The following is a 112473-nucleotide window of genomic DNA, read 5'->3' as shown; positions in this document are numbered from 1 at the left end:
GACCCGCTGTCACGCGCGATGCTGGCGGGATTTGCCGAACTGGCGCGGACGGCCGGTCTGGGGCCGGTCGCGGACCTGGGGTGCGGCCCCGGACGCGTGACGGCGCACCTGGCCGGGCTGGGGGTGTCCGTCTTCGGCGTCGATCTGTCGCCGGAGATGGTCGGGCTGGCCCGGCACGCCTATCCGAATCTGCGGTTCACCACGGGCTCGATGACCGCGCTGGAGATGAGGGACGACGAGCTCGGCGGCATCCTGGCCTGGTACTCCACCCACCACACGCCCCCGCAGTGGCTGCCGGCGGTGTTCGCCGAGTTCCACCGCACGCTCGCGCCCGGCGGCTACCTGCTCTGGGGAGACTATGTCGGCGATGAGCGGCTGCAGCCGACCCACGGCTATGGCCGTCCGGTGTCCTACGAGTCGTACCTCCTGCCCCTGGACCGCATGGTCGACCTGCTGGACCAGGCCGGACTCGTCGTCACCGCGAGACTGGAACAGGAGCCCGGCGGACGCGTGAACAGACCGCATGCCTGCCTCCTGGCCCGCAAGCCCGAAACGCCCTGACGGGGCTCGTTCCCCGGGGTGAGGCCGCTCGGCTGGACCGCTGACGATTCGGCGTGAACTACGGTCACCTCGCCGGCCAGAGCCTCTCCCCGGTGGCCTGCCTGCTCGTGCTCGGGCTGTTCGTCGGCGTCGGAGAGGAGCTGATGTTCCGCGGCATCGGCGTCCACGTCTTCCGCCGGTCCGGGGCTCACCGAGGGCAAGGTCGCCCTCTACTCCTCACTGGTCTTCGGCCTCGTACACGTCAGCAACGCCTTCGGCGAGGGAGCGCAGGCCATCGTCCAAGCCCTCGTCGTCTCCACCTCGGGCTACTTCTTCTGCCGCTGTCTGCGTGTCGGCGGCATCATCCTGCTCCCGATGCTCGTCCACGGCCTCCGGGACACCAGCCTGATCTCCAACCTCGTGGGAGACATGCCCCAGGCATCCGTGGGCATGGCCCTGCTCATCCTCCTCCAGATCACCCTCATCGTGGTGCTGCTCGTCAAGCGCCACGAGATCGAGGCCGTGCCCCCGGCCCAGGACGATCTGGCCACCGGCCCGAACCCGTCTGCCTCGGGGCCGGTCCGAGCGTCACGCACCCCGACTCAGCACATCGGCCTCGGACCCGAAACCCGTTCGGCTTCCCATCACGGTGACAGCAGACCGAACGGCACCTCCCATCTCGGCCGACACCCATCCCGTCCGTCCAGGAGCGGAACGTTCAAGCACAGCAACCTTGTTCTTCATCTACCAGGCGAGGTCCATCGATGGCTCGGCCCAGGCCGAAGGTCGGGGTGTTCAGCGGTGATCGGAAGGACGAACATGGCGACGTGACGCCTCCTGCCTTTGACATTGACGCCTTCCTCAGTCAGCCGCTCACCGCGCGCATCGCCACCGACGGACCGAGCGTGCGGCCTGTGTGGTTTCTTTGGGAGGAGAGCGCCTTCTGGGTTCTGACCGGGCCGTGGACCAAGCTGTTTCACCGGGTATGCACGGATCCGCAGATCGCTCTTGTGGTTGACGTATGTGACATCGCTACAGGGCTTGTCCGTCAGGTCATCGCCCGCGGCCGTGCCGAGCTTGTTCCTTTCGACATCCCGCGTGGGCGCCGCAAGTTGGTCCGGTATCCGGGCACGGATGAGTCCCGCTGGGATGCACGCTTCGTCCGCTACCTGCATGACAATCCTGATCAGCGCGGCACGATGTGGCTCCGGCTTACCCCCTCGTCCCTGACAGCGCACGATCTGAGCTACACGGCCACTCGCTGAGCTCGTTCTCTGTCTACCAGGATCTGCCAGGTCCGCCGATGGCCTTGAGGGTCTCGGGGCCTTTGACGGTCTTGCCGACGTCGTAGCGGAGTGCCTCGCCCAGAGGGTGAGGCGGAGTACCAGCGGCTGCTGGTGGGGTGGGAGCCGCAGTCCGGGCGGATGTCGTCGCAGCGGCCTGAGCTGCGCGGCTCCGGTCGATTGCCGGTGACGCTCTTTACGATCCGGCCGTGGCGATCGATATCCCTGAAGTTCTGATCATGCTGAACCGTCGACAGCCGTGGTGGATGCCCAGAGTGTGAAGACCTCGCTGGTCCTCATCCTCGAAGGACTCGATTGTCCTCATGCCTCACGAGAGTCTGAAGGGTAAGTGGCATCACCGTTGTCGGGGTGCAAGCACAAGTACGACCGAGTGCAGGATCTCAGCCTTGGCCTGGCTGGGAACCCGGTGGGCGATACGCCGGGCGCGGTCGGGATCGGCAACGGCCACTGCCCTGGCGATACGGGCCAGTGCCTTCCCATGAAAATACTCGTCGGTGATGGTGTTGGCGATGCGTTCGGCCCGGTCAGGATCGTCGGCAGCCACCGCCGCGGCTACGGCGAGCAGCACGCTCTCCTTCGTGGACTTTTTGGCCGCGTGAGCGATGTGTTCGGCCCGGTCGGGGTCGAAGGCGGCCGCCGCAGTGGCGACGGCGGTCAGTGCCGCCGTCCTGGCCTGAAGTCTGAACATGCTGGCGGTCTGTTCCGCCTGGCCGATCAGGCTGGCGGCGTGTTCGGGATCTCCGTCGGCCACCGCTGAGGCCACGGCGATCAGGACTGTCACTTGTGTGTACTTGTCGGTGATGGTGTTGGCGATGTGCTCGGCCCGGTCAGGATGGCCGGCGGCCACCGCCATCGCCACCGCGGCCAGCACACCTTCGCTGAGGGACTCGTCGGTAATGGTGTTGGCGATGTGCTCGGCCCGGTCAGGATCATCGGCGGCCACCGCCATCGCCACCGCGGCCAGCACACCTTCGCTGAGGGACTTGTTGGATGTTGAGCGGGCGATGCGTTCGGCCCGGTCGAGGTCATCGGCGGCCACCGTCACAGCCACCGCGCTGAGCGCTTTGGCCAGGGTGGTGGTCTCCACGGAGAGGAACGCGAACCACCTGTTGTACGGGCGGGCCATCTCGTTGGCGATGTGCTCGGCCCGGTCGGGATGGCCGGCGGCCAACGCCCTCGCCACGGCGCTGAGGGCATCCAGCTTGCGGTACTTGTCGGTGATGGTATTGACGATGCGCTCGGCCCGGTCAGGATCGTCGGCGGCCACCGCCCTCGCCACCGCGGCCAGCACACCTTCGCTGAGGGACTTGTCGGTGATGGTGTCGGCGATGTGCTCGGCCCGGTCGGGATGGCCGGCGGCCAACGCCCTCGCCACGGCGCTGAGGGCATCCAGCTTGCGGTACTTGTCGGTGATGGTGTTGACGATGCGCTCGGCCCGGTCAGGATCGTCGGCGGCCACCGCCCTCGCCACCGCGGCCAGCACACCTTCGCTGGTGTACTTGTCGGTGATGGTGTTGGCGATGCGTTCGGCCCGATCCGGATGGCCGGCGGCCACCGCCCTCGCCACCGCGGCCAGCACGCCATTCCTGGTGTACTTGTCGGTGATGGTGTTGGCGATGTGCTCGGCCCGGTCGGGATGGCTGGCGGCCAACGCCTTCGCCACGGCTCTGAGCGCTTGCCACCTGTAGTCCTCGTTGGCGATGGTGCCCGCTGCCTGCTCCACCTGGTCGATCAGGTGTCCCACGCGCCCGGGGTCGAATGCGTTCGCTGCCAAGGCCACCTGTGCCAGGGCCCGAGTTCTCCACAGTCCATCACCGATCGTGTTGGCGATCCGTTCGGCGTGTGTCAGGCGCTGGGCCACGTCTGTGCCGGCAACGCGTTCAGGTTCCGTGGTGTCAGCCGTCGGTGCGTCGCCCGGCCCATGGCCAGACTGGACGTTGCGGACCAACCCGAGCAGATCGGCGTTGTTCACGCCGCAGCGCTGCGGCAACGGCAGGCCCTCGGCTCGCAGCTGGGTGTGCAGGTGACGGTAGATGTCTCCGAGACTGATCATCGTCCCGGCCGCCGGACTGCCGGCGCTCAACATGGCCAGCAGCCGCTCGGTGAACGCGGTGTGCCGCTCTCCGGGCAGGACCAGCGCCGCTCGATTCGCCGGGGATGAGGTCAGCGTGTAGGCACCGGAGACTTCGATCTCGCCGAGCACCGCCTCGTCGAGCTCGTCATCGCTGGCAAGAGTGTCCCCGATCGCCCGCCCGCTGTAGCAGCTGTCGAGGATCACCACCCGGCTGGTGGCCCTGCTTTGCAGACACGCATCGCGTACCGCCTCAAACGGCACCGCGGTGAATGCCAACTGGTTGTGCCGGGTCGCGGCCAGGCTCAGATACAGTTCCCGGCGCCGCGGGCCGAGCAGCCCGTGTCCGCTGTAGTAGAACAGCAGCAGGTCCTCCGCCTCTTCAGCCGCACGTACCAGCACGTCGCCGACCTGTGCCACACCGGCTGCCGAGGGAACCGCGATGCAGTGGAAGGGGTTGAAGCCGCCGAGCCTTTCGTCGGTGAGTACCTGAGCCAGATCGCTGATGTTGTTGGCGATGGCCGGTACGTTCTCCAGCTGCGGGTCTTCGTAGTAGGCGGGCCCGACCAACACGATCCTCGAACGGGCGGGATCGATCACTCGCTCGGTCATTCGTCCTGCCCGAGGGCCTCTCGCAGCATCGCCTCGACATCGCTCACACGCTTGGCGTCGATTTCCACCGTGCGTCCGTCCGGCCTGCCGGTGACCTTGATCCGCACATCGGAGCGGCGTGGCAGAGCCAGAAACGCTTTGAGCGACGCGACCAGCACGCTCAACATCCCACCGCTGCCGACAGCGACTACCAGAGCGTCGGTCACCGCCCCGAGTTCGCCTGGCCTCGGCGTGGTGTTCTCGCTGACCAGGCCCCTGAGTTCGGGCTCCTGACCGAGCCAGTCGGAAAGCTCCGCAAGTCCTTCGGCCGGGTCGTCGCACTCAACCAGCACCCACATGGCAGGCCTCCCTCGGCGCAACATTTGATGTGTGATCAGTATGGCGTCGTTGTTGGCCGTGAAAGAAGCAGGCACATGCGATTTTCTGCATCCCGTACCAGCCGAGTCGGCGCACTCCCGGTGCGCGCCGCCGCCTGTCACCGGCCACCTCCTCCATGCTGGCCTGCCTCGAAGCCCGTTTCCAGGCCATCCTGGGCAACTTCACCGACAGCGAGGCAGCTGCCGGCCGGGCCGAGAACGCCTTCACCGGCAGCGTCCCCGGCAACGAACTCGGTCCGAGACCGAGCCTCCAGGGGTCGCCGATCAGTTGATCAACTCAGACAAGAGACACGCTGTTGGCGCCGGGCTGTCCTTTGATGTGGTCGACGAACGTACTGCGGGGACGCCAGCAGCACGGGCCCGTCGGGAACCTTCGAGTCGCGCACCTCGGTCCGATCCCCGCTGAACCGGGCAACCTCCACGCAGAAGCTGTCCTCACTGAGGCTGTAGGAGCTCTCGTGCCATGTGGTGATCTGGAGGGGGAAGGGATGCGAAGTCACGACGGTTCCTCCCGGCTCGAACCGGAGCGTGAGGACCAGTCTGCCCAACTCCTGCCCACTGGGCGGGCTGAAGTCGACAAGAGCGATGCAAATCCACTGCTCCCCCTCGCGTCACTGTGCCCGGCACCGGCGACAGCATGAGCCTCCAGCGCTACGGCGATGCTCCCCCGCCCGCCGCGTCCCGGCCGTCCAGGAAGGCGGCGAGGACGTCAGGCGGCAGGGCCTCGGCCTGGGTGGTACCCGACGTGTCCGCGCTGACGCCAGTCGCCGACCATGACAGGGCCAACCACAGCGACTGACTTGATCCACAGGTCTTGACTATTCCTCCGTCGGCGTCGTCGGCACGGTCAGCGTGGACAGCAATGCCAGGTCGGCCTGCTCAAGGCTGTCCAGCAGGGTGATCCGGTCGGCCTTGGCGATCGGCACTGTGGAGGGGACGGCCAGCACCGAGCAGCCGGCCGCGCGCGCGGAGGCGACACCGGTCGGAGTGTCCTCGACGGCCACGCAGGCCGCAGGGTCCAATCCGAGTCGATCGGCGGCGGCCAGGTAGGGGGCGGGGTCGGGCTTGGTGCGCTCGGTGTCCTCGGCGGCGAGAGTGACGGTGAACCGGTGATCGCCGAGGCTGCCGAGGACCAGGTCCACTACGCGGCGGGGGGAGGCCGAGACCAGCGCGGTAGGCACGGCGGCATCGCTCAGCTCGGCGAGCAGCGTCAGTGCGCCGGGGCGGGGGACGACCTCGGCGGCGACCTTGCCGCTGAACGTGTCGCTGAGGATCTCGGCCAAGGCGCTCGCGGTGAAGCTGGTCCGGGTGATGTGGCACAGGTGGGCGGCGGTGTGGTCGACGGCGCGGCCGAGCACCTCGGGCAGGTCCTCCTCGGTGAGGGTGTGGCCGAGGCGGGCGGCGAGATCGGCCGTGGTCCGGAGCCAGAGACGCTCGGTGTCGACCAGCGTGCCGTCCATGTCGAACAGGACAGCGGCGGGGGGTACAGACACGGCGGTCCTACCTTCTTCGGTCGTGGCTTGCTTGATCACTCATAAGGTCGGCGGCTCCGGGGTTCCGTTCCCGGAGAGCCTCGGTCAGTCACTCTTCCGGGGCCTCAGCCGGAGAGTGAGGATCTGGAACGGGCGCAGTGCCAGGTGCACCTTTCGGCCGTCCGCTCGTACGGCGTCCGTGTTCCTGCGGGGGTCCGGTTCGCGCTCCAGCAGATCGGTCTCGACTGCGGAGGCCAGAGGGAATCCGGCGGTCAGGACGGTTCGGGTGCGTCCCCCGTATGCCTCGTAGAGGCGTACGACGACGTCGCCGGAGCGATCGTCGGCGAGTTTGACCACTTCGATGACAACAGTCTCGTTGTCCGCGGTGACGAGCGGCTCGACCTCGGACGAGCCGGGGAGGCTGCGCTCGGGCTGATTGAACGCGTAGCCCTCGCGGACGGCGTCGGCGATGTCGGCGCCGATGACGAACCCGTATCGCAGGTGGTGGTGGCCCTGGTCGGCATCCGGGTCGGGGAAGCGGGGAGCGCGGAGCAGGGAGAGCCGGACGGTGGTGGTGGTGCCGCCGTCTGCGCGGACGTCCCGGGTGACCTCGTGCCCGTAGGTCGAGTCGTTGACCACGGCCGCGCCCCACCCCCGTTCGCCGAGGTGCAGGAAGCGGTGGGCGCAGATCTCGAACTTGGCGGCGTCCCAGCTGGTGTTGGTGTGGGTGGGGCGTCGGACGTGTCCGAAGGGGATCTCCGCGCTGGAGTGGTCGGCCCGCACGTCGAGCGGGAAGGATGCCTTGAGGAGCTTCTCCTTCTCGTGCCAGTCGATCTCGGTGTCGATGTCCAGACGCCGGGAGCCTTCGGACAGGGAGACCAGCTGTTCGATGCGGGAGTCACCGAAGGTCCGCACGATCCGGACACCGCCTTCCCGTGTCCCGACCGAGTCGGCGGCGAGGAGGTTGTGAACGGTGTTGCGGTAGAAAGCGTCGATGTCCCAGGCGTCGTACTCGTTGGGGAAGTCCTGGTGCAGCTGGAGCAGGTTGGCGGCGGCGCCGGGGGCGAGTGCTTCGCGATCGGCCGCGATGTCGTACGCCGAGGTCACCAGGCCCTGGGCATCGATCCGGACGCGGACCAGGCCGTTGTCCAGCACGAAACCGTCCCCGCAGGGGACCGGGGCGACGGGTCGGCCCGGCGGCCGGGTGCGGAGCGTGGCGCCGAGGGCGGGGACACCGGCGCGGGCGAACGGAGCGGCGTTGAAGACCACGGGCAGATCGCCCTCGCCGGCCAGGGCGCGCTGGGCGGCGTCCGTGATCGCGCGCAGCTCGGCGGTGACGGCGGCATAGGTCTGCTCCGCCTCCCGGTGAACCCAGGCGATGGAGGAGCCGGGCAGGATGTCGTGGAACTGGTGCAGCAGGACGGTCTTCCACAGCCGGTCCAGGGCCTGGTACGGGTACGCGAATCCGGTGCGCAAGGCGGCGGTCGCCGACCACAGCTCGGCCTCTCGCAGCAGGTGCTCGCTGCGCCGGTTGCCCTGCTTGGTCCTCAGCTGGCTGGTCAGTGTGCCGCGGTGGAACTCCAGGTACAGCTCCCCCTGCCACACCGGCGCGTCGGGGTAATCGGCGTGTGCCCGCTCGAAGAAGTCCGCGGGGCGCTCGATGACGACCCTGGCCGAGCCCTCCAGGTCGACGAGACGCTCGGCCCGGGCCAGCATCTCCCGGGTGGGGCCGCCGCCGCCGTCTCCGTAGCCGAACGGGAGCAGCGAGCTGTTGGCCGCCTCCTTGTCCTGGAAGTTGCCGACGGCATGGGCGAGTTCGGCGCCGGTGATCTCGGCGTTGTAGGTGTCGACCGGCGGGAAGTGGCTGAAGATCCTGGTGCCGTCGATGCCCTCCCACCAGAAGGTGTGGTGCGGGAACTTGTTGGTGGTGTTCCAGGAGATCTTCTGGGTGAGGAACCACCGGATTCCCGCCAGTTTCATCAGCTGCGGCATGGCCGCGTTGTACCCGAAGGTGTCGGGCAGCCACATCTCCTCGGTCTCGACGCCGAACTCGTCGAGGTAGAAGCGCTTCCCATGGATCAGCTGCCGGACGAGGGCCTCACCGCCGGTGATGTTGGTGTCGGGTTCCACCCACAGGCTGCCGACAGGCAGGAACTGCCCCTTCTCCGCCTTCTCCTGGACCCGGCCGTAGACCTCGGGGTGGTGTTCCTTGAGCCAGGCCAGCTGCTGGGCCTGGGACATGGCGAACAGGAAGCCCGGGTGTTCGTCCATGAGGTGGGTGACATTGGAGAGTGTCCTGGCGACCTTGCGGACGGTCTCGCGCAGCGGCCACAGCCAGGCGGTGTCGATGTGGGCGTGTCCGATGGCGGACATGCGGTGGGCGCTGGCGGCCGCGGGAGCGGCGAACGCCGGGCGCAGCACCTCGCGGGCGGCGGTGGCGCTGGACGCGATGTCCTGCAGGTCGACCGCGTCCAGGGCCCGCTCGATGGTGTGCAGGAGCTGCCAGCGGCGCGGGTCGGCCTCGGGCAGTTCGCGCATGAGCTCCCCGAGGACGTCCAGGTCCTGGGCGAGTTCCCATACCTGTGCGTCGAAGACCGCCAGCTCCAGTCGGAGCAGCTGGTACAGGGGCGCGCCCTCGGAGCCGGTTCCTGTCATCCAGGAGGGCTGGTCCCCGGTCCGGGACGGGATGTGGTCATCGTTCAGGTTGGGGTTGGCGGCGGCCTCGACGTAGTAGGTGAACTCCTCGCCGCCGACCGCCGGGTCGGCGACCGGGATGTAGGCGTTGCGGGGGTTGAGGGCCTTTACCACGCTGCCGTCCGCCCGGTGGACCAGGCCCTCGGCGGAGAAGCCTGCGCCGGTGACGTTGAAGCCGAGGTCGATGACCGCCTCGACCGACAGGCCGGCCCACTCCTGCGGAACTCTGCCGCTGATCCTGAACCAGCTCGTGGACCAGGGCGGCCCCCACCGGTGCCCGAGCGTCACGGGTTCGTACGGTGCTGCCAGGCCGTCGGCCACGGGGACCGGCTCGCCCTGCACGCTCCAGATCGCGATCTCGACCGGGGCGGTAAGGGCGTGGACCGCAGGCCGGATGCGCTGGTTCAGCACCCGGTCGAGCCGCTGCTCGGTGAGGCGTCGCTTGCTGTGCATGGAATCCTCTGTCGTCGGTGGAGGGCGGTGGTCTGTTGCGGTCGGCTCGCCGGCAGGAGCGGTGTGGGCACAGGGGCGTCAGACCGTCCACCACACGTGGCGTTCGCGTCCAGCTCGAAGCTCGCGCCGTGGGAGCCGTTGGTGGGGCAGACCGGGGAGCCGGCGGGGCAGCAGACGCCCGGGGCGGGGATGCGTACCGCCTCATCGGTGGTGTTCATCGTGCGGACGAAGCCCTGGCGGCGGAGGACGCGTACGCCCGCAGGGCGTGTCGGTCCATTCCGACGGCGTCCCCCGCGCCGAGCCCCGGGTGCGCCCGCCGTACCGCGAGAGCGCTGCGGTACGGCTCAGGCGGTCGAGTCCGGGTCGCCGGTCCGGGCTTCGACGCTGAGGGCTCCCCCGCCCCCGGGCTGCGGCGGCGAACTGCCGCCCGTACCGAAACCGCACGAGGAGACCTGCGTCCGGCCGGAACCCACCGGGATGGGGCGCGTGGAGGTTCCATGGGTCGTAGGTCTCCTCGTGTTCAGTCCCATCGGACGCGCTTTGCGAAGCCGGTCGGCCCACTGTTCCGGATGGATCCGGAAGCTGTGCAGCCCGCCGGAGATGATCCGCAGCGGTCGGTCATCGAGACGGAAGCCGTCCGCGGCGACCTCGACTCGTGGCATGGCCGTGGTCTCCTCGATGATGGAACTGATGGGGATGGGTCAGCTCAGCGGACGGCAGAGCAGTGCGTCGGGGACTCCGCCGTGGTTCCACTTCCAGGTGAAGGCGACGCCGGCGACGTACTCGTTGTCGGCGCACTGACCCTTGTAGTAGCCGGGAGCCCAGTCGCTTTCGACCGAGCCGCCGGTCGCCGGGCGGTTGTTGCCCTGGTCGAACCAGACGTTGCGGCCGTTCAGCGGCAGCGGTGCGGCGGACGGCGCGCAGAGCAGGCCGGCCATGGAGTTGCCGTTGACGCTGTAGCCGACGGCGAAGGTGTTGTCGGGGCACTGGAGTTTGTTGTAGCCCGAGGCCCAGTCGCCGTGGGTGACGTAGCGCTCGTCATGGACGGCCACCCAGTCGCCGGATCCCTTGGCGGGCTGGTTCGCGTCGGTGCACAGGCCGCGCTTGTCGCTGCGCCCGAGGCCGGTCAGACGCTGGCTGTCGGGGCAGTTGCCCTTGCGGTAGCCGGGGCTCCAGTCGCCCTGGGCGAGCATGCGGGAGGAGACGTTGTGGTCGCGGAAGTCGAGGTCGAGCATGTTCCAGTGGTTGACCTGTGCGACCGGGCCGGTCTTTCCCGGGGCGTTGACCAGTTTGTTCCAGTCGGCGGTCCGCCAGTCACCTGAGTCGCTGAGGCTCTGCCGTTTGCCGGCGGCGTCGTAGGAGATCAGGGCCCAGGTGTCCTGCGGCGCACCATTGGCACCGGTCCATCCGACCAGCGGCCAGATGGCGAAGTCGGTGTCGTTCTCGACCAGGATGTCGGTGAAGTTGCCGAACCAGGTCTTCTCCTTCGTGTCCTGCGACCCCCGGCCGCCGGCACCGAACTCGCTGATCCAGACGGGGGCGGTGAAGTGCTGGCCGGACTGGGTGACGAACAGGGCCTCGTCGTGTACCAGTTGCTTCAGCTTTTCGAGCGGGAAGTCCTCGTACGGCCAGTCGTTGGTGTGCCCCGGTCCGCTGTCGGCACCCGTGTAGTTCGGGCCGGTGTAGCCGTAGAAGTGCGCGGCGTAGACCAGCTTGCCCGAGGTGATCAGGGTGTTGGAGAGTTCACGGACCGGCGTCAGCATCGGCCTGCCGTAGTCCAGTCCGTCCAGCGGGATGCCGTACCAGTTGATGCCCTCCATGATGACCAGCATGTCGGGGTCGGCCTGCAGGATGCGGGTGCCCGCCAGCTCGAAGGCCGCGTAGGTGTCGTGGTCGTCACCCCAGCCCCAGTTCGGGTCGTCCCAGGTGTCGCGGCGGATCTCGTTGCGCAGGTCGGCGCCGACGACACGCTTGTTCGCCTTGTAGCGGTTGACCAGGAAGAGCCAGTCGTCCTGCCACTGCTGGGCGGACTGGCCGCTGTTCCAGCGTTCGTTTCCGTCCAGGCCGCAGCAGAAGCGGTAGGAGGTGGTGTGGTTGTTGAGGATGACCGCGAACCCCTCGGCGGTCAGGGCCGCCACCACCGCGTCGAACACCTGCAGCGGGGTCTTGCCCTTCAGCTGCGGGTTGGCCGCGACCGCGGAGTCCGGTACCACCGTGGTGTCGCGCATCATCGCGTTGGCGAACGGCAGCCGGATGCTGTTCAGACCGAGCTCGTGGAAGTCGGCCATGATCTGTGTCATCGGCGCACGGTCCAGGCCCAACGGAAGGTTGTGCGACATCTGGTCCGCTTGGTGGTTCGCGGGGTCGTTGACGTCGCCGCTGCCTTCCCAGGTGCCCTGGGCACCGGCCCAGTTGCCGGCCTTCAGCTTGAAGCGGTTGCCGTTGGCATCGACGATGTACCGCCCGCGGGTACTCAGCGGCGCCGTCCAGGAGGCTGCCAACTGCGGTCCGGTCATGGGAGCGGCGGTGTCGGTGGCGCTGGGGGGCGCTGCGACGGAGCCGGTGGTTCCCGCGAGGACGAGGGTGACCGCGGCAGCCGTGGCGGGCAGGATTCGGGAGAAGAATCTCCTGACGGCGGGAGCCGACCTGTCGGATCTCATGATTGTCCCCTCCAAGGGTGGGGTGGGTTGTGGGGGTTGGATCTTCAGGTGGTGCGGCCCGGACCGGTGGTCCGGAGTCAGGTGCGGCTCAGCCCTTGAGGCCGCTGGTGGCGATGCCTTCGACGATGTAGCGCTGGGCGACCAGGAACATGGCCACCAGTGGGGCGATGGTCACGACGGCTCCGGCGAACAGGCCGGGCAGGTTGATGTTCTGTGAGGTGAGGAACGTCGACAGGGCGATCTGGGCCGTCCACGCGGACGGGTCCTGGCCGATGACCAGCGGCCACAGGAATGCGTTCCAGCTGTCGATGAAGGCGAGCGCGCCGAGCGAGGCGAGCATCGCTCCGGACGACGGCAACGCGATCCGGCGGTAGAGGCCGAGCCAGCCGAGCCCGTCCAGGCGTCCGGCCTCCTCGATCTCGCTGGGGAACTGGAGGTAGAAGTTACGGAAGAGGAGAACGGCGAAGGGGTTGAACAGCCCGGGTGCGATGATTCCCCACAACGTGTTGACTCCGCCCATGGAGCCCACGACGACGAAGGTGGGAACGAACGTCGCCGAGCCGGGGATCATCAGCGTGGCCACGACCAGGGCGAGCAAGACGCCGCGTCCGGGTACCGGGATGCGCGCGAGGGCGTATCCGGCGGCCGAGGCGAGGAGCGTCGACACCGGGGCGGTGATCGCGGCGATCAGCAACGAGTTGCCGAGGGCCTGGCCCAGGTTCAGGGTGGGGTCGCTGAAGAGCGCGCTGAAGTTCTCCCAGTGCATCGTCGACGGCCACCAGGTCCAGTCCGGTGACGTCAGGCCCTGCGTGTCCATCAGCGCGTTGCGCAGCATCAGGTAGAAGGGCGCCAGGAACACCACCGTCAGCAGGCCCGCCAGCAGGCCGCGCACGGACCGGCGTACTACCCGAGGCAGTTGTCGTGTTGTTGTCATGCTGCTCACTGCTCCCCCTTGCCGAAGCCGGTGAGCCGCCCCTGGATCAGGGTCACACCGACGATGAGGGCGGTGAGTACGAAGGCTCCGGCCGATCCGAGGCCGTAGTTCTGGGAGCCCATCGCGGTGTCGTAGAGGTAGCCCAGGGGGGTTCGGATCGGGGCCGCGGCCGATCCGGACAGCCCGCTGTTGAACAGGTTGTAGAACTCGTCGAACGCCTGGAAGGCGGCGATGAACTGCAGCATCAGAACAGCCACCGAGGTGTTGCGCAGCATCGGCAGGGTGATCCTGCGCAGCAGACGCAGGCCGGTGGCGCCGTCGAGGGCGGCGGCCTCGTACATCTCCTTGGGGATGGCCTGGAGCCCGGCGAGGAAGAGCACCATGTAGAAGCCGACCTGGAGCCAGAGGCGGAGGCTGATGAGGACGACCCAGTACAGCGGCGGCGAGGTGGTCTGCAGCCACGGGACGGCATCCATGCCGAACCATCCGCCGATCGTGTTGGCGATGCCGCTCGGCAGCCCGTTGAACAAGCTCATCTTCCACAGCAGGGAGGCTGCGACGTAGGAGACGGCGGCCGGGATCAGGAAGGCGGTGCGCAGCACGGCCCGGCCGCGCCGGATCCGGTGCACCAGCAGTGCCAGCCACAGCGAGGCGGCGAACGTCACCGGCACGATGAACACCGTGAACAGCAGGATCTGGCCGAGCGACTTGCGGAACACCGCATCGGAGAGCAGCGCCTGGTAGTTGTCCAGGCCGACCCAGTGCCCCAGGGCGATACTGCCGCGGGCCTCACTGAGGCTGAGCAGGAAACTCCAGCCGATGGCTACGTACTTGAAGACGCCCAGGCCGATCAGCAGGGGCCCGGCGAGCAGTGCGAACGCTCCCCAGGCACGCCGGTCCGGGCGGGAACGGCGGACGAGGGCGGTGCCCCGCGGCTTGGCCTCGGGGCACCCGACACGCTCGTGGTGAAGCGTGGGTGGAGGTGCGGACTTCATCATGCGCGCTGCTTGTCGATCTCGCCCTGGGCCTTCTTGGCCGCGTCGGCCAGGAGCCGCTCCGCATCGCCCTTCCCGCTGACGATCTTCGCCGCGGCTGCGGTGAAGAGGGAACTCACAGCAGTGTTCCAGGTGCTGGGGTTGTTCCTGCCGTACTTGGCGGCCAGCTCGACGGTCTCCTTGGCGGGCCCCTGGGTGAGCTTTTCGGCGGTGGCGGCGACGGAGGTGCGCGGCGGGATGTGGAGGCCGTAGCTCTGCGACCAGTCCGCCTGGAGGTCGGTCTGCTGGATCCAGAGCCACTGGACGAACTTCTTGGCCGCCTCCACGTTCTTGCCCTTGGCGTTGACGCAGGTGCTCCAGCCGCCGACGCGCACCACGGGCTTGCCGCCGGGCTTGAAGGCGGGCCACGGCAGGACGCCGAAGTCGTCGCCGAGCGCGGTCTTGATGGCGGGCATCGACCAGAGGCCGCCCCACTGCATCGGGACGGCGTTCTGGGTGAGGGCGGCGGGATCCCACCAGTCGGTCGTGAAGCCGAGCAGCAGGGACCGGTCGTCGTGAAGGCGCTTGAGCCCGGCCACGGCCTCGGCGGCCTGGGGGGATCCGAAGCCGGCCTTGCCGTCCTCGGTGACGAGATCGCCGCCGTTGGAGAACACGGACAGGATGGCGCTGTCGCCCAGGCCGTCCTGGCCGACGAACAGCCCCTTGGTCTTCTTGGAGCTCAGGGCCTTGGCCGCGTCGGCGAGCGCGTCGAAGCTGTCGGGCGGGGTGATGCCGGCCTTGGAAAGCACGCTCTTGCGGAAGTAGAGCATCATGACGTCGTCGAGCGTCTTGACGCCGTAGAGCTTGCCGTCGACGGTCACCATCTCGCGGGCGCCCGGGTTGAAGTCGGACTTGGCGCTGCCGTAGATGTCGTCCAGTGGGGCTATCTGGCCCTGCCGGGCGAAGCTCTCGCTGAAGTCGCCTATCTCGAAGACGTCCGGGGCAGCGTCGGTGAGCAGGGTCGCGTAGAGCTTGCCGGAGTAGTCGCCGGGGGTCCAGGTGACCTTGACCGCGATGTCTGGGTTTGCCTTGGTGAACGCGGTGGCATAGCGGGTCAGGGCCTGCTGGGTGCCGGCCTCGCCGTAGGCGTGGGACCAGACGTTCAGGGTGGTCTTCGCCCCGGCGGAGCCACCGCCGGCCGGGTCGGTACTGCAGCCGACCGCCGCTCCCGCGACGAACAGGATGGATCCGCCGAGGAAGCCTCTGCGGCTAAGCTTGGAGCTCCGTGCGCTCACTTCGCGTCCTTCAGATTCAGAGGGTTGGGTGTACGTGTTGTTGCCCGGCGCAGCCGGTGTCCGGCATTCACAGTTGGCAGACGGTGATGGACATCGGTTGCGCCGGAAGCATGGGCCGGCGAACAGGATGGTGACGCTCGCTCAGGGGAAGAGGGCCTGGATGCCGACGACGGCGGCGCCGCGGGCCCACTCCTCCCAGGGGAGCGGACGCAGGGTCAGCGGGCATTTCGCCGCCGCTTTGAAGCAGTGCGCTTCATAGGCGTCCCGGATGTGCATTCCGAAAAGGTCGTAGGTGTCGAGCCCTTCGCCTGTGACGACGACGCGCTCGGGACCTACGAGGTTCACAAGGGTGGCAATGCCGACGCCGATGGCATGGCCCGCCCTCGCGAAGGCGCTCCGCGCGGCGGGGTCTCCACCGCGGGCGATCTCGACGGCGCCGTCGAAGTCCAGGTCCGGATCGTCGGTGGCGCGGCGGATGGCGGCCAGGACGGCATCGCTGGAGGCGATGGCCTCGACGCAGCCGGTCTGGCCGCAGTGGCATCGTGGCCCTGTCGGGTCGATGCTGATGTGTCCCATCTCTCCGGCGACGCCGTACGCGCCGGCGACCAGCTCACCATTGATGACGATCCCGGAACCGATCCCCGCTCCGATGGTGACCAGCGCGAAGTACTCGGTGCCGATGCCCTCGCCGAACCAGTGCTCGGCGGCGGTGATGGCCTTGACGTCGTTCTCCACGGTGACGGTCAGGCCGGTCGCCGCAGCGACGGTCTCGGCCAGCGGCACGTCGCGCCAGTTGGGGAGCACGGAGTAGCGGACACGCCCGCAGGGGCGGTCCACGTCGCCGGAGACCGCGATGCCCAGGTGCCGGGTGCGGGCCCGGTACTCGGGTTTCGCGTCGAGGAGTTCGGCGACGAGTTCGGCCAGCAGCCCGCACACGGCGGCCGGGTCGCGGTCGCCCAACGGTCGGCTGGCGGTGGTGCGCATGTTGGCCCGCAGGTCGCAGACCGCACCGAAGAGGGTGTCAGCACTGATCTTCACACCTACGACGAACTCCCGGTCGGGAGTGACGGCCAGCGGATTCACGGGGCGTCCGGCCCCTGGAGCGGTGCGCTCCGGGGGAAGTTCGTGCAGGTAGCCGTCGTCGATGAGTGGTCGCGCGGCCTTGGTCACAGCGGTCGAGGACAGACCCGTCCGGCGGGCCAGCTCCACCCGGCTGAGCGGGCTTTCGGCCAACAGCAGGGCAAGGATGGCGGTTTCGGCCGGCGCGGTGACCAGTGGCTGCGAGTGGTTTGGAAACACGGCGGCAACCTACCGGTAAATAAATAACTTCGTCCAGTATTGATTTTCTCGTTCGAGCGGTCCTACGCTCTGGCCCAACTCCGGTCACTGCACGCGCCGTTCGGCGCTTCCGTCCAACCGGACCTCACCGATGCTCGACACCCCTCGGGACCTCCTGTGCCTCCCACGCCCTCATCCGTTTCCTTCGACCCCACCCTCGGGCTGGCGGTCCTGCGGACCCCGAACAGCGTCTACGCCGTACGCATCGGCGCCGACGGCAGCCCCCGGCATCTGCACTGGGGGGAAGTGCTCGACACCGACGCCCTCTGTGGACTGCCCGCGGCCACGTCACCTGCCGCGAGCAGCTTCGAGTCAGACCCCGCCCCGGACGAATTGGCCCCGCAGACCGGTGCGCGGTTCGGGCCGGCCGGCCTCCAGGTGCGGTTCGCCGACGGCACTCGCGGCGCCCAGTGGTCCTTCACCGGGCACACGGTCCGGGACGGGGAGCTTCGCCTGCAACTGGCCGACCGCCATTACCCGCTGGCCGCTGAACTGGGCTACCGCGTCCGCCCCGGCAGTGACGTCATCGAGCGCTGGGTGGAACTCACCCACACCGGAGCCGACGATTCGGGCCACATCACCGTCGACCGGCTGGACTCGGCCTCCTGGACGGTACCGGCACTGCCCGACTACCGGCTCAACCACCTCGTGGGCGGCTGGAACAGTGAGTTCCAGCTGCAGCGCGACCGGCTCCCGGTCGCCGAGACCGTGCTCACCAGCCGCCGCGGCGTCACCAGCCACCACTCCAGCCCCTGGCTCGCCCTCGACGACGGCACCGCCGACGAGGAGCACGGCGAGGTCTGGGGCACCGCCCTGGCCTGGAGCGGAAGCTGGCGCATCACCGTGCACCGCGACCCGGTCGGCCGGACCACCTGGACCGGCGGCTTCGGCCACGAGGGACTCAGCTGGACCCTCCAGCCCGGTCAGAGCCTGCGCACACCCGTCTTTGCCGGCCTCTACACCACCGGCGGCTTCGGCGCCGCCAGCCGCGCCTGGCACACCCACATCCGTACCAGCGTCCTGCCCGCCCCCGACCGGGACCGGCCCGTCGTCTACAACTCGTGGGAAGCCACCGGCTTCGACGTCGGCCAACCCGGCCAGCTACGCCTGGCCCGGCTGGCCGCACGTCTGGGCGCCGAACTCTTCGTGCTGGACGACGGATGGTTCGGCGGCCGTACCAGCGACCGGGCGGGTCTCGGCGACTGGACACCCCGGCCCGACGCGTTCCCCGACGGGCTGCGCCCACTGGCCGACGAAGTGCACCGCCTGGGCATGGACTTCGGACTGTGGGTGGAGCCGGAAATGGTCAACCGCGACAGCGACCTCTACCGTGCCCATCCCGACTGGGTCATCCACGCAGCGACTCGGGACGCCACCGAGCTTCGCAACCAGCTCATGCTGAACTTCGCCCGTCCTGACGTCGAAGCCTGGGCCCACCGGACCCTGGACCAGCTGGTGCGCGACCACGACATCGACTGGCTCAAGTGGGATGCCAACCGGGCCGTCACCGAGGCCGGTTGGGCCGGCCACCCGGACCCCGACCGGCTGTGGATCGACCACACCCATGCCGTCCACCGCGTCATGGACCGTCTCCGCGCCGACCACCCCGGCCTTCGCATCGAGGCCTGCGCGGGCGGCGGCGGGCGGGCCGACCTCGGCATCCTGGCCCGCACCGACCAGGCCTGGACTTCCGACAACACCGACCCCGTCGACCGGATCAGCATCCAGCACGGCTTCAGCCAGCTCTTCCCCGCCCAGGCCATGGCCGCCTGGGTGACCGACAACCCCAACGTCACCACCGGCCGTACCACCCCTCTCCGGTTCCGCTTCCATGTCGCCATGGCCGGAGCTCTCGGCCTCGGCGGAGACCTCACCTCCTGGTCCGAGGAGGAGATCGACGAGGCCACCGCGCTCGTCGTCCGCTACAAGCAGATCCGCCCCCTGGTCCAGCACGGCCGCCAGCACCGCCTCCACGGCACGGCCGGAGTGACAGCCGTGCACTACGCGTCCCAGGACGACACCGAACATGCCGTCCTTGCCTGGCGCCCCACCACTCGCTTCGGCCACCAGCCCCCCGCGCTCGCCCTGCCGGCCCTCGACCCCGCGGCCCGCTATCTCGACATCGACGAGGGCATCGTGCACAGCGGTGCCGTCCTGACCCGGCTGGGCATCGGCCTGCGGCTGCCCGCCGGCGACTACGCCAGCCGCTTGATCCGGCTGCGCCGCACCGTCTGACCCCCGCCCCTTCTCTGCCCGATTCCACGAAGGAACCGTGAACATGCCCACACCCCGCGTCCTGGTCGTCGGAATCGACGGCGTCCGCCTCGATCTGCTGCCGATGCTGGAAACGCCCAACCTCGACGAACTCGCAAACACCGGCGTCCTCGCGCCTGTCCACATCGACGACAGCACACCGACCATGTCGGGCCCCTGCTGGACCACCATCGTCACCGGCGTCGGCGTGGCCAAGCACGGAGTCTGGGGAAACAACTTCTCCGGAAACCGGCTCGGGGTGTTCCCCGACTTCACCACCCGCCTGGCCGCCGAGCAGGGGCGGCGAACCTTCGCGGCCGGCGGTTGGGAACCCCTGTTCCTGGCCCGGCAGGGCGGCCCCGTCTTCGCAGCCCCGAGCAGACTCGCCTACATCGCCCCGCGCGAGGACACCCCGCAGGGCTGGGAGGAGTGCGACCAGAGCGTGACCGATGAAGCCGTGAGGGTTCTCAGCTCCGGCGAAGACCTGGACGCCTCCTTCGTCTATCTCGGCGCCGTCGACGAGACCGCCCACTTCCTCGGCTGCGGCCCCGAGTACCGGCACGCGATCGAGACAGCCGACCGACGACTCGGACAGCTCCTCACCGCCGTACGCGAACGTCCCGAAGCCCGGTCCGAGGAGTGGACCGTCATCGCGGTGACCGACCACGGCCACCGCGACGAAGGCGGCCACGGCGGGCGCAGTACGTCGGAGCGCACCGCCTGGATCGCCGCGAACGGCCCCGGCATCGCCCCCTCCACCGCACCGGACAGCCTCCGCCACGCCGATGTCGCCGCCCACGTCTACGCCGCTCTGGGTATCGCGCCCGACCCGCACTGGACGCTCGACGGACGGCCCTTCCACTCCCTCACACCACAGACCGCCTGACGCCGACAGGAAATCGCCGGTCGGAGACCGCAAGGCACGGCGGCCAACCACAAGGACTCCCCGCTCACGTCCCGCAGAGAGGTCCCCTCCGTGGATACCACGTCCCTCGGCTCCATCGGCTTGGCCGCCTTCCTCTCCAAGCGCCTGACCGGGCTCTCCGTCACCTACCCGACAGCCGCGCCGGACGCACACCCGCTCGCGGGAACCCGCGCCCCCGACCTGAGCTTCGAAGGATCCCCGGCCGGCCTGTTCGGCCGGCTCCACGCGGACGCCTGCCTGCTGCTCGACCTCACCGGCGAGGCCGGCGGCGCGCTCTTCCCCCCCTCACGCAGGAGGGCCTGACGGTGCACCGCGCCGCGCTCGCGGCACCGCCCCCGGCCTGGGCGAAGGTGCGCGCCGCACTTGTACGTCCCGACGGCCACATCGCCTGGGCGACGGAGAGCACCGACGACGCGACCCTGACAGCCGCGGCCGGCACGGCCCTGGCGATCACACACCGCACATGACCGGCCGCCGCGCCGACGCGGGCGCGGCGCACGCTCCACACAGAAGCGGAACGCTCCGCAGAGCAGCCGGACCACTCCGGCGCGGACGGAGCCCGTGGCCCGCTCCACCGGTGCTCATCCACCCACGGCGGCCCCGGCGGCGGGCCCGTCATGCGTCGGCCGGTCGGACAGCTCCGTCCACAGGTCGAGAAAGGCCCGCAGCGGCGCGCTCGGCCGGGTGCCCGGTCGCCAGACGAACACCTTCCGCAACCGGATGTCCGGCTCCAGCGTCACGACGACGAACCGCGGGTCAGCGGAAAGTACCGGACTCGCATGGGAGGTCAGGGCGATCCCGATCCGCTCCGCGACCAACGCGACCTGGAGAGCAACGTCGTTCGTCGCATAGGCGATGTCCAGCCGCAGCCCCTTCGCGGCGAATGCCTCACGGACGAACGCATGCACCCCGCTGTCGGGGCCGTAGCTGATGACCGGGCTCCGAACCACCTCGTCAAGAGGCATCGGCCGGTTCGCGGCCCGGCTTCCGGCGGGGAGCACCGCGACGATCCGGTCCTCCAGAAGCACCCGCGACGCGACGGCGGCGAGCGCGCCCTCAGGCGGCCCCGCGACCACGGCCGCGTCGATCTCCCCATTACGGACCTTCGCCAGCAGAGACGGGCTCGACGCCCCGGTGAGACTCACCGCGACCCCCGGGTACCGGCGGTGATACTCCCCCAGCAGCCGGGGGATACGGGTGCCTTCCAGGCCGCCGACGGTGCCCAGCGCGAACGAGCCGCCGAGCAGACCGGAACGGTCGGCGAACTCCAGGACGGCCGCCGCGGCGGCCGCCAGGCAGGCGCGGGCGTGCGGCAGCAGGGCGGCGCCGCCGGAGGTGAGGACCACCTGTCGGGGCAGCCGTTCGAACAGTGCCTCTCCCAGCTCCTTCTCCAGGGCCTGGATCTGCTGGCTGATCGCGGGCTGAACGACATGGCAGCGGGCCGCCGCCTTGGTGAACGACCGCTCCTCCGCCACCGCGATGAAGTACTCAAGCGTCCGGAGCTCCATGGCCGACAAACTATCAACTCCTGTGCTGACAGCCCGGGTTGTTGCCGCAGGTCCAAGGGCTGTCCCGTGCGGCGGGCCCGGTGCGATCAGTTGCCGTGACGGCGTCCATCACCGCTGTGTATTGGACATACGCAGCGGGTACCCCGAGGCTGGTGGCCGAGCGTCGGCCGGCCCGGTGGCCCAGGCGAAGGGCAGGGACAGACCGATGAGAGTGACCGTCGTCGGCGGAGGCATCGCCGGGCTGACCTGCGCGCTGAGCCTGCACGCCGCCGGTTTCGAGCCACAGGTGCACGAAGCGGCGCGCGCGGTCGAGGCGGTCGGTGTGGGGATCAACCTGTTGCCGCACGCTGTCCGGGAGCTGTCCGAACTCGGGCTGGCCGGTGAGCTGGAATCCGTAGCGCTGTCGCCTCGTCGGCTGAGCTACCGCGACCGGTCGGGCGAAGTGGTCTGGGAGGAGCCGCTGGGACTCGCGGCCGGATACCGCTGGCCGCAGCATTCCGTCCACCGGGGGCGTCTGCAGATGCTGCTGCTCGCGGCGGTGCGCGAGCGGCTGGGGCCGGACGCGGTCCGTACCGGCCTGCTGTTCCAGCGATTCGAGCAGACCGCGGGTGACGTCCGCGCCCACTTCATCGACCGGTCGAGCGGATCGCCCTGGGCCGCTGACGCCGACGTGCTGGTGGGGGCCGACGGCATCGGCTCCGCGGTCCGCGCCCAGCTCCACCCGGCCGAGAGCGCCCCGCAGTGGAACGGCGTCCACATGTGGCGCGGTGTCGCGCGCCACCCGCACGTCCTCGACGGCCGTTCGATCGTCGTTGCCGGGGGCGCCCCCGGCAACAAGTTCGTCGCCTACCCCATCGAGAACCCCGCGGACGCGGACGGCGAAGCCCTGGTGAACTGGGTGCTGGAGGTCCGGCACGGGGCGTCCGCCCCGCCTCCGGACGGCCCCGGCCGTCGCATCACGGCGGCACAGGCGCGCGCCGGGCTGTCGTCCTGGAACCTGCCGTGGATCGACCTCCCGATGCTCGCCGAGCGCTCCTCAGCGATCTACGAGTACCCGATGCTCGACCGCGACCCGTTGCCGCGCTGGAGCTTCGGGCGGGTCACCCTGCTCGGCGATGCCGCACACCCGATGTTCCCCATGGGAATGAACGGGGGTTCGCAGTCCGTCGTCGACGCCCGTGTACTGGCCTGGTGCCTGGCCCGGGGGAATGACCCCGCCGCTGCGCTGCGCCGCTACGACCGGATGCGCCGGCCGGCCGTCAACGCTGTTGTGCTGGCCAACCGGGCCCTGGGACCGGAAGAGATCATCGCGCGAGCCGCGGACCACGGCGGGGCGCTGCCCGCCGGGCAGGCCGAGAAGATCGCGGACCACTACAGACGGCTGACCCGGGCCACTGTGGGCCAGGTCAACACCCATGCGTCCTGGACGGTCCCACTGTCTGCCGCAGACCCGGCACGCTGAGGACCGGAAACCCGGCGCCGAGGACCGGCCATCCACCGTCCGCCGCCCAGGAGCGGCCGACGGCCTCGCGAGGAATGCCCGCGGCGAATACGTCGCGACCGCCACCGCCCTCTGTCGAGCAGAAGACACGGCCACACAGTTCCGCGTGCCGCCCTGTGTGCTCTTCGTCCCCTCGCACGGCCTGTACGGAAAGACGCCGGGCAGGCACCGCGCCTGTCCCCCAAGAACCGGAGACCCCGTTGTCAGGTCGTGTGCAGTAGTTCGTGCAGCCCGGCGGTGTCGATGACGTGTGCGCGGGTCGGGAACACCTTGTGGACCAGGACCTGGTGGATTTCGGGGTCGCGGTCGGCGACTCCGTCGGACAGGACGTAGACGAGGTAGTCGCGGTCGGCGACATCGATGAGGGTCGACAGGACGACGCCGCTGGTGCTGATTCCGGTGAGGATCAGGGTGTCGATGCCCCTGCCGGCCAGTTGTTCGTGCAGGTCCGTGGTCGAGGTGGCGCCGTAGCGGATCTTGCGGACGATGATGTCGCCGTCCTGCGGGGCGATGTCCTCGTGTATCTGCGTAGCGTCGTGTTCGTGGTGCATGGCCTTCGCGGCCGCGACCGCGCTGAAGGACTTGTTGCGGTCGGGAACGGCCTCCCAGTCGTCCGGCGTGAAGGCGACGCGGACATGGCCGATGGTGCCGCCGGCGGCACGGACGGCGGCGATTGCGTCCTTCACCCGCGCGAGAAGCACGTCGGGTCGGGGTGCGAGCGGGACGATGCCGTTCTGGAAGTCCATGGCCAGCAGCGCGGTCCGCTCGGGTACGAGGGCGGGGGTGGTGGGGGTGGTCATGCGGTGTCTCTCCTTGAGGGATGGTGCGGTGGGGTTCAGGGGGCCGTACTGCGGTGGCGCATCAGACCGCGGTCCAGGACGGTCAGCAGCAGGACCGCGAGCCCCGCCGCGACGAGCACGATGCCGAGGCTGTGCAGACCGTGGTCGTCGGCGCCGTCGCGGAAGACGATGCCGCCGATCACGGACGAGGTGATGGTGCCGAGGTAGCCGAAGGTCCGGAACAGGCCGGAGGCCGTGCCGATCCGGTCGGCCGGTGCCGCCTGGTAGAGGGCGGTCTGATTGCCGACGGTGGTCGTGGCGGTCGCGACTCCGAAGACCAGCGAGACGAGCACGAGTGCGATCACCGGGCTGCCGGAGTCGAGGAGCATGATGCCGATCGAACCGAGCAGCATGCTCAGCGCGGAAGCGATCACCGGGCCGCGTACGAGGTTGCGCCTTGCCAGGGGCCGGGAGAGCAGTGCGGAGACGGCACCCATCGGCAGAAGCATCAGGCCGGTCCGAACCGTGGAAAGACCGTAGGCGGCCTCCATCCACTGGGTCAGGCCGAACATCACCGAGTAGACGCCGAGCAAAGTCAGCGCCTGACGCAGATAGGTGCGGGTCAGAGCGCCGTTCGAGGCCAGGCCGCGCAGGTCGAAGAATGGCTCGCTCCGGCGCAGCTCCCACCAGACGGTCGGGGCCGAGGCCGCAACGAAGACGGCAAGGGCGGTCCACCTGATGTGGGGCAGAGCCGTGAGAAGAACGACCAGGGAAGTCATCGAGCTCGCGAAGCCTATGATGCCGAGCAGGTCGATCCTCGCCGCGATCCGGCGGAACGCTCTGTCCGTGGAATCGAGCGGCGGATCCTTGGGCAGCCGTAGGGCCATCAGCAGCGCGATCGCCGTGATCGGGATGTTGATGAGGAAGGCCCAGCGCCAGCCCGCCGCTCCCACCAGGAGACCGCCGATGGGCGGGCCGATTGCGGCGGTGGCCATACCTGCGACGGCGAGTCCGCCGAGCACTCCGCCCGGTGGTCCGTCCAGTCCGGCCTGCTCGGCGCGGCGTCGGATCATGACCATGGCGCAGGGGAAACCCGCCGAGGTGCCGAGCCCGATGAGGACCCGAGCGACGGTCAGCACCGCGAGGTTCTGGCCGAGGCCGCCGACAACACCGCCGAGCAGCACCAGCACGATGCCGGAGACGAAGACACGGCGGGCACCGATGACCTCGGCGAGTTTGCCGGCTGTCGGCTGGGCGACGGCGCTGGCGAGATAGAGGGAGGAGACCAGGACGGCGGTGGCGCCCACCGTGACGTTCAGCTGGGTCGCGATGGGGACCAGCGCGGTAGCGATGATGGAGCTGTTGACCGGGTTGAGGCTGGAGCCCACGTACAGCGGTGTGGTGAAGGTCCAGGCGAAGGTCTTGCGGGTGAGGCCGCGCGGTGCGGATTCGGTCTTGACGGTGTCTGTCGTCACAGCACGGCCTCGTCCCGGCCGACGTCGGCGAGCCGCTCGATCAGCTCGATCGCCTTGTGCAGGTCTTCGCGCTCCTGCGGAGCGACAACCTGATCGATGGCGCGCGCCAGGAAGGTCGCGCGGCCCATGAGCAGTTTGTCGATCAACTCCGTCGCGGACGGGTCTGCGCTCATCAGCTTCTTGCGGCCGTCCTTCGGATCCGGCTCGCTGTGTACCAGCCCCGCGGCCTTCAGCACAGCCAGGCTCTGGGCGATGGCCTGGGCGCTGACGTGCTCGACCGCGGCGAGCCGGGCCGCCGTGATCGGGCCCGCGCGCACCACACTCGCCAGAACGCCGAGCTGTGTGGCACTCAGCCCGGTCGCATGCTGACCCGATTCCGTGCGCATCCGCGCCCGAAGGCGCGTGATCGCGTCATTGAGGCGCTGCGCGGTTGCGGTGGACTGATTCGGCTCGGGGTTCTCGGTCATACCCCCAGCCTAAAACTACACAAGTCACTTCAGCAAGTTACTTGTGTAGTTTCCGTCATCGCCACCGCCACCGCGCCGGGAGCGTCAACCTCGCCGGTGGCCGATCCGGTCCGCGCGAGGGTGAGCGAAAGAGGAGCAACGGAGCCCTTCGGCTTTCCCGGCGGGCGCTGACACGCGAATACCGGAACGCGCCGAGGTGGCCCGGCCGGGTCCGGGCCACCTCGGACCGATGGGTTCAGGCGGGTTGCGGGGCGGGCATCGCCGGAGCGGCCGCGACCTCGCGGGTCTCGCGCAGCATCAGCAGGCCGTTGACCACCATCAGCGTCGCGGTCAGGCAGTGGACGCCGAGTGCGGTGGCCACGGAGCCGTGGTGGGCCAGCACGGTGGTCATGTCGCCGTACGCGGCGAGGGCCTCCACCAGCAGCACCCAGCCCAGCGCCCGGCGGTGGCCCGTCACCAGCAGGATGCCCAGGACCAGGGCCATGACGACGTCGCGGATCCCCTTGATGATCAGGAAGCCGCCGCCGTCGCCGGACGGCCGGCTCGGCAGGCCGAATCCCGGCGCCGTCGTCTCCGGGCTCAGGATGAACTCCGTCCCGAACCAGAGGATGAAGAGGATGAAGGCTGCGGCCAGGACGGTGTTGATCTTCTTCAGTGGCATCGTTCTTCTCCTTGGGAGTCTTGGTGAGCCTGGTGAGTCGTACGGGGCCTGGTCAGGCGGCGCGGAGGCGGCTGATGTGGCGGGCGCAGCGGGGGCGGCCGATGACGTGCCTGATGTCGGGTACCGGCGCGGGGAGGGCGGACGGGAGCGTGACGCGCCCGGCCGGGTTCGCGTCCTCCAGGACGAGGCCGAAGAGGGTGAGCAGGGTGAGCTTGGGCGTGTTGGCCACCGAGTGGCCGCCCGGGGAGGCCCATTCCCTTTCGGTGATGTGCTCGGCCGCGAGCGGAAGGAGGGGGGCCTCCTCGTCGTCGAGGTGTTCGAGCAGGGCTGCCCGGTGATCGGCGAGGGCCGCCACGAGGGTGTCGCGCTCGTCGGCTCCGGCGGTGGCCGCCCACGCCGGGACCGTGGCGTCCAGCGTGGCCGGCGTGGCCTCAACGCGCTCGTGCTGGGCCTGCACACGCAGGACGATGTCCGCCTCCGGATCGGCCGGGCAGGAGCGGCGGCCACAGTGGTTCGGGCCGGCCGCGCCCCCGCCCGGACCATGTGCTGGGCGACAAGGGCTACAGCAGCCGTGCTGCTACAACCGCGCTGCTACAGCCGTCGTGTCATACGTCGATCTGCTCGAAGATGTGCGGGTACGACACGATGTCGTCGGGGAACTCGCCCGCCATGCGCTGGAACTCCGGGCTGCCGAACGCCGTGGCGAGCGCCTCGGTCGACTCCCAGACCGCGACGTTCATCAGAAGCTGACTGCCCGCCGCTCCCTTGTGCATCTGCAGGGAGACGAATCCCGGCTGAGCCTTCATGAACTCGGCCTGTTTCCGAAAGAGAGCCAGGAACGATTCAGCCCTCTCCTTCGGGACGAAGAAGGTGTTGGCCAGGACGATGGGCCCGGTCTTCTCCTTGAACTGCGCGAACATCGGCGTGTGCGGGTCGAGACTTTGCAGCCTGGCCATTTTCGGGACTTCCTCTCGCTGTCGGACTCAGGTGAGGGCGGCGACCAGCAGGGCGAAGGCAGCGATGATGATGGCGACACGGACGTAGTGGTAGCGGTCCCAGCGGTTCATCTGCTCCTTCCAGTCGGCGGGCCGGTTGTCAGGGGTCCACGTCTTGTTCCGGTTGTTGATCGGGACGAGCAGCAGGATCGACATGATCACGCTGAGGATCAGCAGCGCGGCGGCGGTGACGACGAGGCCGGTGCCGTGGTGGTGCCGTCCGGCGACGGCCCAGACCGCGGCGAGGACGACTGAGCCGATGTACCAGACCGGCATCACGGCGCCGAGCATCCGGCCTCCATGGGCGTGGCCGAGTTGACCACTGTCCTCGGGGAGTGCGTTGAGGATCGGGTTGAGAACGAAGGCCACGGAGAATTCCACCCCCACCATCAGGCCGACGACCACGGTGGTGAACACCTCAAGTGCGCTGAGCATGACGATCCCTCCGAGTTCTAGCATTGCTAGGTGATGTGGCAACGCTAGACCTACTGCCGCTTGATTGTCTAGCGATGCTAGGATCGAATCATGTCGGTACAGGAACGCAAGGAGCGCGAACGGGCGGGCCGCGAGCGCCTCATCGTGGCGACGGCCCGCGAACTCGCCGAGCAGCAGGGCTGGGACGCGGTCACCACCCGCCGGCTCGCCGAGCGCATCGAATACAGCCAGCCCGTCCTCTACAGCCACTTCCGCGGCAAGCGGGAGATCATCGGCGCCGTCGCCCTCCAGGGCGCCGCCGAGCTGGCCGCAGCGGTGCGCACCGCGACCGCCGCCGCAGACGGCCCGCGCGAGCGGGTGTACGCCCTCGCCCGCGCCTACCTCGACTTCGCCGCACACAACCCGGCGGTCTACGACGCCATCTTCCAGCTCGACGGCGGTCTCCCGTACGCACAGGAGGACACCCCAAAACCTCTCAAGGACGCTTTCGCCGCGCTGCTGGAGTGCCTCGGCGAGGTCACCGGGGACGGCGTCGCCCCGGGGCTGTTCACCGAGGTGTTCTGGGCATCCCTGCACGGGGTGGCGACCCTGACCCGGTCGGGACGGCTGCCGCCGGAGGACACCGAGCAGCGGGTGGAACTGCTGGTGGACCGGCTCGCCATGGTCTGACGCACCGTCCCGGCGGGCACGTGGCCGAGGTCCTCGGCCACGCTGCATGCGTGCGGCAGCGCTCTTGGTCGCTCGCGCCCGCACGGGGCGGCCGCGGTTCGCCGGGCCCCGTACACCGGACGGGCACCGGCCCCGGAGGCTGCGATGCCCATTGATCACGACCCGATACGCGCCCTGGCGCCGCGTCATTCACCGGTGCCCGCGTCGGCCTCGTCGAGGTGGACGACCGTCGGCTCACGCAGTGGGAGCAGGCCCTCGCGCGGCGGGCGGGCGGCGAAGCTGTAGCGGCCCAGGCAGTTGAGGCAGGGTGCTTCGCACTGTCACAGGTTGGCGGGTCGAGCACGGGGCGGGCAGCGCGTACAGCAGCACGGATCGTCCGGCCCGCAGGCGTGGACCACACCGGCCTGCCTCGACCTTCTCTTGTCGGCCCAGCAGGTGCGGAGACGGAGTGTCCCCCAGGGCACGCCCGCGGTCCATGCGTCTTGCGTCGCCGGGCTTGTGTCAGCGGGAGGGTTCGATTCCCCAGGCGGCGGCTCGGGCGGCGGCGGCCGCGCGGTTGGGGAGGTCGAGCTTGGCGAGGATGTGCTCGATGTGGGTGCCTACGGTGCGCGGCGTGATGTACAGCCGCTCGGCGATCTCCCGGTTGGTGCGGCCGGCGGTCAGTTCGGCCAGCACCTGGAGCTCCCGTGGCGAGAGCCCGCCAGGACGCCGCGCGGCCCGTTGCCGCACGTCCGCGGCGGGGTCGGCCGCGGCGATCTCCTCGGGCGGCGGGACTGCGCGGGGGCCGACGGCCGCGGCGAGGGCCTCGGTGAGCAGAGTGACCACGGCGCGCGCCGGATCGGGCGTGCGCCGTGGCCGGCGGGTGCTGACGTTCAGCATGCCGACGTACCGGCCGTCGGCGGCGAAAAGGCACTGGGCCACGCCGTCCTCGATGCCGAGCGGACACAGCACCTCCTGGAAGCCCGGGGATGCCGCCAGGAGCTGCCAGGGAACGTCCCTGAGCCAGAGACCGCCTCGGGCCGGGCTGCGGAGCACGGAGAACATCGGATCGTGATGGAGACGGGTCTCGATGTAGGCCGTGGCATCGTCCGGGTAGCTCCCGGCCAGGGTGGTGTGGCGCCGACGCAGCGGATCCCACCGGGCCAGGGAGGCGTGGTCGTACTCCATCACCTCCGACAGCGCCGCCAGGACCGTGTCGACGCCGGTCACGCCGCTCGTGGCGTTCCTGGCGGCCTCACGGACGTGGACGGCCGCGTCCAGGATGTCTGCCCCGCTTCGCTCCGCTGCCATCATCCAAGGATGATCATGTGCCCGGAATACGTCAATCGCGAAGGGTGTCGTGCACGACTTGCCCGTCCATGACGGTCAGGACGACGGGCATCTCCGGGATGTCGTGGGGGTCGGCGGTGAGCAGGTCTCCGTCGAGGACGCAGAGGTCGGCGACCTTGCCCGGCTCCAGGGAGCCCTTCCAGTCGTCGGCGAAGTCCTGCCAGGCCGCGTCGATCGTGTACGTACGGATTGCCTCGGCCAGGCCGATGCACTGCTCGGGGCCGCTGACCCGGCCGGCGGCCTTCGACTCGCGCAGCAGCATGGTGGCGACGCCCTGGCGCCAGTCCGGGTGCGTGACGGGGGCGTCGGATCCGCTCGCGACCCGCACGCCGGCGTCGATGGCATCGCGGTAGGGCCATGCGTACGCGGCCCGCTCGGCACCGACGAAGTCTTCCTCCATGTCGGCGACGGTCCACTTGATGGTGGGGTTCATGTTGACGCCGAAGCCGTGCGCGGCCAGCACCTTCATGCTGTGTGCGGTGAGGAAGTCGCCGTGGATGACGTAGTGGCGGGCGTCGGGCCGCGGGTGCTCGGCCATGGCCGCGGCGAAGGCGTCCGCGACGGTGTCGCCGGCCCGGTCGCCGGTTACGTGGACGCCCAGTTGGTGCCCGGCGGCGTGGGCGTGCCGGATCATGGCGTCGATCTCGGCGGTCCGCTCGGCGTCGGTCTCGCCGCCGACGCACAGGGAGCCGCAGCCGCCACCGACGTACGGCTCGTGCATCCAGGCCGTCTTGTTGGGGACGATGCCGTCGGCGAAGATCTTGACCCCGTGGATCGCGAGGCGGCGCGGATCGGTGTCGCCGGACTTGCCGAGGGTGGCGAGGGCGCGGGCGAACTCCTCGGCGGTGCTCGCCATGCCGGTGGGCAGGAGCAGGACGCCGAGGCGGGCGGTCAATTCGCCGTCGGCCAGCAGCCGGCGGTAGACGTCCAGGGTCTCCGCGCCGAGCGCACCCCGCATGATGCCGTCGCCGCCGGGGCCGAGTCCGGGCTCGGTGTAGCTGGTCACACCGAGTCGGGCGAGCGTGGCGAGGGTCGATCTGATCGCGTCGGTCCGCTCCTGCCGGCTGAGCGGCGGCAGCGCGTTCTGGACGAGGGCCTGGGCCCCCTCGTGGAGCAGCCCGGTCGGCTCCCCGGCTTCGTCAACGACGATGGCCCCGCCGGGCGGCGCGACGGTGTGCCGGTCGATCCCCATGAGCTCCAGTGCCTTGGAGTTGACCCAGGTGGCGTGCCCGGAGAAGGAGTAGAGGACGACGGGGTGGTCCGGGCTCACGGCGTCGAGGTCGCGCCGCGAGGGCAGCCGCGACGGATCGGAGACGCACTCGTCCAGGTAGCCGGGATCCCAGCCGTGCCCCGTGATCCACTTCCCGCCCGGAACCCGCCCGGCGGCCTCTCGTACCGCCTCGGCCACGTCCGCGAGGGAGGACACGGCGGGATGGCCGAGGGCGAGGGAGAGCGGCGGCGTCGACATGCCGAAGGCGCATCCGTGCAGATGGGAATCGTTGATACCGGGGAGCAGTGTCGCCCCCCGCAGGTCGACGACGCGAGTGCCGGGTCCGACGAGCGGCGCGACGTCGTCCCGCTCACCGACGGCACTGATGACCCCACCGGTCACCGCGAGGGCCGAGGCGACGGAGAACTCCGCATCGACCGTGACCACCCGCCCGCCGAGAAACACCAGATCCGCATACGTGTCCACAGAAGGTCAGTCCTTTCGAAAACCGGGCGCTCCACGGAAACCCGTGAACGATCTCCCGAGGACTATGTCCAGGCCCCCGCTCCCCGCGCATCGGTCATCCCACCGATACGCGTTCTCGCAGTGGCAGGCTGACGCCTCGCGCTCGGGATCATGTCGGGCTTCGGGAGGGCATGGGGCGCATCGCGGTTCGTCGTGGGTGACCCGGGCACGGATACGGGCGGTGGCGGCGAGGAACGCGGTGTCGTCACGTGCGCCTGGACCGTCCCGATGCCGAGATCATCGACCGGACGACGGCCATCCAGGGCCTGGCCCGCCGCGACGTTCGGTTGCTGACGTGCGATACCAGTCAGCACACCCGGGGCCGGGCCGCCGGGCCCCAGGTGACCAAGGTGGCGACGAAGCACCCCGGGAACGAACCGGACTGGCCGGCCCCGGACAGGTCCGGCACTGGCGTACGCGCGCAGCGGCACACCCGGCAGGTCGAAGCCGAGGTTCCGACGGCCGGTTGAGAAACGAGGACCATCGCCAATGGTGGGCCGCGCACCATGTCGCCACCCTCAGCGTGGGCACGAAGGTCCTCCACCACCCCATCGCCGGCGGGCTCTCCCTGGACTGGGACACCCTCACCGCCGGCACCGATACCGCCAGCAGCTCATCGTGTGGAGCGCCGAAGTCGGCTCACCCACCCACGACGGCCCGCGCGTCCTCGCCTCCTGGGCGGCAGACCGGTACCAGGACACCGCAGCACCGGCCGGGTGAGGCCACCCACCGTGGTCATACCGCGGCACGTGCCGGCAAGGAGCCAGGCTCGGGGCCGGGCTGATCGATGCTCAGCGGCATTCTGTGGTGCAGGAGGTGGGTGTCCTCGACGACGGTGGATCTGCGGCGGCATGCTCGGCCGCCCGTTCGCCGACGGATACATGTCCACGAACATCTCCACCGGGAACGGCTGACCTCGATGCTCGGCCAAAAACACGAACACACTCCCAGCAGGAATCAGATCCCGGCACGTCTCCCGAATACCCGGTCCGACGCTCTCACCGATCCACTCCCCCATCGCCACAGGACGAGTCGGCCCCGCCACTCACGCGGCAGGGCCAGAACCCATGATTCTCATGAGCCTTCTAGGAGGTCACACAGGGTGGGTCGTAAGGCAGTTCGGGAACGTATCGGCTCCATTGCTGCCGGCTCAGGGCGCCGGAGCTCCCGGCGCAGATACGGCTGATGGCGGACTCGACGTTCAGGTCCCAGAGCGTGGCCACACCGTCGTCGGTGGTGGCAGCCAGGGTGTGACCGTCCGGGCTGAACGCCAGAACGGCCACGAATCCCGTATCCACGGTCAGCGGCCGGCCGATGGCGGTGGGGTGGTCGGGATCGGTGACGTTCCACATGTTGATGGTGCCGTTGTCGGTGTGGCCGGCCGCTGCGAGGGTGTGCCCGTCCGGGCTGAACGCCACCGACCACAGGCTGCCGCCGGGCACAGTAAGGGGGCTGCCCCTGCGCGTGAGGTGATTGGGGTCGGTGGCATTCCACAGGGTGACGGTGCCGCGGCTGTTCCCGGTGGCGAGTGTGCGGCCGTCCGGGCTGAACGCCACCCAGGTGCTGGTGGTGGTCGGCTGGTCGATCGGCTCCCCGATACGGACCCCCGGGTCCGTCGTACTCCACAGTCCGACTTGCCGGTTGCTGCCGTCGCCGCCGGCCGCCAGCATCGTGCCGTCGCGGCTGAACGCCAGGGATTCGACGGACCTCGTGTCTGAATTGGAGATGCCGGGTTGGGTGACGGGCTTTGCGGGGTCGCTGACGTCCCACAGGGCGATGCTGCCGAACTTGTCGTCGCCGGCCGCGGCCAGGGTGTTGCCGTCGGGGCTGAACGCCAGGGAGAAGATGAGCCCGTTCGCCCCGGTGAGGGTCTCTGGGAGGCGAACGGGATGGCTGGGGTCGGTGGTGTTCCACAACGTGACGGTGCCGCCACTGTCGCCTGCGGCCAGGGTGTGACCGTCCGGGCTGAACGCCACGGCGTCGACCGCGTCGTCGGGGCCGGTGAGCGGATCGCCGCGGGGAGCGGGGTTGTTGGGGTCGGCGGTGTTCCACAGTGAGACGGTCTTGTTCTGGTTTCCTGCGGCCAGGGTGCGCCCGTCGGGGCTGAACGCCACGGATGCCACATTGCCGCCGGCGCCGATGATCCGGGTCGGCGGCAGATTCCACAGATCGACGTTGCCGTCGCTGTTACCGGCGGCGAGGGTGCGGCTGTCGGGGCTGAACACCACGTCGGTGACCGCGTTGCCCGGACCGGTCAGCGGCCGGCCCAGAGGGCCGATGGCACCGGGATGGGTGACGTTCCACAGATGGATGGTGTGGTCGGCGCTGCCGGCCGCCAGGGTGTGACCGTCGGGGCTGAACGCCACCGAAATGACGGGCTGGGCGGGACCCGTCAGCGGCTTGCCCAGGGGGGTGGGGTGGCCGAGGTCGGCGACCTTCCACAGGTGGACCTTGCTGTCGTTGGATCCGGCGGCCAGGGTGTGACCGTCGGGGCTGAACGCCAGGGGGTTGACGTGATGCCCGGTCTTCAGGGAACGGCCGCGGACGGGATGGGCCGGGTCGGTGGTGTCCCACAGGCTGATGGTGCCGGCGTCGTCGTCGCATGCGGCGGCCAGGGTGTGCCCGCTGGGGCTGAACGCGACGCGATGGGAGAAGACGCCGGGGCAGTCGAGGCTCAGGGGCGCTCCTGCGGGCTTGACGTCGTCGGGGTGGGCGACGTTCCACAGGCTGACGAGTCCGGCGTGCCATCCGGCGGCCAGGGTGCGGCCGTCGGGACTGAACGCCAGCGATTCGATGGCGGTCGCGGCGTCAAAGCCCTGAATGGCGGGACTCTTCGGCCGGCCGAGCAGGACGGGATGGCTGGGACTGGTCAGGCTCCACAGGTCGACGAATCCGCCGGAACCGGCGTCGCCGTTGTGGCTGGTGTGGCCGCCGACGGCCAGCACCTGCCCGTCCGGGCTGAACGCGAGCGACAGGATCGAATTGACGGAGCGGTCCACGGGCACGGGTCGGCCCAGCGCCACCGGACGGCCGGGATCGGAGACGTCCCACAGCCGGACGAGGTTCTGGTCGAGGTTCCCGGCCGCCAGCATGTGCCCGTCGGGGCTGTAGGCCACGGTGTACACCGCGCCGCGCGGGCCGGGCAGCCGGGTGGCCAGCGGGGTGTTCTGGGTCGTGATGAGCCGGGAAGCCGCATCCGGGGTCGGGTCCATGCGATAGGAGGTCAGCGCGAGTTGGGCGGACAGCGAGGGGTCGGTCGGGCCCAGTTGCACGGACGCGGAGGTGACGGCGGCGTTGATGGCCTGGTCGCGGGAGTGCAGGGCCTTGGTGGCGTCTCTCCGGGCGTTGGCCTCCTGCCGGAAGGCGAACACCGCGGCCAGCGAGGCGACCACGGCCAGAACGGTGATGGTGGCGACCGCGGCGCGGCGGAGCCGTCGCCCGCGCCGCTGGTGGTGGCGGGCGGCCGCCAGAAAGGCCCGGGCGACGCCGCTGAGTTCCGGCCCGTGCGTTTCGGCCCAGACGAGGGCGGCCTCCAGGCGGTTGCCGCGGTACAGCGCGGCTGCCTCCCGGCCGGCCTGTTCCCAGAGCGCGGCCGCGTCTTCCAGATCCTGTCGTACGAGGTTCCCGGTGCGGTCGTGCTCGATCCAGTCCCGCAGCCGGGGCCAGGCGCGGATGAGCACCTCATGTGTCATCACCACCGTTTCCTGGTCCTGGGTCAGCAGCCGGCCACGGGTGAAGTCGTCCAGGACTCTGACGGCTGCTTCCCGGTCCGGCGCGTGACGCAGCAGCTCCTCGTACCGGACGCGCCGGCGGGTGTCGTCGGCGTCGCGTCCCACGATGACGAGCCGCAGGAACACCCATCGTGCGGCCTCCTGGCAGGGCGGCGGCAGGGTGTCGTAGAGCCTGTTCGCCGTCATGGCGATGGCGCCCTGGATGCCGCCGGTGACGCGGTACCCGTCCACGGTGAGCGTGTGGCCGTGGCGCTGCTGCCAGGTGGCCCGCAGCGCGTGTGCGAGCAGCGGCAGTCGGCCCGTGGTACTCGCCCCGACGGATCCGCCGACCGTGCCCAGCTCCGTCAGCAGCACCTCGACCAGGCCGTCTTCGACGTCCAGTCCCACGCTGCCTGCCGGGCGGCGGATCGCGTCCTTGAGTTCGCCCTCCGTCATCGGCTCCAGCAGGACCGGCCCGGCCCGGAGCGCCGCCCGGAGCTGCGGATGGGCCGTGCACGCGGCATAGAAGTCCGCGCGTACTCCCAGCACCACGACCGCCCCGCCCGAGGGCCGGGCCAGACGGTCGAGCACGTCGATGAGCCACTGCCGTTCGGTCTCGTCGCCGCAGGCCGTGAAGATCTCTTCGAACTGGTCGACCACGACGACCAGGCCCGCGGAGGGGGACTCCCCGGCGGGCGCCGGATCGCCGGCTCCGGTGATCTCGCGCAACTCGGCAAGGCACCGTGCGGGATCGGCCCGCCACGCCGGTGCCGTGCGCCGCGCGGTCTCGGCGTCGAGCCCGGCGGCGGCGGCCAGTGCCAGGGCCGGGGATGCCGTCGGGGTCAGCAGCAGCCGCGGCCAGGTGCTCGACCCCGCCACCGGAAGCCGGCCGTCGTCCAGGGCCGGCAGTACCCCGGCCGCGAGCAGGGACGACTTCCCGGCCCCCGAGGGGCCGATCAGCACCAGCGGGCCGCCCTCACGCATCCGGGCGTCCATCCGCTCGCACACGAGGTGGACCATGCGCTCACGGCCGTAGAACCACTGCTTGTGTTCGTCGTCGAACGGGACCAAGCCCGGGTACGGGCAAGGCACTTGGTCGGCGCCGGGGCCGGGCACGGTTCTGCGTCCCTCGTCGCCGAGGCGGACGTGGAGGTCGCGGCCGGCCATGAAGGCGCTGCCGCCGCCGGTCACGCGCGCCTCCTGCCGTCTCGGCTGCCAGAGGGGCGGCTCGCCGGGGGGCGATGCCTCGGTGTTGCGTTCGGTCACGCCTGTCCGTCCCTGGTGACGGTCATGTCCCGGCCGGCCAGGAACGCGTCGCCGCCGGAGACGTGTGCCTCCAGCGTCATCGAGCCCGTGATCTGCTGTTCCGGGGTTCCGGCAGCGCACGGTTCCCCGCCGAACAGCGCGCGCAGCTCGTCGACGACGTCCGGCCGCGTGGCCATGAGCCGGATGATGCGGGCCTGCCACTCGGCGACCAGCAGCCCCTGGAGCTCCTCGCCGTCGCCCGTCTGCCGTGCCTGAAGCAACTCGCCGCGCGCATCGGCGAGTTCCTCCTCGACGCGCTCCGGGTGCGCGGACCGCCACAGCGCCAGGACCGAGGACTTGACCGCGCCCCAGCCGTCCGTCGCCAGCAGATCGATCAGGCGCGCCGCGGCTGCCGCCGCCAGGCCGGCGAGTTCCACACTCGTCTCCATGTCTTCTCCTTGTCCCTTACCGCCCGTGGGCCGCGATGGCGGTCATGGTCAGGTGGGAGGCGATGAACACCTGGTCGCCGCCCACCGTCCACATGAACCCCACGTCCGGCTGCCCGGGGTCCTTGTATTTCCACCGGGCCCTGCCGGTGGCCGCGTCGATGGCCCACAGCGTCTTGGCGCTGTCGGTGGCGAAGACGGTGTCGGCCGAACACTGCGCGCTCTTGCCGCCCAGCCTGAGGGAGGCGTTGAACAGGTTGGAACTGCCCGTCTCGCTGGCGCCGTCGAGCACCGCGACCCACCGGAGCGTGCCGTCGGCCGTGGCCAGGGCGGCCAGGTCGCTGCCGACCGGTACGTAGACGGTCGCGCCGTCCAGGCTGGAGAACGGGGTGCCGATCTGGACCTGGTCCCCGTTCTTCGCGTCGAAGCGCTGATGCCACTTCTCGCTGCCCGTGGCCGCGTCGACGGCGAACAGCGTGTTGCCGTTGCCGCCGGCGAACAGGAACAGCCCGGCGGCGTAGCAGGTCAGCGGCCAGCCCGTGGTGAAGTAGTACGAGGCGTGCGGGACGGATACCTTCCAGCCGCGGGCACCTTTCCTGCCGGCGTCGATCATCTGGACGCGGCCGGGTTTCTTGCCCGGAACGGCCGAGGTGGCCAGCAGGTGAGAACCGGAGGGCGGCACGAGCACGTTGTTGATGTCCGTGCCCTTGACCTGCCACAGTTTCTTGCCGGTCGCGGCGTTGAACGCACGGATGTAGCCGGTGGTCGGAGAGTCGGCCGAGAACTTCCCGTCCAACTTGCGCACTTGTCCGCATACATAGACCGTGTTCCCCGCGACCGCCACATAGTTGCTCGGGTACATCGACACAAGCTTGGCGCCGCCGGGATCGGAGGCGGCAAGGTTGGCCGCCCACTTCGCCTTCCCGCTGGCGGCGTCGAACGCCGCCAGCACGCCTGGCTGATTCGGTGTGTCGCAGAGCAGGTAGAACACTCCGTCCGCGTACGCCGTCGGGTACTTGTAGCTGCTCATGCGGAACTCGTTGGTCGTGTTCATTGGGTGGAACACGGATTTTCCGGTCGCGGCGTCCAGGAAGGACGTGGCCGTGTCCGTGACCACCATGACCACCTTGTCGGACGCTTCCAGGCAGGTGGGGGCGTGCTTTCCGGCTTTCGACCATGCCTTGACGGCGTCGGGTCCGGCCAGAACGACCGGTTCCGGTCCGTCCGTCGAGGACGGCGACGCGGAGGGGGCGGACGTGGATCGCCCGCCTGTCGGGGAGGCCGGCCGCGCGGTGGGCCCGGGCCCGCCGGCCCGGCCCTCGGGTCCAGGTGACGAGTCGCCGGAGAAGGCGAGTGCCGCCGCGGTCCCGCCGAGTACGGCCACGCCCCCGGCCAGCGCGATGATCAGCTTCCGGCGGCTGACACCCGGGCCGGCAGCGATCTCCGGCTGCGGTGGAAACGGGCCCCGGTCGCCGCCCCCGGCGGACACCGATCCCACCGCCGCGGTCGCGGCGGCCATGTCGGCGGTCACCGCAGGCGGCAGCCAACAGCCCATCAGGGCAGGCAGGTTCTGATGCCTCAGGTAGGCGATGAGTTGCTCCGCGGTGGGACGGTCCGGCGGTTCCGGGTAAAGGCAGCCGCCGATCACGTCACGCAGCGACACCGGGAGTGCGTCCGTGTCCGGCTCGCCTCCGGAAGCCGCGAACAGCACGGTCGACCCGAGGTCGAACATGTCGTCCGTCGGTGAGGGTGCCGGACTTCCGGTGGCTCCCACCATCCCCAGTGCGGTGATGCAGGGCCCGTCCATGGTCAGCAGCACCGAGTCCGGGTTCACCTCGCCGTGGACCGTACCCGCCGCGTGGAGTGTGGCCAGCGCCCGGGCGAGGCCGTCGGCGAGCACCCGCAGAGCCGGTTCGGACAGCGGGCCGTGCCGGTCCACCGCCTGCCGGAGCGGCAGTCCGGCGGTGAACCGGGTCGCCAGCCAGGGAACCGGCGCGTCGGTGTCGGCATCCACCACCGGTACGAGGAAGGCCCCGGACAGCGTCCGTGCCGCCTCGACGGCGGCTCGGAACCGGTCCCGGAACCCAGGGTCCGCGGCGAGTCCGGGCCCCACGACCGTGACCGTGACGAGGAGCCCCTCGTCCGAGCGGGCCGCGAAGACCTCGCTCCCGCCGAGGGTGCTCTCTCTTCCGAGCAGCGCATACGGCCCGATCCGACGAGCACCGTCTGCTCCGGGATGATCCATCGTCAGCCCCTCACGCCAGCCTGATCGTCTGATCACGGGCCGCCTGGTAGGCGCTGCCGCCGCCGGACACATGGGCCGTCATGGTGATCGATGGTTCCGGATCGGCGGCCGGCTCCGTGCCGTGCCCGGGTTCGACAGCGGGGTCGGTATCGGTATCGGACAGGAGAGCGGTCACCGCGTCGCCCAAGTGCTCCAGCCCGTCCGGCAGATGGGTCTCCGGAACGCGGAGGAACTGCAGGCGCGCCAGCTCCGCGATCTCGGCCGGCAGCGCCGAGGCGTCGGGCAGCATCGTCGCGTCCCCCAGCAGGACCGGGACGACGCGGTTTCCCGCCCGCAGCGCTGTCGCGATCTCCAGGCGGACCCAGTCGTGAGCCCGGTCCAGGAGCCGCACCCCGTCCTCGCTCCGCGCGTCGAGCCACCCTGGCCCGATCAGTACGCACATGAGCTCGCACTCGGCGGCCTGCCTCCGCAGGATCTCGGCGAAATCGGCCCCGGGCGGTATCGACCGGCCCGACTTGAAGATCTCGTCGGCACCCAAGCGGTCGGACAGCGCGCGGTAGACGCGATTTCGCATCCACCGGGAGTCCGGTTTGCGAAAGCTGAGAAAGATGCGCGGCACAATTGCCCCCTCTCTGGCAAGCCTTGACGTCAGGGATCGTGCTCACCCTAGGGGCGCCGTACTCGCCCGGTGGCTATTCGCCGGGGATTGAATAGCGGCCGCAAGGCTCCGTACGCTGGCGGGTATGGATCCGGCGGACAGCGCGGCAGGGACGGTCCCGGCAGGGAGATCGACCAGCACGCGTCTGCCGCCGGGCGACTTCGGCGTCGTCCTGGCCACACTCCGGGCACGTCGGGGGTGGAGCGTGCGCGAGTTCGCCCGGCGTGCGAACGTGTCCGAAGGGCAGATCTGCAATCTGGAGAGCGGGCTGCGCAACCCGACGCCCGCTGTGGCGGCGGCATGCGACGCGGCCTTCGGCACCGGCGGGGAACTCGTCGAGCTGGCCGGGGCCGGCCGCCGCGGTGCCCGGGCCGAGAGCGTCGTCGAGGCCGGCCCCGTGGTCGCCGGATACGAGCGGGTCCTGTGGGAGCTGAAGGACATCGGCAGATCCACCGGACCGAGGTTCGTGACCGCTTCGATGAAGTCGATCACGCGGATCCTGACGGACGCCGGCCCGCAGGCCGTTGGCGAGCAGCGTGCCGAGATCTGGCTGCTGGCCTCAAGGTTCGCCGAATACACGGGGTGGATGGCACAAGAGGCGGGAAATCCCGCGGAGGCGCTGCGCTGGACGAATCTCGCTGTCCGCTGGGGCGCACACGGCGGGGACGAAACGGTGGCCGCGTATGCCCTGGTCCGCAAGGCGTTCATCGCCCAGCACCGCGGTGACACCTGTGCGGCGATCGGATTCGCCGACCAGGCGGCCGGGCACCCGGCGGCCAACCCGGTGATCCGTGCGCACGCCGCGCGCCGCGCGGCCCAGGGGCATGCGCGCCGTGGCGATGCGGGGGCCTGCCGGGAGGCACTGGAGCGGTTCAGAAGCCACGCCGCCGAGGCCATCGGCGACCGGAGCCCTCACTGGGGCCCGCGCACCGAGAACGGCAGCCCTCGGCTCATCGAGGCGTCCTGCATGCTCAGCCTCCGTCGCTTCGAGGTGGCCGCCGACCTTTTCGCCACCGAGCGCCGGCGTCGGCCGACCGTCCCGGCGGACAGCAACTCCCGGGCCCGCTTGGCGGTTCGGCGGGCGACAGCACTGGCCGGTGTCGGCCGCCTCGACGACGCCTGTCAGATCGTCGAGGCCGCGCTGCCCGTGATCAAGCGCATCGACTCGGCCACCGTCCGCGCGGAGCTGGGCCGTTTCGTGGAACAGGCCCGGACCCGGAGAGCCAGCCCGGGCCAACTCGCCCTCATCGACGCATCGGCCGCCCTCGCGACCGGCTGACGGACGCTGTTCGCCGGCCGGGAGCCGGGCAGCCGGGAGCGCTGACGGCCTCGGCTCGGCTGCTCGGGTCTGCGTCCGCAGGCGGTCGTGGCGGGGCGCCGGGCTCCCCCGTTCCCCAGGGGCCGAGCCCCGCAGTGGTCATTCATCGGCGGCGCTCGTAGCAGACGCCTCGAACGAAGCGTCGCCATTGAGGTAGCGTCCCGGGGAAGTGCCGACGGTTCGCCGGAACGCCGCGAGGAAGGCACTCGGTGTCGCGTATCCCACGGTGTGTGCGACCCGGGAGACGGGCTGGCCCTCGGCGAGCAGGGGAAGCGCGGCACGCAACCGCACCTGGGTACGCCAGCGGTCGAAGTGCATGCCGGTGTCATGGGCGAACAGCCGGGTCAGGGTGCGTCGGCTCACCCCGATGGCCCGTGCGTGCGCCTCAAGGCTCCGTGAGTCCGCAGGGTTGGCGAGCAGTGCGTCGGCCACGGCGCGCACGCGGTCGTCGGTGGGGTGCGGGACATCGATGGGGGTGGCCGGCAAGGGCCGCAGCAGATCCAGGACGACTGCCTCAACCCTCAGCCGAGGGTCATCATGGAGGTCCTCGCGGCTGAGGTGGGCGATGAGGTGGGCCAGCAGCCCGTCGACGCCGACCGGCGTGGGGTCCGCCCAGTCCAGGTCGCATCTGTCTGGTTCGAAGTAGAGGCTGCACAGCACCGCCTCGCGGGTCGCGCCGGTCCGGTGGACCACCCCCGCGGGCAACCACAGCGCCCGTGTGGGTGGCAGGACCCAGTAGGCGCCGTCGACGGCGACGCCGAGCACACCGCGCCGAGCCCAGACCAACTGGTGCTGTGGGTGGCTGTGCGGGATGAACCACTGGCCGTACGCCAACGGGAAGTTCCCGACGACGATCGCGCCCACTCCGGGCGGGACGGCTCCCACGACGGCCTTGGTCATGGCCACCAGCCTATGGCCTCAATGCGATACGGCGTGGCCTGGTAGCGCATCGCGGTCGGCGCAGCCGGTGCATAGCGTCATTCGCATGCCGATCAATCACCCACCGCGCCACGGGCGCTACCACCGTTCGCAGGGGCTGCTCACAAGGACAGGACGCCCGGTATGACATCGGTACCAACCACAGCCGCTGCCAATGCCCTTGGGCGCCGCGGACCGGCCCTGGTGGTGCTGTGCTTCGTACAGTTCATGCTCGTCCTGGACGACAACGTGGTGAGCGTGGCGCTCCCCAGCATGCGGGAGGATCTCGGCTTCAGCACCGCAGGCCTGGCCTGGGTCGTCAACGCCTACTTTCTCGCCTTCGGCGGGCTGTTGCTCCTGTTCGGCCGCATGGCAGACCTGCTGGGCCGCAGGCGCGTCTTCCTGACCGGTGTGGCGCTGTTCGGTGCGGCGAGCCTGGTCTGCGGGCTCGCGCAGGAGCCCTGGCAGCTCGTGGCCGGACGGTTCGTCCAGGGCGCGGGCGCGGCCATGGCCGGCCCGGCCGCGCTGGCACTGATCACGCTGCTGTTCCCCGGTACCGAGGAGCGCGCCAGGGCGTTCGGCATCTGGGGTGGCATCGCGGGTCTGGGCGGCACGATGGGCCTGGTCATCTCCGGCGCGCTGACCGGCCTTGCGTCCTGGCGCTGGATCTTCCTGATCAACCTGCCGGTGGCCCTGGCGGCCGTTGTGCTGCTCCCGCGCCTGGTTCCCGAGAGCCGGGCCGGGCGCGCGGTGCGCCTCGATGTACCCGGTGCGGTACTCGGCACCGGTGCCCTGGTGTCCCTGGTCTACGGACTGCTCCGGGCCGGGGAGTCGGGCTGGGGCGACACGGCGGCTGTCGGGCCCCTGGTTCTTTCCGTGTTCCTGGCCGTCGCCTTCGTCGCGGCCGAGGCACGGACCGCCGAGCCGCTGGTGCCGTTGTCGTTCCTGGCCTTCCGCATCCGCGCCGTGGCCAATGGGACGACCCTGCTGTTCTCCGCCGCCATGTACGCGATGGCCTTCCTGCTGATGGTGCACCTGCAGACCGTGCTGGGCTACCGCCCGCTCACGGCCGGCCTCGCCTACCTGCCGTACGGTGCCGGCATCCTCGCGGGCATGTGGCTTTCCTCCCGAGCGGTGGTCAGGCTCGGCATGCGCCCGGCCCTCGTCATGTCCTTCCTGATCAGCGCGGCCGGACTGCTGCTGCTGTCCGGCGTGGCACCGCGCGACGGCTACGCCTCCGGAGTGCTGCCCGGCATGCTCGTCACGAGCCTCGGATGCGGACTGAGTCTGCCCGCCCTGACCGTCGCCGCGCTCACCCGCACCACCGAGGAGAACGCCGGACTCGGCTCGGCCGTCCTGAGCTCCGTTCAACAGGTCGGCGGCGCCGTGGGGGTGGCGGTGCTGGTCGCTCTGGCTTCGCGCCGCAGCGACGCCCTGGCGGCACAGGACGCCCCCCTGCACGCCGCGACGGAAGGCTTCTCACTCGCGCTCACCGTCGCTGCCGCGCTCCTCGCGCTCGGCGCTGTCCTCATAGGCACCTTGCTCGGGAAGAGCCACCGCCCGGAAGATGCGCTCGACGCCGCGGAAGCTCCAGCCAAGCAGGCAAACCGTAAGTAGCCACCACTTCGCTCAACCTCTATCGGTACGTGCCGCGTCGAAGGAGGCGCATTTCCGCCTCCGCCGATCTGGTCGGAGGCGACGGTTGGGGACACGCCGGCCCAGCTGGTGGTGGCCACCGGGACCGCCCGGTGGCCCTGCCCGCCGGCCCGGTCGCAGAACTGCTCGGCCATGCCGTCGGGCGGTGCCTCCCCGCTGGGCCGGATGCCCGCTCCGCTGGGCCGGCCGGTCCGGGGATCCGCGCGTCTCGGCCCCGTCCCGATGCCCTCCTCGTCCCCCGCCACTGGGCGTGGGACAGTCGGCGCCGCCGACCGCCGTCCCGCCGGCCGGGGCTTCACCCCGCTCGTACGGATGGTGTGCACGGCGCAGGCGAACCCGGCCAGGCGATCGACGCGTCAGAACCGGCATGGGGATCGACGCCCGATATGGCGCTACTCGGTCTTCAGCCGATGCGCCGTACGCCGTGCCCACCACGCGCCGGCAGCGGCCACCAATGCCTGCCACAGCAGCTGCGGGAAGCTCCAGGACTGCCCACGTGCCACCGTGAGACAGACCGGCAGCAGCAAGCAGATCGCCACGAGCGGACCGCGTCCGTACCAGAGGACAGCCTGCCACGGGCCGGTGTTGCCCATCGGCGTGTCCGCCCCCATGAGCAGATGTATCGGCATGACCCCGCGGTACGAGCTCACCAACGCGGCCGTGACGAGCCCGGGCACGCACGCGGTCAGAGACGCCATCAAGCCGACCGGAGCTCCGGCCAAGACGCACACGGCCGCTCCCGCGGCAACGCCAACCAGCAACACTGCCAGCGGAACGACGGCGTGCAGAAGTGCCAGCGCGCGAAAGCTCCACCCCAGGTTGGTCGAGCGGCGGACATCATCGCTCTCCAGCCGCGCCGGCTCAGTCAGCTGAGCGGCTGCCAAGTAGAGCGCCAAAAGGGAACCGAGAACAGCCAGCAGCTGCGACGTGGCCACGAGGGAGGAGGCGCTGGACGCTCCGCCGAGCGCGAGCACAAGCCACACAAGCGCCCAGCCGAGCCGGGAGGGATGGCGCAGCAGGCAGCTGAGATCGCGCCAAGGGACCAGCAGACTCGCGTGCCGGGGTATGGGCAGTCTCATCAGCGGTACAGAACGCCGCGCCCGCAAGGCAGGCACTCCCGATCTGGCCTGCCGCAGGTCGAGCATGAGTACCGAGGCTCCCACCCGCGCGGCAACGGTCGCCCGGAGTCGCAGTGCGGACTGCGGAATCCTGGGAAGCTCCCGCACACTCAGCAGCAGACCGAGTACCGCGGCACACAAGGACAGCACCGATCCGACGGCCGCTTGCGGACCCACAACTCCCAACGCCCACAGCAGGGGTTGAGCGGACCATCCCCACGGGCCGGACCAGAGCAGCACCTGCGCGAGCCAGCGGATCTCCCACCCGCGCCAGGACAGGACGGTGACGACGGCCGCAGCCACAGCCACGGCCCAGCCGGCTGCGAAGAGGGCGCCGGCTCGTCGTGCCAGGGCTACGGCATACCGTTCCACCAGTGTGCCTGCCGCGCACGACACGAGAGCCGCACAGACGCCCGATACCGCTCCCGCGGCAGCCAGCAGGGTCCACGGGCGGGCCGAGATGTCCTGCAGCAAGAAGCCGGCGAGGGCGCCGACGGCCGCGCCGATTACGGACCACAGGACGGCGGAGGCCCGCAGTCTGGGCAGCAGCAGGGCGCGGCGGCCGACCCTTGAGGGCAGCAGCAGATGGACGGTGGGCCCGTCCAGGACCACCGGTCCCCGCCACATCGCCCCACGGGCCGAAAGAAGCAGCACGAGAAACAGGACCGTGGGCACGAGGAACAGCGACACCTCGGAGGCGAGATCCGACATCCGGGCCGCGGAACCGTCCGCCTGCACCGTTCGTGACCAGACGATCAGGGCCGGCACACCCCAGAAGCCACCGACCAGGACGATCGTGTAGAGAACGAACCAGAAGCTCCGGCGCTGCTCCTCACGCGAGGACGAGCGGGCCTTGTGCAGGAACCGCAGCGCCTCGGACGCCGAGTCCTCGGCCATCGCGGCGGGGGCGGTGTTGGGTCGCGGTGGCGCCGCCCTGCTCGGCCGGCTCATCGGCCCGACTCGCGGTCCACCTCGGCCATGGTTCCGGATCCGAGCTCCACGATGTGGTCGGCCGCGTCGTTCAGTACCTGGTGATGGGTGGCCATCAGGACCGCCGTACCACTGTCGCGGTGGGCGGCGATCAACTCCGCCAACTGCCGCCGGGCACTGGAGTCGAGACGCTGTTCCGGCTCGTCCAGGATGAGCAGGTCGTGCGGCCTGACGAAGGCGGCCGCCAGCAGCAGTGCCTGGGTCTGCCCGGAGGAAAGCGCGGACGGCACCTGGCTCGCCTGGGCTTCGAGGCGGTGTGCCGTGAGCACCCGCTCCACCGCGGCCTCAGCAGCGTCCCCCATGCCGTGAGAGAGCGCTACCAGCTGCAGGTGCTCGCGTACAGTCAGGTCTGGGTAGAAGGCACCTATATCCATGGCGGACGCCACGCGCCTGCGAACCTCGGAAGAGTCCTCATCGATGGGGTGCCCGTCGAACAACACGGACCCCTCAGTGGGAGTGTCGCGTCCTGCGGCGATGCGCAGCAGCGTGCTCTTCCCGGATCCGTTCTCCCCGACCAGTGAGACGCATTCCCCCCGGTTCAGGCGAAGACTCACGCCGTCGAGCACGACGCGGTCGCCGTACGTCCGCGCAACATCGTTCAGTTCTAGCAAAGGCGCACTCCGGGCCTCGGCTGTGAGTTGATTCATTGTGCGGTTGTCCCTCGTTGGCTCAGCCGATGGCTGCTTGGACGGTGTCCTGTGTGGTGCGTCGGATGTTCGCTGCCCGTGAGCGGCGATGACCGTGGGCTCGGCTCAGCCTTGATCCGCACCGTCGACCGCGGCTTCGTACGCGAGCAGTGTGTCGACGAACAACTCTCGCTGATCCGGTGTCAGCGGGGCCAACGCCTTGCGCCAGGCAGCCGCACCCGGGGCAAGCCAGGCAGTGATCGCGGGTTGCTGGTCGGCCGCGATGCCGATGATCCGACGGCGTCGGTCCGCCTCGTCCTCACGCCGTTCCAGGATTCCCTTCCGGCTCAGGTCGCCGACCAGCAGGCTCACCGTCGTCGGCGCGACCTGCAGCCGGGCCGCCAGTTCGTTCACGGTCATCGGCCCGTCGAAGAGCAGGTAGGAGAGCAGGGAGAGGTGACGTGGCGCCAGCGCGAAGGACTGCAGCGCCTCGGGCACAGGGATCTTCTTGACTCTGCCGACCATCCGGGGCATGAGCAGCAACAGTGCCCGGACGGCGTCATCGACCTCGTTCTCGCCGCCTTCTACGGCATCGTGCGCTCCATGCCTTGACATCGCACACCCCTCTCCATTTACCTTTGCCATCAAAGGTGTTTTGCTTTGCCTGCAAAGAGAACCCCCTCTCATCGTACGTAACGGCCTGAACGGAGTTGCCACCATGCCGCACTTCAGCGTGCACATCCGCGAAGAAGCCCTCGACGGGACGGTAGAACCGAAGCTGATCAGCGCCCTGACCGACGCGGTCGGTACCGTCTACGGCAAGGAGTTCCGCCGCCTTGTGGGGGTGGATCTGATCGGCGTCCCACAGCACCGTCGGGGCATCGGCGGCAACCCGACCGACAACGATGCACCTCTCGTCACCCTCAGCATGCGCGAGGCGGCGTACCACCTCCCCGAGGTCCCTGACGCTCCCGCCCGCCTGGTCGCCACCACCACCGACGCGATGGCCGTCGTACTCGGCGAGGCCGTGCGCAAGCAGGTCATTGTCACGATCGTCGGCGTCCCCGACGGCCGCACCGGAGTCGCCGGAACGGTGGCCTGACGCGCGTGCGCAGGCCGGGGCCGCCCCGTACCGGCCTGCGCACACACGCCCGCCTCGAAAAGGCTCAACCGCCACAACACCCCATTGATCACCCGCCGGTGATCCCGCCACGGCCGTCCACGTCCATCAGCACCCGCCAAAAGGGCGATATCCGTTCCCATGCCGCATCCGTCAACTCAACACGACCCACCGCAAGATCAATGATCAGACACGGCCCAGGGCGTTTCTTCTGGATCACCCTGCTGACCGGATGACGATGGCGGCGACGTGGCGGGCGGCGAGGCAGTTGGTTTCGGCCTTGTCGTAGGCGGTGGAAACCCTGCGGGAATGAGCAACGCGACATGGGATCCCCTGGCAGCGACATCCCTCCCGGAAGTGCGGCGCCGCGTGGTCATCATGGACGACCTCGCCGGGGTCGAACCGGTGCAGGTCGACTTCGTGGGACGCGGCACAGGCCTTGGGGCGCGCCCCGGGGGCCCTGTGGCCCCCCGAGCAGCCGGACGTGAAAGGCCGGGCACCTTTGCTGTGGCCGGCGATGCCCGCAAATGCGTGATGATTTCCCGAAAGCTGCATCCGTGCCGAACGGATCGCCGAGCGGCAATCCGTTCGATCCTCATGCTCGATGATCGGTACGGATACAGCTTCTGAGTACGGATCAAACGTACTCAGGCTCAGGTTCAGGTTCAGGTTGAGGTTGAGGTTGAGGTTCAGGCGATTCAACGGAAGGCGTTGGCGTTCTCTGAAGCCCACTGCTGAAACGGGCGGGCCGGCGCTCCTATGACCTGTGAAACCGTGTCGCGCACCATCCGCAACTCGTCGTTCACGTCTCCACCCGAGACATCGAGCACCGCGTCCGCGGCCTCCACCCCGAAGACCGCGGCCATCCGTGTGCGGGCCTCCCGGCGGCTGATCTCGGCGAAGGGAACCTCCCTGCCCAGTGCTGCCGCGATGGCCTCGACCTGCTGCCGGGCAGTCACCGGCTCCGGACCGGTCAAGGCATATGTGTGCCCCTGGTGACCGGCCTCGGTCAGCGCCACCCGTGCCACCGACGCGATGTCCGCAGGGTGGATGGTTGGCAGTGCGATGTCCGCATGCGGTGCGCGAACGGTCTCGTGGCCACGGATGGAAGCCGCCCACATCAGGGCGTTCGAGGCGAACTGCGTCGGCCGCAGGATCGTCCAGGCCATGCCGCTCGCCCTGAGCAGTTGCTCCACCGCCAGGTTCTCGCCGGCAGGGCCGAGGCGGGGGTGGGTCTGGACGGTAATCGACGAAACCAGTACGACGTGCTTCACACCCGCCTGGCGGGCATGTCCGAGAATGTCGGCGTCCGAGCCCAGACGCGACACAAGAAACAGCGAGCGCACCCCGTCCAGCGCGGACTTCAACGACGCCGGCTCCGCGAGGTCGCCCTCCACGGCCTCGACCCCCTCGGGGAAGACGGCCCGTGCGGCATTACGGGTGAGACCTCTGAGCGGCCCGACACCGCGGGCGTGCAGTTCCCCCAGCAGGGCACTGCCTATGTTTCCGGTGGCTCCGGTCACGAGGATCATGAGCGTGTTTCCCGTCGTCAGATGATCAGCCGGACGACACGCTAGAACCTCAATCATGCTTCAGGTCAAGGGATCCCTTGGCCGTGCGCGCTGCTGGGCACGTTCGTTCTCGTGTACGCCGACACCGGGCCCCGAATCCGCCAGCAGCAAAATGTGTCACGGGGTACGGCGTCGCGCCAGCCGTCTGCCCCGGTACGGACCGAACCCGGCGTGGGCGAGGGCGAGCAGCGTGACGGCCGCCGGCAGCACCGGCGTCGTTGTGACGTGACCGAGGAGTGTGAGGACGTATGGGGTGAACATGCCGAGGTACGCCGCCGTCCAGAACCGGGCCGTCCAGCCGGCGATTTGATGGGGCGGGGCGAGGGTTGCGGTCCGGGTGAGGCCGTAGGTGAGGGCCAGTCCGTAGCCCGCGCCGAGAACGATCGCGGCGAGGAGGGCAAGGAGCTCGTTCTCGTGGGAGAGCACCCATCTCGCGGTGCGGGCCGGTGACGGCAACCCGGAGGTGCGAATCTTCCGAGCGCTCACGACGGCCCTCACTAAGGTCCTGGGACCGGAAATCAACTCCCGTCCGCTGGGCCCCGGTCGACGAGTGCGTCGCCCGGGACTCCGGTCGTTCCGCCCCGCCCTTCTCCCACTCGGCCCGCTTCTCGACGCTGCGGAGCCGGGGGTGCCCCGCGGAAGCGGAGCGTCGTCGTCGACACCATCGGCCTCCTGCTCGCGGTGCCGGCCGCCACGGCGAGCGTGCAGGACTCCGTGGCCGGCACCCGGCTCTTCGAGCAGGTCTTCGCCGGACACCCCGGCATCAGCAGGATCCGGGACGACGGCGGCGGCTTCCGGGGGAAGTACCGCAGGACGGCGGCGCCCGGCTTTCGTTGAAGTTGAAGCGGAGCCCGTGCCGGTGAACCGCCCGCCCGCCCCCGCCCGTCGCCGGCTCACCGGAAAGCAGTTGCGCTGAACCTCTTGCCGGGTCGACCTGATCTCCCTAATCTGAACCTTCAAATCCCGAGGAAGTACGTACAGCAAGCTGCGTTAGGGCAATTTTTTGAACGATCAAATCCATCAGGCACCCGAAGCAACCACCCCCGCGGCTCCTGCTCGCGGTCCGATGCCGGGCTACCTCGACTACGCCAGGGTCGGCCCCCTCTCCCGCCCGGTCGCCGCCGCGCTCGCCGACGCGACCGGGCTCGCCGCCCGCGTCGACCCCGCCGACCTCGACCGTCTGTTCGCCCTCAGCGGCGCCGCCCTGGCCTCGGCGGCCCGGCTGCTCGACGCCCGTCCGCACGAAATCGCCCTCGCCCCGTCCACCAGCAACGGCCTGTTCACCGTGGCCGCCGCGCTCCACGGCCCCGGCACCGTCCTGGTGCCCCGTGGCGAGTTCCCCGCCAACCTCTACCCCTGGCTCCGCTTCGCCGGCCGTGGTGGCCCCGCCGTCCGACTCGTCGACCCGGCCGGGCAGCGGCACATCACACCCGACCTCCTGCGCCGCCATCTCACTCCCGATGTCACCGCCCTCACCGTCAGCGCCGTCGACTCGCTCACCGGCCACCTGGCACCGCTCGCCGCCCTCAAGGAGGTCCTCGGGCCCGGCCGGCTGCTGATCGTGGACGCCATCCAGGGCCTGGGTGCCGTCGCACTCGAAGCGGATGCCGCCGACATCCTCGTCAGCGGCGGCCAGAAGTGGCTACGGGCCGGCTGGGGAGCCGCACTGCTGCTGATCCGCGACCGGTGCGCCGAGCGCCTGACTCCCGGGCTCGGCGGCTGGGCCGGCGTCGCGGAGCCCTTCGCGCCGCGGCATCCGGCGCCGCCGCTGCCCGGGGCCGCCGCCCACCTCGCCACCAACCCGGACTTCCCGGCCGCCGCGGCCATCGGCGCAGCCATCGACGACCTGTTCGACCAGGGCGGCCCTGCCGCCGTCGGCACTCGTATCCGCGCCACCCTCGCCGACCTGCTCGACCGCGCACGGCAGGCCGGCGCCGATGTCCTGCTGGACGGACTCGGCCCCCACGAGCGCGCCGGTATCGGCACCTTCCGCCTGCCCGGCCACGACCCCGCCGCCGTCCACCGCGCCCTTGAGGCGGCCGGCCTGATCACCACCCGCCGCGACGAGTGGATCCGGCTGTCTCCCCACACCTCCACCCCGGGCGCCGCGGCGGACCTGCTCGCCGAGGCGCTGCACTCCTTCACCCGCCCCTCGTCCCACTCCACGCCCCACTCCCAGGAGCCCATATGTCCCACCAACTGAGCCGCCGCCGACTGCTTCAGCTCGCCACCGCCTCCGTCGCCGGACTCGGCCTCACCGCCTGCGGTGACAACGGATCGGGCAGCGCCGGAGGCGACGGCGACAACGGCAGGATCACCGTCTGGAGCTGGACCACTGCGGCCGAGGGCCTGCGCAGCGTCGTCCCCTCCTTCGAGCGGGACAACCCCGGCATCAAGGTCGACGTCCAGGACGTCGGCAACCCGGCCATCTGGGACAAGATCACCGTCGGGCTCGCCTCGGGCGGCAAGGGCCTCGCGGACGTCCTGCACATCGGCGTCGACTACCTGCCCGGTTACCTGGACAAGTTCCCCGACGGCATCGCCGACCTGTCCAGGCTCGGCGCCGACAAGTACAAGGACGCCTTCGCCAAGGGTCTGTGGCCGACCGTCATGGGCAAGGACAAGGCCGCGCACGCCCTCCCGTGGGAGGTCAACCCGCTCGGTCTCTTCTATCGGCACGACCACTTCGAGAAGGCCGGTGTCGACCCCGCCGACATCAGCGACTGGGACGACATGATCGCCGCGGGTTCGAAGATCCTCGACGCCGCCGGTGTCCGGTTGCTCGGGCTCGACAAGACCGGCGCCACCCAGGACATGGACTTCTTCCAGAACCTGATGCAACTCCAGGACGTCTTCTACTTCGACCAGGACGGGAAGATCACGCTCGCCTCCCCGGCCGCCGTCAAGTCCCTCACCATCATCAAGCGGCTCAACGACGCCGGCCTGATCGCCGACACCGCGGGCCAGGGCGCCGAGAAGCGCCTGCTCAGCCAGGGGAAGCTCGCCACCTACGCGGAGGCGGCCTGGGCCGTGGAGTATCTGGCCTCCACGTTCCCCGGGCAGAAGGGGAAGTGGCGCTCCATGCAGCCGCCCGCCGCCGTTCCCGGGGGCAAGCGCAACGCCATCGTCAACTCCACGTACCTGGCCGTCTCCGGCTCCAGTACACGCCGCAAGGCGGCCTGGCAGTTCATCGAGTACGCGCTCACCAATCCCACCCGGATCAACCGGATGTTCACCTCCGGCGGCGTCTTCCCCGCCCTCCAGGCGGCGTACGACGACCCGAAGTTCAGCGCGCCGCACCCCTTCTACGGCGGCCAGAAGGTGCTGAAGCCCTTCGTCGAATCGCTCTCCGCCGACGCCCGGGCCACCAACTTCACCGGCGACTACGCCCGCGCTCTCAAGTTCGCCAGCGACGCCCAGAGCCAGGTGCTGCTCAAGGGCGCCGACCCGGCCGACGCCCTCAAGAAGGCCGCCGAGCAGCTTGCCCAGCAGACCGGTCGGCAGCAGGCGGTCTGACCACCATGTCCCTCGCCCCGTCCGAACACGCTCCCGCCACCGCCGCCACCCCGGCCGGCCGCGGCACCACCGACCGGCCCGGCCGCACCCGCGCGGGCCGACGCCGGCTGCTGACCCGCACCTCCGTCCCGTACCTGCTGATCATGCCCGCCGTGCTGGGCTTCGCGATCTTCAAGGCGTACCCCATCGTCGCCTCGCTCTGGATCAGCCTCACCACCGGCAACGGCGCCGGTCGGCACTTCACCGGGCTCGACAACTACCAGCGCCTGCTGAACGACCCGCTGTTCTGGACCGCGTTGAAGAACACCGCGCTGATCCTGGTCGTCCAGGTGCCGCTGATGCTCGGCCTCGCCCTGCTCATCGCCCTCGGCCTCAACTCCACCAAGGTCTGGCTGCGCCCGCTCTGGCGGCTGGGCGTCTTCGTCCCCTCGCTGACCGGTCTGGTCGCCGCGGGCGTGATGTTCTCCGTGATCCTCAATCGCGACGCCGGACTGCTGAACTGGGTCCTCTCCCTGTTCGGCATCGACCGGGTGAACTGGCTCGGCAGCCCCTTCTGGGCCCGCGTCGGCGTCGTCCTCGTCATCACCTGGCACTACACCGGCTACAACGCGGTGATCTACCTCGCCGGCCTGCAGGGCATTCCCCAGGAGCTGTACGAGGCCGCGAAGGTCGACGGAGCGGGACCGATCCGCCGCTTCGTCTCGATCACCCTTCCCCAGCTGCGCCCGATCCTGCTCCTCACCGTGGTGCTCTCCACCATCGGCACCCTGCAGCTCTTCGACGAGCCGTACGTCCTCACCGGCGGCGGCCCCGACAACGCCACCTTGACGGTCACCATGTACCTCTACAACAACGGCTTCAAATACTTCGACTTCGGCTACGCCTCGGCTCTCGCCTACGCACTCGCGCTGATCGTGGCCGTGCTCGGCTTCCTGCAGGTCCGCCTGATGGGAGAGCGCAAGTGAAGCGCCGCAGGCTCCTCCTCACCCTCCTTCTCGCGGGCGCCTTCGGGCTCTGCGTCGGTCCGTTCTACTGGCTCGCCATGGCCGCCACGCAGGAGAACAGCGACGTGTTCTCCTGGCCGCCGAAGCTGCTGCCCGGCGGTCACCTCATGGAGAACCTCCAGGGGCTCCAGGATTCCATCGGGCTCACCCGCGTCCTGTTCAACACCGTGCTGGTGGCGGGCGTGCAGACGATCGGCGCGGTCGTCGTCTCGGTCCTCGCGGGCTACGCCTTCGCCAAGTTCGAGTTCCGCGGTCGCAATCTGTTCTTCGTCCTGCTGCTCAGCACCCTCGTCCTCCCCGACACGGTGATGCTCATCCCGATCTTCGAGATGATGATGAAGCTGGGCCTGATCGACTCCTACCAGTCCGTCATCCTCCCCGGCCTGGTCACCCCGTTCGGCATCTTCCTGATGCGGCAGGCACTGCGCTCCATGCCCGACGAACTCCTGGACGCGGCCCGCGTCGACGGCGCCGGCGAACTGCGGGTGCTGTGGCGGATCGTCATCCCGGTCAACCGGCCGGTCATCGCGGCGCTCGCACTGTTCGTCTTCCTCGGCGGCTGGAACCAGTTCGTCTGGCCGCTGATCGCGCTGCGCAGCCCCGACATGTACACGCTGCCCGTGGCCACCGCCACCCTGCAGGGCCTTGCGACCACCAACTACGCGCAGGTCCTGCTCGCCGCAGCCATCGCCGCCGTCCCCGTGATGGCCCTCTTCCTCGTCCTGCAACGCCAGTTCATCTCCGGCCTCCTGGCCGGGGCCACCAAGGAGTGACCATCGTGACCACCGACCCGCGCCCCGCCGACGAGCCCGCCGAGAGCCCGCAGGCGCTCACCGAGCCGGTTTCCGCCCCGCAGGACGCCACCCCGCAGCAGCCCGTCCCGGCCTGGCACCCGAACACGCCGGCCGTGACGGCCCCCGGCACCGTGGTCCACCGGCAGCTCGCCACCGGACTGCTCCACTGTGCCGGCGCCCCGCTCACCGTCCACCTCACCGGGCTCGGCTGCGACCGGCTGGAGACCGCCGTCACCCCGGTCGGCGACGGCGTGGCCCTGATCGAGGTATCGGCGTCGGCCGCGGCCACCGTCCGCGCCGAATGGCGGATCCCCTGCATGGGGGCCACCGCCTACTGGACCCCGGACACCAACGCCTCCCGCTGGCTGCCGCCGTCCTGGATCGCCCCCCGGACCGTCTCGCTCGCGCTGGGCGCCCCCGTCGCCAGTCTGGTCGGCGCCGACGACCGCGCTCTGTGCACCGCCGCCGCCGGCGAGACCTCCGCACCCGTGCGCGTCGGCGCCGGAGTGGTGGAGGAGAGCGGCGAGTTCGCCTTCGCCGTCGAGCAGGACCTCACCCCGGACGGTCCGCCGCTGCGGCTGCGGATCGACCTCAGCGGCCGCCACTTCGCCGCCACCCTGCAGGCCGTCACCGCCTGGTGGGCCGAGGGCCTGGACCACCCCGGCACCGCCCCTGCCGCCCGGATGCCCGCCTACTCCACCTGGTACAGCCTCCACCAGAACGTCGACGCCGCTGCCGTCGAACGCCAGGCCGCACTCGCCGCGGCCGTCGGCTGCGAGAGCATCATCGTCGACGACGGCTGGCAGACCACCGACCGCGCCCGCGGCTACGGCCACTGCGGCGACTGGGAGCCCAACCCGGCGGCCTTCCCCGACCCCTCGGCCCACGTCGCCGAGGTCCACCGTCTCGGCCTCGCCTACCTCCTCTGGTACGCATTGCCGTTCATCGGCCGGCACAACGACGCCTGGGACCGCTTCCAGGGCATGATCCTGCGCGAGGAACCCCACCTGGACGCGGCCGTGCTCGACCCCCGCCACCCCGAGGTCCGCGCCTACCTGGTCGAGAAGGTCTCCCGCGCCGTCGAGCAGTGGGACATGGACGGTCTGAAGCTCGACTTCATCGACCGCTTCGCCGTCACCGACCCGCCGCCCGCCCCGGCCGGCGCCGACCGCACCGCCGTCCACGAGGGCGTGCTCCAGTTGCTCGCCGACCTCGACACCCGCCTGCGCCGCACCCGGCCGGACGTGATCGTCGAGCACCGCCAGCCGTACGTCAGCCCCGGGCTGTGGCCGTACGCCACCATGGTCCGCGCCACCGACTGCCCGCTCAGCCCCGCCGAGAACCGCCAGCGCACCGTCGACTGCCGGCTCACCGCGGGCCCGCTCGCCGTCCACGCCGACATGATCATGTGGAACTCCGCCGAGCCGCCCGAGTCCGTCGCCGTCCACCTCGTCAACGCTCTGTTCTCGGTGCCGCAGATCTCCGTCGACCTCGCGGCCCAGAGCCCCGATCAGCTCGCCACCCTGCGCTTCTGGCTCGGTGTCTTCCGCCGGTACGCCGATGTCCTCCAACTCGGCGTCCTGGAGCCCGTGCGACCGGACCTCGGCTACCCCCTGGTCCGCGCCCGCGACCACCACACCACCGTGGTCGCACGTTACGCGCCACTGCCCGTCGCCCTCCCGGACCGGCACGTCGCGGACGGCCCGCAGACCCTGCTCGTCGCCAACGCGGACGGCGACCCCGTGGTGCTCCTGACCGCCACCCGACCGGAACGGACCCTCGCCCTCGTCCAGGACTGCCGTGGTGAGATCCTGTCGGAGACCGTGCTCGACCTCGTCGCCGGTGTGAACTCGGTGACCGTGCCGACCGGTGGCCTGCTCACCCTGACCCGCGAGCACTGACGAACGAGGCCGGGGGGCGGCCACCCGCCGCCCCCAGCCCGCCGACCACAGAGGAACGATGACCGCTCGACAGGTGACCATCGAGGACGTCGCACAAGCGGCCGGAGTCTCCCGCCAGACCGTCTCGAACGCCCTCAACGCGCCCCACCGGCTGCGCGCCACCACCCTCGCCCGGGTCACCGCCGCCATCGACGAACTCGGCTACCAGCCCGACCAGTCCGCCCGCAGCCTGCGCACCGGCACCCGCAAGGTCATCGGCTATCCCGCCCCCGCCGACAACCCCGCCGACCCCAACCCTCTGATGGGCGGCTTCCTCCAGGCGCTGGTGACCGCCGCCGACGCCGTCGGCCACCGCATCCTGGTGTTCCGCTCCGACCCCCAGCAGGGCGCCGGAGCGGTCGCCAGGTCCTTCAACGGCCTGATCGCGGCCCGCCAGGTCGACGGGTTCGTCCTCTCCGACGTCGTCCACGACGACCCCCGCGTCGACGTGCTCACCGAGGCAGGCTTCCCGTTCGCCGCCTTCGGCCGCACCGCCCCCGGCCGCCCGCAGAACTGGGTGGACATCGACTCCACGGCCGCTACCGCCGCCCTGGCCACACTCCTGCTCGACCAGGGCCACCGCCGGATCTGCTACCTCAACTCCGCCGCGTCCCTGCCCTGGCTCGCCGACCGCAGGGCCGGCTTCCTGCAAGCCGCGGCCGCCGCCCCCGACGGCGCCTTCGAGGTCGGCGTCCCCGACGACGATCCGGCCGCGCTCTCCCACGCCGTCCAGCGCCTGCTCACCGGCCCCGACCGCCCGACCGCCCTCGTCTGCGCGAACGACTGGCTCGCCCTGACCGCCTACCAGGCCGTCCGCGCCGCGGGCCTCGTCGTCGGCGACGACGTCGCCGTCACCGGCTTCAACGACATCCCGCTCTGCACGCTGCTCCAGCCCGCGCTCACCAGCGCGCGCCTGCCCCTGGCCGCCATCGCCCACGCCCTCGTCGACCGGCTGATCACCGCCGTCGAGGACCCCGCCGCAGTCCCGGCGAGCGGGCTGCTGCTTCCCGCGGAGCCGGTCGTACGCGGCAGCACGCCGGGGCGGTAGCGGCGGCCACCGCCCGTCACACCGACTCGGCGGCCTCGCGCGGCGGGGCCGAAGCCGAGAAGAGCCGTGCGAGGTGCTCGCATGGCATCGTCGAGGAAGGCCGCCATGACCCACGTGATCGAAGCCCCCCACACCGAGGACGCCGAGTCCCTGGGGCTCGTGCAGTTGAGGGCCTGGCTGCAGACGTATCCCAACGAGAAGGCAGGGATAGACGAGAGATGGATACGTGAGCACCGCGGCTACTCCGCCACCGCGGAAGGGATCGCTCAGTGGCGGACGTTCATAGTGGCAGCGAAGCAACAGCCGGACCTGCTGTTCTGCCGCGTCGTCCGCTCCGATACGGAGATCGTCGGTTTCCTCTGCGGCCGCCGGGACGATGGGGTCGTCCTCGGGCCGATGTATCTGCTGAACGAGGCCCAGGGCAAAGGTGTCGGGGGGCGGATGATGAGCGAATTCCTCGCCTGGGCGGGAAGCGCGCCCATGCGCCTGTGGGTCACGGAGTACAACGAGCGCGCGGTCCACTTCTACGAGCGCTACGGATTCAAGACCACGGGTGAACGAGAGATCTGGCGAGGAAGGCTGCCCAACGTGCGCATGATCCGCGACTCCGAGCCGAGTGACAACCTCAGCTGAGCCGCCCGGTTCCGGACTCGCCGCGACGCCACGTTCCGCACGACTTGCCACCCGGGTGGGCCACCGGTCGCGCCTCGCTCCTGGGGCGGGACGCGGCGGCGTCCGGGGTGGCCAGGCGCCCACGACATCGCCTCAAGGCGTGCAGAGCGCGTCCTGCCGTCGGCACCGACCGCTTCTCGGTGCCGGCCCGCCTGACCGTTTCCACGGATCGCCTCCGCTCGCGCGCAGAGCACACGCCTCTTGCCACTCCAGAACTCGCGCACCTCGGCTCACCTCGGCTCACCTCAGCTCACCCGGAGAGCACCGTCCTCGACGGATGCCCCGTCTTACGCCCTACTTCGGCGCCTGGAAGCCGCCGATCTTCTGTTCGAGCAGCTCGGCCAGCCGCAGTGGGGTGCGGTCTTCGAACATCGGACCGATGAGCTGCACTCCCACCGGCAGTCCCTCGGGGGATGGGCCCGTTGGTATGGCGGTGGCGGGCAGACCGGGCATGGTCGCCAGACCGGCCCAGACGAGCTGGTCGAAGTACGGGTACTCGACGCCGTCGATGTCGATCCGGCGTTCCCTCGGATCGGGGTTGTGGTCGTGCGAGAACGCGGGAGTGGGGGTGATGGGACACACCACGGCATCGAACTCCGCGAAGAGCTGCCGCCAGCCGTAGCGGTGAAGCTCCCGACGGCTGTTCGCCTCGATCCAGTCTCGGTGGCTGAAGACCATCCCGCGCAGCCGCGTCGCATCGAGACTCTGGTCGTCCGCCCCCAGTTGGGCGGCGCGGTCCTGCAGCTGCTCGAATGCCTCGACGGGAAAACGTGCAACTGATCCCGAGAACAGCAACAGCGTGTAGAGCAGGGCGGCTTCGGTCAGATCGGGCAGGAGCGAACTGTGCCGTTCGACGCCGGCGCCACCGTCGACGAGCGCGTCGGCCACCCGGTTCACACCCGCCCGCACAGCGGCCCCGGTCGGAATGAGCGGATGCTCGTCGAGAACCAGGACCCGGAAGTCACTGAGCCGGTCGTGACGCGCCGGCGGCAGCGTTACGTCATGCGCCACACCGAGCGTCAGCGGGTCCGGTCCGGCCATGACGTCGAGCAGCAGCATGAGGTCGCGGGCGGAGCGCGCCATCGGACCGACGACAGCGAGGTCAAGTTCGGTCGGCAGGGCCAACGCGCCCGGCGCCACCATGCCGCGGGTCGCCGCGAGCCCCAGGGTCGGCTTGTGCGCGTAGACACCGCAGAAGTGGGCGGGTGTGCGCAGCGAGCCGGCGAGGTCGGAGCCGATGGACAGCGCGCCGAATCCGGACGCCAGGGCAGCGGCCGATCCGCCGGAGGACCCGCCTGACGTGCGACCGTGATGCCACGGGTTGTTGGTGGTGCCGTATAGCTCGTTGAAGCTCTGAATATCTTGTAGCCCTACGGGCACATTCGTCTTGCCGAGCACCACCGCGCCTGCGGCCTTGAGCCGGGACACCTGCACCGCGTCCTCGGCCGGCAGGTAGTTCCGGTGTAGTGGCATGCCCCAGGTCGTGGCCAGGCCGGCGATGTTGTAGGACTCCTTGACCGTCACAGGAATGCCGAGCAGCGGCCGGTCCTCACCGCGGGCGCGCGCCTCGTCGGCACGCCGCGCTGCGACCCGTGCACGGTCGAAGTCGGGCACACAGATCGCGTTGATCGCCTCGTCGTCCTTCTCGATACAGGCGATTGTCTCGTCGGTCAGGTCCGCCGAGGTCACTTCACCAGCCCGCAAGGCAGTCGCGAGGTCTTCGGCTGTCAGAAAATTCCGTTCCATGAATCGGACGGTACGGGGCCCTGGGAGAAGTCACGAAATGACGTTTCACGCAACCGGGTTGGCGCCTCAGGCCACAGGCAACTCGCCCGGCCCCGGCGATGTCGCGTCGATTTCGATTTCGATGTCGATCCGCGCCGTGCGAAGGCTCCGCTTCACGCAGAACGGAGACCGGCACGGTGGAGTTGACCGCGCGGCCTCTCCGCCCTGCATGAGGCCGCATTGCCACGGTGCCCGCCCTCATCGCGCATTCGCGCCCGGGATCAGCTCGTTGGCCGCGCCGTGCCCACCGGCCGTCGGCGTCGCCCGCCGCCGACCGGATCGGGGCGTCCGCGACCGGCTCCGCGATCCGGCTGCTTCCCGCGGCATCCTCGAACTCGGCGGCCTCTCCCCCGTGTTCGGGCCGTCGTGCTGCACACCCCAGGTGGCCGGGAACTGGTCGGCAACCTGTCAGCAGACATGCGTGCCCGAGCTATCCGGAGATGATGCTGGGATCGGCGCCGATCAGATCGCAGCTTGCGTCCCACAGCCGCGCCGCGGCCCAAGGGTCGGCGAGGTGGTTCCACACGGGTTCACGTCGGGGCTCGCCGCGCAGGCCGAAGACACGTGGGCCCCATAGTTCGCCTCCGTGCACAGCTGGGTCGAGCACTGCTCGGACAGCGGACCATGCGCCGGCGTGCTTGCCCTGGACGAGGAGGGCCGCAGGTGCCGCGCTCAGCCGTGCGCCGTTCGTTCGCACATGGACCGGTGGCCGTGACGGGGTGAGGGAGTCCAGCGCGCCGCCGGGATGGACCACCACGCTCGCCACCGTGCTGCGGGCAACGCGCAGGCGGCGGTCGAGTTCGATGCCGAAGTACATCTGTGCCAACTTGGAGCGTCCGTAGGTGCGCTTGGGCCGGTAGTCCTTCCAGGACTGCAGGTCGTCCAGGTCGAGCCGCTCGGACTTCGCAGCGAAGCTGCCCATGGTCACAACGCGGGCTGCCGGCGCAGCCGACAGCAGTGGTATCAGCCACTGGGTCAAGGCGAAGTGCCCGAGGTGGTTCGTGCCGAACATGAGCTCGTGACCGTCCCCGGTCTCCTTGCGCGGGGGGTCGTCAAGCGCGACGCCGGCGTTGTGGACCACCGCGTCGAGGTGCTCCACCTCCAGCGATTCCACCGCTGCTTCGAGCGACGAGAGGTCGGCGAGGTCCAGCCGTACGGCCCGCACCCGTGCGCCGGGAACACGCGCACGGATCGAGGCAGTGGCGACCTCGGCCTTGGCGGGATTCCGGCTGCCGATTACGACGGTGGCTCCGGTTGCGGACAACTGCTCCGCGATGAAGTACCCGATGCCGGCGTTGCCGCCGGTGACCAGGAAGACGCGGCCATCAGCGGCGGGCAGCCGTTGGACATTCCAGGACGGGGTTGAGGATGTGGACGACATGGCGACAGGGTTCCTTGCTGTTGAAGGCGGCTGCGGCTGCTCCCTTGGGCAACGCGACACCCACGGTTCCAGCGTCCACCGACACATCGCCCATGGATCACCGACAGTCCCGCCGGACAGCCGACATCCCGCCGACGCGGAAGCAATTGTCAAGACCTGTGGATGGCCGCGGTGATCGAACTGGGATCGGCTGCGGTTCTTGGTCAGCCGCAGAGGGCGGCAATGGACTGGAACGCCTGGCATGGCAAGTACGACGCAGCGGGCTCCTGGATGGCACGGAGGCTGCGGACCGTTCAATCGCAGACCCGGGCTGCCGTGGACGATGCCCCGGCCGGGCAGCTGAAGGTGATCAGCCTGTGCGCCGGGGACGGCCGCGACCTCCTCCATGTCCTGTCCGATCATCCGCGCCGCCACGAGGTGCGGGCGCGGCTTGTCGCATTGGACGCCCGCAACACCGCAGCGGCTTCGGAGACTGCCCGACCGGCAGAGCTGGACCAGGCCGAGGTAGTGACGGGCGACGCCTCACTTGTCGACCACTACCAGGACGTGACCCCCGCGGACCTCGTTCCGGTCTCCGGTGTCTTCGGAAACATCACCGACAACGACATCAAGGGCACCATCGGCGCTTGCAACCGGTTGTGCAAAACCGGTGGCACCGTCATCTGGACCCGCAACCGTGCCGCCCCCGACCGAGCGCCCGTGATCTGCGAGTGGTTCGGCGAGCAGGGTTTCGAACTGCAGTGGCTGTCCGAACCAGGTGCTGGCTACGGGGTCGGTGTGCACCGGTTCACCGGCACGCCTCGCCCCCTGCGTACCGGCACCCGGCTGTTCGAGTTCGTGGGCTACGACGTGCTCCGTCAGCGCGAGACTGCACAATCCGGCTGGCCTCTGTCATGGCAGCCCAACTCCTGCCGGCCGATGGTGGCCGTTGCGGGCCACGTCGTACGCGGCGTGCCGGCCCGAACGGACACTGCGCATGGGATGGAGCGTAGGCGGTGCGGCTTCGCGGCGACCACGGGCATTCAGGACTGGTGCGGATCCGTGGGTGTCAGTGGCGGGGATGGTTGGGATTGTGGGGATGACGATGCCGGCGACGGTCGGCATCCCCAGGACGGCCGTTGTCGGGCGACGGGCGATGAGGCTGTCGAGCTGGGCGAGTTTCTCCTCCGCTCCGGCAAAGCCGGCCTGGAGGCCCTCGACCTCGCCGCACCAGACCGAATGACTCTGCCTTCAGCGCGTTTCACGTGGCTCCCCCGGCGTGCTGCGGATCGCGTCTCAGGTCATGTCGGTGCGAGGGTCGATGGCCCAGTGGTTGGCTCGTAGGACTCGACCGGCGAAGGGCACGTCCTGATCGCCCAGGAACCTGAAACCGAGGGATCGGCAGATCCCGTTCGACGGGACGTTCGTTGCTGCCGGGAATGCATGTATGAGCCCCCACCGGTCGTCGTCGCGAGCCAGGTCGAGCAGCATGCGCACGCCTTGCTTGCCGAGTCCACGTCCCTGGAACTCCGGCAGTACCATCCAGCCGATCTCCGAGATCCACTCGGCGCCGGCGCCGTGGGCCCACAAGGTCACGGTTCCCGCGACCACTCCCGGATCGGCCTCATCGGGCACGATCATCTTTGTCCAGCCCGTGTCCTGCGCAGCCTGTTGAACGTCACGCCGAACCTTCGCCTCCATGCCCTCGCGAGGCAATGGGCCGCCGAGCTGGGCCATCATGACCGGGTCGCATCGCATCCGAACGTAGGCGTCGACGTCGCCGCACTCAACATCACGTAGCAGCATCTGTGTTGCTCCCTCGCCTACTGGCTTCATGCTTCTCCCACGATCATTCCGGGAAGGCCGTTGGACATCGACGTCGTCGCCGGCGGCGGCTGATTTCGGATGCGATGCTCCGTACGGGCGCGGAGGGTGTGGCCGGCACTCTTCGAGGGATCTTTCGAGCGCTTACCAAGACCTGTGGACGGGAGCCGCGCCTACCCAGCGATGGTAGGCGTCCACGTCGACGTTGCTGCCGCACACGATGGTGACCACGTGTCGGCCGGCGAAGCGGTCGCGGTCTTCGAGGACCGCCGCGATGCCGAGCGCGGCCGACGGTTCGACGACGAGGCCGGCGTGGTCGAGGAGCATCCTCATACTGGCGGTGATCGACGCCTCCCGAACCAGGACGGCGTCGTCGGCGACCAGGAGGAGGTCGTCCAGAACGGCTGGAATGGGGCGCCGGCCGGCGACGCCGTCAGCAATGGTGTCGGTCGAGTCGGTGGTGACGACGCGCCGCCTGTGCCACGAGTGTGTCATCGCCGGTGCGCCCAGCGGCTGGACGCAGATCACCTCGACATCGGGTGCCGAGGTCTTCACCACATGACCCACGCCGGTGGCCAGCGCCCCGCCGCCGAGAGCGATCAGGACCGTGTCGAAGGACGGCACGGTGTCCACCAGTTCCAGGCCGATGGTCGCCGCACCCTCGCAGGTCTCGATGTCCAGGCTGTCTTCGAGCAGCCGGATACCGTCGCAGCGCGCGATGGCCGCGGCCCGCTCGCGAGCCATCTCGTGGTCGCCGTCCACCAGTTCCAGCCTGGCGTCCAGTGCGCGGATGCGATCAAGCTTGGCCGCTGTCGCGAAGCGTGATGCCACGACGGTGACGTCGAGTCCCCGGCCACGACCGGACCAGGCGAGGGCTTGGCCGAGATTGCCCGCGCTGGCGCACACCACGGCCCGTGGGCCATTGTCGGCGAGCAGGCTCGCGACTACCTCGGTACCTCGGGCCTTGAAGCTGCGGACCGGGTTCGCCGTTTCGAGCTTGATACTCACCGTGCACCCGAGGTCGGGCTCCAGCGCCTCGCACCGGTACAGCGGAGTGTCGAGAAAAGCCGGGTCGATTACCCGGCGTGCCGCCCGGATCCGAGCAGTGTCGAGGCGCGTCTCCCGCATGGCACAGAAGCGTAGGGCCGCCGACGCTGTTTCGTCAGCAATTGAAGGGTAAGCCGGTTGGTGCATGGTCAGGCGGGTGCGTCTTCCCGGTGTGCGGCCGGGACGCCGTTCCGAGCCGGGCGCGTGCGCCGACCATGCGGTCGTTCACTTGTGGAGTGCTCCGACGCTTCGCCCTGCAAATCCGTGACGTGTGCCGCTGGACCACGACGTCGTGGTCGGAGGACGCTCAGGTTCTTTTCCCGCACTCTCCGACTCGACGTGAGTTGCGTTCCCCGTCGGACCCATCTCTGCGAGCACATGCGGCGCGGGTGCTCAGCTCCCCCTGCCGAGGCTGCGAACCGAACCCGCCACCCGGCTGAGACGCAAGCGCGGAGGCATGGTGCGCGTACGCGACCGAGCAGAACCGCCGCTGGTACCAGCGCAACCCGAACGGCGCGGACGCCATCGCGGGTACGACGAAAGCTGCTGGAACCGCTCGGGAGCGCACGGTCGAGTACCTGCTCTTGGAACGGCTGGAGCAGTTGCGCATGCAGGAGACGGCGCGTGCCGAGCAGGCCGCGCCGTGGACGCTTGCGGATGCGCCCTGTTCTTGTCCGGGACATGGGCTGCCCGAACGCCTACTGCCGGGCTTCACGATGTGGCGGATCTCGACTTCCTCCGGGGCCGGGTTCTCCTGGAGAACGTGCCCTTCTGCCGAACCGGACGTACTGCGGGGCACCGGCTCGCGCCCCCGGCCGGCGTCACCCGCTCCGGCCTGCCCTCAGAACACCATGCCGCTACGTCCTCTCCTCCTGGTCGCACATCGGGCCGGTAGCCGTCGAGATGCCATGCCATGGTCCCGTTGCCGATCGGGCAGTGCCAGGAGGAGTCCCAGGACCTCGGCGGCTTCGCTCTGCTCCTCCAGCACGGTGTCTGGCCGTGCCGGCCCGGGGGTTGGCAGCTCGGCTTCATGACGTGAAAGACGCCCGCGTTCGTCATCGCGTTCGCAGGTCTCCAACGCCGTACGGCGAGCAGTCACACGTACCCATGCCTTTGACTGTGACACGTCGTCCGGCTGGTGGTTCAGCAATCGCAGGGCGGCCCGTTACTCGTACCGGTACTTCAGCGAGTCCGCCTCCGCCTGCTCGATGTCGGCGATCGTCAGCTCCGGCATCCGCAGCTGGGCCAGCGTCACCTCGGCCGAGGTCGGCTGGGCGTCCGCCGGCAGCCACCGCTCCGAATTCCAGGCCCCGCTGCGCAGCAGCGACTTGGGGCAGTGCGGGTAGACCTCCTCGATCCCCAGCACCAGCGCACTGGCCGGCGGCTTGCCCACAGCGGTCAGCTGCGACAGCAGCTCCGGGCGGGTGGAGACGACAGCCCGGCCGTTCACCCGCAGGGTGGTGGTCCGCCCGGGGATGACGAACAGCAGCCCGGCCCGTCCGGTGGCGATGACGTTCTGCAGGGTGTCCAGACGCTTGTTGCCTGTCGCGTCCGGTATCGCCACCGTCCGGGTGTCCAGGACGGCGACGAACCCGGCGGGGCCGCCGCGCGGCGAGACGTCGCAGTTGCCCTCGGCGTCCGCGCTGGCGACCAGAACCAGCGATGAGCATCCGATCAACCGCCGGGTGTGCTCGGTGAGTTCGGTCATCTGCTTGCGCACGGCCGCGGCGCTGGGGAGTCCGTAGGCCCCGCGCAGCGCCTCCTTGTCGGGCACGGCGTCGAGGCGGAGCGAGTCGAAGGCACTGCCGGCGAGGGGTGTGGTCATGCCTCCGACCCTAACGAGCCGACCTGCGAGTGATCCTGGTCGGTGGGGCGGGGGCATCGAGACGCCCGCGCGAGTTGCCTGGTGCGTGGAGATCAACAGGCCCGCACGGCCATGTCCCATCGTGTTTTCTGCGGGCTGTCGCGCCGACATCCGGGCGAGTTGGCGGCGGGACTCGCCCCGCGCCGGGTGGCGCCCGCGGCGAGTCCGGGCGACGTGAGGGCGAACGTCGGAGGGAGGCGGGCCGGGCCGAAGTACGAACCGGTCTTCAGCGACCGGCTCCTGGTGGCACTGGCCCATCTGCGGACCGGGCTCACCCATGAGGCGTTGGGCGTACTCCACGAGGTGGGGTCCTCCACGATCGGCCGAGCGCCCCGGGAGGTCCCCCCCAGGGGTCGCCGTCCCGGCCGACGGGCCTTAGTCTCCGACCGCGCCGCCGAACGACCCACCCGGCACAACCCGAACACGGAGCTGATGCACGTCCGCACCACGGCCTGCTGAACCACCCGCTTCCCGAACCCACAGACCGACACGCCCCGACATCAATCGCGGGTCAGCACGTGATCGCCCTGCTCGCCGCACAAGCCTCGCGCCTGGATCGCGCTCCGAAGAAGGTTGCCAAGGTCTGGCCGCTCCGAATCGTGCTCACCGGTGCGCCTACGTCTCGTTCAGTGCCGCGGCAGCCGCGTCGACGAAGGGCGTGATCAGCCGAATGTAGGCACGTAACGTCTCTTGGAACTCACGGCGGTTCTCACGGCAGGCGTTCTCGGCCATGGCCGCCAGAGCTGTGGCGAGCGTGCCCGACATGATCAACAGGTTCGACGCTGCGACTTGGACCGTGGAAGGGCCTTCCAGTTCAACCAGTGTCACCGCCCGACGCAACCGCTGGTGCCGGTCGCGGTGTGCGGACAGGGCGGCTGCACACTCGGTGATCGAGAGACCGTCGACCACTCGGAGTCCGTCAGCGACGACCTGGGCCTGCTCGATGAGTTCCAGGTACGCCGCCCGCCGAGTCTGACGGGTGCCTTCGCGGCGCTGCGCCTCAGTAGTCGCATCGACCTGGACCCGGGCAGCGCGGGCGTTGCCCCTGCTGGTCAGCCAGCTCGCCAGCGAACTGGCCGCGATCGCCGTCACACCTGTGAGGCCGGCGACGAACAGCGAGTTGTCAGACATGCCCAGGAGTCTCTCCGAGAAGACCCCACGACGGCCACCGCTTCCTGATCAGTACCCGATGTGTTACGTCCTGAACATGATCATCCGACCCATGGGCGGCCAGGTAACGGGGAGGAATATGTACCTCTGGCGCCCGTGGAACCGAGTCGCGTCACACCTGTGGGGTCTGCTGCGAAGACGGAGTGGCGAGGCCGGCGAGCATGAGGCTGAAGGCTCGGGCCGCGCGTGTGTCGAGTTCGTCGACGGGGATGCCGGTGTCGCGGGCGTAGGCCTCGCGGAAGATGACATAGCCCATCTGCGCAGCGGCGGTCATGACGTGGGCGGCGAGGATGTCGGCGTCATCGGGCAGTGAGCCGTCGGCCTGGTCGCGTTGCAGGGCCTGCAAGGTCTGGGCGAGACGAGGCAGCGGGCTGAAGCTGTCGTCGCGGTCGAGTGCGAGCAGCGCTTCGAGTTTGACGAGTTCCGGCTCGCCGAGGCGGTGACGGAACATCGCGAGGCGCCGCTCGGCGAACGGCTGCTCCCAGTGGTCGTCGCGGTCTTCGGTCTGGTTCTCGACGAGGTCGGCTGCCGCGGCGCGGAGCAGGGACTGGCGGGTGCCGAAGTACTGGTAGATCTGCCCGTGGTTGACGCCCGCCTCAGCGGCGATCTCGCGGAGGTTCACCCCGGCGAGGACTCCGTCGCGATCGAGCAGGGTGCGTGCGGCGGCGAGCAGATCCGCCTCCGTCTCCTCTCTGCTGCGGCGGCGGCGCCGCTTCTTGCCCGTCTCGGCCTGTTCGACCTCGCGCGTGTGGCTCTTGGTCATGTGCTGCTCCCCGTCCGTCCTGGATGAATCTTCCCGCCTCAGCCCTTGCCGCGCCGAGATGGCCACTCTATGGTCCCACTAACAACGTTTCGTTAATAACGAAACGTGAATAGTGTGCGAAGGGGCACCCATGTCGACACTCCCTCTGGCGGGCATACGCGTCCTCGACCTGTCCACCGTGCTGGCCGCACCGGTCACCGCCACGTTCCTCGGCGACTTCGGCGCCGAGATCGTCAAGGTCGAAGATCCCGGCCGCGGCGACTTCACCCGCGGCACGACCCCGGGCGCCCGGTCCCCGTACTGGGCCCAGGAAGCCCGCAACAAGAAGTCCGTCACTCTCGATCTGCGCACCGAGGCCGGGCAGCGGATCGTGCGCCGGCTCGTGCCTCACTTCGACGTAGTCATCACCAACTACCGGCCGCCGACACTCAAGGCCTGGGGCCTGGACCCGGACACCCTGCGGGAACTCGCTCCGGACACGGTGCTCGTGTACGTGACGGGATACGGGCTGACCGGGCCGTACAGCGACCGCGGTTCCTTCGACCGGATCGCGAGCGCGTTCGCCGGCCTGACCTACGTCACCGGAGACGAGGACCGTCCGCCGGTGCGCAGTGGGTATTCGACGATCGACTACATGGCCGCCTATCTGGGGGCGTTCTCGGTGGTCACCGCGCTGTACCACCGGGACACCGCGGGCGGCGGTGGACAGGTGATCGATCTGGCGCTGTACGAGGCGGGGTTCAGAGCATCCGAGGACGCGCTCGCCGCGTACGCGACGACCGGCAGGGTGCGGGAGCGCCTCGGTAACCGGAACCCTCAGATCGTGCCCGCCAGCGACTTCACGGCCTCCGATGAACGGCGCGTGTCGATCCACGCCGGCACCGACGCCCTCTTCGGCCGGCTCGCCGCCGTCATGGGCCGCCCGGAGCTGGCGGTGGATCCCGCGTACGCCACACGAGCGGCACGCGCCGAACACGCGGATTCCCTCTACACACTGATCGCCGAATGGGCCTGCGGCCACTCGGCGGACGAGGTGACGAAACTGCTGAGCGATGCCGGGATCCCGGCATCGCCGCTGATGAGCATCGCGGACATCGCCGCTGACGCGCACTACCAGGAGCGGGGCACGCTCGTCACAGTCGACGACCCCGACTTCGGGCAGCTCCTGATGGTCGCCCCCCTGCCGAAGATGTCGAAGACTCCGGGCAGCATCCGCTCCACCGGCCCGGTGCTCGGCGAGCACAACACCGAGGTCTACCGGGGTGTGCTCGGCCTCGGCGAGGACGAACTCGCCGAACTGTGTGCCCTTGGCGTGATCTGAACCTCCCGCCTTCCCGCCCCTTTTCCTTTCGGGAGGTCACGCGCCCATGGCCCTCACCTTGCAGTCCGCCGCGCTCGGGATGCGTCTCGACCGGCTCCCGCTCAGCACGTTCCACCGTCGCCTGGTCCTCGCCCTGGCCGGGATGATCCTCTTCGAGTGGGTGGAGACGTACGCATTCGCGTTCGTAGCCCCCGCCCTGCGCGAGCAGTGGGGCATGCCACTGTCCACGGTCGCCGTCGTGGCCGGTATCAGTCAGCTCGGCGCCTTCGCCGGGGGTGTGCTCGGCGGCTACCTCGCCGACCGGATCGGCCGCCGACGCACCATGCTGGCGTGCGTCACCCTCTACTGCACCGCCACCGTCGGCTGCGCCCTGGTCCAGAACCCGTGGCAGCTGATCACCGCCCGCACCGCGGCCCACTTCGGCGCCCAGGGGATGGCCGTGGCCGCCATCGTCGTCCTCGCCGAGTTCGTCCCCGCCGCAGCCCGGGGGCGCCTGCAGACATACAAGGTGGCGGTCGGCTCGCTCGGCATCCCCATTGCCGCCTGGGCCGGCTATTTCCTGGTGCCCATGGGGACGTGGGGGTGGCGAGTCGTCTTCGGCCTCGGGCTGTTCGGGGTCGTCTTCGCCTGGCTGATCCGCCGTTGGGTTCCGGAGAGCCCCCGCTGGCTCGCCTCCCGCGGCCGAATCGCCGAGGCCGAGGACATCGTCCGGTCGATCGAGCTCCAGTGCGGCATCCGGCCCCCGGCCGACGGGCCGGCAGCCCGCTCGGCAGACAGCCTCGCCACGCCCGCGACATCGCCCGCACCGGTCACCGCCGCCGCCCCGCCGCGCCCCCGTATCGCCGAACTCTGGGCTGACGCCAATCGCCGGAACTTCCTCATCGTCACCACCATGTGGGTGACCGGCCTGCTCGCCTACTCCGCCTACAACACCTGGACGCCCACGCTCCTCGCCGAGACCGGACTCGACCTCGACGACACCCTGCTGCTGTCCGCCGCCCTGGCCACAGCCGCCCCGCTGGGCGCGCTGGCCGCCGTACCGCTCATCGACCGCTGGGACCGGCGCCGTACCCAGCTCGCCCTCGGAGCCCTGTCCGCCACTGCTCTCCTGCTGTTCTCGGCCGTCCGCGCGCCCACCGCCGTCCTGGTGTTGGGCTGCCTGGTCAGCCTGCTGTTCCAGATGGCCGTGCCCTTCCTCCAGGTGTACTCGGCCGAGATCTTCCCCACTCCGATCCGGGCGCTCGGCTCCGGCACCGCCAATGCCCTGTCGCGGATCTTCAACTTCGCCGCGCCCATGCTCGTCGCCGCCGTCTACACCGGCGCCGGCTACACGGCCGTCTTCGTCCTGCTGGCCGCACTCAGCGCCACCGGCGGCCTCATCGCCGCCCGTTACGGCCCACGCACCACCGGCGTCAGCCTCGAAGCCACCACCCCTGACACCGCCCAGCCCCGCAAGGAGCCCACCACGCCATGACCGACCTTTCCTTCGCCTCCGCCACCGAACTCACTGGCCTGATCCGCAGCCGGGACCTGTCACCCACCGAGCTCGTGCGCCACACCCTCGACCGGATCGCCACCGTCGACACGACGGTCAACTCCGTCGTCGCCCTCGCCTCCGAGCGGGCGCTCGCCGAAGCCACCGCTCTGGAACGGCGCCTCGCTCGCGGCGAGGATTCGGGGCCGCTCGCCGGCCTCCCGATCCTCGTCAAAGACCTCGAAGACGCGGAAGGCCTGCCCACCGCCCGCGGCACCCGCGCCTACCGGGACCGCCCGCCCGCGGCACGGGACAGCGTCCACGTCGCCCGGCTGCGCGCCGCCGGTGCCCTGGTGATCGGCAAGACGAACACGCCGCCGCTCGGCGCCGCCGTGCACACGGCCAACGAGGCCTTCGGCACCACCCGGAACCCGTGGAACCCCGAGCGGACACCCGGCGGCTCCAGCGGCGGCTCGGCCGCGGCCGTCGCCGCCGGACTCGTCGCCCTGGCCACCGCCGGCGACGGCGGTGGGTCCACCCGCATCCCCGCCGCCCTGTGCGGGGTCGTCGGCCTCAAACCGTCCCGCGGCCGCATCCCCCACGGCCCCTACCGGATGCCGGTGTGGCCCCAGCACGCCTGCCTGACGGGCATGGCCCGCACCGTACAGGACACCGCTCTGCACCTCGACGTCGCCGCCGGCCACTACCCCGCCGACCCGAACTCACTGCCCGCACCCGCCCTTTCCTACCGCGACGCCCTCAAGACGCCGCTGCCCGCCCTGCGCATCGGAGTCCTGCGCACCCTCGGTATCGCCACCCCCCGCCCCGAGATCCTCGGGGCCCTCGACCATGCGGCCGGCCTGCTGCGCGACCAGGGGCACGCCGTACGGGACGACGAGTCGGCCCTGCCCGGCGCCGACGAGTTCCCCGCGCCGTTCCAGCTCCGGCAGAAGGTCCTGGCGTACGCCCGGCTCCTGGACATCCACGACGACTTCGCCCGGCGTCGCGACGCCTTCGAGCCGTGGTTCGCCGGCCTCCTCGACGCGAGTCGCTCCCTCACTCCGGCCGACCTGGCCGCCTACTGGGCCCACCGCGCCCACCTCGACCACTGGGCGGCCGGCCTCTTCGACCGGTACGACCTGCTGCTCATGCCGACCACCCCCACCACCGCGTGGCCGGCCGAAGGCCCCGACGTGGCTGCGGCCGTCCAGGAGAGGGTCCTGCCCATCTCCTACACCGCCGTCTTCAACGACACCGGCCACCCCGCCATCAGCATCCCCGCCGGAACCGCCCCGGACGGCCTGCCCCTCGCCGTCCAGCTCATCGCTCCCCATCACCGCGACGAACTCGCCCTCACCGCCGCGCACACGATCGAGACCGCACTCGGCACCCGCCGCCCGTCCGCCTTCGCCTGAACCGCAACGGGCAGCCCGCCTCGTCCCTCAGCTCTCCCTACCCGGGCGGAAGTTGAGGACGGGGCGTGGCGGTCAAGCTCACGACGCGGAGCAGCCCGACCGGCTGCTCACCCTGGTACTTGATGCCACGTACGGGACACCGCTCCAGAACGATTGACTGCTGCAATGCCCTCTGCGCATCGTGCCTGTTCGAATATCGGACGCACATGACGGGCTGAAGCACTGCAGAACGAGCAAGCCGGAGCACAGCAGTTGTCACACGGGCAGGGCTGTGGTCATGGAGATCGCTGCTTCAGCCCGAGTGGAATCCGGGGCGGTCACCGGCACCTGGTCGCTGCTGCCACCTGGACGAGCGGCATCTGTGGAGAAACCCGAGCCCCTGACAGGCTGTGGCCGTCCTCAACCGCAGTTGCGGGAAATCCTCAGGATCCGTGCTCGCGGGCCGACGCGATACCCGCCCGTACCGCTTCCAGCAGGGCTTCCAGGCCCTGCGCCTGCTGCCATTCCTCGGCCGAGTGGTGCCATGTGTGCTGCGCCGCCGGGGCTTCGGGCGAACCGGCGACGACCTCGACGGTCCGCCTCCCCTTCCGGTCGGGGCCCGTGACCCGCAGATCCATGTTCCGGATGTGGAACCGCCGCGGATGGCTGCCGAAAACCTCCAGGATCCGGCCGTCGAACGTGTAGAACTCTCTACCTGCCCTGGCCGTGGTCTCGTCGGTCATGGGGTGACGCTACACGCGGGGATCCGCGGCTGTCAGGCCCCCGCTCGCAGACAGGTCCATCACCGCTCCCGCCGCCGGACGGCCCGGGGCGGCGGAGGTCGAGGAGAGGGGCCGGGTTCGAGACTCCGTGGAACACCAGGAGGTTCATCAGGGGCCGGAGGACGACGGCCCGCCTCGGCACCCGGGTCTCCCGACCTTCGGTAGTGACGACCGTGGCCGTGATGACACCCGCGAGAAGGTGGTGCGGCTCCGGTCGACGTCGTACTACCGGCCGCCCAGGGCGACGCTGAGGGCCACGTCCCTCGTGTGGTGCAGGGACAGCCCTCAGGGTGCCGAGATGTTGGAAAAGGTGGGTGCTGAGGTTCTGGTCGAGCGCGAGCGCATCGCGGCCCGGGTTCGGGATGAACTGATGGCCGCCGGCTTGCCTGTCCTGGCGCCGGGGCTGGATCCGGTGCTTTCACAAGGCGTTGAGGTCAATGTCGACCCGTTCGACGACGACGCCGGCGGGGTGTCCGTGGCCTGGAGGTCCAGCCCGCGACTGGAGAACTGTGTGCTGCGTGCGGTGAAGCTCAACCTGCTGGACGATCCGACGCTCGCCCATCAGCGGGTGGTACTGGAGGCGATGCTCGCGGCGATCACCGCGATCCTGATGTCGGCCGGGTTCACGGTGCGCGACAGCCTCAACGACTACGCGCCGTTCACTTTGGAGGTGCCGGCCGGCCCCGGTGGCAGCCCGTCATGGGCGTTGCGCGACGAAGAGCTGACCGTGTCGGGCCGGTCGACCGGCGTCGGCGGGGCCTCGGACGGTGGATCCGAATCCTGACCGGGCCGAGGTGCCCGGTTGCAGGCTGTGTTGTCCGCCGGGCCCGGTCGGCTCGGCGTCGTCGTGCTCGACCTGGTGGGCCAGCGCCATCAGGTCGCCGTCGGCGAACCGCTCGACGGTCGCGGCGGTGCCCAACGCCCGGTCGGCCGGATCGATGCCGCGCAGTTTCGCCGGCGCGACCGCGTCGGTCGTCTTCGCCGAAACCCGCCGCACTCCTGACTCGCCGGCGTCGTCCAGACCCGCGCCGCGAAGAGGAGCAGAGCCGGCGGGTGCACCCGCTCGTACTCCTCGCAAGGAGGAGCGGACCATCGGGTGCGCCGCAGCGGCTTCTCGATGCCGTCGGTGCCCTTCTCCTGCCGCGGGAAGAACCGGGCGTACTGGTCGAACTTCGCGGCAATCAGCACGGCTTCCTCGGCGCAGTTGTCGGCCTGGATGAACAGCAGCGCCACCCCGGCCTCCAACGCAGTCAGGACAATGTCGGCGCGGGCACTGCCGATCGCGGGGTTCTTCCAGGCGCCCTTCATTAGGAGCGCAGCCTCGGTGGCGTAGGGGGTAGGGGTGCCGATCCGTCGCGGGCATCGACAGCGGCCCGTGTGGCTGCCTGCGCTTCGGCCGACTGCTCGGTGGCGATATGCCCTGTGATCCAGATCATGGTCCGCAGGTGCATCGTGGGCCACCTCCCGGTGCCTTCTACAGGGTGTAGGCGACCGGCGAGAACAGGGACAGTGTGGATGGAGCAGAGTCGAGCCCGTGCGTTCGACGAGTTCGTGGCTGCCCGGTGGTCGGTACTGCTCCACCTGGCCCGTCTGCTCGTCGGAGGCGATCGGCATCGGGCCGAGGACTTGTTGCAGGAGTCCTTGGTCAAGCTCTGGTTCGTCTGGCCCAAGGTCGCGGACGAGGCACCGGAGCCGTACGTCCGCAAGGTGATGACGCGTGCGGCGGCACGCTCGGGACAGCGGCGTTGGTGGGGTGAACGCCCCGTCGAGCAGCTGCCCGAGACGGCTGTTGTCGGCGATGTGTCAGCGGACGTGGTGGAGCGTTCCCGGCTGGAGGCCGCGCTGGCCCAGTTGTCTCCGAAGCAGAGGGTGGCGGTGGTGCTGCGCTATTACCAGGACCTGCCCGAGGGGCAGGTGGCGGAGGTGCTCGGGTGCCCGGTGGGCACGGCTCGGTCCCATGCCGCACGCGGAGTGGCCCGGCTGAGGCAGATCCTGGGCAATGTGAACGAGCCGGTGCGGTGAAGGAGAACCCCATGGATCACTTCGAACGGCAGCTGGCACAGATGATGCGCGACACCGAGGCGGCGCCCGCACGGTTCGAGCCGAAGCACCGGGAACGTCTCTGGGCAGGGGTACGTGTCCGCCGTCGGAGACGGGCCGCACGGAGGGCGGTCGGCTCCGTCCTGGCCGTCGTCGGCCTCAGTGTCGGGCTGTCCCTGCTGCCCGGCCATGCGACCCGGGTCGAGCCCAGCCGCCCCGGCCCACAGCCCACGACGAGCCCGCCGACCTCCGCCCCGCCCGCGACACCTGACATGTCCCCGAGCGCACCCCCCTCCTCGGGCACCTCCACCGTCCCCGCGCCCCCGGACGGGACCGCCACAATCGCGCCGCCGGCCACGACCGGGAGTACGGCCACGGCCACCGAGGCTACGCCGGGAAGCACGGAGGGCGCGTCGCCACCCTCGACCTCGGCCCCGCCTTCGGGTACGGCGACCGCGCGGAACCAGCCGTTGACCGCAACGTCCTCGCTCCTCACCCCGTAACGCCGCAACGCCGTCACCCCGTAACGCCGCAGCGCCGCAACACACCGTCGCCCCGTGTGTCTTCGGCCTGCCTCGTACCAAGTCATAAAGAGGATGAAACGTGATAAATCAAGGTTCAGTTGCCCTGAAGAACCTGAGCCGGCTACCGCAACGCGCATCAGTGGCGACACACCATCCGGAGCCCGTCCTGGACGTGGTCATCCCCGTGTTCGACGAGGAGAGAGATCTGGAGCCGAGCGTGCGGCGGCTCCACGCGCACCTGTGCGAGACCTTCCCCTACCCGTTCCGTATCACCATCGCCGACAACGCCAGTACGGACAGCACCCCGCGGATCGCCGCTCGGCTGGCAGACGAACTGCCCGAAGCACAGTGGCTTCGGCTGGCCGAGAAGGGGCGCGGCCGGGCGCTGCGTACAGCCTGGTCGCTCTCGTCGGCCCCCGTACTCGCGTACATGGACGTGGACCTGTCCACGGAACTGACCGCGTTGCTGCCGCTCGTGGCCCCGCTGCTCTCCGGCCACTCCGACATCGCCATCGGCACCCGTCTGGCTCCCGGTTCCCGGGTGGTGCGCGGCCCCAAGCGAGAGATCACCTCGCGTTGTTACAACGCCCTCCTGCGCTCCGTCCTCGCCGTGCGCTTCTCGGACGCGCAGTGCGGATTCAAGGCGGTGCGGCGTGATGTGGCCGAACAACTGCTGCCCCTCATACAGGACTCGGAGTGGTTCTTCGACACCGAACTGCTGGTGATCGCCGAGCGTGCCGGGCTACGTATCCATGAGGTGCCGGTCGACTGGGTGGACGATCCCGACACCCGGGTCGACATCCTCGCCACGGCACTGGCCGACCTGCGCGGCATCGCCAGGATCGGTGGGGCACTGGCACGGGGCACGCTGCCGCCGGGCGGGTCGCTCCGCGACGGTGGCGCCGCCGCGCGGGGCGGGCTCGCCACCCAACTCCTGTGCTTCGCCGCCGTAGGAGCCGTCAGTACCCTCGTATATCTGCTCCTCTACGCATGGCTGCGCCCGGTGGCCGGCTCCCAGGCCGCCAACGCACTCGCGCTGCTGGTCTGCGCCGTCGCCAACACGGCCGTGAACAGGCGGTTCACCTTCGGCCTCCGTGGCCGCGGCGGTGTGCTGCGCCACCAGGGCAGGGGCCTGTTCGTTCTCCTGATCGGCCTGGCGATCACCGGCGGATCGCTCGCCGCCCTGCACCACTCGGTGCCCTCGGCCGGGCAGGCCGCCGAACTCGCCGTGCTCCTCGCCGCCAACCTGGCCGCGATGCTGCTGCGGTTCCTGCTCTTCCGAGTGTGGGTGTTCCGCGCATGACCAAGACCGCCGTCCGTACGACCGGGACCGGCACCCGGAGCTGGAACGCGAGGCTGTCCGAGCAGCCCGCCACCACGGGCCCCGACCGCCGGAGCCGGCTGCGCCGCACAGCCGAGCACTACGGCCCTGTGCTGGCCATCTACGGCACGCTCAAGCTCATCGGCTTCGCCACCTTCATGTGGCTGCTGCACTCCGCCGGGGACTACCGCACGAAGCACCCGCGCTTCGGCGGCGGCGCCCACCCGTGGGACGTCCTGGCCAGCTGGGACGGCTGGTGGTACCAGCAGATCGCCGTGCACGGGTACGACCCTCGGCTGGTCCCGATCCCCGGCGCCACCGGCCCGATCACCCTCGAAGGGAACTCGGCGGCGTTCTTCCCGCTCTACCCGGCGCTGATGCGGCTGGTCTCCGAACTCACCGGCCTCGGCCCGTACGGCGCCGGCCTGCTGGTCTCCGTCGTCGCCTCCTTGACCGCCGCCCTGGGCATCTACGCCATCACCGAGCGCCTCGGCGGCAGACGGGCCGGGCTGGCCGCGGCCGGACTCTGGGCCGTCTGGCCCGGTTCCGGCGTGGAGTGGGCGGTCTACTCCGACTCCCTCTACGTGGCCCTGGCCGTCTGGGCCTGCCATGCCGTCCTGAGCCACCGCTGGCTCACCGCCGGTCTCCTCACCTGCATGGCCGGGCTCAACCGGCCCACCGCCGCGGCGCTGATCGCCGCCGTCGTCGTCGCGGCCCTGCTCGCGCTCCACCGCAGCCGGGACGGCATCCTGCGTCCGGTGGCCGCGATGGCCGTCGCTCCGCTCGGCCTCCTCGCCTATCTCGGCTGGGTGGGTCACCGAATGGGGGACTACAGCGGCTACTTCAGGCTTCAGTCCGATGCCTGGGCCCACGAGTGGGACTACGGCCGACACACTCTCGATGTCCTCACATCCGTCCCGGTGGGCCATTCCGACTATCTCTCCGCCTGGCCCTTCGCGGACCTGATCGGTGTCGGTGTCGTCCTGCTCGCGATCGCGCTGCTTCCGCTGCTGATCCGGCTGCGTCCCCCAGCCGTCCTGGTGGTCTACACCGTCCTGACCCTTGTCCTCGTCCTCGGCAGCCAGCAGATATTCGGCAACGTCTCCCGCTATCTGCTCCCCCTCTTCCCGCTCTTTCTTCCGATCGCAATCGCCCTGCGCCGCCTCAGCCTGACTCACCAGCTCGTGCTTCTCGGCATCGCGGCCCTGGCCTCCGGCTCGTACGCGGGCTACGGCCTTTTCGAACTCGGCGTCCCGTAACCGATGGCTCCAGAAATGGATGCCCGATGACCACGCCCCTGCCCACCGCCGAGCAATCAACGTCGCCTTTCGACATTCGGAAGGCGACCTTGAGGGCTGTCAGGGCTGGATCGCCCTTGGGGACTCACTCCCCAGGCGGCTCAGCGCCTGCATGGCCTCTCGCTCCATACGTGAAAGATCGCCGAGGATCGAGCCGGCCTGGGCGAGGCACTGCGCATTGCCCGATTCGCCGGCTTTCCCGATCAGTGCTGCCGCTTGCGTCCACAGGCCGGCCGCCTCGGTGTACAGCGTGTGGCCGGTGCGCAGATGGCTGCTGTCGAGCAGATCGGTGCATTCGGCGAGGAAGTCGCGGTAGAGGTTTCGGAACAGGGCGCCGCCGGTACCGGCTTTCTCCATCATGAGGGCAGCTTGTGGCAGATCTCGCTGCGGGGCATCGGTGCGCTGGAACCATCCACCCACCAGCTTGCCCGCCTTCTCAATGCCTCGGTGGCCGAGGTTGGCGATGGGCGGGTTGAGGAAGGCGTCGGCGCAGGCGGTGATGGCGGGGATGATCCGGCTCTGTGGGGAGGGCGGGTTCCTCGGTACGGTGAGGGTGAAGGAGCGGTGCTTGGCGGTCATCGGGCCGCGCGCGGCCCTGGCCCGGGCGAGGCCGGCCAGGCTGGTGGTTACCGCTCCGCCTTGCTGATCGGTGTCCACCAGGTAGGCGTTGTGGTCGTCGTAGCCGTACATGGCTACGACGTGGCCACCGAAGTGGACCTCCGAACCGAAGTAGTCCAGGTAGTGGCTGTCGAGCTGCAGCCCGACCGGGCGGCCGGCGTCGATGGGAGCCACCACGTTGTCCCATGCCTTGCGCGGGGAGGTGGTCTCCTGGACCAGGAGCTCCAGCCCGAGTCCGGTGGCCAGTTTTCTGGTGAGGTCGAAAGGCTTGACCCGTCCCCCGAGGAAGGGGAAGGCCATGTTCTTGCCGTCCCAGTAGATGAAGGACAGACCGGAGCCGAGGCCGAACAGCATGGGCTCGGACAGATCAAGTCCTTGGTGCCTCAGCAGCACCCCCAGGGCCGTCGTCTCGCAGTGCTGCGTACCGCGGGCATCGATGTCCATTACCGCAGTCATGCCGTGCTCTCCTGTACGGGAATGATCAGCCGGGTCATCAGTTCTTCTTGTGGTGCCTCTGCCGGTCCGACGAGATACGCCTCGCGTACGGGTGCTTGCGAGCGCAGTCCGCGCTCGTGGATGGCAGCGAAGAGCGCGTGGTAGGCCAGAGGCAGTTGCGTGTAGGGCCCGATGTGCATCGTCTCGGCAACGGGTCCGCCGGGCAGCACCTCAAATTCCAGGCCGGGCACACCTTCTCCCTGCGAGGTCTGCGCTCCGACGGTGATCTCCATCCGCTCTTCCAGATCCAGCGGGTACAGCCCCCACAGCGGTGGCTCCCACGCGATTCCCGTCCTGCCGAGCGCGGGCAGCAGTCGGCCTGCGCATTCCTCGAACTCGCCTCCGATCCCCGCAGGGGTGCAGACCGCTCGCACCACTGCCAGTCGTCGCTCCGGTTCTCTGTTCACCGTCACCTCATAGCCGGGCGGACCGCCCCCCGCCAGTCGCTCCAGCATCTCCAGCCGGGCCTGGTCCCTGCTGATCCGCTCGGCCAGCCGGTCCCGCTCTGCGCGCAGGATCTGTGCCCTGCGCGCAGGCTCGGCAGCCAGCGCCCGGGCGATCACAGCCAAGGGAAGGTCCATTTCGCGGAGCAGGGCGATGGTCAGGGCATCATGTGCCTGCTCGGGTGCGTAATAGCGGTAGCCCGAGCCGGCGTCCACGCGGGCCGGGGCCAACAGTCCTGTTTCGTCGTAGTGCCGTAGCTGCTTGACGCTGAGGCGGCACAGGCGGGCGAAGCGCCCGATGGTGAGAAGTTCGTCTTGCACACCATCATCGTGGACTCTCCCACGGTGGGAGAGTCCAGCGCTGTCTCGACGGACTCGGACGGGAGCTCGCCCAACCCCGCAACGGTCGCCTCACCCACCGGCTCCCGCACGGAGACCCCCAAGGCGCGCCCTCGCCCGCCACGACGTGACCGTGTCTCCGGAATCCACCGGGCTCCCGGCCACCTCCGGATGCCGGCCGCCTGTGCGCGGTTCACCATTTCGAGCGGCGCTCGGGCGTCCTGGACGACCTCCGCCGCCAGGGCCATGGACGGAGCGCACGCACAGGTGCGTGGCATCAGTCAGCGTCGAGACCGTCAACCAGGCGGCCCAGGAAGCGGGCGAAGGTGGCTTCGGCGGTGAGCGGGTGTCCGGGGGCGGAGAGGGCTTCGGCGAGTTCCGGATGTCGGCCGTCGGCGGCGACAGCGGCGAGGTAGCGGGCCTCGGCTGCGACCCGGTCCGGGGATTGTGAGGCTGCGGCCTGCGTGATCTCGTGAGCGACGTGTCCGGCAACGAATGCGGTGAGTTGGGCGAAGACCTCCAGCTTCGCTGCACCGTCCAGCCCGGTGGGCCGCAGGGCGGCGAGAGCATGTTCCAGAAAGGCCAGCGTGTTGGGGCCCGGAACGCGACGGGTGGACAAGGCGGCGGGCAGCCAGGGGTGGCGCAGCATGTGTGCGCGCTGCAGGTGGGCGATGGTCTTCAGATCGGTGCGCCAGTCACCACTGGGCGGGGCCGTGACCGTCAGTTCGCCACTGACGTGGTCGACCATCAGTTCCAGCAGTGTGTCCTTGTCGGGGGCATAGCTGTAGAGCGACATGACGCCGGCTCCGACCTGGGCGGCCACCCGCCGCATGGTGACCGCTTCGAGGCCTTCGGCGTCCGCCAGCGTGACGGCTGCCGCGGTGACCGCCTCCCGGCTGAAGGAGGGCCTGCGGCCCCTGCGGGGTTCAGTGGTGCGCAGCCAGAGCTGTCCGGGGTCGGCGCCCGCGCCACCGGGCCTTCCGTCACTGGGCACGATCTCGCGCTCCTTCCCCTGTTCCTAGGACGGCGGTTGCGAAGGCCATCCTGACATCCTCTATTCTCGTACATTGTACGAGAATAGAGGAGGGGAACGATGCCACCACGCACGCCCGATTCCGTGGCCGGACCGGCCTGGGTGCCACCTGCCGGAAAAACGCCGCTGTCCTCGCGGATGATGAGGGCGACCTGGCGAGGCCTGCCGGCGAAACGGCACGAGGTCGGGTGGGAACCGGGGCTGGTGGTGCCGGCCGCCGACGGAAACCCGTTGATCACGGACCACTACTTCCCGCGCGCGGAGGGCGACTTCCCGACCCTTCTGGTCCGCTCCCCTTATGGCCGCGGCCTGCCGTGGTCTCCCCAGTACGGCCTGCTCTTCGCCGAACAGGGCTTTCACGTGGTCCTGCAGAGCTGCCGCGGCACCGGCGGTTCGGGGGGCGCGTTCGATCTGTGGCGCAACGAGGCCGCCGACGGACAGGCCACAATGTCCTGGCTGCGCGAACAGCCCTGGTTCGACGGAACACTGGGAACGGTGGGCCCCAGCTACCTGGGCTACGTGCAATGGGCCCTTGCCCTGGACCCGCCGCCGGAACTGAAGGCCATGGTGGTGCAGGTGGGCCTGCACGATCCCTACGCCCTGTTCTACGCGGATGGTGCGCTGCGCCTGGAGAACGCCCTCGCCGTCGGCGCGGGCATGACCTACCAGCACCAGGGCATGGGCCCCTTCCTGAAGGCGACGCTGCGCCTGCAACGCGGCCTGCGCGCCGTCACCACAGCTCAGCCCCTGCGCGGTGCGTACGAGTCCGCCCTGGGGTGTGAAGTGCCCTGGCTGGACGAGGTGATGACACACCCGGACGCCGAGGCCGCCTACTGGGCCGGCGCGTCGTTGGCGGCTTCGGCGGAGCGGCTACAGGTGCCCACAGCTCTGATCACCGGATGGCACGACGCACTGGTCGACCAGACCTTCGAGCAGTACGACCGGCTGCGTCGGGCCGGATGCGAGACCGCCCTGCTCGTCGGCCCCTGGACCCACACCTCTGCCCTGCAGCGCGGATGGCCGGAGGTGTTCGCCGAAAGCCTCGCCTGGCTGCGTGCCCACCTGTGCGCCGACCCGTCCGGCCTGCGCCCGACCACGGTGCGCGTGCACATCGGCGGCGAAAACGCCTGGCGGGACCTCGACGAGTGGCCGTCGGCCGCGGCTGCCACCTCGTGGTACCCCACTTCCGGCGAGCATCTCACCCAGCAGCCCCCCACGGACTCCGCACCCCTGACGTCATTCCGCTACGACCCGGCCGACCCCACCCCGTCCATCGGCGGCCCATTGCTTTCCCGCACCGCCGGTCCACGCGACAACGGCACCCTGGAAGCCCGGGACGACGTCCTGACATTCACCAGTCCCCCACTGACCGAGCCCCTGGACGTTCTGGGCCCGGTCTCCGCTCGGCTGAGCGTCTCCACGGACACAGGCCACACCGACATCTTCACCCGCCTGTGCGACGTGGATCCACAAGGCCGCTCCGTCAACATCTGCGACGGACTGGGCCGACTTCGGACGACCGAACACGTTCCCTCGCAGGTCACCGTGCCGATGAGCTCCACCGCCCATCGCTTCGCCGTCGGCCACCGCATACGCTGGCAGATCAGTGGAGGCGCCCATCCGCGCTATGCCCGCAATCCCGGCACCGGGGACTCGCCGGTGGACGCCACCTCCTTCGTGCCGGTGCGCATCACGGTCCACACGCACTCGGCGCTGATGCTCCCCTCCAGCTCTGAGCTCGCGTAATTCCTCTGCTCTCCGGAGAACGGAGTCACCTGTACCCGAGGAGCCCTTCATGACCATGCCGCGAGCCAACTGCGCGAGGTGAACCGCCGGTACGACCACGGCCCGCCTGCTCTGCACAGGGCGTCGCTGGTCGTGCAGCCCGGCGAGGCCGTCGCGATCCTGGGCCTTTCCGGCAGCGGCAAGTCCACGCCACTCAATGCGATCGCGAGCCTGGGTGCGCTCCTGCCCGCCGGCCGGGCCGTCGGCGCTTCTGCCGCCGGCCGGGCCGCCAGGGCCCGAACCGCCACGGCCCTGCGTACCGAGCAGGAAGCCGGGTTCGGGACTCGTGCGGCCCCCTGGAATCCCTACCGGATTCCCGGGACCACCCGGATGGCGCCCCGGAGGAACGCATCGCTCCCGTGAGCGCCGGTGCGGACCCGCGAGCGCTGTGCGTGGCGTCGCCGAGAGGAGACGCCACGCACAGCGCTCGTGGGTTGGCGGCTTCGTGTTGCGACAGGACCGTCGGATCAGCCGATCAGGGTGTCCTTCAGCCAGGGAGCGATCACGGCCATCGCCTCGCCGAAGCGCGAGATGGCGCAGTGGCCGGTGTCGGGGATCAGTTCGACCCGGGTGTCCCGGCGGCCCTCGAACACCAAGGTGTCGTCCAGTGGTACGTGGACGTCCTCGGTGCCGTTGACCACCAGCATCGGCCCGTTGGCGTCCTGGTCCAGCAGCGGGCGCAGGTCGAAGGCCGCGAAGGCCTCCTCGCGCGCGGCCTTGCTCGGCATGGCGTCGAAGCCGAGGGCGTTGCCGACGATGCCGTCCATGCCGAAGGCGAAGCCGCGGCCCGGAGCGAAGGAGCGCTCCACCGGGCCGCCGAGCACGACGGAGGCGTCCACCGCCCCGGTCAGCCCGGTCCGGGCGGAGTAGTAACCGCCCATCGAGATGCCGAAGTGGCCGACCTTCCCGTTGCCGATCGTGCGGGCGAAGGAGACCAGTCCGGCAATCACCTCGGCCCCGCCGTCCGGGGTCATCGGCAGGTGGGCGGTCTCGCCGGTGCCGGCGATGTCGAACAGCAGCAGCCGTGCCGGCAGCGCGAGCGCGAGCTGCTCCCACATGCCGTGCAGGTCGGTCTTCCAGGAGTCCACCCCGCCGCTGGCCAGTACGACCGGCGCGTCGGCGGGCAGGCCGGGGGCGGCTGTCAGGTGGATCGGCAGGGTGGTTTCGCCGCCGCGGTACGGGACGGTGAGCGTGCGGCGCTCGAACTCCACCGGGAAACCGGGGGCGGCGAGGGCGTACTGCTCGACCTGGCGGGCGAGCGCGGTGCGCTTCGGTTCGTCGGCCAGTGAGGGGAACTTGGCCCAGCCGTACGCCTGCGCGGCCAGGCGGTGGCGCCCGGCCTCGGCGTGCCGGGCGGCGAGGGCGGACCACTCGTACACCCAGCTGCCGGGCCGGTCGGGCCACATCTCGGTGATGGCGGCGCGGACCGCGTCCACCTCGTAGACGGGAAGTCCGAGGGTCATCTGCGGGTAGCGCTCGACGAACAGGTCCTGAGGGTCCAGGGGCCAGGTGAAGGACATGGTGATGCCTCCTGCGTACTTAAAAGCCGGAACTCTTGCGTTAGTGACTATGCGCCCGGGCAGCACTTAATGCAAGCCGTCCTGCGTTAAGGTGGTGGTCGAGGTGATCGACATATGACCGAGGAAGAACCGGAGCCGGTCCGCCGCCGCCCTGGCGGCCGCGCCGCGCGCGTCCGCCAGGCCGTGCTGGCAGCCACCATGGAGGTACTGGCCGAGGAAGGCATCGCACGGCTCAGCATCGCCGAGGTCGCATCCCGTGCCGGGGTGAACGAGACCACGGTGTACCGGCGTTGGGGCAGTCGGGAGAAGCTCGTGCTGGACGCCATGCTGGTCGGCAGTGACGAGGGCATCCCCGTCCCCGACACCGGGGCCGTCCGCACCGACCTGGCCGCCTTCGCCCGCGCGCTGGCCGAGTACCTGGCCACCCCGACCGGCCGCTCCGTCGCCCGGGAGGCCTCGCTCAGCTCCGAGGACCCCGCCCTCGCCGCGGCTTGGCACGCCTTCTGGCAGTCCCGACTCGATCAGGCCGGCGTCATCATCAGCCGGGCCGTCGGACGCGGAGAACTCCCGGCGGACACGGACGCGGCCCTGGCACTGGAACTGCTCTGCTCCCCGCTCCAGACCCGCTCCCTGCTCGGTCACCGCCCGATCGAGCCGGACCTCCCGGAGCGCTTGACGGACCTGGTACTGAACGGTCTGAAGGAGAGGGGATAGGGCCCCCCGGAGATACGCCGGCCCTGCCTGACCGGCCACCGCCGCCGCGAGGCCGCGACCACGACCGCGGTCATGGTCGCGGTTGCGGTCGCGGTCGCAGTCGCAGTCGCAGTCGCAGTCGCAGAGAGGGTGTCGCCCCCATGGGTGACACCGATACCGAACCGGTCCGTGCCGTGCCACCGGCCCTCGACGCATCCAGGGCGTCGAACACGGGTAGCGGGGACCGATGGTTCGGGAGCGGCTCGACGGAGGAGTTCGCAGACGGGCTGCCACGCCCTGTGGTGCGGACCGCCGGAAGGACCGGGGCCCGGAACCGCCTGAGCCCACCGGGCGGCCCGGGCGGCCCGGTGGGCTCAGTGGTGGGTCACGACCAGGACGCGGCCACCAGCGAGCGTTCCGCAGCCGCCAGGTGCACGGCCGAGGCGAGCCAGGCCCTCGCATAGGCGTCGGCCGAGGGGTCGGCCAGGCGGCCGAAGGCGTCTCGGGGGCGGCGGCCCGCCTCCGTTGTCAGGGCCTGTGCGAGGTGGGCCGCTACGCCGAGTTCCGCCCGGGTCAGGCGGGCGGACAGCGAGGCCGCGTCCGTCCCGCGGCCCGTCTCGGCCACGGCACGGCGACCGCCCGCGACGCCCGTCTCCAGCAGACGCCGGACACGCCACAGCGGTGCCTCCGCCAGCGGGTCGGGGCCCGCGGTGACCGGCCCGCAGTCCGCAGGTCCCGCCGTCCCGCGGGGGAAGTGCTCGCCCTGGAGCCGGTCGTAGCCCAGGTCGGCACGGCCCATCCACGCGTCCGGCAGCCGCAGCGTGGCGGACGCTCCCGGCACCGGCCCGACCGCCAGCGGCCGGAGCGTCGCCGCCCGGTCCAGGTCGGGACGGCCGAGCACACGCAGGGCGAGCCCCGGGTGTTCGGCGATCCGGCGCAGGTTGGCGGCGTGCGGCAGCTCCGGGTGGGGGTGTGCGGGGCGGATCCGCAGCAGCGGTCCGTCACCGGCGACGCGGACGACGACAGCGTCGCCGGCCGCACCGATCACCTCGACGTCGCAGCCCAGCAGACTCGGAGCCGTTCTGCCGGGCTCGCCCGCTCCGGGCCCGCCGTCGGCGAGCACAGCGGCCATCGCCTCCCGCACCGGTCGGTTGAAGAGGGCGGCGGCGGGTTCCTCGGACCAGTCCACCCCGCGCATCGGCGTCGCGCCGACCCCCCGCCCTGCCCCGAGCCGCCCGTCCGCCGAGACGGTCGCGCCGACGATCCGCAGACCTCCACGTGCCAGCCCGGCGTGGTCGAGGACGGCACCGCCGAGCGCCACGGACGCGGACCCCGCACCCTTCACGCGGGCGAGGCCACCGGGGCGCACGTCGGACACCGTGTAACCGGCGCCGTCCGGACCGACCAGGTGCGTGGTCACTCCGCCGTACCCCGTCGCGGACAGCACCGGCTCCCGGCACAGGCCGTACACCCGCAGGCTGCCGCCCTGTTCGTAGACCCGGCGCGCGGAGCCGGCCGCCTCCGTGCCGGCCGACCCGGAGGCGAGGAGGGCGGTGCCGGCCAGCAGCTCACGGAAGGCTCCGGTGAGGTCGGCGAGACTCTGTCCCTGGCTCCGCTCCCGCGCGGCCCTCAGACTCCGTACGACTCGCAGCGCGGCCGCTTCGGCCCGCGGCAGCCCGGCCAGCCGCGCGGTGTGGGCGGCGCGGAGCAGCTCGGCCTGCACCACGGCGCCGCCCGCCGTGACACCGGCGGACAGAGCTTCGGCGGCGGCGTCCCACAGCGCCGTGGCGGCAAGGACCTGCGCCGCGGTGAGGGCGGCCGGCGAGACCACCGTGGCCGCGACGTCGGCGGTGGGGGTGTTGTTGGATGCGGGCTTCTCGGGGCCCGCGCCCGTGTCGGAGGTTGTGTCCGGGCCTGCGGCCTCCCCCGTACCCGGGTCGTCACCCCCGCCCGCGTCGTCCTCCCCGTCGGCGTCGTCCTCCCGGTCGGCGATGGGTGCCGCGCCCAGGGCCGCGGCCCGGTGCAGGCAGCGCGGAGCCAACAGGCAGGTGCACACGGCCTGTTCCGCGCTCGTTACCGTGCCGGACGGGCCCGGGCGCAGCGTGACCGTGGCGTCCTCGCCGAAGTGGACCTCGACCGTCCCGTCGGCCGTGGCGGATGCCTGGCCGGCGCACCCAGAGATCGCCGCGTCGAGTTTCTTGCGCAGCCGTGAGCTGAGCTGCTCCACGGCGTCGGCGAGGACGTCGGGGGCGACGGGAGGCAGGAGTTCGGTGCTCAACGGGGTTCTCCACGGAGGCGGTCGCCCACCCAGCGGGCGAGTTCGAGCGGGCTGAGGGCGGCCACCGGCATACCGGCCGCGACGAGTTGGCGCGCCACGGACACCGAGTAGCGCGGCGTGCCGGTGTCATCGAGCGCAGCGCAGCCCAGCAGGTGGGCGCCGGAGGACGCCAGGGCACGCACCTCGCCCAGCAGCCCGCCGAGCGGTGCGCCCTCCTCGAAGTCGCTGACCACGACGACCAGCGTGCGGCTCGGCACGGTGATCAGCGAACGCGCGTGCGCGAGACCGGCCGCGATGTGCGTACCGCCGCCGACGCGGACCTCCAGCAGCAGCGACAGCGGATCCTCGACCCGGTCGGTCAGGTCGATCACCTGCGTGGAGAAGGCCAAGAAGTGCGTGGACAGGGTGGGAACCCCGCCGAGGACCGCGGCCGTCAGCGCCGACCAGATCACCGACGCCTCCATCGAGCCGGAGACATCGACGACGAGGACCAGGCGCCAGTCCGCCTCCTTGCTCGCCCGCGTGCTGAACAGCGGGCGCTCCGGTACGACGACGATTCGGCCGTCCTCCGTCCGCCGGGTGTGGGCGAGATTGGCCCGCAGGGTACGGGCGAGGTCGAGGCGCCCGCCGGGCCGTCGGGTCGGGCGTGGGGTGGCCAGACCGGTGAGCGCCGGGCGCAGGCGGGTGGCCAGCTCCCGGGACAGCTCGTCGACGAGCCGCTTCACCAGTGGACGCAGCCGGGCGAGTTGGGCCTCGGGCATGCCTCCGGCCAGGGACAGCACCGAGCCGAGCAGCTCCACCGACGGGCGTACCGACGCCGGATCGAGCTGCGCGAGCACGTCGGTGCGACCCGCGTCGGCGGCCTCCGCGAGGACCTCCTCGCGTACGTCGGTGCCGAAGAGGGCCTCCAGTTCCTGCGCCCACTCCCGCGCGGTGGGGAAGGACGGGTCCTGGCCGCCGCCTTGACCTGGTGCGCCGCCGTCCAGGTCCTGGGCGCCTTCGCCGCGCCCGCGGCCGTAGAGCTCGTCCAGGGCGTGGGCGTAGCGGCGCGCGTCGCCGGTGAGCCGTTCCTTGTGGCGGCCGAGCAGCAGCCGCCAGCGGTCGGCACGGCCGAGCCGTCGGTCCGTGCCGACCTGGACGGCGCTGTCCGCTGCGGGTGGGGGCACGGGGCGGGGATCGCCGGCCGAGGCCGGGCCCGGGTCCGTTGCTGCGTCGGTGTCCGCGCCCGGCAGGCCCAGGGCCTTCAGCGCCGCCGATCCGGCCGCGTCGGCCGCCGCCCACAGGGCGAGCAGCTCGGGCGGGGCGTCGAGTGACAGGTCGAGCCGGTCGCCGAGCCGCTCCGTCACGGTGGTGAGCAGCCTGTCGCGCGCGGCCGGGGCCAGCGTGTCGAAGCCGCCGCGCAGGGCCGGGAGCCGGTCGAGGAAGTCCTGGTCGGTCAGCGTGTCGATCCGGTCCATGAGCACGGCGAGCGCGTCCGGCGACGCTTGGAGCAGGGGACCGGCGGCCGTGAGCAGCCCGGCAAGACGCTTCGCCAGCGCCCGGCGCGTGTCCGGAGCCGTGGCCCCGTCGATCCAGCCGGCCGTACGCTCGCCCAGCCCGGCCGCGTCGTCCAGGTCGAGCAGCACGCGTACGGCCAGGGCCGCGCCCTGGATGAGCGGGGAGCCCTCGGCCGCCAGCTCGGCGAGCACCCGGTCCAGTCGCAGGCCCAGATGACGGGCGGCCGTCCGGTCCGCCAGCGCCACCAGCGCCCCGGCGTCGGCTCCGCTGTCGCTCCCGGCGAGGCCGGGCAGGGCCCGGACCGCGGCGTCGAGGAGTTCCTCCGTGAGGGCGCCGGCCGTCGTGCGGGCGTCCTGCATCGTGTCGGGGTAGTGGCCGCGCCGCAGTCCTTCCAACAGGTCCAGGGCCTGGAGGAGCTCGGGCAGGTCGGCGCTGTCGGGCAGCACGACGGATGCCTCGTACAGGCGTGCGTCGACCAGTTCGGGCAGGCCGCAGCGCGCGGCGGCGGTCAGCCCGGTGAGGATCTGGGCCGGGGTGGGGCCGCCCTCGGCGGCCTCGTGGCGCGCGGTCGCGGCGAGCGTACCGGCGGCGGCCTGGGCCGCGGTCACCCCGCGCACGCCCGCGAGGTCGAGGCGTGCGGGCACGGACGGCGTCCACGTCAGGCGCCACCTGGTGCCGAGCGCGGTGCCGTCGCCCGTGCCCGCCACGTCCAGGGGTTCGCCGTACGAGGCACCGATCACCAGCAGCCGCTGGAGCAGCACTTCGCGGCGGCCGTCCAGCTGTGAACGGAGCGGGTCTAGGCGCAGGTCACGGCGGTCGGGGTCGTCCGGCCGGGGCAGCCGCAGTTCCGCGAGTTCGGCCTCGACCGAGGGGCCGAGACCGGACCGGGGCGCGTGCGGGCTGATCCGGCCGCGTGCGGTGCCGACGAACACGGCCTCCAGCGCGCGGGCCAGCGCCCGGCCCCGGCCGAGGGGTTCGCCCTGGCCGAGGACAGTGGTGACGGCCTCCAGGAGTTCGCCGCGTCCGGGAGCGGGCAGTCCGCGCAGGGCGGCCAGGTCGCAGGCCAGGCGCAGCGTCTCGGCGCCTTCGCCGGTCCCCGCGGTGTGACCGTTGCGGCGCATCTCACGGCACAGGCCGGTCACCGCGTCGGCAGCCGCCTCCCGGATCCGTTCCGGATCGCCGGCGGCGGTGAGCACCGCCTGCTGCCACAACGGGTCGCGGATTCCAGCCGGGTAGCCGGACCGGGAGTCGAGCAGGTCGAAGGAGTACGGCACGAGCGAGGTCACCGCCGAGCCCTCGGTCGCTGCGGCGCCTTCTCCCCCGGCCCTGCCGGCCGCCCGAACCCCTGCCGCGTCCGTACCGGACCCCCACGTGCGGGGCCCCGCACCGCGCGGGGCGGCCTCGGACGGGACGGCCGCCCGCCCCATAGCGCCGGAGACGTCCGCCGTCCCGGCCCCGGCCTCCGCGTCCGTGGATGTGAGAAGCGCGGGTGCGTGGAAGGCGCCGATCACGGCTGCCACCCGGCGCCCGTCCGCCGAGGCAGCGGCGATCACCTGCCGCATCCGTTCCTCCCGGGCCAGGTCGGCGGCGGGTACGGCGGCGTCGGCGCGCAGGGCCCAGCCCACGCCCAGCGCGGCTCGGCGCACCGCGTCCGGGGCGCACCCCGGAGCCAGCACCTCCACCGCGCGGTCCCACAAATCGTCACCGTCCCGGCCGGTCCCGGCGGCGGCGAGCGCCTCGGCGTACGAGCGCCGCACCCGCGACGTCCCGTCGCCGGGAGCAGGGTCAGGACCGGCAGGACCGGCATCAGGACCGGCGTCGAAACCGGCAGGGCCGGCGGCGGGACCGGCTTCGGGACCGGCGGGACCGGCCTCGGGACCGGCGGGACCGGCTTCGGGACCGGCGTCGAGCACACCCGTGGCCCCCGGGGGCGCATCGGCCTCCGGACGTACGGCCTCGTTCCCGTCCCGCTCGCTCACCGGCCCGAGTGCCCCCGCCGACCAACGCGGGTCGCCGAGAGGAAGGTCGCAGCACACGATCTCCACCCCTCGGCTTCTGGCCCAGCGGACCGCGGCGAGCTCCGGTGAGAAGTCCGCGAACGGGTAGAACGAAAGCCGTCCCCCCTCGCCCGCTCCGGCCAGGGCGACCGGGGCGACGGTTTCGGGGTCCGCCAGGTGTTCCAGCCAGGGCTGGAAGTCGGTCGGCAGCTCGACGCAGACCACCTCGGCCCGCGCCTCTTCCAACAGGGCGGGTACCACCGCGGCCAGCGCCGGACTGTGGTGGCGCACTCCCAGCAGGTACGGCGCCCGCGACGCGGCCAGTGCGTCCACGGCCGTCCGTGGATCGACGGTCGTCAACGCAGGCTCCCGCGCAGGTCCCAGAGCCGGCGCCACATCGCCGAGCCGTTCTCGGCACGGCGGCGCACCGGGCCGTCCCAGTAGCCCAGCAGCCGTGCGTGGTCGGCGGGGTCGTCCTTGCGGACCACACCGAGCAGATGTCCCGGCAGCAGATCGAGCACGTCCTCGGCGGGCAGGTAGGCGGCCGCGACCCCCAGCGACGCCGCCACCTGGACGGCCTCGGCGGTGGACATGACCGTGCCCGGCCGCTCCACGTCCCAGCCCTCGTCGGAGCGGCCGGAGCGCAGGTCGCGGAAGACGGTGACGAGGGCGTCGAGGACGGCGTCATCGACGGCGAAGGCCGCTCCCGCCCGCTGCACGGCGGCGACGGCCTGGCGGCGTATCAGGACCGCCTCGGCGTCGGCGTCGGCGATCGGGTCGACGGTCTCGAAGTTGAAACGGCGCTTCAGCGCGGCCGACATCTCGGAGACGCCCCGGTCGCGCAGGTTGGCGGTGGCGATGACGGTGAAGCCGGGGGCGGCGCGGACGACCGCGTCCTCGGTGGAGGTCAGCTCGGGTACGGTGATCCGCCGGTCCGACAGGATGGAGACGAGGGCGTCCTGGACCTCGGGCAGACAGCGGGTAATCTCCTCGACCCGCACCACCCGGCCGGCCCGCATGGCAGCGAGGACCGGGGAGTCCACCAGGGCCTGCGGGGTGGGGCCCTGGGCGAGCAGCAGGGCGTAGTTCCATCCGTAGCGGAACGCGTCCTCGGTGGTGCCGGCCGTGCCCTGCACCGTCAGGGCGCTGGTCCCGCTGACAGCGGCCGCGAGCAGCTCCGACAGCATCGACTTGGCCGTGCCGGGCTCACCGGTGAGCAGCAGCCCGCGCTCTCCGGCGAGGGTGACCACACAGCGTTCGACCAGCGCGCGTTCGCCGACGAACTTCGGGGCGATCACCAGCTTGGACGGCAGACCGGCGCGACGCCCGGGCAGGGCCAGCTCCACGCCGTCGCTGCCGCAGACGAACGTGACCACCGCGCGAGGAGTGAGCGCCCAGCCGGGCGGCCGCGGCCCGGGGTCCTGGGCGGCGAGGAAGGCGAGTTCGACGGCGTGGCGCTCCTCGGCCGGCTGGCCCTGCCGGACGGGTGCGGTCTGTTCGGTGGCGGTCATGCGGGTTTCCTTCGTCATGGTTCGACAGGTGTTCATACGGGTCGGGGACCGGCGCGGCGCACCCGGGGCGGGCGCGCCGCGCCGTGCTGACGGCGGGCGGCCGGTCAGCGGCGGCTCAGGTGCCGTTCGGCGGCGCCTCAGCGGCGGCGCCTGGTACGCCGCACCTTCAGCTCCTCGAAGCGCGGGAGGTCGCCGTCGAGGATCCGCTGCCAGGCCCGGGCGAACAGCTCCGCGGCCGGTTCGGTCGGCACCAGGGTGCCCAGCACCGGCCGGCCGGCCGTGGCCACCCCGTACATCGGCAGCTTCCACTGCTCAACGGGCAGGACGGGCGCCGACTGCTCCGCCCAGGCGCCCGGCAGGACCAGCGAGCGTCCCGCCCGGGCCCGTACGCCCGACACCACCAGGTCGGTCTCGGCCAGTTCGGCCCGCGCCGTCTTGAGACGGGCCGGCTTCCACCCCGTCCATCGCGCGGTGTTGCGGTCCGTCGGGTCGGGCATGGCCAGCAGCATCAGGTACAGCGTCGCCGCGTCGGCGGTCAGACCGTGTGCCTCGGCGACCTCGGCCACCTGCTCGGGCACCGAACGAGACGGATCCTGCGGCCACCACAGGCCCTCGTCGTCCGCCGTGCCGGCCGCGGGCGCGCCCGGGTCGGCCAACAGCCGTGCGAACGCCGGGTCGTACGCCCACCGCAGGGCCGTCTCGACCCCGGTCGGCTGCTGATCGGCGCCGCGCAGTGCCACCAGGTACGGGTCGGAGCCGGTGGAGTCCAGCAGGGCGGGCCGTACGGCCGGCTGGGGCCGGCCGTCCTGCGTGGCCATGAGCACCGCGCCGTACCGCTCGTGGTCCGGTGTCGTCTCCGTCGGGGCGCCGGCCACCTTCCGGAAGTCCGCGAGGCTCGTGTAGTGCCCGGCGGAGAGCAGCAGTTCGGGTGCCGCAAGACGCTGCCGCACGGCGGTCAGCGCACTCGGCAGCGCCGCCCGTACCGGATCACCGGCGGGCAGCCGGTGGGCCAGCCAGGCCATCAGGCTCATCGAGCCGACCAGCACCGCCGAGGTGAACGGCGCATCGGCGGGGGACGCCGTCGCCGGGTGATCGCCCTCGATGCGCCACGGCACGTCGACGCCGAGCTCCGGCGACGACGCCGGTTCCAGCAGCGCCGGGAGCGCCCGGTGCACGGGCCAGCCGCTGCGCGCGGCGCGCGCAGCCTCCGCCGCCAGCCAGTCGGGCACCTGCCGGCGCCGTCCCACCTTCTCGTTCCACACGGCGGCCGCCGACGCCACGTCCGGGCCCTCGTTCCACAGCCGGGCCGGGTCGTCGGGCAGGAGCGCCGCGAGCACCGCCCGGCGTACCTCGACCGGGAGCGCGCGCAGTTCGTCGCGGGCGTGTCCTGCCTCGGCCACCTTCAGCCCGAGCGTCTTGCGCAGCTCGGTCGGCAGGAAGTTGTTCTCCCAGCTGTCCACGTCGGGCATGCCCACGAGAACGATCCGGGCCAGCGCCCGGGACACACCGGTGAGGCGGCTGAACTCGTCGGCGGCCTCCGGCAGGAAGGGCACCGCCTCACGGGACTGCGCCTCCCCGAGGAAGCCGGTCAGCCAGTCGGCGCCGCGCACCCGGTCGCCCACCGGCGCGTCACTGCTCACGGTGTAGGGGCCGGGCACCTCGAAACGGCCGCTCGGATCGTGGAGCAGTGCGCCGAACTCCCACCCGTCGTCGACACTGGAGTTGTGCTCGGTGATGCCGAGCAGAGCACCGCCGCCCAGGGGCAGCACACCGCGGTGCGCGACGTTGCGCCGCTGGCCGTCCGGCGTGTGCAGGTGGGGCGTCGCCAGGCGGACCAGGACCCGGCGCCAGTGACCGGCCGAGGCCGCCGTCGAGGCCAGCCCCAGCGCGTCCACCCGGCCGAGGACTTCGAGCAGGGCTGCCCGGTGTGCCGGTTCGCTGCCGGGCGCGACGGCCCGGTAGGCGATCGCGGCCGGCTCGTCCAGGAGCGAGACGAACGGCAGTCCCGAGTAGGGCAGCGACGGGAGATCGAAGTGCAGCCGGCCCGGCAGCGCCGTGGCGGCGGTGTCCGCGCGCACGGACGCCAGAGTGTCCAGGTATCGGAGGGTCACGTCGGTGTCCGCGCCGTAGCGGTAGTAGCCGGTGTTGACGATGCCGTGCAGCGCTTTGGCGAGCACGTGGTCGCTCGGTCCCTGGACCCGGTCCTCCGTGGGCTCGGCGGCGGGGTCGAGCCGTGCGGCCACGGCGTCCAGGGCCTTCTGCTGCCGCACCGCGAAGCGCAGCACCTTCACCACGCCGGCGAGCAGCTCGGGTGCCGAGACCTGCGGGAGCGCGGCCCTCACCAGCTCGGGCAGGTCCGCCACCCGCTCCGCGAGCACAGCCGCCTTCAGCAGGACGCCCGCCGACTCCGCGTCGGCGCCCCGCAGCGCCGCCGACCCCTGCGGATCACGCGCGCGCAGCATGTACAGGTACGGCAGCGGCGGCAGGGCCTGAGCCGCGGTCCCGTACAGCTCGTTGCGGTGGTCGCACTCGGCCGACATCGTGACCGTGCCCTCCGGGTCGCTGAGCAACAGCTCGCGCCACTGCTGGGTCAGTGCCCGCGGCCGGTCGTCGCCGGGGAACGTCAGCGCGGCGACCGGCCTGTCTGCGCCCTTCGGAAGGGTGACGACCCGTCCGGTGGTGTCCTCGCCGTGGTGGCCGCCGTCGGACAGCCGCACGACACGCCAGCCGAGGAGCCCGTCCGCGGACGTCCCCTGGGCCGAACCCGCCACCGCCGGGGCGGGCCGCAGCCGGCACGAGCCGGCCGCCAACTCGGCCCCCGGGGCGTGCTTCAGCAGCGCGTCGGCGAGGAAGCCGGGCTGCGAGCGCCGGCCGTACGCGCCGCCCACGGGGTCGTATTCGAGCCAGCCGCCCTTGTCCTCCCCGTCCCTGTCCTGCCACACCCAGTACGACGTGCCGTCGGACAGCAGCGCGCGCTCCGCGGGCAGCTTCGTGTCACCGCTGTGGAGGACCCCGCCGCCGGTGGTACGGCCGCCGCCGGGCAGCTGCAGGCTGAGGTGATCCGAACGCATGGCCCAGGAGCCGGCGCCGATGCCGGCGAGAGCGAACACCGTGTCGGGCGCGGTGTGCCAGTAGCCTTGCGGCTCGCCGCGACCGTACGTGTTCCAGAACACCAGCAACGCACCGTCCACGTAGTGGAAGCCCGTCCGCCACACGGACGTGGTGGGCAGCCTCAGATCGTGCACGAGAACGGTGGAGTCGGCGTCGATGACGCGCGCCTGCGTCGCGTTGGCCACGATCAGATACGGCCAGGCCTCGACGACCGTCAGACCCTCGGTGGTGTGGCGGCCCGGTGCCAGCTCCGTCAGCGCCTCCTCCCACGCCGGCCAGCGCAGCTCCTCCCACAGACCGCCTCGTAGCGTGCGCGCCACGGCCTCGCCGAGATCGGCACCGGCCGCGGCCGCGACCTCCTGCGGCGCGAGCGCGAGAGCCTCGGAGGGCAGCCACGAAAGCCGCTCGATCGCCTGCGGAAGTCCGGGCAGCCCGGCCGCCACCGACGAGGCGGCCACCTCACGCATCCACTCGGTGAGCATCGGGCGGCCGCCGGGCGATACGGCCAGCCGCCGCATCACGTCCGCACCGGAGGACGCGCTGTTGTAGCTGTTCGCCCCGCGCCCGAAGGCGGGCCGGAAGCGCGGGTCGGCCGCCAGCGCGACCAGGTCCCGCGGCTCCTCGCCGCGGGCCCAGTCCGACAGGCTCAGGGCGCTGCCCTGCCGGTGGTGAGCGGACTTCTCCTCGGGGTCGGCGACCGCGATCTCCAGCGAGAGCAGGAGGTCCAGCAGGTTCACGTCCTCGACACCGATCCGCAGGAATCGCTCGCCCTCGGGCCGCGCCGCCAGATCGGCACGCAGCCGGCCGGCCGCCCGCTCGACCAGCTCCAGCAGGGCGGGCGGCGTCGGGCGCGGCCCCCAACCGCGATGCCGGGCGCGGTGAAAGCGCTCCAGCCAGCCCGCCGCGCCGTCGGAGCACTGCTCCTCCTGCGGCAGGTCGGCGTCCGCGAGACCGGCGTCGGCCCCCGACTCCGCCAAGATTCCCAGCCACAGCTCGGTCATTTCCCCGTTGTCCCCGGGCGGGGTCATCGCCAGCAGCGTGCCCCGCACGGACGGAACGCGCCGGGCCAGCGCGACCAGCGCGCCGCGGTGCGACTTCCACCAACCGGCGGCGGCCCGCAAGGTGGCCGGCAGCGGAAGGAGCTCGGCGAGGTAGTCCTGCTCGGCCTCGTTGCCGGACAGGGCCGCGGCGCGGGCGAGCCGCTTCAGCTCCACCGCGGCCTGGGCGGACGGCGCGAGACCGCCGGCGGTCCGGCGCACGCACAGCCGCCGGAACCGCTCGTACGCCTCGACGGGCGCGAGCCGGGCCGACAGGTCCTTGCCGTAACCGGTCAGGACCTTCACCGGCAGCGCGCCGGCCAGGGCGAACTCCAGGAACAGGGCGTCGAGCCGGTCCTCGTCGACCGTCAGCCCGTGCTGCGCCTCGCTCGTGCGGGCACGGCCGAACAGCTGCCCGGCGTACGTGGTGTTGTCGACGCCGAGGAAGACCCGCGCGGCCTGCTCGTAGAAGACGGGCAGGAAGTGGGGGACGGCCGCGGCGAGCCGCCCGGCCAGCTCGTGGCAGGCGTCCAGGGCGGCCTTGGGCTTGGTCTTTGCCTGCCGGGCCAGCCGGTCCAGCTCCGGCACGACCGCCAGGGCGTGGTGCCCGTCCTCGGGGTGGTGCACCAGCACCCACTCGGGAAAGCCGAGTTCCTGGCGCCGGCCGAGACCGACCACGGCCGGCTCGCCCTGCGGCTCAAGTCCGAGGAAGCCTGCGGCGAGGTCCTCGGCGGGGCCCAGTTCGGCCGCGGCCAGCCGCACGACGACCCGATCCTCGCCGAGCACCGCGTGGCGATAGGCCCGCGCGGTCAGCTCGACCGCTGAGGGGCCCGCACCCCGCGCGTCGGCCGGGAGGACCGCGCCTGCCGCGAGCAGCTCCTTGTTGTCGTTCCCAATCGTCCCGGTCACGCGTCCCCACCCTCTTCGATCGTGCGGCCGGCGTACAGCGCAGCGGCCATGCGCATCCCCTCGGACCAGGCCACCGGCCCGACCTCGGTCAGCCGCACCGCGCGGCCGTCCTCGTCGTGCCAGCTCAGCCCGCCGGTCTCCGACTCCCCGTCCCAGTACGGCTCGCCGATCCACACCGACGCCTCCGTGCTGCGGCCCCCGTCGCGTACTTTGCACGTGGCGTAGCCACCGGACACCCGGTAGCCGAGGCCTGTGGCACGTGCCGCGAGACCGAACCGCGAGGCGAACTTCCCGCCCGCGTAGTCCCGTATCTCCGTCGCCGTCTCCGGACGCCCGGCATCCGGCCCGTCCGGCCCGGTCCAGGTGGCCCGGTGGATCTGCTCCACCTTCTGGGTGATGCCGAGGTCGGCCGCGAAGTCCCGTACGTCGTCCAGGTCCGGCAGGAGCACGGGGTGGGGAAGCGTCACCGTGCGCGGCGACAGCCGCACGGTCTCGCCGTCGAGGTCGACCACCTTGAGCTCCCCGTCGCCGGTGACGTCCCGCAGGAAGCCGACCTCGTCCGGATCGTCGCCCACGACGGCCATGTCGCGCAGCGCCGCCTGCCATGCCTCGTCCGGCCACACCCGCGCGATCAGCTCGGTCGGAACCGGAAGCGACGACACCATCCAGGCGTCCACCTGAGTCACGCACGAGGCCGCGTGCCGGTCCAGCCACTCGGCCAGCTGCCTCAGCCGGTCGGCCTCGGGGCTGTCGCGCAACGCCTTCGGCAGCGTCTTCAACTGCCGCCCCCCGACCCGCCGTGCGACCACACGCCCGTCCTCAAGGGTGATCTCGTACCCCTCACCCGCTGCCAGCCACGCCATCAGCCGTGCCCCTCCGCCTGTCCATCAGATGTCAGCGCAGCCCGAACCAAGGGCCACGAAGCCCCTGAACTGCGATATGTGGGGAGCCTAACGAGAGCCACTGACAACGCAGATCGGTCCGCGCGGGCCTCGCGACCGCCCGGCAGGGATCCTGGCGCTGCCGGGGACGGCAGGCGGCGCGGCCGACGGCGGCAGGCAGTGCGGCCGACGGAACGTCAACAGTGCGCCGCCCGGCTATGAGCAGGACGTCGGCCGAGAGGTGCCTCCGTACGGCGGGCCGGCTTCGCAGCACACTCTCCACGTCGATGGCCGGTACGAAGACGATGCCGCCTTCTCCATGCCGGTCCGAAACACCCGGGAGTTCTGCCTCGACGGTGACCGCACGCCACCAGGGCCGATCGGCCCTGGTGGTGCACGGCCTCCGATGGGTTCACTGCGATGCATCGCACGCCGCGGGTGCGCGAGGAGGGAGACATGGTGATCGCAGTCGTCGGGCACAGGGACCTCGGCAACAGAACCCTGGAGTTGGTGGAAGCCGAACTGAGAGCGCGGCTGGACCGCTTGACGGAAGGTGCCGCCGCCCTGGTACGGGCCGGGGCGGGGCTGCCGTTGGTGTTCGGGCGGGCCGCCCGGGAGGCCGGGCGAAGGCTGACGGTGCTGTTGCCGGCTCAGGGCGCGGTCCCCGCCGTGCTGCCCGAGCGGGACCGTTCGGCCGCGGGCGAATTGCTGGTGCTGGCCGAGCACGTACGGCTGCTGCCTTTCGATCCGGCCGACCGCAACGCGTGTGTCGGCGCCGATGAACGGCTGGTGGCGACCTGCCGGACCGTGCTCGCCGTGTGGGACGGATCGCCGTCGGACGGCCGGGACGCCACCGCGCATCTGGTCGCCTTCGCGCGTGCACGAGGAATCCGGGTGGAGGTCGTCTGGCCGGACGGTTCCGTGCGGGGGCTGGCATGAGACTTTCCCAGTGCGGTACGGGGAGGGTGGCGGAAGGCCCCGAGACCGGCGGCCGGGAATGCGCCGGCGTGTCCGCGACGGGCGACGAACGGGAATGCGCCGGGGCGAGGCGGGGGTTCGGGTGGCTGCTGGTCGTCACCGCCGCGCTCGGGCTGCTCGGCTCGTTCGTCATCACGATCGACAAGTTCGCACTGCTCGCCGACCCCGGCTTCGTGCCCGCCTGCTCGCTGAGCCCCGTGGTGTCCTGCACCGGTGTGATGCGCAGCGAGCAGGCGTCGGCGTTCGGCTTTCCCAACCCGCTCATCGGGCTGGTCGCCTTCGGGACGGTGCTGGGGACCGGCGCGGGGCTGCTCGCGGGTGCGCGCTACCGGCGCTGGTACTGGTTGGGACTGAACCTCGGCACGCTGCTCGGTGCCGGCTTCTGCATGTGGCTGATGACCCAGGCGTTGTTCGAGATCGGCGCACTCTGTCTGTGGTGCGTGCTCGTGTGGGTGGCCACCGTCCTCATGTTCTGGCACACCACGGTGCACAATCTGCGCCACGGCGTCCTGCCCGCGCCGCGCGCCCTGGTCGCGGCGGTGCTGGAGTTCCCCCTCGTGGTGCCGGTGACCTGGTGTCTGGCCGTCGTCATGCTGATAGCAGTCCGGTTCTGGTCGTACTGGCAGACATTTCTGTGACCGTGACCACGCCGGTGGCGTCATGACGGATCTGCTCGGCCGGTACTCCTGCGGCGGCCAGCCGAGCGGCGACGGCCTGCGCCCGCCCGGTCGTGACGGCCTCGGGGGCCAGGGCCAGACAGACATGCTGCCGGGCGGCGGCCCCGGGCTGCGGAGGCAGTATTCCGTTCAGGGCCCGCAGGCCGACATCCGCGAAGCGGGTGTGCGCCGTGCCGGCCGCGATGACGGTCAGCCAGGGACGCTCACGCCGGAACGCTTCGAGATACGCCGCGTCGTACATCTCCCCGGCCGTCGCCGTCTCCCCTGCGGGGCCCAGCAGCAGCCGTACCCGGCGTGCGCGGGCGCGCTCGTCATCGATCCGCTGGAGCAGCGCCTTCATCGGGGCCCAGCCCGTACCGGAGGCGATCAGCAGGAGGTCCGCGGCCGGAAGGTGGTCCGGCAGGGCCAGTGCGCCGCGCGGGGCGCTGAGCCGGACGGCGCAGCCCTCCCGCGTACCGTGCACCAGGGCATCGCTCACCCCGTCGGCGCCCCGGGCCCTTACGTGGAACTCCAGTTCACCGTCCGGATGCGGAGCACGGGCCAGGTAGTACGGACGCCATGCCTGCTCCAGCAGCGGCGACTCCAGGGACGCGTACTGCCCGGCCTCGAAGGCGTACGGCTGGTGGGGCCGTATCCGCAGTACCGCGAGATCGGGGGTGCGCAGTTCGTGCGAGGTCACCGTCGCGTCCCAGCTGGGTGGTTCGGCGATCGCCTCGTCCGCGCCCCTGACCATCGCCGAAACGGCCAGTCGCAGCATCCGCAGCCATGCCTGCTCCAGCTCGTGGGTCCACCGGGCGCCCGCGCGCACGCGCAGCGCCTCGATCAGTGCCGCCTCGAAGGCCTCGAAGTGCGCGGGGCGCACACCGAGCTTGCGGTGATCGCGTCCCAACTGCCCGAAGACGCCGATCATTTCGTCCGTGCGGTGCAGATTGCCGATCAGATAGCGGAAAATACCGGCGAGATGGGCCTGCTGGAAGGCCATCGACTCGGGGAACAACGACCGCAGATACGGATGCCGCTCGAACAGGATCCGGTACAGCTCGGCGATCAGCTGATCCAACGGGTTCACCAGGGGCAGCGAGTCGCCGATCAGCAACTGGTCGGCCGTTCCGTCGTACGCCTGCGGGGCCTTTGCGCTCCACTCCCCGGCACGGCTGCCGGAAGGGGCCAGGATGCGCCGTCGAAGCCGCATCGCGTCATGCCGTGCGAGCAGTGCGTGGTAGTCCTCGCTCGGGGTGTTCATGGGCCGGTTGCTCCTCGTTGCAGCACAGTGGGGTGGCCGGGAAGGAAGATGTCCGGGGCGCCCGGACGATCTTGGCGGCGTCAGTATGGCACCGCGCCCCACCCGCTGACCGGCCCCTGGCCACAGGGCCTTTCGGCCCTGTTCAGGCACCGTTTTCCATGCTGCCGCACCCCGGCGGGAACAGCTCCGCGGACGGGCACATACTGTTTGCGCCCCTCTCCCCGAACCGATCGAGCATGTGGTGAATGAGTTCGCGAATACCCCACCGAGCACGACCCTGACGAGTACGGAATCGCCCCGGTCCGTGGCCCCCGTACGCGTCTTCATCCTCGACGACCACGAGGTCGTCCGGCGTGGCGTACGCGATCTGCTGGAGGCCGAGGACGACATCGAGGTCGTCGGCGAGGCGTCCGACGCCCGGGAGGCGCTGGCCCGGGTACCGGCCTGCAGACCGCAGGTCGCCGTGCTGGACGTACGCCTCGGTGACGACCGGGGCGGTGATCGCGCCGGCATCGAGGTGTGCAGGGAGCTGCGCGCGCTGATGCCCGAACTCGCCTGCCTGATGCTGACGTCGTTCGACGACGACGAGGCGCTGTTCGACGCCATCATGGCGGGCGCCGCAGGGTACGTGCTCAAGCAGATCAACGGAGCCGATCTGATCACCGCCGTACGCAGAGTCGCGTCGGGCACCTCGATGCTCGATCCGCGGACGACCGCCCGTGTGATGGAGCGGCTGCGGGGCGGTGAGCGGCCCCCGGCCGAGGCGTCGGAGGGATCGGAACTGGACGGACTCACGCCCAGGGAACGGCAGATCCTCGATCTCATCGGCGAGGGACTCACCAACCGCGAGATCGCGGAACGTCTCTTCCTCGCCGAGAAGACCGTCAAGAACCGCATCTCCTCGATCCTCGCCAAACTGGGCGTGGGCCGCCGGATCCAGGCCGCGATGCTCGTCGGCCGGGTCAAGGACCGCCAGGGGTGGCCCCAGGCCCCAAGGGGCTGACGGGTACTCGGACGCCGGTCCCTGCCGGCATCAGTCGTGGAGCGGTGCGCGCCAGGTGATCCGGGTGCCGCCGTCCGACGGCCGTTCGACGGCCAGGGTTCCGCCGCACAGTTCCGCCCGCGTACGCATGTTGGCCAGCCCTCCGGGGCGCTCGGCCGCAGCCCCTGTCCCGGCCGCGGTCGTGACACCGTCCCGGATTCCGACGCCGTTGTCGGTGATGGTCAGGGTCACCGTGTCGTCGGCCGACAGCACGATGTCGATACGCGTGGCACGGGCATGGCGGGAGGCGTTGGACACCGCCTCGGCGGCGACCGCCACCACATGTTCGGCCAGCTCGTCCGGGACCGTGGTGTCCACCGGCCCGTCGATCCGCAGAGTGGGCCGGAAACCGAGGGCGTGGGTCGCCGTGCGAGCGGTCTCCGCCATCCGGTGCCGCAGCCCTCCGCGGCCCGGACCGTCCGCCGTCCGCAGATCGAAGATGGTGGACCGGATGATCCGGATCGTGGTGTCCAGATCGTCCACCGCCCGGCTGACCCGCTCGGCCGCGTCCGGCCGGTCCGCGATGGCACGCGTGGTGCTCTGCAGGGTCATCCCGGTCGCGAAGAGACGCTGGATCGCCAGATCGTGCAGATCGCGGGCGATCCGGTCCCGGTCGTGCATGACGGCGAGTTCCTCGGACTCGGCCCGCCTGTGGGCCAGTTCCAGGGCGATGGCCGCCTGGTCCGCGAAGCCCGAGACGAGCGCGACCTCGATGTCGTCGAACGGCGGGCGGTCCACCGGCCGCCCCAGGCGCAGGGCGCCCCTGGTCTCCGCGTCGACCCGCAGAGGCACCGTCACCACCGGGCCCAGACCATCCTCGGCACCGTCGCCGAACGGGTGGGCCCGGGGATCGGTACGCACATCGGCGCAGTGCACCGGGGTTCCGGTACGGGCGGCGAGGCCGGCCAGTGAGCCCCGCGCGGGTACGGTCAGCCCCGTGACGCGCTCGGAGTCCCTGCCGTGGGCGACGGCAACGGTCAGACGTGCCTCGGCCCCGGATGCCTCCGAAGTCCCGGAGCGGGGCGCGGGGGGTACCGGCAGCAGGATCGCGGCCCGGTCGGCCCCCGCCACCTCCATCGCCCGCTCGGCGATCAGATGCAGCACCTCGTCGGCGTCCGTCCCCGAGAGCAGGGTGCGGGTGATCTCGCCCAGCGCCTCCAGCCGCCGCTCCCGGCGACGGCTCTCGTCGTACATGCGGGCGTTGTCGATGGCGACCCCGGCCGCGATCGACAGGGTGGTCAGCACCGCCTCGTCGTCGGCGTCGAAACTCACCCCGCCCCGCTTCTCGGTGAGGTAGAGGTTTCCGAACACCTCGTCCCGCACCCGCACCGGCACTCCGAGGAAGGTGCGCATCGGGGGATGGTGGGGCGGAAATCCGAAGCTGCGCGGATGGTTGCTGAGATCGGTGAGCCGCAGTGGTTCCGGGTGCCGGATCAGCTCACCGAGGATGCCGCGCCCGCACGGTGTCCGGCCGATCTCGGCGGCGAGCGGCTCCGATATGCCGACCGGCAGGAACTCCAGCAGCTTCTGTCCGTCCCCGACGATGCCGAGCGCCCCGTACTCCGCGTCGGTCAGGGTCACCGCGGCCTCCACGATCCCGCGGAGCACCTCGGGCAGTTCCAGGCCCCGCCCCAGGCTCATCACGGCATCCAGCAGACTGCGCATCCTGTCCGGCCGGCTGGGCCGGGGCCAGGCAGCCGGGCCGGCGCAGGAGGAGTCGGGCAAGGCCCTGGGGGCTGTCTCTGTCATCGGGCGCCGCTCTCAGGATCCGTGTGCCGTATGCCGGGAATCGCTCACCGGATCACCGCGGGGCTGGGACCGGTCCACGGACGGTCAGCCTACGGCAGCCGCAGGACGGTTCCGGCCGTGCGCCGGGGCCCGGTGAGGCCGGTCGGCTCCCCCACGCCCCGGCAAGTAGGGCCGGTCGGCCCGGCGGAACGTACCCCGTCGGTCCCTGTAGGGCTTCGAGCGGCGCGGCCAGCATGGTGCGGCCGGGAAGGTCCGGTCCCGTCCCCCCGTGATTCGCCGGACCTTTCCGACCGCTCCCCGGCCGCCCGTGCGGTCGGGGAGCGCTCGGAGAACCGCAGGAGCTGGAGGACACGGTCCGGTGGACGCAATGGAAACGCAGGGCAATCGAGCCGCCCCCTCGCAGGGCTCCAAGCCCCCGGCCCCGAAGCCGCCACCACCCGCACGCACGCCACCGGCACGCACGTCAGCGGAAACGGCCGTCCGTCCCGCGGGCGGATCGTCGTCTCGTGGCTCACCACGACCGACCACAAGCAGATCGGCACGCTCTATCTCGTCACCGCGTTCGCCTTCTTCCTCATCGGCGGTGCGATGGCCCTCGTGATGCGCGCGGAACTCGCCCGTCCCCGGGACGCAGATCATCTCCAACGAGCCGACCGCGCTCCCGACGGCCGGCCGCGGCTGCCGTGCTGACCGGGTGGGGCTCGGCGGCCCTCACGATGACCCTGCTGCTCATGCCGGTCGCACCGGCGCCGGCCGCGCTGCCGGCGGTCACGGGCACCGCCACCGTGGTGTGTCTGGCCGTCCAGGCACGGCTGCGACGGGGGCAGAAGCAGCGTGAGGAGGAAGTGCGCTGGTCCATGCTCTTTCCGGTACGGACCTCCGGGCGGGCCGAAACCGCAGAGGAGGAGTAGCGAACGGCGCGGACCGGATCAGGACCTCATGTCCAGAGCCGGCCGCAGTTCGGTGGAGCCGCAGTCGTACCTGTGGACACACCCCCGGGACCTTCAGCCACGCCGACGGGGTTTCCCGCGACGGCGGGCGCTGGGAAGCGACCATGGGTGACAACGATGCGCGTCGAGGCGTATGGGGCGAGTGGCGGGTCACTGCGGGCGGTGCGTCCGATTGCTCACCGTCCAGCCGCAGCACGCTGCCTGGCCACTGCCCTTGTCCCCCTTGCCGATCCCGTCCTGCGGAAGGGTCTCATCGTCAGTCCCGGGGTCCGGGCACGAATGCCTGAACACGTGCTGCGAGGAGCAGGTTCTCGTAGGTGTGGTGGCGGCGGGTGGTGGTGCGGTGGTGCAGCAGGACGGCCGCGCGGGCGTGTTCTCCTGTGTCGACGAGGGCGCGGGCGAGGGTGTCCTGGATGATCTCGCGTTCCACCCGTACTCCGCCGATCCGCTCCGCTTTCTCGCCCAGGCCGCTGAGCAGGTTCACCGCCGCGCGGGGGCGGCCCGCGGTGATCTCCGCCAGTGCCTGCACCACGGGGGCCAGGACCTCGTGGAACTCGGGGCGTGCGTCGGCGGCGGCCCGGCGGGCCAGGGTGAGCAGGTCGTCGATCGCACTCTCCACGGCCAGGGCGAGGGCGAGGTTGAAGGTGTGGAAGACCTCCGCCATTCCGCCCGGTGCGGCGAGCAGTTCCCGGACGTGGCCCGGATCGCTGCGGCCGGCCGGGGACTGCCCGGCCAGGAGCAGGCGCCAGTTCGTCGCGGCCCGCATGCCGACGTCCGTGCGCGCCAGTGCCGCGTCCGCCCGGCGGCGCGCGTCGGGGAAGTCACCGCAGGCGATGGACTGCAGAGCGGCGTGCCAGTTCAGGTGCCGTGCCTGCACCGCCTGCGGGTCTGTCGTCAGCCACTGGTCCAGGAAGTCGGTGCAGGCGCGGCCGGCCCCGAGTTCGTGTTCGGCGTGCGCCAGGGCGTGTACGGCCACGCCCGAGCGGGGATAGAGGGCCAGTGCCTGCCCGGCCAGTCCGTGCGCCTCGCGCACCCGGCCCTGCTCCGCCCTGGCCGATGCCAGCCGGCTCATCCAGGTCCAGCTCTCCGGGCCGGCCACCGCCGCCTGCTGCTCCATCAGAGCATTGCCGTGCGCGCGGTAGGCGGCGTCCCCGCACTCGAAGAACGCACCGAGCATGAGGCCGGCCAGATCGTCGGCGGGCCATCGGTCGAAGTGTCCCACCAGGTGATCGGCCGTCAGCCGGTACTGCCGGTGCGTGTGAAGGAACATCCCGTACACCAGGCTCGCCTCCCGCTCACCGACGGCCGACGCGTCCCGGTGCGCGATCACCAGCTGTTCCTTCAGCACGGCGTCGTCCCAGCGGTCTCCGGTCGTCAGCGCCAGCAGCGCCCGCGCCACACCGCAGTCCGGGTCCGACCCGACCCACTGGCGCAGCAGGGGCAGCGTCTGCCCGCTCAGGGAGAGCAGTGCTTCCACCGCCCGCTCGTCCACCGGCGTAACCGGCGCTGCTCTGCTCACCGTTGCCCAACCGGACATCCGTCACTCACCGGCCCGTTCACACGCTGGACATGAACACGGCTGTGCAGACGATGCCGCTGTTGCCGCAGTGGTTGCGCGGCAGGCTCAACGGCAGCCCTGTCCGATTGCCGCTGCCCACCCCGCTCCCGGCCACCGTGGCACCCACGGCCCGGGCACCCCCCTGGTTGACACAGGTGTTGCCGAACGCCGCGTTCCCGACCCCGATCACGCCCGCGTGAGCGGCACCGGCCGGAAGCAATACTGCGCCCGCCACCGCGCCCAGCACCGCGGCCCGCACACCCGCACGCCCCGCACCGCCGCCCGTTCCTCGCGTCTCCGCATCCATCGCGCTCCTCCTTTGTCCGGGACCGGTCCCGGTGCCCGTGCAAGCCCTTGCCCGGCCGGACGAACCGGGCCGTACCCCCACCAACGAAAGAGTCCGGCTCCCGACACGCGCACTGCGTGACGTACTGACCGCCTTGACCGATGCATGTGCCCGGGTGGCGGCCTTGCGCCGCAGCAGTCAGCAGATCGTGCCCGTTCCGGCCGCCGTGGCCCGCAGCAGATCCCTGAGGAGTACAAAGTCGATCTTCTCCGGCTTACGGAAGCGCAGGCAGCCCTTGCCCATGTCCTGGCCCGCCAGCCGCTCAGCGAATGCCTCGCGGACATCGCTGCGCAGCAGATAGAAGGAGATGTACTGCTTCTGGCTCGCGAAGGCGATCTCCCCGATGCCGTCCCGCTCGTAGGCGGGCATCCCGTACGCCATCACCTCGGTGAATCCCCGCAGCTCGGCACGGCACAGCTCACGCAGCCGAGTCAGAGCCTCTTTGCGTTCCTCGGGCACCTCGGCGAGATAGCCGTCGACATCTTCCGCCTGGCTTTGCACCATGATCCGAGCGTAAGCGACACAAGGCATTGATCCACCGAGCCCTGCCCGGCACAGGCATCCGCCGTCCAGACACTGCAAGGACGGTGTGACCTGATCGCGATGGGCAACACCCACCCGGGTGGCCATGTGGTGGCCTGCTCGCACGGTGACGTCATCCCTGTGTTTGTGGCCCGGGCGCCGGCCCTCTACGGCCATGCGTCCCCGCCGCCCGTCGTGGACCGGGGCGGCCGGCACCGGATGCGGTTCGGCACAGATGCGCTGATCGTCGAGTCCTGCCGCAGGCCCCTTCCGCCTTGGCGCCGCCGAACGGACAATCGGCATCAGCGACCCGCTCCCCCGCTGCGCGCAAGCCGGCTTCCGGGGCCGATCAGTTGGCCGCGAAGGTCCGGCAGGTCCTCGTCACTGAGTCGTTCTCGTGGACGCGCATCAGGCGGAGAACTGGTGACCGACCACTTCCACAGCGCCGGAACGTGCCGAGACGGCGGAGGCACTGACGCTGTTCGCCGATCGGGAGCCGGGCGCCTACGACCGTCCGGACTGAACCGGTCCCCACCGCAGCACCTCGCCCGAAGAGGGACGGGGTCAGCTGGGATTCAGCGGAGTAATACCGGAACCGCGAACAGCGTGAGTTCCGGCGACATGACCGCGAGCGGCTCCCCCGCCTTCACCGCGTCCCAGGCGATCGCAGCCGCACGCGCCGCCGGCCGGTCCACGGCTCGCCTGCCCATCGCATCCACATCGCGTCCAACGGCAGGTGGCAAAAGGTGATCGTCAGTCCTGTTTCGGCCGCGAGCCGTGCGAGTTCGGGCGTCCAGGCCCGGTGCGGCAGCACTTCGAGCCGCCCGCGTCGGCGGTGACGAGCAGTCGTGTCACCTGTGAGTGGGCGTCCCGGCCCTGTTCGGACCACCAGCGGCGGATCGCTTCCACTGCGAGCGCGGCGGTGTCGTGGTCGGTGCCCACGTTGACCCGGCCGGTGTTCGCCGCGAGATCGTAGATCCCGTACGGGACGGCCTTGCCCGGCTGCGGGTCGGCGAAGTCAGGGACGTTCACCGGTATCGGATCAGCCGCAGGCCACCAGCGGCGTCCGCTCGCGTCAGCGGCCAACTTGCCTGGTGCCACAGCACGTCGGCCTGTCGGGACGGAGACATCGTTCATCTCTCGCGCACCCGCCGGGCCAATAATTGGTCTGTACCAAATCTGGCGAAGCTCTTGCCGGAAACCGCGCACCTGGGCAGGATTTGACTCGCGATCAAGCAGGTAATCACCTGCTTTCTCATCCATTGTCGCGCTTTGGCAACAGCGGCGTCCGTGGCACCCCATGGGATCCGCCCGTCGAAGCCGGATCGTTCCGCTCCACGCTCCACCCGCACATGCGCCACTTCCCATCACGCATCGTCATCGGACGAAGGAGTACCCATGTTCACGAAGTCCCCTTCCAGGAAGCGCGGTGTCGCCGGTGCCGTGGCCGTCGCGGCGGCCACGGCGGGCATGATGCTGGCCACGGCGCCCGCCGCCCAGGCAGCGCCCGGCGGCTGCACCACCTCGTCCGCGAGCAGCAGCCTTTCCAGCCTCTGCACCAGCGGTACCGGTCAGCACCGGATTCACGCGGTGCTCAACCCGCTCGACCCCAGATTGCCGCAGCGCATCATCCTCGGTAACTGGGCCCCGGTCGGCCAGACTTCGGTCGCCTCCAACCCGTGGGGGGCGGGGTACGTCGTGAGCGTCTGGGTGGACCTCGTCGACTAGGGTCTTTCGTTCGGATCGGGCCGGATCAGGGAGCGGGGTCCGGTGTCGTGCATCGCAAGGCGGAGGAGGGAGTCGACGTGGAGCGTCGGCGACCGACGACAACGCGGCGAAGTGCGGCACCGAGGCACGCGAGCCCGGCACGGTCCGAACGAGAGGCCCCAGCGGTCCGACCGGTATCGGCGAACGCCGGCAGCCGTACGAAGTGAGAGACAGGCCGGCCCGTCGATCGGGCCGGCATTGTCGTGGTCGCGGCGTTGGTGCGGTCGGGTGGTCGTCCGCCCGGATCACCGCCACCGGATCGGGCGGGGCCGTCCGCGGTGCGACCGACGGGCCGGCGCGAGGCGGGGTCAGTCCTCGTCGGGTTCGAGGACGCGGGCCCTGGGCTCGACCGGATTGGCGGCGACCGCCGCACAGCCGCGTCAATGCCGGAATGGCGGTGAGCATCCCTGCCCCGGCTGCCTGCACGACGACGCGGCTGTTGGCAGCGGAGATGCGCGCGTCGGCGGGCCGATCAACAGATCCTGAGGGCACAGCCGTTCCGCCACGTATCAGGCGCGGGGGTCCACAAGAATCTTGACGGCCGTCTCGTTGTGGTGGATCAGGGTCTCGAAGCCCTCGCTGACGAGGTCGTCCAGCCCGATGGTCTTGGTGATGAACGGTGCCAGGTCGATGCGCCCCTCCCGCACGAGTTTGATGGTCTGCGGGTGGGAGTTGACGTAGGCGATCGTGCCGCGCAGGTCGATCTCCTTGAGGACGAGCCTCTGCATGTCGATCGACGCCGGCTTGCCCCAGATCGAGATGACCGTGATGACACCGCCCGGCTTCACGGCGTCGAACAGCGTGTCGAGAACGACGTTGACGGACGTGGCCTCGAACGCGACGTCCGCGCCCTTGCCGCCGGTGCGGCGCCGGACCTCTTCGGCGACATCGGTGACGGAGGGGTCGATGACGTGGTCGGCGACCTTGGCGTCCAGTGCCTTCTGCCGACGCAGCGAGCTGAGTTCGGAGACCGCGACCTCGACGCCCATCGCCTTGAGCACCGCACAGGTGAGCAGCCCGATGGGACCGGCGCCACCGACGAGAGCGAAGTCGCCCGCCTTCGCACCCGACCGCTGGAACGCGTGGTAGCCCACCGACAGCGGCTCGATGAGTGCCGCCTGGTCCAGGGGGACGTCTCCGACAGGGTGCACCCACCGACGCTCGACGACGATCTTCTCCGCGAGACCGCCGCCGCGGCCACCCAGTCCGATGAAGTTCATGTCGGGCGAGATGTGATAGTTCGGGTTGTTCTCGCTGGTGTCGATGTCGGGACGCAGGATGTAGGGCTCGACGACGACACGGTCGCCCGGCTTCAGATCCTCGACGCCGTCGCCCACCGCGTACACGACGCCGGACATCTCGTGGCCGAGGGTCACAGGGGCTGATTCACCCGAGACCGGGTGCGGGTGACCGGCCGACGGGACGAAGATCGGTCCGTCGAGGTATTCGTGCAGGTCCGTGCCGCAGATCCCGCAGTACGCGACATCGATACCCACCGTGCCCGGTCGGACAGTGGGCTCCGCGATGTCTTCGATTCTGATGTCACCACGGTCGTAGTAGCGTGCAGCCTTCACTTTGCTCTGGCTCCTTCATCCGTTCTCTGCTCACACGGTCCTTCGCTTCGTGCCGCGGGGTGAGGCGCGTACCCGCACGGCGCATATCGTCGACAATACGGTCAGGTGCTCGCGTCAGCCTCCCGGAGCCGAGGGCGCACTCGGTGTCAGCCGGGGCCACGCGGTGCGGTGCGGCATGCGCGACTCATCGGACACCGCCCGCTTCCGGGCCGCAACCTCCATCGCGCCGGCCGGCAAGGCCCCGGTGGCCGCGGTCCTCCCCTTCGTCACGGATCTCCATGGCCGTCCGGCGGCCGTCATCGCCGCCGCCCCGTGGGGGCACCCTGCCGCGGGGCACTGCGGCCTGCGTGCAACCGCTGTGGATCCTGACACCGGTGGCAGTGGAGTCACCCTGTGGCGGATCCGCAGCGATCGCCGGTACCGGCGCGGACAGAACGCCCAGCAGGGTCAGTGCCGCCGCGGCGGTCCGGACAGCCGTAGAACGCGCGTTGCTCGTGGTGCTGTCTCTTGGTCGAGCAGGGACGTCACAGCCGCCGCAGACTTGTTCCTCAGCCGGCCAGGCGTTCCACCAGCAGGAAGGCGCCGATGGCGATCATCATGGCACCGCTGACGCGGGTGACGACCCGGGCGGCCGAGGGGCGGGTACTCAGGACCGTGCGGGCCAGGACGCCGACGGCGAGGTAGACGACGGCGCACGCGGTCAGGTGCATCATGCTGAGCAGACCTGTCTGCGCAGCGACCGGCCAACCTGTGTCAGGGTCGATGAACTGCGGGAACAACGAGAAGTACAGCAGCAGCGCCTTCGGGTTCAGGCCGCTGATCCCGGCCCCCTTGAGCATGACCCGTACGCGGGAGGCGCCCGAGCTCTCTTTGGCGGCTGCCGGAACGGCCGGCTGCCGCAGAACGCCCCGTCCGAGCCACAGCAGGTAGCCGGCGCCCGCCACGGTCAGGGCGGTGAGCGCGGCCGGGGAACTCGCCACGATCACCGCCAGGCCCGCGACAGCCACGAGCGCATAGGCCAGGTGTCCAGCGATCAGCCCCGTGACGGCTGGGACGACCGAGCGCCCCCGCAGACCGGCGGAGATCGCGTAGGCCCAGTCCGCGCCCGGAGTGAACACCAGCAGCAGGTCCACAGCCAGGAAGGCTGCCAGCGTCGTCGTGTCCATCGATCGTTCCCTCTCGCATTTCTCGCTCCGGAGGGAAGACTAGGGTGGGTTTGCCCGAAAATATTTGCTTCTTTACCCCACGAACGCAGGATATGAGGGAAGATCTTTCCCATGGACGCCTTGGACCGGAAGATTCTTGCCGAGCTTCAGCTGGACGGCCGGCTGACGATCACCGAGCTGGCCGCCCGCGTGCAGCTCAGCGTCTCGCCCTGTCACCGCCGACTGCGCGACCTCGAACGCGAGGGCGCCATCCGCGGCTACCGCGCTGTCGTCGACCCGGCCGCCGTCGGCCTGAACTTCGAGGCCCTCGTCTTCGCCACTCTGCGCTGGGAGGACGCCGACACGGTCACCGCCTTCGAAGAGGCCGTGGCCGCCGTCCCGCACGTGTTGCAGGCCCAACGCCTGTTCGGCGAGCCCGACTACCTCCTGCGGGTCGCGACTGCCGACCTGACCGCCTTCCAGGAGCTGTACGACCGAAATCTCGCCCGGCTGCCCGGCGTCCAGCGTCTGACGTCCACCCTCGTCATGAAGAACGTGATCGACGACCGGCCCCTGCCCGAGTAGTCGCGAGGAGGACCGCACGGCCGCTCCTGTACAGGGAAGGTCACTTCCGCCGGGGCCGGCCGGGCAGGGCCCGGCGCAACGCCGCGGGCCGCCCCCCAGGGGGCCGCGGGGCGGGGGGGTGGGGCGGGGGGGTTTGGGGGGGGGGGAACGGGGGTTGGGTGGGTGTTTTGGT

The 112473-nt window shown here is 70.7% G+C and carries 99 protein-coding genes and 4 pseudogenes (1 of these 103 only partly in view); 43 read left to right on the top strand and 60 right to left on the bottom strand.

The genetic code is table 11. The annotated features are described in order from the left end of the window. The 3 genes from ACFVH0_RS16650 to ACFVH0_RS16640 form a co-directional block, all read left to right on the top strand. Positions 1-561, top strand: the 3' portion of a protein-coding gene (locus ACFVH0_RS16650; RefSeq protein ID WP_385820758.1) for a class I SAM-dependent methyltransferase. It extends 93 nt beyond the left edge of the window; 561 of the gene's 654 nt are visible here — the last part of the coding sequence; its start codon lies beyond the left edge, outside the window; the stop codon is at positions 559-561. A 219-nt stretch (positions 562-780) separates the two neighbouring features. Next, positions 781-1371, top strand: a complete 591-nt coding sequence (locus tag ACFVH0_RS16645) for a hypothetical protein (protein ID WP_385820855.1) — start codon at positions 781-783, stop codon at positions 1369-1371. 17 nt (positions 1372-1388) lie between these two features. Further along, positions 1389-1805 (top strand): pyridoxamine 5'-phosphate oxidase family protein, encoded by a 417-nt coding sequence (locus ACFVH0_RS16640; RefSeq protein WP_385820852.1) that lies wholly within the window; start codon positions 1389-1391, stop codon positions 1803-1805. A gap of 373 nt (positions 1806-2178) precedes the next feature. Here ACFVH0_RS16640 and ACFVH0_RS16635 read toward each other — a convergent pair whose 3' ends face one another. After that, positions 2179-4527 carry a caspase domain-containing protein gene (locus ACFVH0_RS16635; protein ID WP_385820756.1) on the bottom strand — a complete coding sequence of 783 codons (2349 nt, stop codon included), beginning with the start codon at positions 4525-4527 and terminating at the stop codon, positions 2179-2181. Further along, a complete protein-coding gene (locus tag ACFVH0_RS16630) occupies positions 4524-4865 on the bottom strand; it encodes a hypothetical protein (protein WP_385820754.1) in 342 nt (113 codons plus the stop codon). The genes ACFVH0_RS16635 and ACFVH0_RS16630 overlap by 4 nt, the downstream gene beginning before the upstream one ends. Positions 4866-5020: 155 nt before the next feature. Between ACFVH0_RS16630 and ACFVH0_RS16625 the strand changes: the two genes are divergently transcribed. After that, entirely contained in the window at positions 5021-5176 is a 156-nt protein-coding gene (locus ACFVH0_RS16625) for a hypothetical protein (protein ID WP_385820752.1), read from the top strand. Here the strand turns inward: ACFVH0_RS16625 and ACFVH0_RS16620 are convergent, their stop codons facing one another. From ACFVH0_RS16620 to ACFVH0_RS16580, 9 genes are all read right to left on the bottom strand, one after another. Further along, positions 5177-5404, bottom strand: coding sequence for a DUF397 domain-containing protein (locus tag ACFVH0_RS16620; RefSeq protein WP_385820750.1), 228 nt, complete (start codon positions 5402-5404; stop codon positions 5177-5179). A 318-nt stretch (positions 5405-5722) separates the two neighbouring features. Further along, on the bottom strand, positions 5723-6397 hold the full coding sequence (locus tag ACFVH0_RS16615) for an HAD family hydrolase (protein ID WP_385820748.1): 675 nt from the start codon (positions 6395-6397) through the stop codon (positions 5723-5725). Positions 6398-6481: 84 nt separating this feature from the next. Continuing rightward, on the bottom strand, positions 6482-9523 hold the full coding sequence (locus ACFVH0_RS16610) for an alpha-mannosidase (RefSeq protein ID WP_385820746.1): 3042 nt from the start codon (positions 9521-9523) through the stop codon (positions 6482-6484). A 344-nt stretch (positions 9524-9867) separates the two neighbouring features. Next, complete coding sequence (locus tag ACFVH0_RS16605) at positions 9868-10185, bottom strand: beta-galactosidase (RefSeq protein WP_385820744.1); 318 nt, start codon at positions 10183-10185, stop codon at positions 9868-9870. Positions 10186-10224: 39 nt separating this feature from the next. After that, positions 10225-12183 carry a glycoside hydrolase family 5 protein gene (locus ACFVH0_RS16600; RefSeq protein WP_385820742.1) on the bottom strand — a complete coding sequence of 653 codons (1959 nt, stop codon included), beginning with the start codon at positions 12181-12183 and terminating at the stop codon, positions 10225-10227. Positions 12184-12271: 88 nt separating this feature from the next. After that, the gene (locus tag ACFVH0_RS16595; RefSeq protein ID WP_385820740.1) at positions 12272-13117 is read right to left on the bottom strand and encodes a carbohydrate ABC transporter permease; all 846 of its coding nucleotides are present in this window, start codon (positions 13115-13117) and stop codon (positions 12272-12274) included. A gap of 5 nt (positions 13118-13122) precedes the next feature. Next, positions 13123-14115 (bottom strand): carbohydrate ABC transporter permease, encoded by a 993-nt coding sequence (locus tag ACFVH0_RS16590; protein WP_385820738.1) that lies wholly within the window; start codon positions 14113-14115, stop codon positions 13123-13125. Then, positions 14112-15386 (bottom strand): ABC transporter substrate-binding protein, encoded by a 1275-nt coding sequence (locus ACFVH0_RS16585; protein WP_385820736.1) that lies wholly within the window; start codon positions 15384-15386, stop codon positions 14112-14114. Before ACFVH0_RS16585 ends, ACFVH0_RS16590 begins: the two co-directional genes overlap by 4 nt. A 141-nt stretch (positions 15387-15527) precedes the next feature. Then, positions 15528-16685: an ROK family protein gene (locus ACFVH0_RS16580; RefSeq protein WP_385820734.1), complete on the bottom strand. Its 1158-nt coding sequence runs from the start codon at positions 16683-16685 to the stop codon at positions 15528-15530. A 156-nt stretch (positions 16686-16841) separates the two neighbouring features. Here ACFVH0_RS16580 and ACFVH0_RS16575 point away from each other — a divergent pair, with 156 nt between their 5' ends. The 4 genes from ACFVH0_RS16575 to ACFVH0_RS16560 all read left to right on the top strand — a co-directional run bounded on the left by ACFVH0_RS16575 (position 16842) and on the right by ACFVH0_RS16560 (position 20369). Beyond that, positions 16842-18959, top strand: a complete 2118-nt coding sequence (locus tag ACFVH0_RS16575) for an alpha-galactosidase (RefSeq protein WP_385820732.1) — start codon at positions 16842-16844, stop codon at positions 18957-18959. Between the two features lie 43 nt (positions 18960-19002). After that, a complete protein-coding gene (locus ACFVH0_RS16570; protein ID WP_385820730.1) occupies positions 19003-19863 on the top strand; it encodes an alkaline phosphatase family protein in 861 nt (286 codons plus the stop codon). Between the two features lie 90 nt (positions 19864-19953). Next, the gene (locus tag ACFVH0_RS16565) at positions 19954-20205 is read left to right on the top strand and encodes a hypothetical protein (protein WP_385820728.1); all 252 of its coding nucleotides are present in this window, start codon (positions 19954-19956) and stop codon (positions 20203-20205) included. Positions 20206-20207: 2 nt separating this feature from the next. Further along, positions 20208-20369: a hypothetical protein gene (locus ACFVH0_RS16560; RefSeq protein ID WP_385820726.1), complete on the top strand. Its 162-nt coding sequence runs from the start codon at positions 20208-20210 to the stop codon at positions 20367-20369. Positions 20370-20483: 114 nt separating this feature from the next. Here the strand turns inward: ACFVH0_RS16560 and ACFVH0_RS16555 are convergent, their stop codons facing one another. Beyond that, a complete protein-coding gene (locus tag ACFVH0_RS16555; RefSeq protein ID WP_385820724.1) occupies positions 20484-21410 on the bottom strand; it encodes a LysR family transcriptional regulator in 927 nt (308 codons plus the stop codon). A gap of 205 nt (positions 21411-21615) precedes the next feature. Between ACFVH0_RS16555 and ACFVH0_RS16550 the strand changes: the two genes are divergently transcribed. After that, positions 21616-22872 carry an FAD-dependent monooxygenase gene (locus tag ACFVH0_RS16550; protein WP_385820722.1) on the top strand — a complete coding sequence of 419 codons (1257 nt, stop codon included), beginning with the start codon at positions 21616-21618 and terminating at the stop codon, positions 22870-22872. A 242-nt stretch (positions 22873-23114) separates the two neighbouring features. Here ACFVH0_RS16550 and ACFVH0_RS16545 read toward each other — a convergent pair whose 3' ends face one another. The 7 genes from ACFVH0_RS16545 to ACFVH0_RS16515 form a co-directional block, all read right to left on the bottom strand. Then, positions 23115-23711, bottom strand: coding sequence for a cysteine hydrolase (locus ACFVH0_RS16545; protein ID WP_385820720.1), 597 nt, complete (start codon positions 23709-23711; stop codon positions 23115-23117). 35 nt (positions 23712-23746) lie between these two features. After that, complete coding sequence (locus ACFVH0_RS16540; RefSeq protein ID WP_385820718.1) at positions 23747-25165, bottom strand: MFS transporter; 1419 nt, start codon at positions 25163-25165, stop codon at positions 23747-23749. Beyond that, positions 25162-25632: a MarR family winged helix-turn-helix transcriptional regulator gene (locus tag ACFVH0_RS16535; protein WP_385820716.1), complete on the bottom strand. Its 471-nt coding sequence runs from the start codon at positions 25630-25632 to the stop codon at positions 25162-25164. The genes ACFVH0_RS16540 and ACFVH0_RS16535 overlap by 4 nt, the downstream gene beginning before the upstream one ends. A 235-nt stretch (positions 25633-25867) precedes the next feature. Next, positions 25868-26293 carry a DUF4267 domain-containing protein gene (locus tag ACFVH0_RS16530; RefSeq protein ID WP_385820714.1) on the bottom strand — a complete coding sequence of 142 codons (426 nt, stop codon included), beginning with the start codon at positions 26291-26293 and terminating at the stop codon, positions 25868-25870. Positions 26294-26345: 52 nt separating this feature from the next. Beyond that, on the bottom strand, positions 26346-26750 hold the full coding sequence (locus tag ACFVH0_RS16525) for a hypothetical protein (RefSeq protein ID WP_385820712.1): 405 nt from the start codon (positions 26748-26750) through the stop codon (positions 26346-26348). Positions 26751-26898: 148 nt separating this feature from the next. After that, positions 26899-27249: an antibiotic biosynthesis monooxygenase family protein gene (locus ACFVH0_RS16520; protein ID WP_385820709.1), complete on the bottom strand. Its 351-nt coding sequence runs from the start codon at positions 27247-27249 to the stop codon at positions 26899-26901. Between the two features lie 27 nt (positions 27250-27276). Further along, entirely contained in the window at positions 27277-27723 is a 447-nt protein-coding gene (locus tag ACFVH0_RS16515; RefSeq protein ID WP_385820707.1) for an anthrone oxygenase family protein, read from the bottom strand. A 90-nt stretch (positions 27724-27813) separates the two neighbouring features. Between ACFVH0_RS16515 and ACFVH0_RS16510 the strand changes: the two genes are divergently transcribed. After that, on the top strand, positions 27814-28392 hold the full coding sequence (locus ACFVH0_RS16510) for a TetR/AcrR family transcriptional regulator (RefSeq protein WP_385820705.1): 579 nt from the start codon (positions 27814-27816) through the stop codon (positions 28390-28392). 501 nt (positions 28393-28893) lie between these two features. Here the strand turns inward: ACFVH0_RS16510 and ACFVH0_RS16505 are convergent. Both ACFVH0_RS16505 and ACFVH0_RS16500 read right to left on the bottom strand, forming a co-directional pair. Beyond that, entirely contained in the window at positions 28894-29682 is a 789-nt protein-coding gene (locus ACFVH0_RS16505) for a LuxR C-terminal-related transcriptional regulator (RefSeq protein ID WP_385820703.1), read from the bottom strand. Positions 29683-29713: 31 nt separating this feature from the next. After that, a complete protein-coding gene (locus tag ACFVH0_RS16500) occupies positions 29714-31417 on the bottom strand; it encodes an amidohydrolase (protein ID WP_385820701.1) in 1704 nt (567 codons plus the stop codon). Positions 31418-31665: 248 nt separating this feature from the next. Between ACFVH0_RS16500 and ACFVH0_RS16495 the strand changes: the two genes are divergently transcribed. Together ACFVH0_RS16495 and ACFVH0_RS16490 are read left to right on the top strand one after the other, a co-directional pair. Continuing rightward, positions 31666-31926, top strand: coding sequence for a hypothetical protein (locus tag ACFVH0_RS16495; protein WP_385820866.1), 261 nt, complete (start codon positions 31666-31668; stop codon positions 31924-31926). Further along, positions 31839-32240 (top strand): hypothetical protein, encoded by a 402-nt coding sequence (locus ACFVH0_RS16490; RefSeq protein WP_385820850.1) that lies wholly within the window; start codon positions 31839-31841, stop codon positions 32238-32240. The genes ACFVH0_RS16495 and ACFVH0_RS16490 overlap by 88 nt, the downstream gene beginning before the upstream one ends. Positions 32241-32541: 301 nt before the next feature. Here the strand turns inward: ACFVH0_RS16490 and ACFVH0_RS16485 are convergent, their stop codons facing one another. The 4 genes from ACFVH0_RS16485 to ACFVH0_RS16470 are packed head-to-tail and all read right to left on the bottom strand — an operon-like array spanning position 32542 to position 39721. Further along, positions 32542-36432: a hypothetical protein gene (locus tag ACFVH0_RS16485; protein WP_385820699.1), complete on the bottom strand. Its 3891-nt coding sequence runs from the start codon at positions 36430-36432 to the stop codon at positions 32542-32544. Then, complete coding sequence (locus tag ACFVH0_RS16480) at positions 36429-36860, bottom strand: hypothetical protein (protein WP_385820697.1); 432 nt, start codon at positions 36858-36860, stop codon at positions 36429-36431. The genes ACFVH0_RS16485 and ACFVH0_RS16480 overlap by 4 nt, the downstream gene beginning before the upstream one ends. A gap of 16 nt (positions 36861-36876) precedes the next feature. Next, positions 36877-39102 carry a PQQ-binding-like beta-propeller repeat protein gene (locus ACFVH0_RS16475; RefSeq protein ID WP_385820695.1) on the bottom strand — a complete coding sequence of 742 codons (2226 nt, stop codon included), beginning with the start codon at positions 39100-39102 and terminating at the stop codon, positions 36877-36879. A gap of 10 nt (positions 39103-39112) precedes the next feature. Further along, positions 39113-39721, bottom strand: a complete 609-nt coding sequence (locus ACFVH0_RS16470) for a toll/interleukin-1 receptor domain-containing protein (protein WP_189273816.1) — start codon at positions 39719-39721, stop codon at positions 39113-39115. Between the two features lie 124 nt (positions 39722-39845). Between ACFVH0_RS16470 and ACFVH0_RS16465 the strand changes: the two genes are divergently transcribed. Beyond that, positions 39846-41039 carry a helix-turn-helix domain-containing protein gene (locus ACFVH0_RS16465; protein WP_385820693.1) on the top strand — a complete coding sequence of 398 codons (1194 nt, stop codon included), beginning with the start codon at positions 39846-39848 and terminating at the stop codon, positions 41037-41039. A 138-nt stretch (positions 41040-41177) separates the two neighbouring features. Here the strand turns inward: ACFVH0_RS16465 and ACFVH0_RS16460 are convergent, their stop codons facing one another. Then, on the bottom strand, positions 41178-41978 hold the full coding sequence (locus ACFVH0_RS16460; protein WP_385820691.1) for an AraC family transcriptional regulator: 801 nt from the start codon (positions 41976-41978) through the stop codon (positions 41178-41180). A 162-nt stretch (positions 41979-42140) separates the two neighbouring features. Here ACFVH0_RS16460 and ACFVH0_RS16455 point away from each other — a divergent pair, with 162 nt between their 5' ends. Further along, a complete protein-coding gene (locus ACFVH0_RS16455; protein ID WP_385820689.1) occupies positions 42141-43613 on the top strand; it encodes an MFS transporter in 1473 nt (490 codons plus the stop codon). A 431-nt stretch (positions 43614-44044) separates the two neighbouring features. On the opposite strand, the gene ACFVH0_RS16450 is transcribed toward ACFVH0_RS16455, so the two are convergent. The 3 genes from ACFVH0_RS16450 to ACFVH0_RS16440 form a co-directional block, all read right to left on the bottom strand. After that, positions 44045-45721: a hypothetical protein gene (locus ACFVH0_RS16450; protein ID WP_385820687.1), complete on the bottom strand. Its 1677-nt coding sequence runs from the start codon at positions 45719-45721 to the stop codon at positions 44045-44047. Next, positions 45718-46407 carry an ATP-binding cassette domain-containing protein gene (locus ACFVH0_RS16445; RefSeq protein ID WP_385820685.1) on the bottom strand — a complete coding sequence of 230 codons (690 nt, stop codon included), beginning with the start codon at positions 46405-46407 and terminating at the stop codon, positions 45718-45720. The genes ACFVH0_RS16450 and ACFVH0_RS16445 overlap by 4 nt, the downstream gene beginning before the upstream one ends. Before the next feature lie 105 nt (positions 46408-46512). Continuing rightward, positions 46513-47001 carry a MarR family transcriptional regulator gene (locus tag ACFVH0_RS16440; protein ID WP_385820683.1) on the bottom strand — a complete coding sequence of 163 codons (489 nt, stop codon included), beginning with the start codon at positions 46999-47001 and terminating at the stop codon, positions 46513-46515. 103 nt (positions 47002-47104) lie between these two features. On the opposite strand from ACFVH0_RS16440, the gene ACFVH0_RS16435 reads away from it, so the two are divergent. Then, positions 47105-47488, top strand: a complete 384-nt coding sequence (locus ACFVH0_RS16435) for a hypothetical protein (RefSeq protein ID WP_385820681.1) — start codon at positions 47105-47107, stop codon at positions 47486-47488. A 65-nt stretch (positions 47489-47553) separates the two neighbouring features. Here the strand turns inward: ACFVH0_RS16435 and ACFVH0_RS16430 are convergent. The 4 genes and pseudogenes from ACFVH0_RS16430 to ACFVH0_RS16415 form a co-directional block, all read right to left on the bottom strand. Next, positions 47554-47678: pseudogene (locus ACFVH0_RS16430) on the bottom strand (transposase); the annotation flags it as partial. Positions 47679-47722: 44 nt separating this feature from the next. Next, entirely contained in the window at positions 47723-48208 is a 486-nt protein-coding gene (locus tag ACFVH0_RS16425; protein WP_385820679.1) for a hypothetical protein, read from the bottom strand. Further along, complete coding sequence (locus tag ACFVH0_RS16420) at positions 48205-49038, bottom strand: NAD(P)H-binding protein (RefSeq protein ID WP_385820677.1); 834 nt, start codon at positions 49036-49038, stop codon at positions 48205-48207. The genes ACFVH0_RS16425 and ACFVH0_RS16420 overlap by 4 nt, the downstream gene beginning before the upstream one ends. 156 nt (positions 49039-49194) lie before the next feature. Continuing rightward, positions 49195-49563, bottom strand: a complete 369-nt coding sequence (locus ACFVH0_RS16415; protein WP_385820675.1) for a hypothetical protein — start codon at positions 49561-49563, stop codon at positions 49195-49197. A gap of 195 nt (positions 49564-49758) precedes the next feature. Between ACFVH0_RS16415 and ACFVH0_RS16410 the strand changes: the two genes are divergently transcribed. The 8 genes from ACFVH0_RS16410 (at position 49759) to ACFVH0_RS16375 (ending at position 58012) form a co-directional block, all read left to right on the top strand. Next, entirely contained in the window at positions 49759-49914 is a 156-nt protein-coding gene (locus ACFVH0_RS16410; protein WP_385820673.1) for a hypothetical protein, read from the top strand. A gap of 229 nt (positions 49915-50143) precedes the next feature. Further along, the gene (locus ACFVH0_RS16405) at positions 50144-51280 is read left to right on the top strand and encodes an aminotransferase class V-fold PLP-dependent enzyme (RefSeq protein ID WP_385820671.1); all 1137 of its coding nucleotides are present in this window, start codon (positions 50144-50146) and stop codon (positions 51278-51280) included. Continuing rightward, the gene (locus tag ACFVH0_RS16400; RefSeq protein WP_385820669.1) at positions 51265-52593 is read left to right on the top strand and encodes an extracellular solute-binding protein; all 1329 of its coding nucleotides are present in this window, start codon (positions 51265-51267) and stop codon (positions 52591-52593) included. The genes ACFVH0_RS16405 and ACFVH0_RS16400 overlap by 16 nt, the downstream gene beginning before the upstream one ends. A 5-nt stretch (positions 52594-52598) precedes the next feature. Continuing rightward, positions 52599-53558, top strand: a complete 960-nt coding sequence (locus ACFVH0_RS16395) for a carbohydrate ABC transporter permease (RefSeq protein WP_385820667.1) — start codon at positions 52599-52601, stop codon at positions 53556-53558. Next, positions 53555-54370 carry a carbohydrate ABC transporter permease gene (locus ACFVH0_RS16390; RefSeq protein WP_385820665.1) on the top strand — a complete coding sequence of 272 codons (816 nt, stop codon included), beginning with the start codon at positions 53555-53557 and terminating at the stop codon, positions 54368-54370. Before ACFVH0_RS16395 ends, ACFVH0_RS16390 begins: the two co-directional genes overlap by 4 nt. Positions 54371-54375: 5 nt before the next feature. Beyond that, the gene (locus tag ACFVH0_RS16385; protein ID WP_385820663.1) at positions 54376-56292 is read left to right on the top strand and encodes a glycoside hydrolase family 36 protein; all 1917 of its coding nucleotides are present in this window, start codon (positions 54376-54378) and stop codon (positions 56290-56292) included. A 58-nt stretch (positions 56293-56350) separates the two neighbouring features. Then, positions 56351-57379, top strand: a complete 1029-nt coding sequence (locus ACFVH0_RS16380) for a LacI family DNA-binding transcriptional regulator (protein ID WP_385820661.1) — start codon at positions 56351-56353, stop codon at positions 57377-57379. A gap of 105 nt (positions 57380-57484) precedes the next feature. Next, positions 57485-58012, top strand: coding sequence for a GNAT family N-acetyltransferase (locus tag ACFVH0_RS16375; RefSeq protein WP_385820659.1), 528 nt, complete (start codon positions 57485-57487; stop codon positions 58010-58012). A 333-nt stretch (positions 58013-58345) separates the two neighbouring features. Here ACFVH0_RS16375 and ACFVH0_RS16370 read toward each other — a convergent pair whose 3' ends face one another. Both ACFVH0_RS16370 and ACFVH0_RS16365 read right to left on the bottom strand, forming a co-directional pair. Then, positions 58346-59797, bottom strand: coding sequence for an amidase (locus tag ACFVH0_RS16370; RefSeq protein WP_385820657.1), 1452 nt, complete (start codon positions 59795-59797; stop codon positions 58346-58348). Positions 59798-60266: 469 nt separating this feature from the next. Further along, the gene (locus ACFVH0_RS16365; protein WP_385820655.1) at positions 60267-61217 is read right to left on the bottom strand and encodes an SDR family NAD(P)-dependent oxidoreductase; all 951 of its coding nucleotides are present in this window, start codon (positions 61215-61217) and stop codon (positions 60267-60269) included. 162 nt (positions 61218-61379) lie between these two features. On the opposite strand from ACFVH0_RS16365, the gene ACFVH0_RS16360 reads away from it, so the two are divergent. After that, positions 61380-62540, top strand: coding sequence for a class I SAM-dependent methyltransferase (locus ACFVH0_RS16360; protein WP_385820653.1), 1161 nt, complete (start codon positions 61380-61382; stop codon positions 62538-62540). Here the strand turns inward: ACFVH0_RS16360 and ACFVH0_RS16355 are convergent. Continuing rightward, a complete protein-coding gene (locus tag ACFVH0_RS16355) occupies positions 62493-63002 on the bottom strand; it encodes a GNAT family N-acetyltransferase (RefSeq protein ID WP_385820651.1) in 510 nt (169 codons plus the stop codon). The genes ACFVH0_RS16360 and ACFVH0_RS16355 overlap by 48 nt on opposite strands. A 162-nt stretch (positions 63003-63164) precedes the next feature. Then, entirely contained in the window at positions 63165-64148 is a 984-nt protein-coding gene (locus ACFVH0_RS16350) for a threonine/serine dehydratase (protein ID WP_385820649.1), read from the bottom strand. A gap of 832 nt (positions 64149-64980) precedes the next feature. Here ACFVH0_RS16350 and ACFVH0_RS16345 point away from each other — a divergent pair. Next, a complete protein-coding gene (locus ACFVH0_RS16345; RefSeq protein ID WP_385820647.1) occupies positions 64981-65106 on the top strand; it encodes a hypothetical protein in 126 nt (41 codons plus the stop codon). Positions 65107-65232: 126 nt separating this feature from the next. On the opposite strand, the gene ACFVH0_RS16340 is transcribed toward ACFVH0_RS16345, so the two are convergent. Then, entirely contained in the window at positions 65233-65892 is a 660-nt protein-coding gene (locus ACFVH0_RS16340) for an MSMEG_1061 family FMN-dependent PPOX-type flavoprotein (RefSeq protein ID WP_385820645.1), read from the bottom strand. Between the two features lie 111 nt (positions 65893-66003). Here ACFVH0_RS16340 and ACFVH0_RS16335 point away from each other — a divergent pair, with 111 nt between their 5' ends. Further along, complete coding sequence (locus ACFVH0_RS16335) at positions 66004-66390, top strand: transposase family protein (RefSeq protein WP_385820644.1); 387 nt, start codon at positions 66004-66006, stop codon at positions 66388-66390. A 156-nt stretch (positions 66391-66546) separates the two neighbouring features. On the opposite strand, the gene ACFVH0_RS16330 is transcribed toward ACFVH0_RS16335, so the two are convergent. Next, positions 66547-67062, bottom strand: coding sequence for a hypothetical protein (locus ACFVH0_RS16330; RefSeq protein WP_385820642.1), 516 nt, complete (start codon positions 67060-67062; stop codon positions 66547-66549). 151 nt (positions 67063-67213) lie between these two features. Further along, a complete protein-coding gene (locus tag ACFVH0_RS16325; RefSeq protein WP_385820640.1) occupies positions 67214-67864 on the bottom strand; it encodes a TetR/AcrR family transcriptional regulator in 651 nt (216 codons plus the stop codon). 130 nt (positions 67865-67994) lie between these two features. On the opposite strand from ACFVH0_RS16325, the gene ACFVH0_RS16320 reads away from it, so the two are divergent. Genes ACFVH0_RS16320 through ACFVH0_RS16310 form a run of 3 tightly spaced genes read left to right on the top strand, consistent with a single transcriptional unit; the run spans position 67995 to position 72074 of the window. Beyond that, the gene (locus ACFVH0_RS16320; protein WP_385820638.1) at positions 67995-69185 is read left to right on the top strand and encodes a CaiB/BaiF CoA transferase family protein; all 1191 of its coding nucleotides are present in this window, start codon (positions 67995-67997) and stop codon (positions 69183-69185) included. 46 nt (positions 69186-69231) lie between these two features. Further along, a complete protein-coding gene (locus tag ACFVH0_RS16315; RefSeq protein ID WP_385820636.1) occupies positions 69232-70659 on the top strand; it encodes an MFS transporter in 1428 nt (475 codons plus the stop codon). Beyond that, positions 70656-72074: an amidase gene (locus ACFVH0_RS16310; protein WP_385820634.1), complete on the top strand. Its 1419-nt coding sequence runs from the start codon at positions 70656-70658 to the stop codon at positions 72072-72074. The genes ACFVH0_RS16315 and ACFVH0_RS16310 overlap by 4 nt, the downstream gene beginning before the upstream one ends. A gap of 422 nt (positions 72075-72496) precedes the next feature. On the opposite strand, the gene ACFVH0_RS16305 is transcribed toward ACFVH0_RS16310, so the two are convergent. Further along, positions 72497-72796 (bottom strand): hypothetical protein, encoded by a 300-nt coding sequence (locus ACFVH0_RS16305; RefSeq protein ID WP_385820632.1) that lies wholly within the window; start codon positions 72794-72796, stop codon positions 72497-72499. 337 nt (positions 72797-73133) lie between these two features. Between ACFVH0_RS16305 and ACFVH0_RS16300 the strand changes: the two genes are divergently transcribed. Continuing rightward, positions 73134-73619: a hypothetical protein gene (locus ACFVH0_RS16300; protein ID WP_385820630.1), complete on the top strand. Its 486-nt coding sequence runs from the start codon at positions 73134-73136 to the stop codon at positions 73617-73619. Between the two features lie 89 nt (positions 73620-73708). Here ACFVH0_RS16300 and ACFVH0_RS16295 read toward each other — a convergent pair whose 3' ends face one another. Next, positions 73709-74143, bottom strand: coding sequence for a hypothetical protein (locus ACFVH0_RS16295; protein WP_385820628.1), 435 nt, complete (start codon positions 74141-74143; stop codon positions 73709-73711). A gap of 207 nt (positions 74144-74350) precedes the next feature. On the opposite strand from ACFVH0_RS16295, the gene ACFVH0_RS16290 reads away from it, so the two are divergent. From ACFVH0_RS16290 to ACFVH0_RS16280, 3 genes are all read left to right on the top strand, one after another. Then, the gene (locus ACFVH0_RS16290) at positions 74351-74857 is read left to right on the top strand and encodes a SigE family RNA polymerase sigma factor (protein ID WP_385820626.1); all 507 of its coding nucleotides are present in this window, start codon (positions 74351-74353) and stop codon (positions 74855-74857) included. A 681-nt stretch (positions 74858-75538) separates the two neighbouring features. After that, positions 75539-76702, top strand: a complete 1164-nt coding sequence (locus ACFVH0_RS16285) for a glycosyltransferase (protein ID WP_385820625.1) — start codon at positions 75539-75541, stop codon at positions 76700-76702. Further along, on the top strand, positions 76699-77979 hold the full coding sequence (locus tag ACFVH0_RS16280) for a glycosyltransferase family 39 protein (protein WP_385820623.1): 1281 nt from the start codon (positions 76699-76701) through the stop codon (positions 77977-77979). The genes ACFVH0_RS16285 and ACFVH0_RS16280 overlap by 4 nt, the downstream gene beginning before the upstream one ends. Positions 77980-78078: 99 nt before the next feature. On the opposite strand, the gene ACFVH0_RS16275 is transcribed toward ACFVH0_RS16280, so the two are convergent. The 3 genes from ACFVH0_RS16275 to ACFVH0_RS16265 all read right to left on the bottom strand — a co-directional run bounded on the left by ACFVH0_RS16275 (position 78079) and on the right by ACFVH0_RS16265 (position 80907). Continuing rightward, positions 78079-79092 carry a BtrH N-terminal domain-containing protein gene (locus ACFVH0_RS16275; protein ID WP_385820621.1) on the bottom strand — a complete coding sequence of 338 codons (1014 nt, stop codon included), beginning with the start codon at positions 79090-79092 and terminating at the stop codon, positions 78079-78081. Beyond that, positions 79089-79895, bottom strand: a complete 807-nt coding sequence (locus ACFVH0_RS16270) for a MerR family transcriptional regulator (protein ID WP_385820619.1) — start codon at positions 79893-79895, stop codon at positions 79089-79091. The genes ACFVH0_RS16275 and ACFVH0_RS16270 overlap by 4 nt, the downstream gene beginning before the upstream one ends. Positions 79896-80190: 295 nt before the next feature. Beyond that, on the bottom strand, positions 80191-80907 hold the full coding sequence (locus tag ACFVH0_RS16265) for a TetR/AcrR family transcriptional regulator C-terminal domain-containing protein (RefSeq protein WP_385820617.1): 717 nt from the start codon (positions 80905-80907) through the stop codon (positions 80191-80193). A gap of 180 nt (positions 80908-81087) precedes the next feature. On the opposite strand from ACFVH0_RS16265, the gene ACFVH0_RS16260 reads away from it, so the two are divergent. Then, positions 81088-82692, top strand: coding sequence for a CocE/NonD family hydrolase (locus ACFVH0_RS16260; RefSeq protein WP_385820848.1), 1605 nt, complete (start codon positions 81088-81090; stop codon positions 82690-82692). A 49-nt stretch (positions 82693-82741) separates the two neighbouring features. Next, positions 82742-82905 (top strand): annotated as a pseudogene (locus ACFVH0_RS16255) (ATP-binding cassette domain-containing protein); the annotation flags it as partial. A gap of 293 nt (positions 82906-83198) precedes the next feature. Here the strand turns inward: ACFVH0_RS16255 and ACFVH0_RS16250 are convergent. After that, on the bottom strand, positions 83199-84251 hold the full coding sequence (locus ACFVH0_RS16250) for an alpha/beta hydrolase (protein ID WP_385820615.1): 1053 nt from the start codon (positions 84249-84251) through the stop codon (positions 83199-83201). Between the two features lie 114 nt (positions 84252-84365). Here ACFVH0_RS16250 and ACFVH0_RS16245 point away from each other — a divergent pair, with 114 nt between their 5' ends. Continuing rightward, positions 84366-84965, top strand: a complete 600-nt coding sequence (locus ACFVH0_RS16245; protein WP_385820613.1) for a TetR/AcrR family transcriptional regulator — start codon at positions 84366-84368, stop codon at positions 84963-84965. A gap of 364 nt (positions 84966-85329) precedes the next feature. On the opposite strand, the gene ACFVH0_RS16240 is transcribed toward ACFVH0_RS16245, so the two are convergent. From ACFVH0_RS16240 to ACFVH0_RS16220, 5 genes are all read right to left on the bottom strand, one after another. Further along, entirely contained in the window at positions 85330-87222 is a 1893-nt protein-coding gene (locus ACFVH0_RS16240) for a hypothetical protein (RefSeq protein WP_385820611.1), read from the bottom strand. Continuing rightward, positions 87219-91076, bottom strand: a complete 3858-nt coding sequence (locus ACFVH0_RS16235; RefSeq protein ID WP_385820608.1) for a DUF5682 family protein — start codon at positions 91074-91076, stop codon at positions 87219-87221. Before ACFVH0_RS16235 ends, ACFVH0_RS16240 begins: the two co-directional genes overlap by 4 nt. Next, positions 91073-92227, bottom strand: coding sequence for an AAA family ATPase (locus ACFVH0_RS16230; RefSeq protein ID WP_385820606.1), 1155 nt, complete (start codon positions 92225-92227; stop codon positions 91073-91075). The genes ACFVH0_RS16235 and ACFVH0_RS16230 overlap by 4 nt, the downstream gene beginning before the upstream one ends. Positions 92228-92364: 137 nt before the next feature. Next, a complete protein-coding gene (locus ACFVH0_RS16225; RefSeq protein WP_385820604.1) occupies positions 92365-97284 on the bottom strand; it encodes a DNA-binding protein in 4920 nt (1639 codons plus the stop codon). Then, positions 97281-98147 (bottom strand): DUF4132 domain-containing protein, encoded by an 867-nt coding sequence (locus ACFVH0_RS16220; protein WP_385820602.1) that lies wholly within the window; start codon positions 98145-98147, stop codon positions 97281-97283. Before ACFVH0_RS16220 ends, ACFVH0_RS16225 begins: the two co-directional genes overlap by 4 nt. A 477-nt stretch (positions 98148-98624) precedes the next feature. Between ACFVH0_RS16220 and ACFVH0_RS16215 the strand changes: the two genes are divergently transcribed. Both ACFVH0_RS16215 and ACFVH0_RS16210 read left to right on the top strand, forming a co-directional pair. Then, positions 98625-99104 carry a hypothetical protein gene (locus ACFVH0_RS16215; protein ID WP_385820846.1) on the top strand — a complete coding sequence of 160 codons (480 nt, stop codon included), beginning with the start codon at positions 98625-98627 and terminating at the stop codon, positions 99102-99104. Further along, the gene (locus tag ACFVH0_RS16210) at positions 99101-99781 is read left to right on the top strand and encodes a vitamin K epoxide reductase family protein (protein ID WP_385820600.1); all 681 of its coding nucleotides are present in this window, start codon (positions 99101-99103) and stop codon (positions 99779-99781) included. Before ACFVH0_RS16215 ends, ACFVH0_RS16210 begins: the two co-directional genes overlap by 4 nt. Here ACFVH0_RS16210 and ACFVH0_RS16205 read toward each other — a convergent pair. Next, complete coding sequence (locus tag ACFVH0_RS16205; RefSeq protein ID WP_385820598.1) at positions 99732-101063, bottom strand: globin domain-containing protein; 1332 nt, start codon at positions 101061-101063, stop codon at positions 99732-99734. The genes ACFVH0_RS16210 and ACFVH0_RS16205 overlap by 50 nt on opposite strands. Positions 101064-101367: 304 nt before the next feature. On the opposite strand from ACFVH0_RS16205, the gene ACFVH0_RS16200 reads away from it, so the two are divergent. Beyond that, complete coding sequence (locus ACFVH0_RS16200; RefSeq protein WP_385820596.1) at positions 101368-102066, top strand: response regulator; 699 nt, start codon at positions 101368-101370, stop codon at positions 102064-102066. Positions 102067-102096: 30 nt separating this feature from the next. Here ACFVH0_RS16200 and ACFVH0_RS16195 read toward each other — a convergent pair whose 3' ends face one another. Beyond that, the gene (locus ACFVH0_RS16195) at positions 102097-103770 is read right to left on the bottom strand and encodes a GAF domain-containing protein (RefSeq protein ID WP_385820594.1); all 1674 of its coding nucleotides are present in this window, start codon (positions 103768-103770) and stop codon (positions 102097-102099) included. Positions 103771-104221: 451 nt separating this feature from the next. On the opposite strand from ACFVH0_RS16195, the pseudogene ACFVH0_RS16190 reads away from it, so the two are divergent. Continuing rightward, positions 104222-104503 (top strand): annotated as a pseudogene (locus ACFVH0_RS16190) (cytochrome ubiquinol oxidase subunit I); the annotation flags it as partial. Between the two features lie 82 nt (positions 104504-104585). Next, a complete protein-coding gene (locus ACFVH0_RS16185) occupies positions 104586-104765 on the top strand; it encodes a hypothetical protein (protein ID WP_385820865.1) in 180 nt (59 codons plus the stop codon). Positions 104766-105060: 295 nt separating this feature from the next. On the opposite strand, the gene ACFVH0_RS16180 is transcribed toward ACFVH0_RS16185, so the two are convergent. The 5 genes and pseudogenes from ACFVH0_RS16180 to ACFVH0_RS16160 all read right to left on the bottom strand — a co-directional run. Then, positions 105061-106323 (bottom strand): hypothetical protein, encoded by a 1263-nt coding sequence (locus ACFVH0_RS16180; protein WP_385820592.1) that lies wholly within the window; start codon positions 106321-106323, stop codon positions 105061-105063. A gap of 37 nt (positions 106324-106360) precedes the next feature. Then, positions 106361-106669, bottom strand: a complete 309-nt coding sequence (locus tag ACFVH0_RS16175; RefSeq protein WP_385820589.1) for a chaplin family protein — start codon at positions 106667-106669, stop codon at positions 106361-106363. Between the two features lie 177 nt (positions 106670-106846). Then, positions 106847-107212: an iron chaperone gene (locus ACFVH0_RS16170; RefSeq protein ID WP_385820587.1), complete on the bottom strand. Its 366-nt coding sequence runs from the start codon at positions 107210-107212 to the stop codon at positions 106847-106849. A gap of 593 nt (positions 107213-107805) precedes the next feature. Beyond that, positions 107806-107940, bottom strand: a complete 135-nt coding sequence (locus tag ACFVH0_RS16165) for a hypothetical protein (protein WP_385820863.1) — start codon at positions 107938-107940, stop codon at positions 107806-107808. Beyond that, positions 107919-108301: pseudogene (locus ACFVH0_RS16160) on the bottom strand (ISAzo13 family transposase); the annotation flags it as partial. The gene ACFVH0_RS16165 and the pseudogene ACFVH0_RS16160, both read right to left, overlap by 22 nt. 327 nt (positions 108302-108628) lie before the next feature. Here ACFVH0_RS16160 and ACFVH0_RS16155 point away from each other — a divergent pair. After that, on the top strand, positions 108629-108958 hold the full coding sequence (locus ACFVH0_RS16155; protein WP_385820585.1) for a hypothetical protein: 330 nt from the start codon (positions 108629-108631) through the stop codon (positions 108956-108958). A gap of 548 nt (positions 108959-109506) precedes the next feature. Here the strand turns inward: ACFVH0_RS16155 and ACFVH0_RS16150 are convergent. Further along, a complete protein-coding gene (locus tag ACFVH0_RS16150) occupies positions 109507-110571 on the bottom strand; it encodes a 2,3-butanediol dehydrogenase (protein WP_385820583.1) in 1065 nt (354 codons plus the stop codon). Between the two features lie 548 nt (positions 110572-111119). Next, positions 111120-111737: a LysE family translocator gene (locus tag ACFVH0_RS16145; protein WP_385820581.1), complete on the bottom strand. Its 618-nt coding sequence runs from the start codon at positions 111735-111737 to the stop codon at positions 111120-111122. A 111-nt stretch (positions 111738-111848) separates the two neighbouring features. Between ACFVH0_RS16145 and ACFVH0_RS16140 the strand changes: the two genes are divergently transcribed. Then, on the top strand, positions 111849-112301 hold the full coding sequence (locus tag ACFVH0_RS16140) for an Lrp/AsnC family transcriptional regulator (RefSeq protein WP_385820579.1): 453 nt from the start codon (positions 111849-111851) through the stop codon (positions 112299-112301). Positions 112302-112473 lie beyond the last annotated feature (172 nt).

The sequence above is a fragment of the Streptomyces sp. NPDC127117 genome (assembly GCF_042677325.1).
Taxonomy (GTDB): Bacteria; Actinomycetota; Actinomycetes; order Streptomycetales; family Streptomycetaceae; genus Streptomyces.
The sequence above is the reverse complement of the archived record's forward strand: the minus strand, read 5'-3'. Positions and strand labels throughout refer to the sequence as shown.

Excerpts from the sequence above, each read along its gene's own strand:
- ACFVH0_RS16635 (WP_385820756.1), bottom strand. The coding sequence starts at position 4,527 with ATGACCGAGCGAGTGATCGATCCCGCCCGTTCGAGGATCGTGTTGGTC.
- ACFVH0_RS16630 (WP_385820754.1), bottom strand. The coding sequence starts at position 4,865 with ATGTGGGTGCTGGTTGAGTGCGACGACCCGGCCGAAGGACTTGCGGAG.
- ACFVH0_RS16625 (WP_385820752.1), top strand. The coding sequence starts at position 5,021 with ATGCTGGCCTGCCTCGAAGCCCGTTTCCAGGCCATCCTGGGCAACTTC.
- ACFVH0_RS16610 (WP_385820746.1), bottom strand. The coding sequence starts at position 9,523 with ATGCACAGCAAGCGACGCCTCACCGAGCAGCGGCTCGACCGGGTGCTG.
- ACFVH0_RS16605 (WP_385820744.1), bottom strand. The coding sequence starts at position 10,185 with ATGCCACGAGTCGAGGTCGCCGCGGACGGCTTCCGTCTCGATGACCGA.
- ACFVH0_RS16600 (WP_385820742.1), bottom strand. The coding sequence starts at position 12,183 with ATGAGATCCGACAGGTCGGCTCCCGCCGTCAGGAGATTCTTCTCCCGA.
- ACFVH0_RS16595 (WP_385820740.1), bottom strand. The coding sequence starts at position 13,117 with ATGACAACAACACGACAACTGCCTCGGGTAGTACGCCGGTCCGTGCGC.
- ACFVH0_RS16590 (WP_385820738.1), bottom strand. The coding sequence starts at position 14,115 with ATGATGAAGTCCGCACCTCCACCCACGCTTCACCACGAGCGTGTCGGG.
- ACFVH0_RS16570 (WP_385820730.1), top strand. The coding sequence starts at position 19,003 with ATGCCCACACCCCGCGTCCTGGTCGTCGGAATCGACGGCGTCCGCCTC.
- ACFVH0_RS16555 (WP_385820724.1), bottom strand. The coding sequence starts at position 21,410 with ATGGAGCTCCGGACGCTTGAGTACTTCATCGCGGTGGCGGAGGAGCGG.
- ACFVH0_RS16550 (WP_385820722.1), top strand. The coding sequence starts at position 21,616 with ATGAGAGTGACCGTCGTCGGCGGAGGCATCGCCGGGCTGACCTGCGCG.
- ACFVH0_RS16545 (WP_385820720.1), bottom strand. The coding sequence starts at position 23,711 with ATGACCACCCCCACCACCCCCGCCCTCGTACCCGAGCGGACCGCGCTG.
- ACFVH0_RS16535 (WP_385820716.1), bottom strand. The coding sequence starts at position 25,632 with ATGACCGAGAACCCCGAGCCGAATCAGTCCACCGCAACCGCGCAGCGC.
- ACFVH0_RS16530 (WP_385820714.1), bottom strand. The coding sequence starts at position 26,293 with ATGCCACTGAAGAAGATCAACACCGTCCTGGCCGCAGCCTTCATCCTC.
- ACFVH0_RS16520 (WP_385820709.1), bottom strand. The coding sequence starts at position 27,249 with ATGGCCAGGCTGCAAAGTCTCGACCCGCACACGCCGATGTTCGCGCAG.
- ACFVH0_RS16515 (WP_385820707.1), bottom strand. The coding sequence starts at position 27,723 with ATGCTCAGCGCACTTGAGGTGTTCACCACCGTGGTCGTCGGCCTGATG.
- ACFVH0_RS16510 (WP_385820705.1), top strand. The coding sequence starts at position 27,814 with ATGTCGGTACAGGAACGCAAGGAGCGCGAACGGGCGGGCCGCGAGCGC.
- ACFVH0_RS16505 (WP_385820703.1), bottom strand. The coding sequence starts at position 29,682 with ATGGCAGCGGAGCGAAGCGGGGCAGACATCCTGGACGCGGCCGTCCAC.
- ACFVH0_RS16480 (WP_385820697.1), bottom strand. The coding sequence starts at position 36,860 with ATGGAGACGAGTGTGGAACTCGCCGGCCTGGCGGCGGCAGCCGCGGCG.
- ACFVH0_RS16475 (WP_385820695.1), bottom strand. The coding sequence starts at position 39,102 with ATGGATCATCCCGGAGCAGACGGTGCTCGTCGGATCGGGCCGTATGCG.
- ACFVH0_RS16465 (WP_385820693.1), top strand. The coding sequence starts at position 39,846 with ATGGATCCGGCGGACAGCGCGGCAGGGACGGTCCCGGCAGGGAGATCG.
- ACFVH0_RS16460 (WP_385820691.1), bottom strand. The coding sequence starts at position 41,978 with ATGACCAAGGCCGTCGTGGGAGCCGTCCCGCCCGGAGTGGGCGCGATC.
- ACFVH0_RS16455 (WP_385820689.1), top strand. The coding sequence starts at position 42,141 with ATGACATCGGTACCAACCACAGCCGCTGCCAATGCCCTTGGGCGCCGC.
- ACFVH0_RS16450 (WP_385820687.1), bottom strand. The coding sequence starts at position 45,721 with ATGAGCCGGCCGAGCAGGGCGGCGCCACCGCGACCCAACACCGCCCCC.
- ACFVH0_RS16445 (WP_385820685.1), bottom strand. The coding sequence starts at position 46,407 with ATGAATCAACTCACAGCCGAGGCCCGGAGTGCGCCTTTGCTAGAACTG.
- ACFVH0_RS16440 (WP_385820683.1), bottom strand. The coding sequence starts at position 47,001 with ATGTCAAGGCATGGAGCGCACGATGCCGTAGAAGGCGGCGAGAACGAG.
- ACFVH0_RS16435 (WP_385820681.1), top strand. The coding sequence starts at position 47,105 with ATGCCGCACTTCAGCGTGCACATCCGCGAAGAAGCCCTCGACGGGACG.
- ACFVH0_RS16420 (WP_385820677.1), bottom strand. The coding sequence starts at position 49,038 with ATGATCCTCGTGACCGGAGCCACCGGAAACATAGGCAGTGCCCTGCTG.
- ACFVH0_RS16405 (WP_385820671.1), top strand. The coding sequence starts at position 50,144 with ATGCCGGGCTACCTCGACTACGCCAGGGTCGGCCCCCTCTCCCGCCCG.
- ACFVH0_RS16400 (WP_385820669.1), top strand. The coding sequence starts at position 51,265 with ATGTCCCACCAACTGAGCCGCCGCCGACTGCTTCAGCTCGCCACCGCC.
- ACFVH0_RS16395 (WP_385820667.1), top strand. The coding sequence starts at position 52,599 with ATGTCCCTCGCCCCGTCCGAACACGCTCCCGCCACCGCCGCCACCCCG.
- ACFVH0_RS16380 (WP_385820661.1), top strand. The coding sequence starts at position 56,351 with ATGACCGCTCGACAGGTGACCATCGAGGACGTCGCACAAGCGGCCGGA.
- ACFVH0_RS16375 (WP_385820659.1), top strand. The coding sequence starts at position 57,485 with ATGACCCACGTGATCGAAGCCCCCCACACCGAGGACGCCGAGTCCCTG.
- ACFVH0_RS16370 (WP_385820657.1), bottom strand. The coding sequence starts at position 59,797 with ATGGAACGGAATTTTCTGACAGCCGAAGACCTCGCGACTGCCTTGCGG.
- ACFVH0_RS16365 (WP_385820655.1), bottom strand. The coding sequence starts at position 61,217 with ATGTCGTCCACATCCTCAACCCCGTCCTGGAATGTCCAACGGCTGCCC.
- ACFVH0_RS16360 (WP_385820653.1), top strand. The coding sequence starts at position 61,380 with ATGGCCGCGGTGATCGAACTGGGATCGGCTGCGGTTCTTGGTCAGCCG.
- ACFVH0_RS16355 (WP_385820651.1), bottom strand. The coding sequence starts at position 63,002 with ATGCTGCTACGTGATGTTGAGTGCGGCGACGTCGACGCCTACGTTCGG.
- ACFVH0_RS16350 (WP_385820649.1), bottom strand. The coding sequence starts at position 64,148 with ATGCGGGAGACGCGCCTCGACACTGCTCGGATCCGGGCGGCACGCCGG.
- ACFVH0_RS16345 (WP_385820647.1), top strand. The coding sequence starts at position 64,981 with ATGGTCCCGTTGCCGATCGGGCAGTGCCAGGAGGAGTCCCAGGACCTC.
- ACFVH0_RS16340 (WP_385820645.1), bottom strand. The coding sequence starts at position 65,892 with ATGACCACACCCCTCGCCGGCAGTGCCTTCGACTCGCTCCGCCTCGAC.
- ACFVH0_RS16335 (WP_385820644.1), top strand. The coding sequence starts at position 66,004 with ATGTCCCATCGTGTTTTCTGCGGGCTGTCGCGCCGACATCCGGGCGAG.
- ACFVH0_RS16330 (WP_385820642.1), bottom strand. The coding sequence starts at position 67,062 with ATGTCTGACAACTCGCTGTTCGTCGCCGGCCTCACAGGTGTGACGGCG.
- ACFVH0_RS16325 (WP_385820640.1), bottom strand. The coding sequence starts at position 67,864 with ATGACCAAGAGCCACACGCGCGAGGTCGAACAGGCCGAGACGGGCAAG.
- ACFVH0_RS16320 (WP_385820638.1), top strand. The coding sequence starts at position 67,995 with ATGTCGACACTCCCTCTGGCGGGCATACGCGTCCTCGACCTGTCCACC.
- ACFVH0_RS16315 (WP_385820636.1), top strand. The coding sequence starts at position 69,232 with ATGGCCCTCACCTTGCAGTCCGCCGCGCTCGGGATGCGTCTCGACCGG.
- ACFVH0_RS16310 (WP_385820634.1), top strand. The coding sequence starts at position 70,656 with ATGACCGACCTTTCCTTCGCCTCCGCCACCGAACTCACTGGCCTGATC.
- ACFVH0_RS16305 (WP_385820632.1), bottom strand. The coding sequence starts at position 72,796 with ATGACCGACGAGACCACGGCCAGGGCAGGTAGAGAGTTCTACACGTTC.
- ACFVH0_RS16300 (WP_385820630.1), top strand. The coding sequence starts at position 73,134 with ATGTTGGAAAAGGTGGGTGCTGAGGTTCTGGTCGAGCGCGAGCGCATC.
- ACFVH0_RS16295 (WP_385820628.1), bottom strand. The coding sequence starts at position 74,143 with ATGAAGGGCGCCTGGAAGAACCCCGCGATCGGCAGTGCCCGCGCCGAC.
- ACFVH0_RS16290 (WP_385820626.1), top strand. The coding sequence starts at position 74,351 with ATGGAGCAGAGTCGAGCCCGTGCGTTCGACGAGTTCGTGGCTGCCCGG.
- ACFVH0_RS16280 (WP_385820623.1), top strand. The coding sequence starts at position 76,699 with ATGACCAAGACCGCCGTCCGTACGACCGGGACCGGCACCCGGAGCTGG.
- ACFVH0_RS16275 (WP_385820621.1), bottom strand. The coding sequence starts at position 79,092 with ATGACTGCGGTAATGGACATCGATGCCCGCGGTACGCAGCACTGCGAG.
- ACFVH0_RS16260 (WP_385820848.1), top strand. The coding sequence starts at position 81,088 with ATGAGGGCGACCTGGCGAGGCCTGCCGGCGAAACGGCACGAGGTCGGG.
- ACFVH0_RS16250 (WP_385820615.1), bottom strand. The coding sequence starts at position 84,251 with ATGTCCTTCACCTGGCCCCTGGACCCTCAGGACCTGTTCGTCGAGCGC.
- ACFVH0_RS16245 (WP_385820613.1), top strand. The coding sequence starts at position 84,366 with ATGACCGAGGAAGAACCGGAGCCGGTCCGCCGCCGCCCTGGCGGCCGC.
- ACFVH0_RS16230 (WP_385820606.1), bottom strand. The coding sequence starts at position 92,227 with ATGACCGCCACCGAACAGACCGCACCCGTCCGGCAGGGCCAGCCGGCC.
- ACFVH0_RS16220 (WP_385820602.1), bottom strand. The coding sequence starts at position 98,147 with ATGGCGTGGCTGGCAGCGGGTGAGGGGTACGAGATCACCCTTGAGGAC.
- ACFVH0_RS16210 (WP_385820600.1), top strand. The coding sequence starts at position 99,101 with ATGAGACTTTCCCAGTGCGGTACGGGGAGGGTGGCGGAAGGCCCCGAG.
- ACFVH0_RS16205 (WP_385820598.1), bottom strand. The coding sequence starts at position 101,063 with ATGAACACCCCGAGCGAGGACTACCACGCACTGCTCGCACGGCATGAC.
- ACFVH0_RS16195 (WP_385820594.1), bottom strand. The coding sequence starts at position 103,770 with ATGCGCAGTCTGCTGGATGCCGTGATGAGCCTGGGGCGGGGCCTGGAA.
- ACFVH0_RS16185 (WP_385820865.1), top strand. The coding sequence starts at position 104,586 with ATGCCGGTCGCACCGGCGCCGGCCGCGCTGCCGGCGGTCACGGGCACC.
- ACFVH0_RS16175 (WP_385820589.1), bottom strand. The coding sequence starts at position 106,669 with ATGGATGCGGAGACGCGAGGAACGGGCGGCGGTGCGGGGCGTGCGGGT.
- ACFVH0_RS16170 (WP_385820587.1), bottom strand. The coding sequence starts at position 107,212 with ATGGTGCAAAGCCAGGCGGAAGATGTCGACGGCTATCTCGCCGAGGTG.
- ACFVH0_RS16165 (WP_385820863.1), bottom strand. The coding sequence starts at position 107,940 with ATGGGCAGGCGAGCCGTGGACCGGCCGGCGGCGCGTGCGGCTGCGATC.
- ACFVH0_RS16155 (WP_385820585.1), top strand. The coding sequence starts at position 108,629 with ATGTTCACGAAGTCCCCTTCCAGGAAGCGCGGTGTCGCCGGTGCCGTG.
- ACFVH0_RS16145 (WP_385820581.1), bottom strand. The coding sequence starts at position 111,737 with ATGGACACGACGACGCTGGCAGCCTTCCTGGCTGTGGACCTGCTGCTG.
- ACFVH0_RS16140 (WP_385820579.1), top strand. The coding sequence starts at position 111,849 with ATGGACGCCTTGGACCGGAAGATTCTTGCCGAGCTTCAGCTGGACGGC.